The sequence below is a fragment of the Arthrobacter sp. AG258 genome, assembly GCF_004364695.1.
Classification (GTDB): Bacteria; Actinomycetota; Actinomycetes; order Actinomycetales; family Micrococcaceae; genus Arthrobacter.
The window spans coordinates 56562-171904 of the sequence record NZ_SOBI01000008.1 but is presented as its reverse complement, the minus strand read 5'-3'; the positions used below and the strand labels follow the sequence as shown (position 1 = coordinate 171904).

Sequence of the window (115343 nt, the reverse complement as noted above, 5' to 3'; positions counted from 1 at the left end):
GCAAGCCAGCGGGCTTGCCGACGCCGGCACGGTCCACGTGGGCGGGACCCGGACCGAACTGGCGGCTTCGGAGAACGAGGTCAGCGCCGGCCGGCATCCCGAGCGGCCGTATGTCCTGGTGGCCCAGCCCTCCCGGTTTGATCCGGGACGGGCCCCGGACGGGCGGCACACACTGTGGACGTATTGCCACGTCCCCGCAGGCTCCACGCGGGACATGACCGGCGAGGTGATGGCGCAGCTGGAACGGTTTGCCCCGGGATTCCGGGACCTCGTGGTGGAATCGCACGCCATTACGGCGGCGCAGCTGGCGCAGTACAACCGCAACTACGTTGGCGGCGACTTCAGCGCCGGAGTCATGGACGTGCGCGGCCTGGTCCAAAGGCCCGTGGCGTCCCCCGTCCCGTGGCGGACACCTCTGCTGGGCGTCTACCTCTGCTCATCCTCAACGCCACCGGGCCCGGGTGTCACGGGGATGCCCGGGATGCACGCGGCTACGTACGCCCTGAAGGACATTTTCCGGCTGCCTGTTCCGGACCTTTCCCTCGGCTAGGTCCTGCCGGCCGGCAGGACCCGCCACAACCTCCTGGCCCGCGACGGCACGGCACAGCACGGTGCCGGGGCGGGGGATAATGGCCGCATGGGGAAATCAACAAAACTTTCGCTTGCCGTAGCTGCGCTCGTCCTGGGTACCTCCCTGGTGGCCTGCGACGACGGTAAGAGCGGGGCCGAAGCCGCGGCCCAGCAGTTGGCCGGCGCGGTCTCATCGCTTGACGTTGGCTCGGTGGCCTTTGACGGCAAGGACGCCGCCGCGGCCAACGACCAGCTGCACCAGGTCTTCGCTGCCCTGGATCCGCAGAAGCCCGAGGTCCAGGCAGGCGGACTCACCCTCGACGGCGATAAAGCGTCCGCGCCGCTGAGCTATACCTGGAAGTTCGGCGACGCCGAATGGAAGTACACCAGCTCGGCGAACTTCAAGAAGTCAGGGGACAAGTGGCTGACGGTGTGGGACCCGGCCCTCCTGGCACCCGGCCTGACGGACAGTGAAATTGTCACCAAGGGCTCCCAGTCCCCCCAGCGTGCCGACATCCTTGGTGCCGGCGACGTACCCTTGGTCACCTACCGTCCCGTGGTGAATGTCGGTATCGACAAGCCGCAACTGGGCGCCGCAGACCCCTCCGATTCCGCCGGCAAGCTGGCCGCGCTGGTGGGAGTGGACCCGGCGGCGTATGCGCAACAGGTCAAGGCTGCCGGTGCACAGGCTTTTGTCCCTGCCATCACGCTGCGTGAAGAAGGCAGGACCATCTCGGATCAACAGATCCAGGCGATCCCCGGAGCGCGCGGCATCCCCGCGTCCATGCCGCTGGCTCCCAGCAGGACGTTTGCCCGCGCCGTGCTCGGTTCGGTCGGCGAAGCCACCGCGGAACAGATCGATGCATCCGAAGGCGCCCTGGACGCAGGGGATGTCACGGGCATCGGCGGGCTCCAGCAGCAGTACGACGCACAGCTCCGAGGATCAGATGCCGTGGTCATCCGGGCGCAGCGGGCCGACCTGACGCGCGAACAGATCCAGTCCGCCGGCACCGACCCCAGGCGCGTCCTTTTCGAGGTGGCACCCAAGCCCGGTACGCCGTTGAAGACCACCCTCGATCCGCGCCTCCAGACCCTGGCTGAGTCCACCCTGGAGGGTGTGGGCCCGGCGTCGGCCATCGTGGCGCTCCGGCCCTCCACCGGCGCCGTACTCGCCGCCGCCTCCGGCCCGGGCAGCAACGGCTACAACACGGCCATGCTGGGCCAGTACGCCCCGGGCTCGATCTTCAAGATGGTGGATTCCCTGGCCATGTTCCGCAACGGCATGAATCCCGATTCCACCGTCCAGTGCACCCCCACCCTCACAGTAGACGGGCGCACCTTCAAGAACTCCGAGGGCTACCCCGCGACCTCCCTTGGCGCGGTGACCCTCCGGGACGCCTTTGCGCACTCCTGCAATACCGCCTTCATTTCCCAGCGCGACTCGGTATCGCAGAGCCAGCTCGAAGCCGCGGCCACCTCCATGGGCGTCGCGGTGGAAGCGCCGAAACTCGGGGCGGAAGCGTTCTTGGGTTCCGTGCCGGGGCAGGCCCAGGGCACCGAACACGCGGCCTCCATGATTGGCCAGGGCAAGGTTTTGCTCTCCCCCCTGGCTGCTGCGATCATGGCCGGCTCTGTTGCCAAGGGCGCCCCCGTTTCGGCGCAGCTTGTCCTCAACCCCGATGCCGCTGCCCCCGCTGCGGGAACCACCGCGGGGTCCACTGCCCCGGCCGCCGCACCGACTGCCACGGCGACGGCCGAGGCGCCGTCCACGGCGTCGGACAAACCGATCACGGCAGCGGAGGCGGCATCGCTGGCTGACATGATGCGCGCCGTGGTTACTTCCGGGCATGCAGGCTTCCTGTCCAGCGTCCCCGGGGCACCGGTAGGGGCGAAGACCGGAACCGCCGAGTTCGGCACCGAGAACCCGCCCAAGACGCACGCGTGGATCGTGGCCGTCCACGGGGACCTGGCGGTGGCCGTCTTCGTGGAAGACGGCGGCCTGGGCGCCACCACCTCGGGTCCGCTGCTGAAGCAGTTCCTCACCGCCGCCGGCTAGGCTCCGCCGTGGGAGGATTGACGGCGTGGCCCATATTGACGTTTCCGGCATCGACTACTTCCTCTCCGACGGCACCCAGCTCCTGAACGGAGTCACCTTCAAGGTCCCGGACGGTACCAAGACCGCCTTGATCGGGCCCAACGGCACAGGAAAGACCACGCTTTTCCGGATCATCGCCGGAGACCTGGTCCCGGATGAGGGCGTCATCGGGCGGTCCGGGAACATGGGCATCATGCGCCAGTTCGTGGGGCAGGTCCGTGACGGTTCAACAGTCCGGGACCTCCTGGTGTCCGCTGCTCCCCCGGCTTTGGCGGCCGCTGCGCGCGAGGTGGATGATGCCGAGCTGGCCATGATGGAGCACGACGACGAGCCCACCCAGATGCGGTACGCACAGGCCATCGTGGACTGGGGGGACGCCGGAGGCTACGACGTCGAGACCGTCTGGGACGAGGTCTGCATGGCCGCCCTGGGACTGCCGTTTGACCGCGCACAGCACCGCCCGGCGTCGACCCTTTCCGGCGGCGAGCAAAAGCGCCTGGTGCTGGAAGCACTGTTCGCAGGCCCGGACGAGCTCCTCCTCTTGGACGAGCCGGACAACTACCTTGACGTGCCGGGCAAACGCTGGCTCGAGGAGAAGCTGAACGAGTCAAGGAAGACCGTCTTCTTCATCAGCCACGACCGCGAGCTGCTGAACAACGCCGCCGGGCGCATTGTCACCCTGGAGCCGGGGATCAACGGAGCCGCCGCATGGATCCACGGCGGTGGATTCGAATCGTACGTGGAGGCCCGCGCGGACCGGAACGCCCGGTTCGAGGAATTGCGGAAGCGCTGGGACGAGGAGCACATCAAGCTCAAGGAACTCGTCAACATGTACAAGAACAAGGCCGCGTTCCGCTCTGACATGGCCAACCGCTACCACGCCGCCCAGACCCGGCTGGCAAAGTTCCTCGAAGTGGGTCCGCCGGAGGCACTGCCGATCGAGCAGAACGTCCAGATGCGGCTCAAAGGCGGACGAACCGCCAAGCGCGCCATCGTTGCCGAACGGCTGGAACTGACCGGCCTGATGAAGCCCTTCTCCACCGAGGTCTGGTTCGGCGACCGGGTCGGCGTGCTCGGCTCCAACGGCTCCGGCAAGAGCCACTTCCTGCGGCTGCTCGCCACCGGCGGCACCGACCCCGAGCGGGAACACCTGCCGGTCTCCGATGTGGAAATCGCCGAGGTCCCGCACGAAGGGACCGTCAAGCTCGGTGCGCGGATCCGGCCCGGGTTCTTTGCCCAAACCCATGTCCGGCCGGATCTCCTGGGCAAGACGCTCCTGGAAATCCTGCACCGCGGTGACGAACACCGTTCGGGGCTGGGGCGGGAGGCGGCCGCCGGCGCCCTGGACGGCTATGGCCTGGCGGGACAGTCCGAGCAAAAGTACGAGTCGCTGTCCGGCGGCCAGCAGGCGCGTTTCCAGATCCTGCTCCTGCAGCTGAGCGGAGCCACCCTGCTGCTGTTGGACGAGCCAACGGACAACCTGGACCTGCACTCCGCCGAGGCGCTGGAGCGCGCCATTGACCACTTTGAGGGCACGGTCCTTGCCGTCACCCATGACCGCTGGTTCGCTCGGACGTTCGACCGGTTCCTGGTGTTCGGATCGGACGGGAAGGTGTACGAATCAGCGGAACCGGTCTGGGACGAACAGCGGGTGGAACGCGCCCGCTGAGAATTCGGTGAGCAGTCTGATGAGCAAATGATCATCAATTGATAGCATTTGATCATGAAGACGGATGAGCGGCACAGGACTATTGCCGAAATCCTCCGGCGGCAGGCCGAGGTGAGCGTCGAAGAACTGATGCTGGCCTGCGATGCTTCCGGGGCCACGATCCGTCGCGACCTTGAAGCACTGGCAGGCAACGGCGTCCTCCGTCGGATCCACGGCGGAGCCAGGAGCCTGATCGGGCAAGGGCAGCACCCCGGCTACGGGCTCCGGGAGCTGGAGGACCGGGACGCCAAGAGGCGCATCGCCGCCGCCGTCGCCGGGCTGCTGCTGGAACGCGAACACGTGTGGCTGGACAGCGGGAGCACGGCAACCGAGGTGGCCCGTGCCGTGACCGGCCGGGAACTGACCTTGATGCCGATGTCCCTGCCCGGACTCAATGCGGCCGCCGGCGGGGACACTGCCGCAGGCTCCAGGCCTGCACTGTTGCTGCCAGGAGGGAGCCTGGTGCCCGGTGAGCTCTGTTTCCGCGGACCCCTGGCGGAGTCCAACATCAGGTCGTTGCGTTTTGATACCGCCGTGCTCACCCCCTGTGCCGTTGACTTTACTGACGGCCTCCTGGCCCACGACCTGGACGATGCCGCGGTCAAGAGGGCCGGCCTGGACGCGTCGGCGCGGGTGGTGGTTGCCGCATCGGCGGCTAAATGGCAGGCGCACGCGAGGGTCCTTATCGGCGGCCTGGACCGGGTTGACGTGATTGTCACCGACCGGAAATTCAGTGGCCGGGAACAAGCCCAACTCGACCAATACTCTGTGGAAGTAGTGAACGTATGAGCACCAACGCCGGCACCGAACAGCACGTTGGACTGAAAGCGGCGGCCGCGGCCACGTTCGTGGTCTTTGGCATTAATGGACTGGTGTTCGCCAGCTGGGCTGCACGGATCCCGGCCGTCACGCAGACGCTGCACATCACCTCCGGCCAGATGGGCACGCTGCTGCTCTGCACGGCCGTCGGGTCGCTTTTGGCGCTCCCCACAGCGGGCATGGTGGTAGGCCGGATCGGAACGGCGAACACGGTCCGCTTCGCCGGCCTGCTGGCGGCCGCCGCGGGCATCGGCATCGCCCTGGCGCTCTCGGCCACCTCCATACCCGGAACCGCGGTCTCGCTGTTCTTCTTCGGAATCGGCATCGGCCTGTGGGATGTTGCGCAAAACATCGAAGGCGCGGACGTAGAACACAAACTCCGCCGGACTGTCATGCCGCAATTCCACGCTGCCTTCAGCGGTGGTGCGTTCGTAGGCGCACTGGTTGGCGCCGGCCTGTCCAGCCTGGGCGTGGACCTTCCCCTGCACCTGATGGTCATTGCCGGTGTGGTGGTGCTGGTGGCCCTGACCGCGCCGCGCTTCTTCCTCCCCCACATTTCCACGGCAGCCACGCCCGGGGAACCCGAACCTGCCAAGGGCCCCTCGGCATGGCGAGACAGCAGGACGTTGCTGATCGGCGTCGTGGTCCTGGGAGCCACCCTCACCGAGGGGGCCGGCAACGATTGGATCGCCAAAGCCTCCGTGGACGGCCTGGCCACCTCGGAGTCCACGGGCGCACTCATGTTTGCCCTCTTTGTCCTTGCCATGACAGCAATGCGCTTCCTCGGCGGCCGGGTGATCGACAAGTACGGCCGGGTGGCCGTGCTGCGGGCCAGCATGGCGGCCGCAGCAGCCGGGCTGGGCCTTTTCGTCCTGGCGCCGAACATCTGGCTGGCCGGTATCGGTGCGGCACTGTGGGGCGTCGGCGCAGCGCTGGCTTTCCCGATGGGGATGTCAGCAGCCTCCGACGACCCCAGGCATTCGGCAGCACGCGTATCCGTTGTATCCACTTTGGGTTATATATCGTTCCTGGCCGGCCCACCGCTGCTCGGGTACCTCGGCGACCTCACCGGCATCCACACCGCGCTGCTGGCGATCATGGCACCGATCCTCGTGGCACTGCTGCTGGCCGGTGCCGCCAGGCCCCTGCGGCTGGAGGACACCAAGGAGCCCTGACAGGATCCGGGCCGCCGCGCAGGCAAGGGCGTGGAACCGAATGCTAAAGCGGCAGGGGTTTAGGGTGATCACATGCAAAGCACCAGGCACCGCCGGCGGAGTTGGCCCAGCCGCGTCGACAGATTCCTTCTCCAGCATGTTTCTAACCTTCCCGGCGGCAGCCACGACGTGTTCTTCCGACGGCTCTCGGCCTCAGCGAACCAGGGAAAGCTCTGGATCGGTATCGCAGCCGTCCTGGCGCTGTTCCCCGGCAAATCCCGGCGCGCTGCCGTCCACGGGCTGATCGCCCAGGGCGTCGCCTCGGCCGTTACGAACATGGTGTTCAAGACCCTGCTCCCCCGGACCCGGCCGAAGCCGGAAAATCTCCCGGTGTTCCGCTTCGTCCACCCCCAGCCCCAGAGTTCCTCCATGCCTTCGGGGCATTCAGCGTCCGCCGTCGCCTTCGCGGTGGGCGCCGGCCTGGTCCAGCCCGCCCTTGGCGCTGCCTTGGCGCCCGCGGCCCTTGGTGTGGCCTACTCGAGGGTCCACACCGGTGCGCACTGGCCTTCGGACGTCATCTTCGGTTCGGCCCTCGGTGCGGGCGCCGCCCTGGTGACCCGGCACTGGTGGCCGGTCCGGCCGCCCATTCCGCAGACGGCCCGGACGTGGACCGAGGCTCCAGGGCTGCCCGGTGGGGAAGGCCTCAGCATCGTGGTCAACACCCTGGGTGGATCCTTCAAGGTGGAAACGGCCGCCGCCCTCAAAGATGTATTCCCTAAGGCACATATAAACGTCGTGCAGCCGGACGATGACCTCGTGCAGCAGATCAACGCGACCGCGGACGTCCCCGGGACCCTTGCCCTGGGTGTGTGGGGCGGCGACGGAACCGTCGGCGCCGCGGCTGCTGCCGCCGTCGACCGTTCCCTGCCCCTGCTGGTTCTGCCCGGGGGAACCCTCAACCACTTTGCGCGGGACGCGGGGATCGGAAACCTCAAGGACGCCGTGAAAGCGGCGACCAAGGGTGAGGCCGCACTTGCGGACATCGGCCTGGTGACCGCGGAGCGTGGCCTCGCGGGCCATCCCGAAGTGTCCGAGCTGGTCATGCTCAACACGTCCAGTGTGGGCCTCTATCCCAATCTCGTACGTCGCCGGGAGCACCTGCAACCCGCGCTTGGAAAGCCGCTGGCCGGCGTCGTGGCCATGTTCCGCACGTTCGCCGCGGGAACCCCCATCACTCTTTCCGTCGACGGTGTCCGGCACAAGGTGTGGATCGCCTACCTTGGACGGGGCCGCTACTACCCCCGGGACCACGCGCCGCTCATCCGGCCCGTCATGGACGACGGCGTACTAGACGTCAGGCTGATCACCGCCGACGAGTCGTTCGCCCGCGTGCGGCTGCTCTGGGCCGTCCTGACCGGAACGGTGGCAAGTTCCAGGATCACGCACCTGCGCGAGGCCTCCACGGTCACCATTGATGCCGACGGCGCACCCATGGCCCTTGCCGTGGACGGTGAGGCACTGGCCGGAGTGCGCCGGGTCGCTTATTCAGTGCGGCGCAACGCGCTGACGTACTACTCCCCACGCCCCTGAGCAGGGAAGGCTTTGGTCCGGAGCAACCCTGATTCTCCCCTGAATCATCCCTGAGTAGGGCGAATTGCGGCGGTGGCCCCGTTAGCGTAGGGAGTGAACTCCCACAGAACGCCATCTGCAGCCACGCGCTGCCGTCAAAAGGAAAATTCATGATCGAGGCAAACGGGCTGACAAAGGCGTACGGGGCGAAGACCGCCGTGGCCGGTGTCAGCTTCACCGTCAGGGCAGGGCAAGTCACAGGATTCCTGGGCCCGAACGGGGCAGGAAAGTCCACCACGATGCGCATGATCATGGGACTGGACCGGCCGACATCGGGATCGGTCACAGTGAACGGCCTCCCCTACGTCAAGCACACGGCTCCGCTGCGGCAGGTGGGCGCCCTGCTGGATGCGAAAGCGGTCCATACCAGCCGCAGTGCGTACAACCACCTGCTGGCCATGGCCGCCACACACGGTATTCCCAAATCCCGGGTGCACGAAGTGATCGAGATGACCGGCCTCGACGCGGTGGCGCGAAAGAAAGCCGGCGGCTTCTCACTGGGCATGGGCCAGCGGCTGGGCATCGCTGCGGCGTTGCTCGGCGACCCGCAGACCTTGATCCTGGACGAACCCGTCAACGGGCTGGACCCGGAAGGCGTGGTCTGGGTGCGGAACCTGGTCCGTTACCTCGCCGGGCAGGGACGCACCGTGTTCCTCTCCAGCCACCTCATGAGCGAGATGGCCCAGACCGCCGACCACCTCATCGTCATCGGCCGCGGCCGGGTGATCGCCGATGCGCCCATCCGCGACATCATTACCGGCAAGGGCCAGGCCCGCGTCCGCGTCCGCACGGACCAGCCGGACCGGCTGCGGCAGCTGCTGGCCGGCCGCGGCGCCTCGATCGAGGTCCCAGAACGGGAAATGCTGGAAGTGACCGGCCTCGAACCGAAGGCAATCGCCGCGGCAGCCCTGGAAAACCAGGTCATGGTCTATGAACTCACCCCCCTGACGGCCAGCCTCGAGGAAGCGTACATGGAACTGACCAAGGACGACGTCGAATACCACTCCCTGCCCGCCGCGGAGGTAAGCAAATAATGAGCGCCATGACCACAGAATCCACGGCTTCGCCCGAACCGGCATCATCGTCCGCAGGCCACAGCCACGGCCACGGAGGGTCCCTGCCGGGCCCCACGTTCTTTCGGGTGCTCAACTCGGAACTCATCAAGTTCCGGAGCCTGCTCTCAACGCTGATCCTGCTCGCCGCCACGGCGGTTGTGATGGTGGGCTTTGGTGCGCTGTCCGCATGGGGCACCGGCCAGTTCGCCAACGCGGCATCGCGGGATCCGCAGGCGGCCGTGCGGGCGGCCTCCCAAGGCGGGGACCTCGCGATCAGCGTGCCCACCTCGGGGATCGCCTTCGCCCAGCTGATCCTTGGGTCCCTGGGCGTGCTCTTGATGAGCTCGGAATTCACCACCGGCATGGCGCGGTCCACGTTCGCGGCGGTGCCCAAGAGGCTGCCTGCGTTCACTGCCAAACTGGTGGTGGTCATGGTGGTCTCCTTCGCGGTCACGGCCCTCTCCACCTGGGTGGCCGGACTGGTGGCGGTTCCCATCCTGGACAACTACGGACTGAAGCTGGACCTGGCAAGTTCCGAATCCGTGAAACTGCTCCTGGTCAACAGCATCTACGTTGCAGCCGTGGCCGCGATCGGCATGGCCCTGGGCACGCTGCTTCGGAACTCGGCCGGCGGCATCATGAGCCTGGTGGGCATCTTCTTCGTGGCACCCATCGCTTTCCAGCTCATTCCCGGCGACTTCTTCAAGGAGGCCCGGAAATACCTGCCCGGCAACACGGTTGAGCCGCTGACCGCCGCCCAGCACGTGCCGGACACCCTCGAAACATGGCAGGCGGCCTTGGTCCTGGGCGCCTGGGTGGTGATCCCCGTGCTGATCGCCGCCGTCCTGCTGAAGCGCCGGGACGTGTAGGAGGGATATCCTGCGCCGGCCACCCGGACGTGGCCGGCGCGTGGTTTCCGGCACATTACAAAAGTGCCTGGTGGGAAACATTATTTGCCCATCATGGCTCCTGCTTGGAGTGGCGTCCTGTTAGGCGCAACCAGATCTGTTGGAGTGCACAAAGCAAGGCGCATAATGGCGGACCTAGGGTGAAACGACGATGTGGTGCACCACACGGTCCGCCGCGGTGCACCAACGAACGTCGCACAACCTCTGCAATTTCCCAACAGGACGGCACTTCCATGCATGCTGACCAGCAACTCTCAAAGTCCCTGAAACCCAGGCACCTGTCCATGATCGCCATAGCCGGCGTGATCGGTGCAGGGCTCTTCGTCGGCTCGGGGGCCGCGATCCAGCAGGCCGGCCCGGGCATCCTTGTCGCGTACGCAGCCGCCGGCCTCGTGGTCATCCTGGTGATGCGCATGCTGGGTGAAATGGCCGCAGCCAACCCGGAAACGGGCTCTTTCTCGACCTATGCGGACAAGGCCCTGGGCCGCTGGGCAGGGTTCAGCATCGGCTGGCTCTATGCCTGGTTCTGGATTATCGTCCTGGGCATCGAGGCCACCGCCGGTGCGGCCATCATGCACCGGTGGGTGCCGGGCATCGACCAGTGGGTCTGGGCCCTGGTCCTCATGGTGCTGCTGACCTTGACCAACCTCGGCTCGGTGAAGTCCTACGGCGAGTTCGAGTTCTGGTTCGCCTCCATCAAGGTGGCCGCGATCGTCCTCTTCCTGGTCTTCGGCGCCGCCGCCATCCTGGGCCTGGTCCCCGGCGTCCCGGCCCCCGGCCTGAGCAACCTGCTCAACAACGGCGGATTCATGCCCAACGGTCCGGGCGCCGTCCTGGCCGGCATCCTGGTGGTCGTCTTCTCCTTCTTCGGCGCCGAGATCGCCACGATCGCCGCCGGCGAATCCGAAAACCCCGTGGACGCCGTCAAGAAGGCCGTGAAGTCAACCGTCTGGCGCATCCTGGTGTTCTACATCGGTTCCATCGCCGTGGTGGTCACCCTGCTCCCCTGGAACTCTGCGTCCGTCGCCAAGAGCCCCTACGTTGCGGTCATCGAACTGTTCGGCATCCCCGGTGCCGGCACCATCATGGACGTCGTGGTCTTGACCTCCGTCCTGTCCTGCCTCAACTCAGGGCTGTACACCGCAAGCCGCATGCTGTTCTCGCTCTCCACCCGCGGTGACGCCCCGCGCTCCTGGACGAGGATCTCCCGGCGCGGAGTTCCCGCCGCCGCTGTGCTCGCTTCCACGGTGGTCGGCTTCATCACGGTGGGCCTGAACTACATCGCACCGGACACGGTGTTCCTGTTCCTGGTCAACACCTCCGGTGCCATCGCCCTCTTCGTCTGGCTGGTCATCTCCGTGTCGCAGCTGATCCTCCGCCGCCGGATGGGTGCCGCCGCACAGGACCTCCAGCTGAAGATGTGGCTGTTCCCCTACCTCACCTGGGCAGCAATCATCAGCATCGTGGCCCTGCTTATCGGCATGGTGATCGTGGAATCGACCCGCGAATCACTGTTGCTCTCCATCGCGTTGGCGGTGGTGGTGGTTGCTGTGGGCGTGCTGCGCTACCGGCGCAAGGACGCGGCCATGGCAGCGGAACCGGCAAGGGCATCCGAGGCCGCCGCGCCGGTGGAGTAGGCCGCATTAGACTCGGGACCATGCCTTTGACTTCCTCTGCCGCAGACCACATCCAGGACCTTGGCGCCTTTGTCAGCGCATCGCCGTCGAGCTTCCATGCTGCCCACGAGGGCGGCCGGAGGCTGGAGGAAGCCGGCTTCCTCCGCCTGGACGAGCTGCAGCCGTGGGAGGGCGGGCCCGGCTCCTTCTTCATGATCCGCGACGGCGCCCTGATCGCCTGGGTGGTTCCCGAAGGAGCCGGACCCGCCACCGGCTTCAATATCCTTGGCGCCCACACCGACTCGCCGTCCTTCAAGCTCAAGCCGAAGCCCACCACCGGCGCCCACGGCTGGCTCCAGGCCGGGGTGGAAATCTACGGCGGGCCCCTGCTCAACTCCTGGCTGGACCGGGAGCTCCGGCTCGCCGGCCGGCTGGTGATGCTCGATGGCACGCAACACCTGGCCGCCACCGGGCCGCTGCTCCGCTTCCCGCAGCTGGCTATCCACCTGGACCGGGCAGTGAATGACGGGCTTACCCTGGACAAGCAGCGCCATATGAACCCGGTGTGGGGGCTGGGAAACCCCACCGATGCGGACCTGTTGAGCGTCCTGGCCGCGTCCGTTGACGGCGCCTCCGTTGATCCTGCCGGCATTGGCGGGTACGACGTCGTCATTGCGGACACGCAGGCGCCTGCGGTTTTTGGGGGCAAGGGGGAGTTCTTCGCATCCGGGCGGCTGGACAACCTGTCGGCCACGCACGCCGGGCTTGCGGCCCTGGCCGCGCATGCTGCGTCCGGCACGGCCGGGGGACCCATTGCCGTGCTCGCAGCGTTCGACCACGAGGAAATCGGCTCCAACTCCCGCTCCGGTGCCTGCGGACCCATCCTTGAAGACGTGCTGGTGCGCATCTCCGACGGCCTGGGTGCGACGGTGAGCGAACGGCGGCAGGCCCTCGCGGCGTCGTTCTGCCTGTCGGCCGACGCCGGGCACGCGGTCCACCCCAACTACGCCGAGCGGCACGACCCCGCCAACCACCCCGTGCTCAACGGTGGACCGCTCCTGAAGATCAACGCCAACCAGCGCTACGCCACTGATGCGTTCGGCGCGGCCTTTTGGGCCAGGCTTTGCGGCGAAGCGGGCGTGCCATACCAGGAATTCGTCTCCAACAATGTGGTGCCCTGCGGTTCCACCATCGGACCCCTCACCGCCACAAGGCTGGGCATCAGGACCGTGGACGTGGGCGTGCCGCTGCTGTCCATGCATTCCGCGCGGGAACTGTGCGGAGTGGAGGATCCCCTCCGCCTCGCCGCCGTCTCGGAGCTGTTCTTCCGCACCCCGGCCTAGCCAGGCAGTTTGTGGCACCACAAAGGTTCGTGCGGGTACCCACATAGGTAGCCTGCCGGACTCCGGCTAGGGGGTTTCCCCGGCCTACGGTGGGGACACACGGATGCCGTTGGGTGTCCGGCCCACGGTTCCGGGCCGGACACCAGGTCCTCGCAGTCCTGCCAACGATGGCATCCGTCGACCACTGACAGATGCGACAGGTGCCGTGCCGGGTGACCGGCGCGAGGCTGAAACGGGGAGTGCAGACCCCTTTTCCAGCCGACGTGCTCCTGCGCTGTGACCATGGAGCCGGAATGACATCTGCACTTGGGCGCCTGCCCCGCCGCATCCACAAACTGGGGATGGCCGGGTTGGTGACACCGCGGGGAACAACGGCCCTCGAGGGCCCGCTGCAGCGGGCCCTCACGCTGGGTGGCGTCAGGGTCGACCTGATGAGCCGTGAGGACGCCCTGGCAGCCATCATGGAACGAGCCGCGGGTGCCCCCGAGACCCCCCTGGGTGTGCTCTCCGCGAACCTGGACCACGTCAACCACTTCGGGACCGGCGGCCGCTGGGAAGGAACGCTGGAGATCCCGCAGTTGGAGTGGCTGACGTTGCTGGACGGCGCCCCCTTGGTGGCCAAGGCGGCGGAACTCACCGGCCAACGGTGGCCCCGCCTCGCAGGAAGTGACCTGATCGGCCACATCCTCGATGACGCCGCTGCACAAGGACGGACCGTCGGTTTCCTGGGTGGGAGCCCGGAAGCCCAGGAATTGGTTGCCACGCGGATCGAAGCGGAGCGCCCCACCCTGCGCGTGGCCGGCTGGTGGGCGCCGTCCCGCCAAATGCTGGGTGATGCCACCGCCGTCACGGAACTGTGTGCAGACATCCGGGCCGCCGGAGTGGACATCCTGGTGGTCTGTTTGGGCAAACCACGGCAGGAACTCTGGATCGGGGAGTACGGGCCGCAGACCGGGGCGAAGGTCCTGCTGGCGTTCGGGGCGGTCGTCGATTTCCTCGCCGGCCACATACGCCGTGCGCCCCGGCAGGTGAGCACCATGGGCCTTGAATGGGCGTGGCGGCTGGCCATGGAGCCACGACGGCTCGCCAAACGGTACGTCGTGGAGGGGCCCGAAGCCTACCTGAAGCTCCGCCGGCACAGTGCCAACGTCGCGCCCGGGCCAAGCACAGGCCCCGCCCCTCGACCCGCTTCCGGTCCCACCCGGCGGGCCGGCACCACGGCAGGGGACTTCACCCCGACCGACCAGCACGCCGATGTTGCCGCTCTGGTGGTGACCTACAACAACGGCGCGGACGTCTGCGGGCTGCTGGAGAGCCTCCGGCTGCAGACCCGGGAACAGTCCATCAAGGTAGTGGTTGCGGACAACTCGCCGAACCCGGAGACCCTTTCCTGCCTGCAGGAGTTTCCAGGCGTGGCCGCCTTCCCCACCGGCGGGAACCTCGGGTACGCGGGCGGCATCAATGCGGCCTGCGCGAAGGCGGGAAGTGCGGATTCGTACCTGGTCCTCAACCCGGACCTCAGGCTCTGCCCCGGCGCGGTGATGGCCCTGCGGAAATCCATGGAGGGCACCGGCGCGGGAGTGGTGGTCCCCTTGTTGCGAGACGACGACGGAAGCGTCTACCCCTCGCTGCGCAGGGAACCGAGCATCTCGCGCGCGCTGGGCGACGCCCTCCTCGGAAGCAGGTTCCAAGGACGCCCCGGATGGCTGACCGAAATGGACTTCGACGCCGAAAGCTACGCCCACCCGCACAAGGTGGATTGGGCCACCGGCGCCGCGCTGCTGATCCGCTCCGACATCGCGAAACAGGTCGGCGGCTGGGACGAGTCCTACTTCCTGTACTCGGAGGAGACGGACTACCTGCACCGTGTCCGCGAGCTCAAGGCCGACGTCTGGTTCGAGCCCCTTGCAGCCATGGTTCATTCCCGCGGCGGGTCCGGGAGCTCACCGTCCCTGGATGCCCTCATGGGGGCGAACAGGATCCGCTATGTCCGAAAATTCCATCACGGAAGCTACGCACGAATCTTCCGTGCCGCCGTCGTACTTTCTGCCCTGCTGCGGGCACCGCTGCCCGCCCACCGGGGAATCCTGGGACTGATCGCCAGGGAGTCACGATGGGCCGACCTGCCGCACGCCGTCGCCTACCCGGGTGGCCCCGGCCAGGAAGGGGATTTCCCCTCCGGGACGGTCATCATTCCAGCACACAACGAGGCCCCGGTCCTCGGGCGGACGCTGGCAGCACTCACCGCACCCATCGCGAGCGGGAAGGTGGACGTGGTGGTTGCCTGCAACGGTTGCACCGACGGAACTGAAGCCGTGGCCGGTTCCGTGCCGGGCGTCCGGGTTGTCTCCGTGGAGGCCGCGTCCAAGACCGCTGCCCTCAACGCCGGCGACCAAGCTGCCTGCGGGTGGCCGCGGCTGTACGTTGACGCCGATATCGAGGTGCCGCCGGCCGCCCTGCGTGCCACCTTGGAGGCATTGGCCGACGACGGCGGGCCCCTTTGCGCCCGCCCCGCCTTCACCTATGACACAGCGGGCGCCTCCTGGCCGGTCCGCGCCTACTACCGGGCACGCAACCGGCTGCCCCAGGCATCGGCATCGATGTGGGGTGCCGGCGTTTACGGCCTGAGCCGCAAGGGGCATGAACGGTTTGGTGAATTTCCGCCCGTCACGGCCGACGACTGTTACATCGACCGATTGTTCGACGCATCCGAAAAAGAAGTCATCGCCTGCCCGCCGGTGACAGTCCGCACGCCACGGACCGGAAAGGCCCTGCTCGCCACCCTGAGGCGCGTATATCGCGGGAACAACGAACTCCGCGATGTTCCGGGCACGCAGTCGGGACGCACGGCCAGGCAACTGGCGCATTCAATCAAGGGTCCCGGCTCCGCGGTGGATGCCGCCGTCTATGCCGCCTTCGCGCTTGCGGGCCGTGCGGCCCGGCGCCGAAAAAACACCGCCTGGGAGCGGGATGACAGCAGCCGCAATTATGAATTGCATTCCTGGGGAGTGGGTTGGGGATAAATTCCCTGAATTAAGGACCGAATTTAATCCCCGCATTCCTCGATAGCCGCCTATTCCTTGATCCGGGTAGTGCAGGCACCTGGCGCTATTCACGTCTCGAAATGGAGTTAAAGTGTTTGCAAAATCAAAGCCCGTCGAAAGCAGGCTGCGTGCGGCAGCAAGTTTTTCCGTATTGTTCCTTATCGCCGCGATGCTGTCTTTCAGTTCCACTCTTTACCAGGCTCCGGCGGCCCACGCCGATGCCTGCACGCCCCCCGTTGCCAGCGCCGTCGCCTGTGAAAACTCACTGCCCGGCACCCCGTCCTCGGACTGGGAGGTTTCCGGATCCGGCGACTCGTCCATCCAGGGCTTCGGAACGGCGATGAGCGTCAACCAGGGTGAATCCATCAGCTTCAAGATCAAGACCACCGCCAGCGCCTACCACATCGACATTCTTCGGTTCGGCTACTACCAGGGGAACGGGGCCCGCAAGATCGCCGCCAGCATCCCACTAACGGCCAAACTGCCGCAATCCCAGCCCGCCTGCCTGACCCAGTCCGGGACGGGCCTCGTCGACTGCGGAAACTGGGGGGTTTCCGCGTCGTGGACCGTCCCGGCATCCGCAGTCTCGGGCGTGTACTTCGCCCATCTGGTCCGCAACGATACCGGCGGGGACAGCATGATTCCGTTCGTAGTCCGCAACGATGCGGGAAAGAGCGGCATCGTGGTGCAGACGTCCGACACAACGTGGCAGGCCTACAACACTTACGGCGGCAACAGCCTCTACCAATGCACGGTGGCATGCCCCACCGGCAATCCACAGGCCTACAAGTCAGCATTCAAGGTGTCCTACAACAGGCCGTTCCTTTCCACGGGCGACCAAGGCCACAGCTGGCTCATGGACACCGAATACCCGATGATCCGCTTCCTTGAGGCGAACGGCTACGACGTCAGCTACATCAGCGGCTTGGACACGGCGACGCGAGGCCCGCTGCTGCTCAACCACAAAATGTTCATGTCCTCCGGACACGATGAGTACTGGAGCGGAACACAGCGCAGCAACGTGGAAGCCGCCCGGAACGCAGGCGTCAACCTGGCCTTCTTCAGCGGCAACGAGGCATTCTGGCGCACCCGCTGGGAGGCCTCGATCGATGGCAGCCAGACCTCCGGGCGCACACTGGTCTCATACAAGGACACCCACTACAACACGCCCGTAGACCCGGTGGAATGGACCGGGACCTGGCGCGACCCGCGCTTCGGCACGTCCACCGGTGGCGGAAACCCCGAGAACTCGCTGACCGGACAGTTCTTCCTGGTCAATTCCGGCTCCGCGGACATCAAGGTCCCCGCGCAATACGCGGGCATGCGGCTGTGGCGCAACACTGCGGCCGCCAAACTGACGGGAACCCAATCACTCACGCTCGGAAGCGGCCTGGACACGCTCGGTTACGAGTGGGACATCGACGCCGACAACGGATTCCGTCCTGCCGGCGCATTCAAATTGTCCTCAACCACTGTTTCGGTGCCTGAGGCATTCACTGACTACGGCAGCACCACTGCTGCTTCCAGCCAAACACACAACCTGATCATGTACCGCGCCCCCAGCGGCGCACTTGTCTTCGGTGCCGGCACGGTCCAATGGGCCTACGGCCTGGACAACTTCACCATTCCCACAAGTACCCCCGACAAAAACATGCAGCAGGCCACCGTCAACCTGTTCGCCGACATGGGTGTCCAGCCGGTTACCCTGATGACGGGGCTGGTAGCGGCGGCAAAGTCCACCGACACCAGCGCCCCTGTTTCGACCATCACATCGGGGCTAAACGGCCAGACCCTTGCCGACGGCTCCAGCGTCACCATCTCGGGAACGGCCTCCGACGCCGGCGGGGTAGTGGCCGGCATCGAAGTATCCACCGACGGTGGAACCACGTGGCGCCCGGCCACCGGGACCACCAGCTGGTCCTACACCTGGACGGTGCACGGCAGCCCGGCAGTGACCGTGAAGACCCGAGCCACTGACGACTCGGGGAACACCGAGGTGCCAGGATCCGGGGCTGCGGTCAACGTTTCCTGCCCGTGTTCCATCTTCGGGTCCAGCATGATCCCCAACACGCCCGATTCCGGCGACGGCGGAAGCGTGGAAGTCGGGATGAAGTTCACCGCCCAGGCGGCAGGAACCGTCACCGGCGTCTCCTTCTACAAGTCAAGCCTGAACAAGGGAACGCACGTCGGCAGCTTGTGGACATCGGGCGGAGCCCGGCTGGCCACGGCAACCTTCACCAACGAGACGGCAACCGGCTGGCAAACGGTCAACTTCGCCACACCAGTGGCCATCACCGCAAACACCACCTATGTGGTCTCCTACTTCGCTCCCCAAGGGCATTATGCGCAGGCCGCGGGCTTCATGTATCCCAACCCGTCGCCCATGCCGGCCGGACACTCGTCCCTTGACAGCGGCGTGCTGCATGGGCTGAGGAACACCCCCAGCTCTGGCAACGGCGTCTACACCTACGGGGCCAGCAGCGTCTTTCCCCAGTCCTCCTACAACGCCGAGAACTATTGGGTGGACGTCAAGTTCGTTCCGTCGGCATCCGTGCCGCCGGCAGTCTCTTCGACCGACCCGGCCAATGCAGCCACCAACGTCGCAATCACCAAGGCGCCGTCGGCTACCTTCAACCAGGCCGTAACAGCGGGCAGCATCACCTTCACGCTGAAGAAGCCTGACAACACGGCAGTGGCAGGCAACGCCGCCTACAGCTCGGGCACAGTCACCTTCACCCCTTCCGCCGCGCTGGCGTACAACACCACGTACACGGCGACCGTCAGCGGCGCCACCAATGCGGCCGGCCAAGCAATGGCGGGCCCCTACACCTGGACGTTCACAACCGGGGCACCACCTCCCGCTCCGGCGGTCAGCAGCACATCGCCGGCAAACCAGGCCACGGGCGTGCCCATCTCCGTGACCCCGTCAGCGACGTTCAACCAGGCAGTGGTGCCCACCTCGGTGGTCTTCAGCGTGCTGGATCCGTCCCTGAACTCAGTGCCCGGGACAACCAGCTACAGCTCCGCGACCAACACCTCCACCTTTGCGCCCGGCAGCCCGCTCGCGTACAACACCACCTACACGGCTACGGTCAGTGGTGCCACGAACAGTTCCGGCCAGGCGATGGCAAGCCCGTACTCGTGGACCTTTACCACCGCCACAGCACCTGTCCCGCCCGCAGTGACGTCAACGCTGCCGGCAGACAAGGCGACGGCGATTGGCGTCAATACGGCACCAAGCGCGACGTTCAACCAGGTGGTTACCGCCAACAGCATTACCTTCACCCTCCAGGCCGGAACCACCAGCGTGACGGGTACCAGCAGCTACTCGGGGACCACCGTGACGTTCACGCCGGGCTCAGCACTGGCCTACAACACCACCTACACGGCGACCGTCAGCGGGGCGACGAATGCGGCGGGACAGGTAATGACCGCGCCCTACAGTTGGACCTTCACTACGGTGGCCCAACCCACGGCCAATTGCCCCTGCAGCGTGTTTGCCGCGAACGCCCTGCCCGGGACCATTGACCAGCCGGACGGATCGTCGGTGGAACTTGGGATGAAATTCCGTTCGGATATTGCCGGGAACGTCACCGGCGTCCGCTTCTACAAGAGTTCCGCAAACACCGGCACGCACACCGGAAAGCTCTGGACCAGCGGAGGGCAGTTGCTGGCCAGCGTGACCTTTACCGGAGAGTCGGGGTCCGGTTGGCAGCAGGCAAACTTCTCCACACCCGTGGCCATCCAGGCGAACACGACGTACATCGTTTCGTACTACGCACCCAACGGGCACTATTCGGCGGACGGAGCTTTCTTCACCAAAGGCGTGGACAACTATCCGCTTCACGGCCTGGCCAGCGGGGTGGACGGACTCAACGGCGTGTACCGTTACGGCACCTCTGCGTTCCCCTCCAGCAGCTACAACAACGCCAACTACTGGGTGGATGTGGTGCTGAACGGGTCGGCGTCGGTCAGCGTGCCCACGGTGTCATCCACCTCACCGGCTGCCGGTGCCACCAACGTGGCCACCACCAGCACGGTGAAGGCGACCTACGACAGGGCCGTTGACCCCAGCACCGTGGTCTTCAACGTCAAGGATGCTGCAAACGCCAACGTACCCGGGACCCTCAGCTATGACACGCTGACCAACACCTCGGTGTTCACCCCCGCCACTGCGCTGGCCTACAGCACAACCTTCACGGCTACGGTTTCGGGTGCCAAGGGAAGCAACGGACAGGCCATGGCAGCGCCCTACACCTGGTCGTTCACCACGGCTCCGCAGCCAACGGCCGGCTGCCCGTGCAGCGTCTTCGCTCCCACCGCGGTTCCGTCCACGGTCACCGCCCAGGACAACTCATCGGTGGAACTGGGCATGAAGTTCACCTCGGACACCAACGCCACCGTCACGGCGGTCCGTTTCTATAAGGGACCGCAGAACACGGGTACGCACGTTGGCAAGCTCTGGACCTCAGGAGGCCAACTGCTGGGCTCGGTCACGTTCACCAATGAGGGCGCATCCGGATGGCAGCGGGCAACGTTCGCGACGCCGATTCCGATCAGCGCCAACACGGTCTACGTGGTCTCGTACCTGGCGCCCAACGGGTATTACTCGGCAGACGGCGCCTTCTTTGCCGGCAAGTCGGCGGACAGCGGCATCCTCCACGGTTTGGCTGACGGCACCAGCGGTCCCAACGGCGTCTATGCCTACGGCGCCGGAGGGTTCCCGAGCAACACCTGGAACGCCACCAACTACTGGGTGGATGTGGAAGTCACCACCCCCTAGCAGCCGGGGACAACCGGCGGGGCAGCCGCAGGGGCCCGCGACGCAATCCAGCGTCGCGGGCCCCACCCGTGCCAGGGGCGGGATGGGCGGGACATGATGCTTAGCCTGCGGAGTCGTCTTCCACGAGGTCGACCTTCACAAGGGCCGGGAAAGGGGGGGGCTCAGCCAAGGCCGCAGGTGTTGCCTCCGTTGAGGCGGTAGATGTGTACCGCATTGGCGTCGCTGAAGGAGTCCGTAAAGGCGTGGTTCGACACGGGCACCGAACGGTTTTCATCCAGCACTTCTGCCTGGTCCGGGCCGCCGCACCGAACAGAGAAGGTCACCGACTGGGGCCCGGGACGCGTGGCTGCCGCCAAAACATAGAAGTGGCCCGCATTGGCTTTCACGGCGAAATCAACGTCCTTGCTGTTTGCGGTCACGAGCCCCGTTACCGAACCCGTGTTCAGCGCCGGAGCGAGGGTGGTGATGAGCTTGTTCACGGCGGCCACCGTTGGACGGATCGCGGTGCCGCATTCATCCCGGAGCACATGCTGGGACTGGCACTGGCCGCCAAAATTGTGGTTGAAATAGACGATTCCCCGGGCGCCGTGGATGATGCTGCTCCATACGGCGGACCGAAGCTGGGCGGGACTGATGGTGAGTGAATCACTTTCGGAAAATGGGTGGCCCACCTCGACAAACGCCCAGACCGGTTTGGAGCCGGCGGGCTGGACCAGGGACCGTACCCGGTCAACCGTCCAGCCGTAGTGGGCCCCGGTGCGGCATTCCGCGTCAGTGAGATCCCGCCCATCCGCGAAAACTGCCCCGCCTTCGACATGGCTGCAGATATAGGGATCCGTAAACCAGTAGTTGTCCGCGGAGACGACGTCCTGGTAGCTGTTGACGAATTGCGCGGCCTGCGGATTCTTGAGTTGGAACGTTACGCCCTTGCCGTAATTGGAATAGAGCAACGCCCGGGGCGGGAAGAGTTTCACCAGCGCTTCCTGGACGGTGAAACCGCATTCGGAGGCCACAGGCTCGCAGATCACACCTTCACCTTGGGACTTGCCGGTCCACGAGGAGTTTCCCCCGCCTGCCCACATGTCCACTTCATCGGAGACGACGAACCCGGAAGCGCCGGGGACCACTGTGGAGGGGAGCGCATGAAGGCCGCTGCCCCGCACCAGCTCCACATTCGAGTCATCGGTGAGCTGCACGTAGGTGTTCAGGCCGGCACCGCGGTCCGCGGCGATATCCGCTTCCTGCAGGACGCTTTCAAACCACACGCCCAGGGGAAAGAAGTTTGGCTCGGCCGGCAGGGTCGGCGAGAACTTCCCGTAGAAGCCCGGGCCGCCGTCAATCCCCTGGACGCTGACTCCTTCAGGAAGCGGATCTTGAGCCGAACCTGAGGACGCGGAGAAGGCGCTTGACGACATGCATGACGTTCCTAGAAGGCAAGTCAATAGAATTGCGGTTTTCTTGATGAGTTTTGTGGAATTGCGCATGTCCCGGGCGGTTTTTCCAGGTGCTTCGAACAGGGTTTTCATGGCAATTCCTGTCGTAAAATCATGGGTCAAATGTCATACTGGATAAAAGGGAAATAAGCGGCGACAAGCAATGATTTTGGAGCTACGCTATCACCCTGAACATTGCGTGTATAAGGGTATTTCAACCCCGGCAGGAAGATTGGGGGGATGTGGGAAAGCATCTGCCAGCTCCATCCGCGCTGGGTCCGGAAGTCCGACTGGACACACCCCTGCGCGTTGACGGCGACGAGCAAAAGCCACCGCTGCTCCTGCGGGTGACGGCGGTAGCCTGTTTCGTTTTCCCCTCCAACCTGGTTCTGGAACCGCTGGGTGCTGCCGGCTATGTGGCCCACATTCTTGCGTTGCTGGTTTTCGCGCTGTGGGTGACGTCAGTCATGCTCGGCCTGCACAAGACCATCGACCGCGAGCACCCCGGACGCTTCGCGCTGGCAGCCCTTTTCGCGGTGTCGTGTGCCTCCTACGCCGCGATGTACGTGGGTATCAGCGGGAGCACGACGGATGCGACTCGCGCGAGTGCTGACCGCTGGATGTTGTTGATGGTCGCCTCGTCCGGCCTGGTGCTCGTAACCACTGAGACAACGCGGACCGTGGACGCGGCGATGATGCTGGTGCGTGCGCTCCTGCGCGGTGCCGTGTTCTGCAGCATGGTGGCGGCAATCCAGTTCACCACCCATGTGGACCCCATGGCCTGGTTCCAAGGGGTCTTGCCCGGGTTCAAGGACAACGGCGGGAACCAGCCGTTCCAGGAACGCGGAAGCTTCCTCCGGGTGGCCGGCAGCACCTTCCATCCCATCGAGCTGGGGGTTATCGCCTCGATGCTCCTTCCGCTCTCGCTGTGGCGCGCACTGTACGACAAATCGGGCCGCGCCTGGATGCACTGGACGGGGACGGGCTTCATTGTGTTCGCGATCGCCGCCACGATTTCCCGCTCGGCGGTCCTGGGTGTCCTGACCGTGGCACTCGTCTTCCTTCCGTTCCTTCCTTCCAGGTCCAGGCAGTGGACGGTCCTGGGGTTCGCCGGCGCCGCCACAGTGCTCTTCCTGGCGGTTCCCGGATTTGTCGCAACGCTGTTTGGTTCCGTCACCGCGGGGACGGCCGATCCTTCCATCACCGCACGGCTTGAGGACTACCCCAGGGTGGAAGCCATGGTCTCGGCCCGGCCGTGGCTTGGAATAGGTCCCGGGGCGTACCTGACAAGGAACGCCATTGAGGTCCTGGATAACCAGTACCTGAAAACCATCGTCGAACTGGGAGTGCCGGGGTTCCTTGCACTCCTGCTGTACATGGTCGTACCCGGGATAGCGGCCTGGCTGGCGGCCTTCAACGCCAAAGAGGAACGCTTGAAGACACTTGCGGCCGCAGTCGCCGCCGCCTGCCTGGTGGCCGCCCCGGCGTCAGCCGCCTTTGACTCGCTGGGCTTCCCCGTCCTGGCACTCGTGTACCCGATATGCGTCGGGCTCTCCGGGACGGTCTGGTTGCTCGTCGCCGGCGAACGGCGGGCACTTGGCCCAACTACCAAGGAACAAGGCGCCAGCCTTGCAGAATCTGAAAGGCTCCCATGACTCCCGTCTCGGTTCTTAAAATCCTGTGGCGCCACAAGGTTTCGATGATTACCGTCCTGGTGCTCACCCTTGCTGCGGCAGCCTACGTCTTCTTCTTCGCGCCCCGGAGCTACATGGCGTCGACGGTGTACGTCCTGGTGACGCCCCGCGTGCCCAGCGTGGAAGAAATGCGCACCGATCCCGCCGTCGCCGCCGCAAACTCGGACAACCCCTACCTGCGCTCGGCGGACAGCTCCCTGATCACCCAGGTGATGGCGACAAAGTTGAGCTCAACCGACGTCGTTGACTCGCTTAAGGCCGCCGGGTTGTCACCCGACTACACGGTGACCCTGCCGGCCACCACGGGGGCGGGCCAGCTCATCAGGATGGAGGCCACGGGCCCCAGCCCGCAGCTGGCCATCACGACGGCAGAAGCCTTGGGCCAGCATCTCACCGCCAAACTGCGGGATGCGCAGAAAGTCAACGGGGCCGATGACCGCTACCTCTTCACGGCCCTCCAGATTGATCCCCCGAGCAAAGCGACAGAGCAATTCTCCAGCCGGCTCCGGTCGATGATCGTGGTGCTGATTGGCGGCGTCATACTCCTGTTCGGCGCTGTTTCGATCGCCAGGATGCTGGAGAATTCGCGGGCTGCCCGGAAGGACGCGGCGGACAAGGGCAAGCCTGTGTCCCGGCGCAGGCGCTCCGCCGACCGCCACGCCGAACCGGCCGCAGTTGCGAACGAGCAACAGGACGGCGAACCTGGTGGCGGCAGTGTCGTGGCGGCGCGGGCGGTGAAGGACCGGAAGCCCGCAAGGTATGCGGTTGATGAGCCGCCACTCCTGTTGCCCCAGCCTGTGCTGGAGGACCTTTCCTTCGAGGAGCGACGCTCTGATGTCCCCGTCAAACGCTGACCGGGAGGGGCGAGTCCCGGTCTCTGTCGTCTGCGTCTTCAACAACCCGGCAGTGCTCCAGGAGTGCCTCACGGCTTCCGTCGAGGCCGGCCTCCCAGGCGCCGTGGACCTCGAGTACCTGCCCATCGACAATACGGCACGGCAATTTTCCTCCGCCGGAGCGGCATTGAACCATGGTGCTGCCTCGGCGCGGAACGATGTGGTGGTCTTTGTCCACCAGGACGTTTTCCTGCACTCCATCCCGGCCTTGGAGAAGATCGCCGCCGCATTGATGGCAGATCTTTCCCTGGGCATGGTGGGCGCAACCGGGATGACCGGGGAGGGCCGCCTCGTGGGGCGGATCCGCGACCGCATCGTGTTATCCGGCCATCAGGAATCCGGGCTGGCGGACGTGGACAGCCTGGATGAAGTCTTGTTCATGGTGCGGCGGGACCACATCCTCCGGCAGCCGCTCAGCGAGGAGCCGGACCTGTCCTGGCACGCCTATGCCGTGGAATACGGAGCCCGGCTCCGGTCTACCGGCCACCGCGTGGCGGTAGCCAACATCCCCCTGACCCACAACAGCCTCACCATCAATCTTGACCGGCTGGCCGAGGCGCACCAGTGGATCGCCGGGGCGTATCCCAGCCAGTTGCCGATCGTGACGACGTGCGGGACAGTGCAGCAACGGCGCCGTGTACCCTCCCTCCTCTCCGGTTTGGTGGACTCGCAGAAGTGGCGGTACCGGTGGCTCCGGGAATCGGTATCGGCGCACAAGCTCCGGAATAAAGCCCCGCTGCGCCCCGTCACGGTCCTGGGTGACCTGCGCCGCGACATTGACGACATCTGTGCCGCAGCGGGCGCAGGCGCTGCCACCGTGATCAATGTGCTCCCCGGCGGACCCGGAGGGCATGAACTGGGGAAGCCCCTGGAGCTGGGGCGGCGAGGCGTCCGGTTCCGTTTCCTTGCAGCGGACGAGCGGGCCGTCGCTGCCCTGGTGCGCGCCCAAGGGCCGGACGTCACCGTCGCCGTGACCAACATCAGCTTTGACACTGCCGGCGAAGTGGTCGGCGCCCTGTCGGGCCGGAAGGTCATCCTGGGATTCCACGAAAATACAGGGCCATGGCTGCTCACCGGCCCGGCGGTTGATGCGGCCGGCGAACACTACCGCACCCCCCGCTCGACGCCCCTCGCTATGAAGGTTGGCTAAGGCGCCTGCGTGAGTCCGAAACCCACGCGCGGCTGCGGTCCGGTACCAACTGTGCCAGGCCCACATGGGGTGACTTCCGCCAGGCCGTCCACTGCCTGATGCGCTGGGCCGTTCCGAGGAAGGGCAGTATGTCAGCCCAGGCCGCATCCAGGCCGGCGAAGCCGGTCTCCTGCTGCACCAGCCCCACCAGCTGGTCCAGGGGTCCGTCCGCCCAAGGAGTGGGTCCCGGTGCGATCGGTCCGCTTCGCGCCAGGGCGGCCTCGGTGTAGACCCGCTCCGCTGTCTCCCGCCAGGCTGAGGGGCTGTGACCTTCAACGATTGCCCTGCGGGTGGCCGAGCCCCGAGCCGTCCTGGTGGACACCGAATCTGCCAGGTCCGCCAGGGTTGAGACGAAGCCCGCCGGAGTCGAGGGCGTGAGGAGGAGGTCATCGAGGCCTGGTGAATCCGAGCCAAGGACCGCACATTCGGCCGGATGGCCCCTGTATGTCACCAGCGGCAGCCCGTGGGCACCGGCCTCCAGCATTGAGGTCAACGAAGCGAAGGGAAACGAGTCAACGTAGGCATCGGCGATGGACAGAAGCGACGAGATGTTGGCAAGCCGCCCGACGGCCCGGATCCTTCCATTGGTGGCAGCCGCCGCGGCAGCCCAGGCTCCGGTGGGGGACGGGCCGGCCACGAGGAAGTGTGCATCCGGGCGCCGGAGCAGGAAGGACCGGAAGAGGCCTATCAGCGAGTCCGGGCCAACGGGATCGTATTTGCTGCCTGCCGCGGCGGACACCACGACGAAATCCGTCGCCGGGATGCCCCATCCGGTCCGCGCGGCCAGTTCATTCGATTCCTCCGCAGGCCCGGCAGGCGCAAGTTCGAGGGGCCGGTTGGCCACCACACAGCGGCCGGCATCAACCCCGCGGCGGCGGACGGTCAGCTCCCGGCCGCTTGCCCGCAGGCAAAGGACGACGGCGGCCGCCGAGGTTCCCTGCCAAAAGACGTGGTCAGCGTGGTTGACGTAGACAGCCGGAGGCGCTCCGGGGACACCCAACGCAAGGGAGGGGACGACGTCGTGTGGATGCGCATGCACAACGACGACGTCGGCCGGAGCGATGACCCGGCGCAATGCTCCCGCCCTTCTCATGAGCCCCCCGGGCCGGCGGTCCAGGAGGACCAGGTCACGGGGATCCGGCAGGCATGCGGCAATCTTGGCTGGACATTCGGTGCTGCCTTGGCGGGTGAGGACAATGTGGTGCCGCGAGCCAGGATCCTGGCGGATCCAGTGCGCAATGCTCTGGGTATGGCCGCCGGTCCCGTACAGCTGGGTGGCCACGTGGACCACAAGTCGCCCGGCCGGCTTTCCCGGCGCCGGGGGCGGAGGCTGTGGGATGGAGGACCGGAGCATCCCCAGGACTTCTTCGAGTCCCTGGTGGCCGAAATACCCGGTGTGGTCGGTCCAGGCGAAACGGGCGGCAAGCTGTGCCTGCACCGCCGCCTGCTCCCACCGCCCGGCTGCTGCCAGGCGGCCGGCGACCGCCACCAGGCGTTCAAAGGTGTCCCGGTTACCGCTGATGCTCTGCAAGGCCCCCGCTCCTTCCCAATTTCTTCAACGTGGCAACGTCGGCCCGCTTGAACCAGAGCAGGCCAGCGGTGACGGAGCCGGCTGCTGCCCCGGAGAGCAGGAGTGCCCAGGGGACACCGAAGTCCATCCGGCCGAGGAGGGCAGAGGCGGCCAGCAACGCTGCCGAAGCGGCCGAGGGCAGCAGCAGTTGCCGGATCACCCCGAGAGGCGGGACACCCACTGCCCGCAACCGCCAGAGATACAAGGGCAGGACCAGGGCGGCGACGACGAAGAATTGGGCCATGGCCACCCCGGCGATGCCGGCGCCGGCGCCAAGGAAAAGGGCCGGTACCAGGGCCACCAGCCAGCACACCTGGATGGACATGATGGACCCTGTCATTCCCGCAACCACCAGGTAGTCGTAGATCAACTCGAAGAGGATCCGGAACCCGGCCACCATGGCAAGCCAAAACAGTGCGGCGCTTGCACCCGCCCAGACGTCGCCGTACACAATCCGGACGACGGTTTCGGACTCTGCCGCCAGGAACGTGACAGCAGGGAAGACAACGCAGGACATCACCCCGATCAGGGCGGTGACTGTGGAGCGCATCCTTTCGGGGTCATGCTGCAGCCGGGCCAGCACGACCGGAGCCACGCTTCGCAGCGGCTGGGAGAACATGGTCACCGGCCAGCTCGACAGGTTAAAGGCCAGGACGTACATCCCCAGCATGACCGGGCCGAGCGTACTGCCGGTCACCAGTTGGTCCAGGTAGCCGACGCAGAAGACGATGATGCTGGTCCCTGCCAGGGGCAGCCCGAACCGCAGCAACGGCATCAGGACGGTGCGGTCGAGGCCCAGCCGCAGGGGAAGCGGCGACCTGATGACGAAGAGCAGGCCCCCGGCCACCGTCCCCGCAAGCCGGCCCACCGCCAGGCTCATTGCGCCCATGCCGGCCAACACCAGGCAGATTGAAACGATGGCACCCACCCAGACATTCACCTGGTCGATCAGCATCTTCGTCTTTTGGTCAAAGGCCCGCTGCATCAGCGCTGCCGGTGTGGCGACCACCCCGCTGACCAGGACGCAGCACACCATGATCCGGACCACGTCGGTGGCACCGGGGTCGCCCATGCGGTCCGCGAACCAGGGGGCGGCGGCAAGGCCGGCCCCGCAAAGCACCGCACTGGAGAGGATCGAGATAGTGGTCACGGTGGGTGCGATCCGTGCGGGATCTTCCGGCCACCTCACGATCGCGAGGCTGACCCCCAGTTCGTTGATGGTCAGGACCGCCAGCAGCGCCACCATGGCCACCGCGAAGCTGCCGTACGAGTCGGGCCCCAGCAGGCGGGCCAGGACGATTCCAATTCCCAGCGTGCCGAACCTGGCCACCGCAGTATTCAGCAGGCTCCAGCCCAGTGCGGAGGTTGCGCCGGACGCATTCTGCGAGCCGGCGGGTTGGTGCCCGGCCTCCTGTACGGATGCCAGGCCGGGGCGCTTCATCGCCTTCCCCGCACGGACGGCCTCAACGGACTACTGCTTCGTCACTGCGCATGACAACGCCCCAGCAACCCGTTCCTGCTGTTCGGCAGTGATATGCGGGAACAGCGGGAGGGACAGGATGCGCCCGGCAGCATCCTCGGCCACGGGGAACGAACCGGATGTCCGGCCCGCGTACGCCCCGCTGAGGTGCACCGGAACCGGGTAGTGGATTCCCGCCTGGATCCCCGCCGCGTGCAACGACTCAAGGACAGCGTCCCGGTGCCGGACACGCACCACGTACAGGTGCCACACATCCGCGTTCCCCGGTGCCTCCTGCGGCAGCTCGACACCCGGCACATCCGCCAGCAACGCCGCATAGCGTTCCGCCGCAGCCCTGCGCCGCAGGTTCCAGCCCTGCAACCTCGCCAGCTTCGTTTTCAGGACGACCGCCTGGACGGTGTCCAGGCGCGAGTTGAAGCCGATGGCGTCGTGCCGGTACTTCACCGAACTCCCGTGCGCCCCCAACAACCTGACCTGGGCATCCACGCCGGGGTCGGATGTCAGCACGGCTCCCGCGTCCCCGGCGGCGCCAAGGTTCTTGCCGGGGTAGAAGCTGGTCCCGGCGGCAAGGCCCCAAGTGCCCGCGTGCCGGCCGAACCGTGTTGCGCCCTGGGACTGCGCGGCATCCTCGATGATCACCGCGCCGCAGGAGTCTGCAACGGGGATCAGTTTTTCCACGAAGGCGGTTTGCCCGAACAGGTGCACCGGCACGATCGCCTGCGTGCGGGAGGTTACGGCGGCCGCGGCGGCGTCGGGATCGATCAGGAGGAAGGAAGGGTCGACGTCGACAGGCACCGGGACTGCCCCGATCCGGCTGACCGCCTCGGCCGTGGCGATGAAGGTATTGGCCGGCAGGATGACTTCCCCGCCCGGCCGCACGCCCCCGGCACGCAGGGCAAGTTCCAGCGCATCCGTTCCGTTGGCAACGCCGGCGCAGTGCCGTGCGCCCAGGAAAGCGGCGTACGCCGCCTCGAACGACGCAACGGCCGGGCCGCCAATGAAGGACGCCGAACTCATGACTGTGTCCAGTTCGGCCATCACCTCGTCATGGATCTCAGCCTGCTGTGCTGCCAGGTCCACCAGCGGGACTGCCTGCACATCCACGTCGGAATTCATGAAATCCCCCCAACACTGAATCTTTCGCCGTCAATTTCGTGGGCCGGCACCCCAACCCACGTCTGTCCGTCAGGCACGTTGCTCAGCACTGCCGCTCCCATCCCCACGGTGGCGTAGGCGCCCACTGAAGTGCGTTCGCGCACGCTGGCGTTCATTCCCACGTAGGCTGCCCGGCCAATCCGGACTCCGCCGCCCAGCGACACACCCGCGGCGAACGTCGCGAAGTCGGCCACGTCGTCGTCGTGCGTGAAGGTCACCGAAGGCATGGCCACCACGTGCGCTCCCAGGGTGACGGATGCGGTGAGCGTGACGTTGCGGAGCAGGATGCTTCCCCTGCCCACCCGGCATCCTTCCGGGTACTGGACCGAGGGGTCGATCGCCGTCGCGTAGCGTGCCTCCGTGAGGCCCATGGCCGTCAGCCGCTCCACGACGGATTCCCGGATCCTGCCGGAACCAATGCATACCAGGACGAACGCGTGCGTGTACTTCCCGGCGTCATCGATGGTCCCAAGGACGGGTGCCCCGTCCACGGTGACGCCCGCCATCTCCTTGTCGTCGTCCAGCAGGCCGACGACGTCATATTGGCCGCTGCTGCGCACCATCGCCAGGACTTCGCGGGCCAGGCCACTGGCAGCTATCAGGATCAGCTCACTCACGCGCGTATCCTGCAGCCGCGCCCCGGATGGTGCCGATGATCCGGTCCAGCCCTTCGTCGTCCAGTTCGTGGTAGACGGGAAGGATCAGGGTCCTGTCGTTGAGCCGCTCGGTTTGTTGCAGCAGGGAGCCGCCCGCGTTCCGCCACCGGTAGGCCGGCTGGCGGTGCGCGGCCATGATGCCCCGCCGTGCAGAGATTCCGGCGTCCGCCAGCAGTTCCATCAGCCCGTCCCGCGTGGTCCCGAAACTGGGCAGCACCTCCACCCAGAACGACTGGAAGTTGGTGGTGCCGTAGGGCGGGTCCGATACCAGCCGGAGGCCCGGCACCCGGGAAAGGCCGGCCACGTAGCGCGCCGCGATGCTCCGCCGCCGCTCCAGCACCTCCGGCAGCCGGCCCAGCTGGACGATTCCGACGGCGGCCTGCAGGTCCGTCATCCGGTAGTTGAACCCGACTTCCAGGTACACCTCCGGCGGGGCCAGGAGCGATCCGTGCCGGTCGGCGGCGGACACGCTCATCGAGTGCTCCCGCAGGGTCCTGGCCCTGGCCGCCCAATCTGCCCGGTTGGTGGTGAGCATGCCGCCCTCACCGGTGGTGAGGATCTTGCGCGGATGGAAGGACCACACGGCCACATCCGCGCCCGCACCCACCGGCCTGCCCTTATACATCGACCCCACTGCGCAGGCGGCGTCCTCGATCACCATGATCTCGTGCCGGTCGCAGAGTTCGCGGATGGGGTCCAGGTCCAGCGGCACGCCGCCCTGGTCCACCACAATCACGGCCCTGGTGTCCAGGGTGAGGGCCGCGTGGAGGGTTTCCGCCGTCACGTTGCCGGTGGCCGGATCCACGTCGCAGAACACCGGCCTGGCACCGACGTAGGTCACCGCGTTGGCCGTGGCAATGAAGGACAGGGAGGGCACCACGACGTCATCCCCGGGTCCGATTCCGGCCACCACCAGGGCGAGGTGCAGGGCGGTGGTGCAACTGGACGTGGCCACCGCATGGCGGACACCCTGGTACTCCGCGAACCGGGACTCGAACTCCTTGACCTTGGGCCCCTGCGCCACCCAGCCGGAGGCCACCACCTCGGCCAGGGCCCGTGCCTCCTCGTCGCCGAGCCAAGGCTTCATGACATTGATCCGGGCGAGGACTGGTTCGGCAGTCATCAGGCACCAACTTTCCGTGTGGCGGCGATTTCGTTGCGCAGCGGCATCCACCAGCTGACGAGTTGGCGCAGTCCTTCGTCGAGTTCCACTTCCGCCTTGAAGCCAAGGTCGCGGGCGGCCGCGGACGTGTCGGCCAGCCGGCGCACCACGCTGTTCACCTGCCGTGCGGGGCCGTGCTCGACGCTGAGGTCCGAGCCCATGACCCGCAGCAGGGTGCGGGCCATGTCCAGCAGGCTGGTTTCCGTCCCGCTGGCCACGTTGTAGGTGCCTTCGGCAATGCTGCTGCCTGCGGCCAGCACGTTGGCTCGGGCCACGTCCGCCGTGTGGATGAAGTCCATGGTCTGGAGTCCGTCGCCGAAGATCAGCGGCGGCTGCCCGTCCATGATCCGTTCCATCCACCGCACCAGGACCTCGGTGTACAGGCCGTGGACGTCCATTCGCGGCCCGTAGACGTTGAAGTAGCGCAGCATCACGTAGTCCAGGCCCGTCATGGCACGGAAGCTCCGGGCCATCCCTTCGTTGAAGGACTTGGCAGCGCCGTAGAACGTGTCGTTGTTGGCGTGGTGGTGCCGTTCCGTGGTCGGGAACTCCTCGGCCATCCCGTAGACCGACGCACTGGAGGCGGCCACGAGCTTGGCCACCTTGTGTTCCGCGGCGGCCTCCAGGACATTGAAAGTGCCGTCCACCAGCACTTCCAAAGCCAGCCGGGGTTCCTCGGCGCATTGGGTGATCCGGATGGCCGCCTGGTGGAATACCAGGTCCTTGCCGCGGGTGAGGTCATGCACGAGGTCACGGTCCTGGATGCTGCCCCGCACCAGTCCGACCTGCCCGGTGGCAAGGGCGCCGGAGAGGTTGTCCAGCCTGCCGCGGACCAGGTTGTCCAGGATGTCTATGCGGCGCACTCCTGCGGCCAGCAGGGCGTCCACCAGGGTGGAGCCGATGGTGCCGGCTCCGCCGGTGACCAGGACGTTGGCGCCCTCCAGGGTGCTCACCGGGCCCCCTCCAGTTCCGCGCCGGTGCCGGCCATCGCGGCACCCGCCACGGGGGTGGACCGGCCGTCCAGGGTCAGGCTGCGGGTGACCGCTTCGAGGACGGACAACACCCGGAGCCCGGAGGCGCCGCCCGTCCGTGCCTGCCGTCCGGTGCGGATGCAGGAGGCGAGTTCCTGCACCACCTGGCCGAGGGCCTCACGTTCGGGCAGCGCCGGGGACCATGTGTCCCCCAAGCGGTAGGAGACGGCGGTGGACGCCTTCTCGCCGGCCGTTCTCGGCTGCCGGTCCAAACTCACCCCGCGGTCGTAGACGCTGAGCCGTTGCTGGGGGTTCAGGTCGTCCCACACCAGCGTCCGCAATGATCCGCCGATCACCATCTGGCGGATTTTGGTGGGACTGAGCCAGTTCACGTGCACGTGGGCGGTGGCATCGTTGGGGAGCCGGAAGTTCAGGTGGCCCACGCAATCGCGGCCGGTCCCCAGCGGGTCCGCCCCGAACGCCGAGACTTCGGCGGGGTTGAGGCCGCCCGGGAGGACGAAGTCCAGGATGGACAAGTCGTGCGGGGCGAGGTCCCAGAAAACGTCGACGTCGGGCTGCACCAGGCCCAGGTTGATCCGGGTCGAGTCCACGAACAGGATCTCGCCCAGGGATCCGGACTGCACCAGCTCCTGCATCTTCAGCACCGCCGGGGTGTAGCAGTAGGTGTGGTCCGCCATCAGGACCAGGCCGTTTGCCCGCGCTTCGGCCACCATCTCCAGCCCGTGTTCCCTGCTGTCCGCCAACGGCTTTTCCACCAGGACGTGCTTTCCGGCGCGCAACGCCGTCATGACCGCGCCATGGTGTGTTCGCGCCGGCGTCGCGATTGCCACGGCATCGACGTCGAAGCTGTCCAGGAGCTCGTCCATGGACTCGACGCAGGGTATCTGCCCCAGCGTGTCCGCCAGCTTGCGGGCCCGGTCGATGTCCAGGTCGCAGATGGCCACCAGGTCCCAGTCCGGGCTTGCTTGGAGGTTGCGCGCCAGGTTGGGACCCCAGTAGCCGGCTCCGACGACGGCGATGCGAAGTTTCGGTGCAGGTTGCGGGTGGTTGGCGGAGTGGAAGGGACTGCCGAATTTTCTCATGTCATTGTCTTCCCATTTGTGAGTGTGTCAGTAAGCGCCGGACGGCCGGACGACAGCCCGGAACGTCCGCCAAAGAATCAGGAGGTCACCGGCAAGGGACCAGTTTTCGACGTAGTAGAGGTCCAGTCGGACCGCTTCCTCCCACGGAAGGTCCGAGCGGCCGTTGATCTGCCAAAGGCCGGTGATACCCGGCTTGATCAGCAGCCGGCGGTGGGTGTGGCGCTCGTAGCCGCTGACCTCCCGGTCCAGCGGCGGCCGGGGACCCACCATGCTCATGTCGCCCAGCACCACGTTCCAAAGCTGGGGGAGCTCGTCGAGCGAGTATTTGCGCATCCAGCGGCCGCAGCGGGTCACTCTGGGATCGTCTTTCATCTTGAAGAGCACCCCGGCACCCTGGTTTTGCTGGTTCAACCCCGCCAGCCGCGCCTCGGCGTCGACCACCATGGACCGGAACTTGTACATCCCGAAGACGTGGCCGTCCTTGCCTATCCGGGCCTGCCGGAAAAGGACCGGCCCCGGACTGTCCCGTTTCACGATCAGCGCGAGCACCACGAGGACCGGTGAGAGCACCAGAAGGGCCGCCAGCGCCGCGGCCACGTCCATGATCCGCTTCATGGCGTGTTTGGCCCCGCCGTACTGCGGGATGTCCACGTGCATGAGGGGCAGGCCGTCCACCGGCCGCCAGTGGATGCGGGGACCGGCAACATTGGTCAGTGTTGCTGCGAGGATCAGCTCCGCGGAGGACTCCTCGAGTTTCCAGCCAAGCTCGCGGATGAACCGGTTGCCGCCCGGCAGGGGGCCGGCGATGATCACGGAGTCAGCGTCCACCAAGCGGACTGTTCGGGCGATATCGTCCGTGGAGGACAGGACCGGCACCGTGCAGCCGTCCACCCGCAGTCCTGCGCCGCGGCGTGCCCCCGGAAGGCAGGCGCCGAGAATCTCGTAGACAGCCCCGGACTTGCGGACCTGCTGGACCACGTACCGGACGTCCTCCGGCTCGCCTACCACCACGGCGCGGGAGAGGTGGCGCCCCTTGGCCTTTTCGGCGGTCAGGCGGCGGCGGAATGCCCGCCGGTTGAGCGTCAGGGCCGCCAGGCCCAGCGGAAGGGACACGGTCACGAACGCGCTGGCACCGTGGATGGAAAAGATCACGGCAGCGAGGGCCAGGAGGCCAAAGATGCGGAGCGTGGCAGCGGCCACCCGCTTGTACTCGTCAGCGCCGATTCCAAGCACCCTCGGATCCCTGGTGTGGTAGAGCTCCAGCGCCGCCAGCCAGGTTGCCGTCAGCGCGGCGGCCGCGGCAGCGGCGCCGCCGTCCCTTGGGCCCTCGGGTGAGAAGCCCGCTTCGGAAAGCAGGAATCCGGCATAGGCGGAGAGCATGACCACCACCGCGTCAGCGGACCGGAGGAGGTTGGTGTGCCGGTTGATCCAGGCTGCCGTTGCCTTGCGGGGCCGGGCGTGTGCCGCGGGAAGAAAGGGGGCTGCCGGTGGCAGGGGGAACCGGGTTCCTGCGGCTTCCCCTGCCACCGGCTGCTGTGTTGCCGCCCGCTGTGCAGCAGCGGGGGGAACAAGCCAGTCGAAGGCTGAACGTCGGGTCCTGACAACTGGTATCTCTGCCATGATCACCCTCTCGGTCGTAGCGCCTGTCCCCTGGCTGTGAAGCAAAACTAGCCGCGGAAAGTCGGCTTTGAAGGAGGCCGGCGCGGCCTTTGTGGGTCTTGCAAGGGAAGGCTGTGGAAACTGCGGGTACCGCAACTGAAGGGATTGCGCCTACAAAACGGGCAACACGTAGGGTTCCCTGGCGGCCGGTCCCTTGTCCGCCGCGAGGGCGGTGAGCTGGGCCCGGGACTCGACACCAAGTTTTCGGTAGATGGCAGTCAGGCGCACTTCCACGGTGCGCACCGAGACATACAGCGTGGCGGCAATTTCCTTGTTCCGCATGCCGCGGGCCACCATTTTGGCCAATGAGCGCTCATGGTCTGCGAGCATCAGCAAGGCCGGGTTGCCCTGCTGCCGGACCGGTTCCACGCGTTCGTCCAGGAGCAGGGCATCCACGTGCTGGGTCCAGGCGTCCGCTCCTGCCTCGTCGAACATCACCTTTGCCCGGAGCAGGGCGTCCCGTGCGTCGCGCAGCTTGCCAAAGGCGTGGAGCCGCTCCGCGTAGCACATCAGTGTCCTGGCGTGCTCCAGCATGTGCCCGTTCCGGCCCTGGAGGGCCTGGGAGAAGAGCTGCAGCGATTGTTCGCCGTCGGCCAGCATGGCGCGGCTCCGGGTTACGACCATCATCAGCCAGGGGGAACGCAACCCTGCGGAACGGCCCTCGAGGCGCATTAGCGCCTGGGTGGCCTCATGGTGCCGGCCAAGGCGGATGAGCACCTCCACCAGATCGGCTTCGCACCGCAGGAGGGTGGGGTTGCCGAACCCCATGCCGATCTCGACGGCCCGCGACAACTGGGCAACGGACTCCGCCAAGTCACCGCGCAGCAAGGCAAAATGCCCTTGGCATGCGGCGAGCTGGGCAGTAAGGGCCGGGTGGCTTTCCGTGCCCGCATAACGGTGGGCCTCGACGGCGTGCGCCTGGGCACGTGCGGCATCACCCGTGGCGTAGGCGCGCCAGACCCGGAAGTAGTGCCGTACCCCTCGGTGGTATTTGATCTCCGGTTCGGTGCGGTCCAGGTCGTCGATCAGCGTGACTGCGGCGCGGACGTTCCCCGCCCTGATTTCGTTGTCGACTGCCATCAGGGCTGCGGTTTCGCGCCAGTTGACGTGGCCGGGTTCGGCCGAGCCCCGGAGCATGGCAAAAGCTTCCTGGGCGCTTTCATAGTGCTCGGCGTAGGTCAGCGCCCGGCCTTGGACCAGGAGCCCGGCAACCCGCGCGGTGCCGGATTGCTCGTACTTGGAGGCAAGGTTCGCGGTATTGCCGCTGATGGATTCCACCAGGGTTGCGGCCCGGCCGGCAATGGCCAGGCACTGTGCGGAAGCGGAGCCCTTGAAGCCACTGCCGCACCGGAGGAGCTCGGCCGCGTCCTTCAACTCCCACCGCTCGGAGTAGTAGAGGGCTCCGATGGCCAGCAGGCTCGCCGCGTAGGCGGGATCGTGCTGGCCGAACTCTTTCACGAGGCGCAGCACCATGCTGGAGCGCACGGCGGCGCCCTGGGCGAACTGGATCTCGAAGGACAGGCCGGTAAGCCGCAGGATCAGCGCCGGGTTCCGGGTCACCCGCTGCGCCCATTCCAGGTAGCGCCGGGCATAGACAAATTCACCCCGGTTGAACAGGAGTTCCGCCAGCGTGGTGAGCCGTGCCGCCGTTTCGGCCTCCCAGGGATTGATGGTCAGTGCCCGTTCGATGTACTCCACTGCGAAAACCACCTCGCCGCCGCGGATCAGGTCGACGGCGTGCCGGAGCAGCTGGAATGGGGTTTTGCGTTCCAGTGCGGTGAAACTCAGGTGCCACCTGCGGGCGTAGGGGTCGGTGTTGTTGGCTGCTTCCGCCAGGGCGCGGTGGTTGGCGGTGCGCACCGCAGGGGTCATGGCGTTGAAGACGGCTCCCCTGAGCAATTGGTCGCTAATCCCGAGGTGCGGCCCGGTGCGCTTGACCAGGCCGGCGCTGAGGAGCTCGTCCACGCTGGTCCACACGTCGTGGTCGATCTTTTCGATCGTGGAAATATCGCTGCGGTAGGACAGCGCCAGCAGGTCCAGGACGCCGCGGGCGCCGGGGGTCAGCGCACCCACCGCTGACGCGTACTCGGCGTCAAAGCTTCCCACCGATGCGAGCGGGACGGGCAGGGCGTACTTTCCTTCAGCGTGCCTGTCCATGAGCTGCTTGTAGAGTTCGACGGCGGCAAGGGGGTTGCCGCGGGTGGCTGCGGCCACCGCGTGGGCGGCCGCCGTCGTGGTCCGCTTCGTGGGGATGCTTTCGAGCACCCGCACGGTGTCGCTGTACGTGAGCGGGCCAAGCTGCAGCACGGGCAAGCCGCTGAAAGGGCCTTCGGGCAGGTCCGCCCGCAGTCCGAAGACCAGGACGACGTCGGTGCCGGCGAGGCGGCGGGCCAGGAACCCGAGGACTTCCTGGCTGCTGTGGTCCAGCTGGTCGGCGTTGTCGATCACGATCACGGTCCGGGACGACGAACGCTGGTGCAGGCCGTTCAAGAGCATGCCGGACACGGCGGGAACGTTCAGGTCTCCGGCGGTGTCGCGGAGAAGATCGTCGGCGATCCGGTTGAGGACCGGATCGTCCATGTTGTTCAGGAGCGCCGTCAGTCCGGACAGCGGCCAGTCCGATTCGGCGGCGCTGGCAGCCATGAAGACGGTCCGGTAGTCGGACAAGGTGGGAATTTCTGCAAGCAGGGCTGATTTTCCCGTGCCCCTGTTGCCGGCTATCGCCAAGGCAGCTTCCTTGGGTCCGCGGACGACGGACAGGATTCGGTCCAGTTCTTTGTTCCGGCCCACTAGCGGCATGGCGTTCCCCATTCGTCGAAGAAGGAGACCGCATTCTTGCACTGCCAATTCAAGGTTGATTCACGCGCCCCAGCGCGGGTTCATCCGGTATGAGTGAATATAGCCCCGGAATGAACCATTCCACCACAGCGTTACCGCTGGATTTCATCAAGATTTGGCACGGAAATTACTCAAGAATGCGTCAGTATGCATTTGGTGCGAAATTTACTTCGCCATTTTTGTATTTCGCCAAACGGCAAGGAGCGGCCCCGGGGCCGGTATGGATCCCCGGAACCGCTTCCCTTATCGCTCGTCGGGTATGCCTAGGCGGCCGGCTTAAGCGCCGTTCGCCAGGCAACGATCGCGCGGGCGGCACTCAACGTCCAGGTGGCTGTTCCGCTGGCCCCCGCCGTCGCCTGCGGTTTGTCCGCCTGCTCGGCAACCTGGCCGGCCGCGGCCTCCCAGCGTTCGGTCCAGCCCGATGGCGCGGTGACCACCGGAGCGCTGCAGTCGCAACCCACTCCGCCGATCAGCATGGCGCCGTTGGTGGCCGTGGTGATGCTGCCCACCGTGATGCTGGTGGCGGAGTAGCTGGTGTCAGCCGCCGTCACCACCGGGCTGTCCAGCGGCGCGGTGTTGTTGACTCCACGGTATGCCGTGATGCCGCCACCCCATTTTGCCGCTGAACTGAGGGTCCAGTTATAGGTGGCCGGGTCGGCGGCGCCCACCACTTTGTAGAAGGCGTAAGCCCGTGCTCCGGAGGTGGAGGAACTGTTGATGGACTGCCCGTTGACGATCGCGGTCCAGCCGGCAGGCGCCGTCAGGCCGGGATTGAGGTCCACGGTGATGGCGGCAACCAGGACGTCACCGGCGGAAGTACCGGCGGGAACTGCCAGCGAAGCCGTGGTCACGGCGGTGCCCGAGTTCGCTGTGTTGGCGTTCACCACCGTGATCCCGCCGGATGTCGGCGGTGGTGGTGTGCTGGTGACGCTGATAGTGGCCGTCGCGGAGGACGAACCTGTGCTGTTGGTGGCCGTGAGCTTGGCGGTGTAGGTGCCGGCCGCCGCGTAGGAATGGGCGGGATTCTGGATTGTTGCCGTGCCGCCGTCGCCAAAGTCCCACGCCCAGGACGTGGGCGTATTCGTGGACGTGTCCGTGAAGGTGACGTTCAGCGGCGCCGTGCCCGTGGTGGGGTTGGCGGTGAACGATGCCACCGGCGCCTGCCCTGCCGGCGGCGGAGTGCCGCCCAGGGGCCGGTCGGAGAACCAGTAGCGCTTGGCCACGTTGTCGCTGGCCATGACCACCAGCCCGGTGGTGTTGTTCACGCTCTGCTTGCTGGTGGTGACGTCATTGATGTTCGACGACGACGCAGCTTGCATGATCGGCGTGCCGCGGCCCGATCCAAAGACAGGATTGTCCATGGAGGCGGTCTTCTCGTAGATGCTGCCGGCGACGCCGGAGTAGGCGCAGCCGGATACCGAAGTGGGCGGGGCCGTATGGAATTCCCTGACCAGGTTGTTCTGGGTGTCCAGGACAATTTGCGGGCGGGACACACAATCGCCGGTGGTGGCGATAGTGGACACGGTGAAGGAGCCGGTACCGGGCTTGAAGACCAACAGGACCAGCTGCGGCAGCGTCTTGCTGGAGGACGTGTCATTGAGGCTCGTCTTCACTGCGGCGAAGACCCGGCCCGAGGTGTCGGCCTGGAGGGTCTTGAGGTTCAGGTGGTCATCGGCCTGCCCGTTGCCCCGGACCGCGGGCTGCAGTTTCCAGTTGGAGTTGGCGGGCTTTCCGTCCGCGTGCGTGGCCCACCACATCGTGTCGGTCCGCTGGTCGCTCCACATGACGCCGATCTGGCCGCCGCCGAATGCCACCACGGCCGAAATGTCATCGGGCGCCGGGTTGGGGCTGGCCACCGGGAGGACGAACGGCGTACCCCACGTGGCGCCATTGTTGCTGGAGTAGTTCACGTAGACGGTGTTGGTGAAGCCGGACGTCGAGTTCCCGCCCACCTGCGTCCACGTTGCCCAGATTCCGCCGATGGAGTCCGCATCGATCGTCATGGATTCACTTGAATTGTTGGTGATCGTGGTGGGAAAACCGCTGTCCAGCGTGTACTTGCCGCCTGAATAGCTGTACCGGTAAAGCTTTGCCGGCTGGCCGGAAAGTGATGGCTTGGGAGTGCCGTCGCTGCTGACGGTCACCACATGCGAGGCGATGAACAGGTGGCTGCCGTCCCAGAATGTATCCGCGAGGGTGCTGCCCCGGGCGTCGTTCACGACTCCGGTATCCACCCAGCTGTTGGAGGTCCGGTCCAGGCGGTAGATACTCCATCCGGTGCCGGTCTTCCACATGTCCGCCCACCAGGAGCCGTCGTTCCACCACAGCTTGCTTTGCGGTTTGTCGGACGTGGGCGGATTCGCCACCCCGGAGTAGGCCATGCCTTGGGTGCCGTATACGGTGTCGGCCACAGCGGCACCGGGTACGCCGAGGATGGAAGCTGCGAGAACGAGTGCGACGACGAGGGCCTGGCCCATCCGATGGGGGAAGTGTCTGAGCTTCATGAGGGAACTCCTGGGGCATGAGGAAAAGTTCAGGGGACGTATGCCCGTTGGCCCAGAAACAAAGAGCTCAAGCCCCCAAGTACCGAGAAGCGTAAGCCTGAACGCCGCCGCGGGCAATGTAGGTGGCTTACCTAAATGGGGGTTTTTGCACTCCCCCTACCTAATGGTTTCGGGCGCGCAGTAATCCCCTATACCTAATCGGAACGGCAAACACCGAGCCCTCTACTTGCCTAACAGGGGGTAAACCCTGGGTAAAAAGTGAGTACCTACTACTCGTGATACCCGGATTAGGTAGGGGGTAGTCTGCCGGGAACGGCCAGAGGATTGGCGATGGGTTGCTGGGGGATCAGCGACCAGACCATGACCGGATCAAGCGTATGTGCCGCGGCGAAACCGCCGGCGGCATTGTCCAGAATCCGAACTGTCATGAAGTGGTGAGGCAATTGTCGATTTCGCCCCAACTGCCGGCTTTGTTTTCCCAGCCGGGACTCTTATTTCCACAAGCTTCAATCAGCGTTGTTATTCCCACGTTGAACGAGGAAAAGAACCTTCCCTGGGTTCTGCGCCGGATGCCCTCTTACGTCGATGAAGTGGTGATCGTGGACGGGCGTTCGCAGGACAACACCGTCGAAGTGGCCAAGGCGCTTCGCTCGGACGTCGTGGTGGTCAACGAACCCCGGAAAGGAAAGGGCGTGGCCCTTCGTTCCGGCTTCGCGGCCGCCAGCGGGGACATCATTGTGATGCTGGATGCCGATGGCAGCATGGATCCGCAGGAGATCGGGTGGTTCGTGGCGCCCCTCCAGCACGACTTCGATTTCGTCAAGGGATCCCGGCACGTCACCGGCGGCGGGTCCGAAGACCTGACCCGGCTGCGGAAGGCCGGCAACCGGGCGCTGACGGGACTTGCGAACGCTGTCCTGCACAGCAACTATTCGGACCTCTGCTACGGCTACATCGCTTTCCGGCGCGAATGCCTGGAGGTGCTGGAGCTTGAGTCCGACGGTTTCGAAATCGAAACCGAACTCATCGTCCGGGCCGCCAAGGCGGGACTGCGGATCGCCGAGGTCCCCAGCCTGGAGCTGGACAGGATCTCCGGCGCCTCCAACCTGCAGACGTTCCGCGACGGGTGGCGCGTGCTGCACACCCTGGCCCGGGAATGCGCCGTATGGGAGGCCCCCACAGCCGGAGCACGCCCCGAGGCCCTCCGCCGCGTGAAGTACACCTACTCCAACGTCCGCTTCCCGCGCCTGCCCGTGGACCCGCACAGCGTCCTTACTCCGGCGGTGAGCCACCATGCTTGATCGCATGAAACCCCTTTCCGTGACGGTGGTGATCTGCGCGTACACGTCGGCGCGGTGGGGGATGTTGCTTGATGTCATCGAGTCGGTGCGCCAGCAAAGCCTGGCCCCGGACCAGGTGCTGGTGGTGGTTGACCATAACGAGGACCTGTACGAGAGGCTCGTCGAGATCGTCGACGACGTCACCGTGGTGGAGAGCACCGGGCAGGCCGGTCTGTCCGGGGCACGCAATACCGGCGTCGGGCTCGCTGAGTCGGACATTGTCGCCTTCCTTGACGACGATGCCGAGGCAGCGCCGGACTGGCTCGAGCGCCTGGTGGCGCTGTACGACGATCCGGACGTTTTGGCCGTGGGCGGCAAGGTGGTCCCGCTGTGGGAGGCCGGCCGGCCGGGCTATTTCGCGGAGGAACTTGACTGGATCGTGGGCTGCAGTCACCGGGGCATGCCGCGGGTGGCCTCCGAAGTCCGCAACGTCATCGGTGCCAACATGTCCTTCCGGCTCGAGGTCCTGCGCCAAGTAGGCGGATTCAACCTCTCGCTGGGACGCAAGGGCACCTTGCCGCTGGGCTGTGAGGAGACCGAAATCTGCATCCGCTCCCAGATGGGGTCGCCCGGCTCGCGCATCGTGTACGAACCGGCGGCGCTGGTCCACCACCACGTCCCCGCCTCCCGCGGAACGTTGAGGTACATGATGTCCCGCTCCTGGTCCGAAGGGCTCTCCAAAGCCCAGGTCAGCCAGTTGGTGGGCCACAAACGGGCCCTCGGGCCCGAGCGCCGGTACGTGCGCAGCGTCCTTCCGCGGGCGGTGTTCACCGGGCTGCGTTCCTGGGGCCGCGACGGCAGCGCCGACGGGCTGGGCCGTGCGGGGGCCGTGATTGCGGTGCTTGCCTGCACTGCGGCCGGGTACTTCCAAGGGCGCCGCCTCCAACACTGGACGGGCCCCGATGAGGCGGACGACGCCCTGGTTCCGGCCGGCGGTCAGTGGAGGGAAGTGCAATGAGCGAGGGCGCCAGCCGTGTGCTTGAGGGGCTTCAGGGCGAAGCACTGATCCTGGTGCCCGCCATGGAGTCCGTGTTGCCTCCGGTCTGGCCGGGGGCCCGGTGGATCGGGTCAGTGGACCTGGAGGATCTTGCGGATTGCTCGCACTTTGAACTGGAGAACCATGCCGGATACGAACGGGCACGGCTGTTGGTGCGTGCGTCGGGGGTCGTGCGGGGATTCGTCGACGTGCCGTCGCCGTCGGGAATCGTGGATCGGGTTGTATTCGAGGACGCCTTGGCGGCCTTGCCACGTGTCACTTCATTCCCGCCGGCTGTGACGGCCCCGCACATCACAGTAGTGGTGTGCACCAGGGACCGCACGCCGCAGCTGCGGGCGGCGCTGATGACCATCCTTGCGCTCGACTATCCCCGCTTCGACGTGGTGGTGGTTGACAACGCACCGGCGACGCACGACACGGAGGAACTGGTGCGCCGGGACTTCAGGGACAAGCGCGTGCGCCTGGTCACCGAACCCGCTCCCGGCCTGTCCAACGCCAGGAACACCGGCCTGGAACACGCCAGGGGAAGCCTGGTGGCGTTCACGGACGACGACGTGGTTGTCGACAGGTCCTGGTTGTGGGAGATTGCCGCTGCGTTCGAAGCCGCTCCCGAGGCGGCCTGCGTCACCGGCCTGGTCCCGGCAGGGGAGCTCAGGACCCCCACCCAGGGCTACTTCGATGCGAAGGTGAGCTGGTCGCGGAGCCTGGTGCCGCGGGTCTATTCCCTGGCAGACCCGCCCGAGGGGCTGCCGAAGTTCCCGTTCAGCCCGGGGGCTTTCGGGACCGGAGCGAACTTCGCCCTGAAGCGCCACGCCGCCCTCACCCTCGGCGGATTCGACCCGGCCTTGGGCGTCGGCACCCCCACGGGCGGCGGCGAGGATATCGACATGTTCACCCGGGTCATCCTGGCCGGATATGCCCTGGTGGTCCAGCCGGCAGCGATCGTGTGGCACCGCCACCGGGACGGACTCGAAGACCTCCGGGTGCAGGCCCGCGGGTACGGCACCGGGCTGGGCGCATGGATGACGAAAGTGATGATGGACCCGCACACCGCCAGGCTGGCGCTGGCCAGGAGCTGGGGCGTGGGGATGGAATACCTGGCCCACCAGCACCCTGCCCGGCCGGCTCTCCAAGGTCCACCAGCCCACGGTTCCCTCGAAGCCCAGGTGGCCAGGCTCGCCTGGCTGCAGATGTTGGCCGTGGCCGTGGGCCCCTACAAGTACCTGCAGTCCCGCCGGACAGCCGGCAGTTAGCAAACACAGTCCACCCAGTGCTGGTGCGGAGAAACCCTCCGCCAGTGGCAAGCCAACCCAGGAGTTGAAACAGTATGGCGCTTCTTATCAGGGGTGACGTCTCCGGTCCCATGAACTCCCGCACGTCGCGCCGGCGCAGGCCCGGATACGCCGATTACGCCCTGGCCTTGTTGAGCACCGTGACGGCGGCCCTGATCCTGTTCGACATCGGGGGTGAGACCTTCGCCGGCGCCAAACTCCTGGCTTGCCTGGTCCTGCCCGGCTGGGCGCTGGTGCGGTGGCTCCCCAGTGTGGACCCGGCAGCCCGCCTGGTATTCACGGTCGTTGCCGGCGCTACGGCCTTCGCCCTGACCGCCGCGGCCATGGGTTGGCTGCAACTCTGGAATCCCCGGCCCGCCGCCGTCGGGATCATGCTGGCAGCCGCCGTCGCCCTCCTGGTTCCCGGCCCGGAACGGATCCGGGCTGCCTCCTCCCCGCTGCCCCGCCCGCAACCCGGCACCTATGCGCCGTGGCTGGTCCTGGTGGCCGCCATGGGCATGTGGGTGGCCTCCCTTGCCGCGACTAACCCGCGCCTGGGTGACTTAGGGCTCCTGACTGCCTTCCCGGTGACCTGGTACGCCGCGCTGGCGCTGGTCGTGGCCCTGTGCATCTGGAGCATCTCGCGGCAGCGGCTGCATTCAGGCTGGCTCGCGGGAGCCTCCCTGACCGGGCTGGTGGTGATGTTGTACTCCTCTGCCGGGCTGCTGACCGCCGTCCCGCGGCTGCCGTGGACGTACAAACACATTGCCGTCACGGACCTGATCCAGACCACCGGGCATTTCGATCCCAGCATCGATATCTACAACCGCTGGCCCGGGTTTTTCCTCTTCAGCGCCTTCCTCGGCGAATCCAGCGGATACCAGGACCCCATGGCGTACGCAGGCTGGGCTGAACCGGTGTTCGCGCTCATGAGTGTTGCGCTGGTGCTCGCAATCGCCCGGGCCCTGACCCGGAACCCGCGGATCTACTGGACCGCCGCCCTGGTGTTCACCCTCACCAACTGGCTCAACCAGAACTACTACTCACCGCAGGCCTTTGCCTACACCCTGCACCTGACGATGTGCCTGGTGATCCTGACGTTCCTGCGCGGCACACCAGCCGGCTGGGTACTCAAGCTGGAGCGCCGGGTGGCGGCCCGGCTCGCCAAGTCCGAGGCCCAGGTGGATGAACCCCCAACGTACAGCGGCCGGCAGCAGGCGCTGGCAATCGTTGCGGTCCTTGTCCTGCAGGCAATGATCGTGATGAGCCACCAGCTGACTCCCTACCTGGCCATCCTGGGGCTCTTCCCCCTGTTCCTGACCCGCTACTTCAAGCCCGCCTGGGTTGCACCGGCACTTCTGCTGATGGCTTTGCTCTACCTCCTGCCCAACGTCGATTTCGTAGCGGGCAAGTACGGCCTTTTGAGCGGTTTCGATTTCTTCGCCAACGCCGGGTACAAGGCGTCCAACGGAAGTCCCGGGCCATCCCTCCTCTCCGGTCGGTGGCTGGCCCGCGAGGCGCTCGCCCTGTCCTTGTTCACCGCACTGCTGGCCGGTCTTGGATTCATCCGCAACATCCGCCTGGGCAACATCCGCACCACCCTGATCGTGGGGACGCTGGCTGCGACGCCGATCCTTGGGCTTTTCGGCACCTCCTATGGCGGCGAAGGCAGGCTCCGCGTGTTCATGTTTGCCCTTCCGTGGCTGGCCATCGGCGCGGCGTGGTTCCTCTGGGCCGGCAAGGTGCCCACCAGGAGGACAGTGGTAGGGGCAGCGTCGGCGGTCACGGTCCTGGCGGTCATGTTCACCGCGGTGTATTTCCAGAACGAGGCCAACGTCCGGGTGCCCGCGGCGGATGTTTCGGCCAGCCGCTGGCTCGATTCGAACGTCCGGAAGGGCGATGCGGTGGTGGAAACTAACTACCACCTGCCGCTCCTGATTGGCCCGCACTATTCCTTCTACCTCCGCACCGGCCAGTTGGTTTCGGTTGCCTCCAAGCTCCACAGTTCCACCCAGCCCTTCACCGGGGACGACATGGTGGCCTATGTGGACAAGACCCGGGCCGGAGCGAACCTGCGGGCCTCGGACCGGCTGTTCGTTGTGGTCTCCGACCTCCAGCAGCGGACCTCGACCGGTGTCCTGCGGCAGTTCTCCAAGGATGCCATGGTCCCGTTGGAGCACGACCTGGACGTATCCAAGGCCGCACAGGTTGTCTTTGAGAACAAGTCGGTGCGTATCTATGAGGTTTCCCGTGCTGACTGGGGCAACTAGCGGCCGGGTGTACCAACTGTCGCTGGTCACGGTGACGTCCCTTTCCCTGGTGGGGGCGGCCCTGCTGGCCCTGCATGCCGATTCATCGCAGGTCAACGGGGCGCCCCGCGGGGACCTGCCCTCCTGGCGCCAGACCATGGTCCAGGACTTCAACGTCGCTGCGGCACCAGGGGCCGTAGGCGGCGTCTACGGCCAGGACATGCGCGGCTACGACGGACTGTCCGATTCCTCGGGGTTCGGAACGTACACCCCTGACCAGGTCTTGTCGGTCCACGACGGCTACCTCGATTTCCACCTCCACTATTCGAACAACCGGCCGCGGGTGGCCAGCGTCATCCCGTTCGGGTACTCGGGCCAGATTTACGGAAGGTATTCCGTCCGGTTCAGGTACGACTCCATTCCGGGCTACAAGGTGGCATTCCTCCTCTGGCCGGCCAGCGACGACTGGAACGAGGGAGAGATCGACTGGCCGGAGGGCGCCCTGGACGGGTCCCTCTACGGAAACTCCGCGATCAAGGGAACCCGGACGCCGACCGGCATGCAGTTCGACCCCGGTGACAGGCGCTATTCGGCGGCCCGGCCGGGGCAGTGGCACGTTGCCACCATCGAATGGCGTCCCGGCCTGGTCCAGTGGTTCCTTGACGGGAAGCTCGTGGACCAGACCACCAAGCCGGCGGGAGTGCCGGACACCCCCATGCGCTGGACGCTCCAGGTGGAAACGGCCGACGACGCCTCCAGTACCTTCCCCGCCCCCGGCACTGCCGGACACCTCCAGGTCGATTGGGTGGTGCAGTATGCCTACACACCCTAGGCCCCCCGAACACCTTTGCCCCGTACCCCCGGAGTTGGCTCCGGCAACCGATTGGAGGGTGGCGCCGTGGACGTCCTGAACAACCTGCCGGCCGGTGGTGCCGCGACGGAAATCCTGCGCGTCCATCCCCGGCTGGCCGCGGTCTTCGATGCCCTCGATGCGTCCAGCTGGCCGTGGCTGCTGCTCCGCGGCGGGGATGACCTCGCCCTGCCGGCCGGCGACGTGGACATCCTTGTGGACAAAGGCGTCCTGCCCGTGCTGGATGGACTGCTGGCTGCCGCGGGGTTCTGCCGGGTCCGGGCGCCGGGCCACGGCAGCCACAGGTTCTACTTCCACTATGCGGTGGATGACGGGGCCTGGATCAAGCTCGATGTCGTCTCCGACCTCGCCTTCGGGCCCTACCAGCAGTGGCGCACCCCGTGGGCGGCCCGCTGCCTGCGCCGAAGGGTGCGCCGCGGAACGCACTGGATGCCGGACCCTGCCGACCAGGCATGGCTGCTCCTGCTCCACCTGTTCATGGACAAGGGCAGCATTTCCCCGGAGCGGCACCCGTTGGCGCGTGCCGCAGCAAGGACAGCGGCCGACGGCGGGCGCATCGCGGAGTCGGTCAGGCGCCGGGTGGGTGCCGGGCTGGTGGCCGAGATGGTGGATTCGGTCCTGGACGGACGGTTCGACGACGTTCCCGGGACGGCGGCCCGCATGCGTGCCGCTTGGCGCGGCGGCTTGAGCCCGCGCCTGATTGCGGGAGCCAACAGGGTGCTGAGGCATGCCGGGGCCCAAGTCCGCGGGCACACTCCGCTGCTGGGCGTCATGGCACCGGACGGCGCCGGGAAGACCACGTTGCTCAACGGCCTGCACGCCGACGTTCCGCTGCCTACCAAGTACGTTTACATGGGCCTGTGGGGAGCCGGCCCCTGGGACAAGGTCCTTGGCCGGATCCCCGGCGGACGGACCGGGAAGAAGATCTACCGGCTGGTGCGCGGCGGAGTACTGGCCAGGTTCTACCGCCGCATGGGCAAGGTAGTGCTGATGGACCGCGTAGCGTACGACGCGCTGCTGGGCGGCTCCGGCGGCGGACCCCTGGCCGGGATGAGCAACGCACTCGCGCTGGCGGTAATCCCGGCCCCGGACGTCCTCCTCGTGCTGGATGTACCCGGCCCCGTGATGTTTGAGCGAAAAGGCGAACACAGCCCGGAGCTGCTGGAATCCTGGCGGCAGGACTACCTGAAGCTGGCCGGGCGCCTCCCCGGCGGCCGGGTGGTCGATGCGGCGCAGCCGGCGGCGGCCGTCCAACGGGTGGCCACCGGCATTGTCTGGGAGACGTTGTCCCGCCCTGCCGGCATCCGAGCGGCCACCCGACGTCGCAATCCCGGTAACGGCAGGAGTCCTGCTGCGCAGGAAAGTGTGGCCCCGGTTGCCCCGGCGGCTCCTGGCGCCGGCGCGGCGGAGGCCCTGGCCCTGCACCTCTGGCGCCTCCTGGACTGGCGATTCCTGATTCCGGTCCTGCAGCCCCGCAACCTTGGTTTCGCCGGACAGGTGAGCCAGGAAACGGAGGCGGCGCTGCGGCTCCTGGACCCGGAGGCCGTCCGCCTGGCCGGCCCGGCCGGCGCGTCATGCGACGTGGTGCTGCTGGCATCTCCGGGCCGCGGACACGTGGAAGCCGCCGGCCTGGCGCTGGAACCCGGGGGATGGATTTGCGTGGAAGCCAGCCGTTCGTTGCTCCAGCGCTCCGGCCCCCGGACGCTCCGGGGATGGAAGCGGACACTGGAGCGCCGCGGATACCAGGACGTCACCCTCTACTGGAATGCCCCCAACCGTGACCGCACCGCCAGGCTGGTTCCGGTCCGGTCGGGCGTGGCCATCCGTGACACCCTGGCGCTGCGGAAGGATGTGCGGTTTGGAGCGCTCAAAGCTGCCGCGGCCCACCTGGCCCTGGCACTTCACGTCTTCGACCTCATGGTTCCGGAGGGCACCGTCACGGGCAGGCGTCCGGAAGGGGGAGGCCGGCCATGAGCTTCGTCGACCAGTTCCTCCGGGAGCACTTCGAGGAATTCGCCCTTGACCGCTACGGCCTTGGCAGCGGGTGGGAAACGCTGCTGCTGACCCCGCGCTTCACCACCTCCCGGCACGTGGTGGCCCTGGTTTTTCCGGCCCGTGGAAGCGAACCCGCCCTGGTAGTGAAGATCCCGCGCCAGCCCGGAGACAGCAGCGGAGTCAGGCGGGAGGCCGCCATGCTGGACCAGCTCTCAGCCGCCGTCGACAGCCCGGGTGTTCCACGCCTGGTGGGAATCCGCGACGAGGGGCCGTACACGGTCCTGGTCGAGACGGCATTGACGGGTATTCCCCTGGATCCGCGGAAGGTGGCCGCGGACCTCCCGGCCGCCGTCGCGGCCGGGACGGGCTTTGTGGGGTCCCTGCCCTGCACCCATGCTGCAACGGACAACCCTGACTGGTACCAGCGCGCCGTCACCGCCCCGCTGGCGGCCCTGGAGCGGCTGGCCGGACCGGACGCCCAAACCGGCCAGCTGGTTGAGCGTACCCACGAACTCCTCGAACCCCTGCGTGCCGCCCGGCTCCCGGCCGTCATTGAGCACGGCGACCTGAGCCACCCCAACCTGCTGGTCAAGCCCGGCAGTGGCCTGCAGGTCATGGACTGGGAACGCTCCCTGACCGACGGCGTCCCCGGCCACGACCTGGTGTTCTACCTCCAGTACCTCAGTGAGTCCAGCGAGCAGGCGTTCGCCCGGGACGCCCAGATCGCAGCCTTCGACAAGGCATTCGGCCCCGGGGGTTGGGCGCTGGACCCGCTTTCGCGCCACCTTGGCATGCGGGGAGTGGAGGCCTCGCTGCTGCCGCTGCTGGTGATCACCACCTGGGCGCGGTCCACGGCAACGCTCGCCGACCGCCTGGCACAGGAAACGGATGCCGATCCGTCGCAGGGCAGGGACAAGGTTCGTGCCGCACTCCGCGCGGACCGGGACTACTGGCTGTGGCGCCACGCCGTCACAGCCGCCTAGGAAACGGCCCCGCCCGGGACACGCCGGCCTTTCGGCGGCGCCCGGGAAACGACAGCGGCCCTTGGGAAACCGCCGGGCTCAGGACGCGTGGTCGCGTGCCGGACCTGGGGGTTCGTGGCGGCGCTTGAAGAGCCCCAGGATCTCGTCGTGCAGGTCCCGGTAGCCGAACCGCAGGACCGCGTAGACCAGGCCCACGCCGGCAACAACCATGACGGCGAGCGTCAGCACCGGTCCCAGCGCATGCCGTGACAGGTTGAACAGGCCCACCAGGGCCACGGCCGCCCCGCACGCCAGGCCGGGTGCCGCGGCGCGGAGCATGCGGCGCATCCTTGTCCCCATGACCCTGGCGGCTACGGCCTGCATACCAAAAGCGAAGACCACCGCCACCACCATCTGGGCACACGCGACACCAACGATGCCCCAGCGCGTGGCGAAGACCAGCGCAGGGAGCAGGACCACCAGGCGGACCACGGAGATCCAGATGGAAAGCCCCGGCCTGCCCAGGGCTTTATAGACGTCATTCGCTCCGGCGCCCAGCGATCGAGCCGCCGCGTACAGGGCAAGGAACACCAGCGGCGTCACTGATTCCTCCCACTGCTGCCCGAACAGGACCGGCACCAGGACCGGAGCCACCACGGCAAGTCCCACCCCTGCCGTGATGCCGTACAGGGCCTGCACCGTGACGCTTTTCAGGTACCCGTCACGCAGTCGTTGCCGGTCACCGCGGACTTGCGTATAGAGCGGAAACAGGACGGTGGACAGCACGAAGAACACGTTAAGGATCAGGGCCTCCGGGAGCCGGAAGGCGAGCGTGTACAGGCCCAGCGCATGGGCCCCCAGAACGATCCCGATCACCAGGTAGTCGACGTCGAAGATTGCCCTGGCCAGCATGGTGCTCCCAGCAACGGGAGCACCAAAGCGGATGTTCTCGCCCAGGGCCCTCCTGCTGACGCGCCAGAGTTGCCACGGCGCCTCGTGGCGGACCAGGAACCAGCAGGTGGCAGCGTAGGCCACCGAGCCCGCGGCCGTTCCGACGGCGAGCGACCACGCGCCGTGGCCGGTGAAGGCCAGGTACAGGGTCACCGTCCCCATGGTCGCGGCACGCAGCACCGGAGCGGCGGTGAGTTGCCGGAACTTCAGGTCCCGGCGCATGATCGCTTCCGGAACGGCGCCGCAGGCCGTGGCCAGGACGGAGACGCCGAGAACCTGCACCAGGGGAGCCACGCCGTCGAGCCCGATGAGGTCTTCCACAGCATCGGCCGCGAGCACGGCGGCCAGGGCCAGTACGGTTCCCAGCGCCACCGAGAGCAGGAGCGCTGAACGGGCAATCACCTTCGTTTTGGGCAGATACACCAGTGCCTGGCCCACCCCGGCATCGGCGATGGTCTCGGCGTATGCCATGAGGACCAGCGCCAGGGCTACGAGGCCATACTCTTCAGGAGAGAGGAGCCGGGCCAGCACCACGGTGGTGACCAGCACAATGATCCGCCCGGAGGCAAAGGCCAGCCCCTGCCACAAGGCTCCCCGGACTCCCCTGCGTTCCAGCTCGCCGGGCGCGTAGGTCACAGTTGCCTTGACGTGCCGGATAAGTCCCCGGCAGGGGATGACACGGCCACGGCCGCCCGCACTTCGGCCAAGTACTCCGCGGCCACCGTGTCCCAGGACCGGACGGCGCCGGCGGCCTGGTCCAGTAGGCCGCCGGGGGTTACGTGCGGCGGCCGGGGTGCCCTGAGATGTTCTACGACCTTGCGGACCATTGCGTCCTGGCCGGCCTCGACGGTGAGCAGCGGGTGCGGCGGAAGTTCACGTGCCGCCACCGGGGAGGCCACTACAGGCAGCCCGGCGGCAAGGGCCTCAAGCACGGAGTTTCGGATGCCTACGCCGTGTTCGTCGGGGAAGACGGCGACGTCGGCCCCCTTGAAGACATCCGGGAGTGAGGGCACGTTGGCCAGGATTTCGATGTGTGGACCGGCCAGCGCCTGGACTGCCGCTGTGGGTTGCCGCCCGGCGATGACGAACCGTGCCTCCGGGACCTCCCGCCACACGAGGGGAGCGATACGGGTGGCCAGGACCGTGGCGCTGTCCACGTTGGGGGCGTAGTTGAGGCTGCCCGCGAAGCAGACCACCGGCGCCTTCCGGTCCGGACGCGGCCCCGCGGCCACGCTGGTTCCGTTGGGGATGCTTTTCACGGACCGGCCGAGCTTCGCGGACCAGGCTGCAGCGTCCTGTGCCCCGACGGTCAGCAGCCGCGCCCTGGCGGGCAGCGACCGTTCCGCCCGTTCGGCGAGGTGCTCGCGCAGCCGGTAGGCCGGCCGGAGGGAGCGGGCAATATCCGTGTCCATGGCGGCCCGGATGGACCAAGGGTCCACCGTTTGCAGCACCACGGGACCGGCCACATGATGCGAAAGGAAGAGGGCGTGCGGGCCATGGATGAGGGTGGCCTCTCTGCTGCCGGACAGGGTGGCTGCCGCTGCCCGCGCTGACGGGGTGGAGCGCCGGTGCTTTCCCAGGCCGGCGAGGCCGCCGAAGGAGCGGACAAATGCGGCGGGGTCGTCCCGCGGGGCTAGTTCGTGGACGGTTTCGCAGCGGGCCCGGACCTCCGCCGGAACCGGGACAGGGCCGGAAAACGTCAGCAGCGTGACGGCAACATCCGCGGGAAGGTGAAGGATCACTTCGTACGGGATCATGGAGCTTCCATCACCGAGTTGCGGGTCCCGGTTTGGCACGCTTTCCGTCACGTACAGGAGCTTCATTGCAAGAGTGTACTGGATCACACTCGGGTGGCAGGGTTGCTCTGGGCAACTTTGTGGGGAACCGCAGGAAGCCAAAAAAGGGCGACGGCGGGAAGTCCCGCCGTCGCCCTTTCCAAGGGGGCGCGTGGCCGGCTACTGCCAGGCGCGGACGTAGTCCACCAGGAGTTGGGACTGCGGGCCGTACACCGGGTTCGTCGAGGAAGCGCCGACGTTCAGCACGATGTACTGCGGGGCGTTTCCGTCGTCCGTGGGGTAGGACTTGACCTTCACGCCGTCGAAGTAGACGTCCGACGAGTTGGCCATCCGGTGCAAGCCGAAGGTGTGGTATTCGTTGGCCCAGTTGCCGCCGACGCCACCCTGGTTGTGTGACCCGGAGCCGGAGTGGTAGTTCACGGTCATCTTGCCCTGGAGGACCTCCGCGATGTCGTTCTCGCCGGTGGCCGGCCAGGACTGCCCGGTGGTCCAGAACGCGGGCCAGTTATAGAGGCCGTTGGCGTTGCCGGGGAACTTGATGCGGGCCTCGACGTACCCGGTGGTGAACTGGTACCCGGTGCCCGCTCCACCCTTCGGGTTCGTGGAGACCAAGGACCCGGAAGACGAGGAGGCAAGGCTGAGGGCCAGGTTGCCGTTGGCCACGGAGACGTTGGCTGGGCTGGTGGCCACCTTGTTCATGGTTCCGCAGTTGGGGGAGAACCAGCAGTTGGACCACTTACCGCTGTCCAGGCCTGAACCGTTGAACTCGTCAGCGAAGGTCATGGTCCAGTTTCCGGGGACCCCTGCGGGCATGGGCGTCCCGCTGTTGGCCAGCGGTGCCGAGGCTGGTGCCACGGCGATGGGGGACTGCGGTGCAGGAGCCGCCACGGCCGGAGCCGGGGCGGGTGCCGCGGGAGCCGGCGCCTGGGCCGGAGCCTGCTCTGGTGCGGGCGCGGGTGCGGCTGCCGGTGCCGGGGCGGGCGCCGGAGCGGACTGGACTGCGGCCGACGGGGTGGGCTGGACCTGTACCTCGCTGCCGGCCCCGGCGGCGCTGGCCACCCGGGATACGTCGGCAGCTTCATTGCCGTTGGCGACGCCGAGGCCAAGGGAGGCTGCGCCGAGGACGGCTGCTGCCAGGCCGGCGGCCAAGGGCAGGCGGCGGGAATCTCTGGATGTCAAGAACTGACGGAGCCCGGCCGATGGGGTCTCATTCTGATGACGGCGGGCGCGTTTGGCGCTCGATTTGCGGGATGCGGGCATGGGGAATTTACCTCTCAACGCCGGCGGGGTTAGCTGTCGGGTTCGAATGCTGCCATTCGGCCGCGGATCGCGGCTTCACCCCGAGGGCAGGCGGGAGCCATACCCGTGACACTTGGGTCCCCCGCCTCTGCCTTGGAACCTGAGGGATCGCGGAAGCGGCAGAGTTGGGCGTCTTCCGGGATTGGGGCCGGCTGGGGCGGCCCACCCGAAGACCGTACACGAAAATCCCTGTGGAATCACAATTGGGTAACGGAAGCGGCGCGGTGGGCGTGGCGTCCCGCGGTGCACCGCATAGACGTCTAATGGCGACCGGCACACTCCTGCGTTTTCCACATACGTGTCCGGTCGGGCTGCTCCTGCCGCATCACGCGGCTAGCCTTGAGTCAAGCGCGAATCGCCTATCAGGTCCAGATGCACTAGGATATTGAAGTCTGTGCTGCGTCCTGCCTCCGTACTGGTGGCAAGGCACTGCGCGGAATCGCAAATGAACCTCCTGTTACGGAAATGCCGTAACCGCTTAGCCCAAAGGAGGTGGGTTCACATATGCGTCCTTACGAATTGATGGTAATCATCGACCCCGAGGTCGAAGAGCGTACCGTTGAGCCGTCGCTTCAGAAGTTCCTGAACGTCATCACCAACGATGGTGGAACCATCGAAAAGGTTGACATCTGGGGCCGTCGCCGTCTGGCTTACGAGATCAAGAAGAAGTCCGAAGGTATCTACGCCGTGGTGAACTTCACCGCCAAGCCGGAAACCGCCAAGGAACTTGACCGCCAGCTGTCTCTTAACGAGACCATCATGCGCACCAAGATCACCCGCCCCGAAGAGCAGAAGGTTGTTGCTGAGTAATCAGCACCAAAATTCATTCTTTACCCCGCAGGAACGCACTCTTCACCCAGGATCGAACAAGGAGGCAGTAGATGGCAGGCGAGACCACCATTACGGTCATCGGTAACCTCACCAATGACCCGGAATTGCGGTTCACACCGTCCGGTTCCGCAGTAGCGAACTTCACCATCGCTTCCACCCCCCGCACCTTTGATCGCCAGTCCAACGAGTGGAAGGACGGGGAGACCCTGTTCCTCCGCGCCGCGGTCTGGCGTGAAGCTGCCGAGAACGTCGCCGAATCCCTGACCAAGGGCATGCGCGTGATCGTCACCGGCCGCTTGAAGAGCCGTTCCTACGAAACAAAAGAAGGCGAAAAGCGCACTGTCATCGAGCTTGAGGTCGACGAAATCGGCCCCAGCCTGCGCTACGCCAACGCCAAGGTCAACCGCACCCAGCGCTCCGGCGGACAGGGTGGGGGCGGCTTCGGCGGCGGCAACGGCGGCGGTGGCTTCGGAGGCGGCAACCCTGGTGGAAACCAGGGCGGCAACTCCGGTGGAGGCTGGGGCGGCGGCAACCAGCAGGCTGCACAGGACGATCCCTGGGCCACGCCCGGCGTGTCCAATGCAGGCGGCTGGGGCAACGGCCCCGATTCCGAACCTCCCTTCTAAAACCCAAACAACGGCCCGATGCCGGGAATGCCCGGGAGCCGCAAGGCACCCAAGGTTTTGCCGCCGTCGGACCACCACCATCCCGTGGATCAATATCCACGGGCTCCCTAGAATAGGAGCTCCACGATGGCTAAGGCTGAACTCCGTAAGCCCAAACCAAAGTCCAACCCCTTGAAGGCCGCTGACATCACTGTCATCGACTACAAGGACGTAGCATTGCTGCGCAAGTTCATCTCCGACCGCGGAAAGATCCGCGCCCGTCGCGTCACTGGCGTCACGGTGCAGGAACAGCGCAAGATCGCCCAGGCAATCAAGAACGCCCGCGAAGTTGCTCTGCTGCCTTACTCCGGCGCTGGCCGCGGCTAAGGAAGGGATTAACTAACATGGCAAAGCTCATTCTGACCCACGAAGTAACCGGTCTCGGTGCTGCTGGCGATGTTGTCGAGGTCAAGGACGGTTACGCACGTAACTTCCTGCTGCCCCGCGGCTTCGCCCTGACCTGGACCAAGGGTGGCGAGAAGCAGGTTGAGTCCATCAAGGCTGCCCGCGCCGCCCGTGCGCACGCTTCTGTTGAAGCTGCACAGGCGCAGGCCCAGGCTCTGTCCTCCAAGAAGGTCAAGCTCGAGGTGAAGGCCGGCGAGTCCGGTCGTCTCTTCGGCACCGTCAAGCCTGCTGATGTCGCTGCCGCAGTCGAGGCCGCCGGCCTCGGTGCCATCGACAAGCGCAACGTTGAACTGCCGAACCACATCAAGTCTGTCGGTTCGTACACGGCCAACGTCCGCCTGCACGAGGATGTTTCCGCTGTCATCGACCTTGAGGTCGTTGCCGGAAAGTAGTTTCCGCACCGCAGTTCAGTGGCCCCCGCCCGGGATTCCGGTGCGGGGGCCATTTGCGTGCAAGGTCACTGCCGGGGTTTCCAGCGGCCGGCCGCGTGCGCCATAGGCTTGGGGCGGGCCGCTGTTCCTGGCCTGCACCACTCCACCGTTTCCACGGAAGGTCACCCAGCATTGCCGTTCCTCTTCGTCAGCTGCATCCTCCTGCTGGCCGCAGCCGTCAGCTTTGCGACCGACCGGAGGCGCCTGCGGAACGGAGTCTTCCTCGTCTCAGGGGCGGTCATCGGCTGGCTTGGGCTCCTCCTGGTCTCCGGCAACAACTCCAACAACTCCGTCCCTGTCCTCATAACCGTGGCCTTGGGCCTCCTGCTCATCGTCTCAGTGCCCATCCTGGCCGTGTTCCTTGTCCTCAACGGCCTCATCATGCTGCGCCGCGAAGGCCGCAGCCTGGCAAACCTGCTGTCCCTGCTGGCAGGGCTGGCCGTGGTGGCCGTTCCCCTTGTCCTGGCCGCCCTGCAGACGGCCGTACCCGCACTACGGGCGCTCACGTCGGCGGCTGCCCTGCTGACCGGCTACGTGGGCTTCGTGTTCGTCAGCTATCTGGTCTATTCGCTGATTTACTCGCACCTGCCGCCGCGCCGCCATCCCGAATACGTGGTGGTGTTGGGTTCCGGCCTGGCCGGCAGCTCGGTTCCGCCCCTGCTGGCCGCCCGGCTTGACGCGGCGGCGCGCCTGTACCGGGGCAAGCATGGCGGGTCCATCAGGGCTCTGATTCCCAGTGGCGGGCAGGGAGCCGATGAACTCCTCGCCGAAGGGACAGCGATGGCCCGCTACCTGCAGGAGCAGGGTGTTCCTGCCAACAGGATCATCGTGGAGGACCGGGCAGCAACCACCATGGAGAACCTGCACTTTTCGCGCGCGCTGATGGAGCGGCCGGACGCGCCCGTCACGGTGGTCACCAGCAGCTACCACGTGTTTCGTGCGGCCATGTTCACCCGGCGTGCGGGCCTGCGCGCCCACGTCACCGGGGCCAGGACGGCGGGCTACTTTATCCCCAGCGCGTTCCTTCGGGAATTTGTCGCCATCCTCGCAACCTACCGGTGGATCAACCTGGGCTTTTGTGCTGTGCTCACCGCCATTCCGTTGGCCGCCATGGCCCTGCCGCTGCTCCCTTCCTAGGACCGGCAGTCCGCCCGGCGGGCCGGTGGTAACCTGCTCCGGTGAACCCGACACCCAGCAGCCGTCCTTTCCACCAGGTGGATGTTTTCGCCGGCAACGCCTACCGCGGCAACCCGCTCGCCGTCGTCCTCGATGCCCACGGTCTTGACGCGGCAACAATGCAGCACTTCGCGAACTGGACCAACCTCTCCGAAACCACCTTCCTCTTGCCCGCGGAGGATCCCCGCGCCGACTACAAGGTCCGGATCTTCACCGGGAGCGAGGAGTTCCCGTTCGCGGGGCACCCCACGCTGGGATCCGCACATACCTGGCTGCAGGCCGGCGGGGTTCCGAAGTCCAGCGGCTTCGTGGTCCAGGAGTGCGGTGCCGGTCTGGTCAGGATCAAGCGCGACGCCGGCCGATTGGCTTTCGCCGCACCGCCCTTGACCCGCTTTGAGGCCGTGGACGAGCCCCTTCGGCGCCAGTTGGCTGTCGCCCTGGGAATCCCGGCCGGTGACATCGTGGACGCATCCTGGCTGGTGAATGGGCCGGAGTGGATCGGTGTCCTGCTGGGGTCTGCGGACCAGGTGATGGCGCTCGTGCCGGATCCGGTGGCCATGGGGAACCTGAAGGTCGGAGTCATCGGGCCGCATCTGTCCGGAGGGGACGCCGACTTTGAGGTGCGGACGTTTATCCCGGGTGATGCGATGGTGGAGGATCCGGTGACGGGCAGCTTCAACGCTGGGGCCGCCCAGTGGCTTATTGGTAGCGGCAGGGCACCTCGGCGCTATGTCGCCGCGCAGGGTACCGTCCTGGGCCGGGCAGGGCGTGTACATGTCACCGCCGAGGACGACGATGTGTGGGTGGGCGGAGAGTCCACTACCTGCATCCAGGGCACCGTCCTGCTTTGATGCGGGTCACGGGAATACATGAGGAGGTACCGCGGTTCAGGGATATAGATGCAAATGCATGTATGATCGAATGAACGAGCACCAGGAGAATGCCATGGAAACCCGCCGTATCACAGTCCTCTCCGCCGGACTTGGCGTCCCGTCGTCCAGCCGGCTGCTGGCCGACCAGCTGGCGGCCGCTGCCGAGCGGCGGCTCACCGCCGGTGGCCACGAGGTGCTGGTCGACGTCGTCGAACTCCGGGACCTCGCCGTCGACATCGCCAACAACTTCGTCACGGGATACGCCGCACCGCGCTTGGCGGAAGTCATCGCCGGGGTGGAGGCGTCGGATGGGATCATCGCCGTGACGCCGGTCTTCAGCGCCTCCTACAGCGGCCTCTTCAAATCGTTCTTCGACGTCCTGGACCCCAAGTCCCTGGACGGCAAGGCTGTCCTGCTGGGCGCCACCGGAGGTACCGACCGGCACCAGATGGTGCTGGATTACGCCTTGCGCCCGTTGTTCAGCTACCTGCGCACCCGCACGGCCGCCACGGGAGTCTTTGCCGGGCCCCAGGACTGGGGAACCGCGGAAGAGGGTGGCTCGTCGCTGGCCGACCGCATTGAGCGCGCTGCCGCCGAATTTACCCTGCTGTTGGAGGGTCCCCAGCCGGGCCGGAAGCCCGCACCCCTGGAGTCCCTGCCTTTCGAGCAACTCCTGGCCGGAATCGCCGGACCGCGCTAGTCGTCCAGCAGCGCGATGAATTCCCGGGCCTGGACCGGGGAGATGTCCGAGTGGCGCGTCAAGGCGGTAACGGCAGCCTCGGTGTCCCCGCTGCGGGCCAAGGAGCGGATCCGGCCGTAGATTTCGTCGTTGAGCATATTGCTGCTCACTTCACGGGTCACGTCGCCCTTGCTGGCGATGGCGCGGTAGCGGTAGGGGAAGCGTTGTGGCTCGTCATCCTCCTGCACAGCCTCTACCGGCTCCTGCTGGCGGTAGGGCTGGGGGTGTGCCGCCAGGGCGCCGACGGCGTCGCGCGAGGCCCGGAGTCCCTCGCCCGTGACCTCCCGGTACAGCCTGATGGCGGCCAACGGCTGCCCCTGCGCGATCATGGCGTACAAGCGACGGTGTTCGCTTTCTGACAACTTGCCGGCAGCGGCACGGGCCAGTTCCGTCGCCTGGTCCTGTGCCGGGCCGGCCGGCCGGGACGGGGCTCCTCCACCTGACGCCCTGCGCCCGCGGGCTGCGCGGTAGGCCACGATGACCCCCGCAACGACGGCGAGCAGGATAAGGACCGGGACCACTAGGGATTCCATTTTTTACGAGCCGTTCTGTGTACTTCCTGGCGGTCGCCAAGGCGGTTGCGTTGCCGGCTGTCCGTCCAGCCAAAGCCATACCTAGAGCTTAATCCAGAACCCGGTTATCCACAGCAATATTCATCTTGCTGCATACTGCAGCGTTCCCCTGCCGGTCAAGCTCCGCCAAGGGAATATGAGCAGCGCCACGCAGGAGGATGCCGGCATGCCGCGACCGGCCCCAGGCTGGTTCCGGCCTGCGGGTGCGGGCGCGGACCTGTGGATGAAATTCCTGGAAAGAAATATTTACTCCACATGCTGGTGAAGATGTTTCCGCAGGTCAGTGGGCTTTTAGGAGGTAAAAAAATTCTGTATCCACAGACTTCCCCACAGGCTGTGCACAAGCTATGCCCCGTAGTGCACAGGTTATCCACAGCAGTTCCGGAGTACTGGCTTTGCCGCTGGACCGGGGGCGGCTACCGTAGCGGGGTACCTGTTTTTCACGGCCAGGCCACGGCCTGTACGCCGCGATCCAGAGCCTCTCCCATGGCCCTTTCCGGGCGCTCTGTGGAAAAGCTGTGGATAGTGGGGATAACTTCCGGCCGGAGGCGGCATCCGGCCCGCGGGCGCCTCATTGTCAGAGCTTCCGGGTAGTACTGGACGCGTGGCGGTTCTGTTTCGGATCCGCAAACAGGATGGATCACCGGGCGCCTGGCCCGGCACAAATGGAGGACGGCAGCTTTGACAATCGCGCATCTGGACCCGGTGGAAGCGACCCGCGGATCGGACGCGAGCCGGAAACCTCCCCAGGACATCCCCGCGGAACAGTCGGTCCTGGGCGGCATGATGTTGTCCAAGGACGCCATTGCTGATGTCGTGGAGATCCTCCGGGGCCAGGATTTCTACCGCCCGGCCCACGAGACCATTTATGAGGCCATCATCGACCTCTACGGACGCGGGGAACCGGCGGACGCCGTCACGGTGTCGGACGAACTGACCAAACGCGCCGAAATCAACAGGATTGGCGGCCCTGCCTATCTGCACGAGCTCATCCAGACCGTACCCACGGCGGCCAACGCCGGGTACTACGCCGAGATCGTTGCCGAACGGGCCGTACTGCGCCGGCTGGTCAACGCCGGCACCAAGATCGTCCAGTTGGGCTACGGCTCGGACGGCGAAGTGGAAGACCTGGTGAACCAGGCGCAGGCCGAAGTCTACGCCGTGGCGGAACGCCGCACCGCGGAAGACTACGTGGTCCTCAAGGACGTCATGGAATCCACGGTGGATGAAATCGAGGCGTCCGGCCACCGCGGCGAGGGCATGACCGGTGTGCCCACCGGCTTCTACGAACTCGATGAGCTGACCCACGGCCTCCACCCGGGGCAGATGATCGTCATCGCGGCCCGCCCAGCCGTGGGTAAATCAACCTTCGCCCTGGACTTCGCGCGGTCCGCGGCCATCAAGAACAACCTGTCCACCGTCATGTTCTCCCTGGAAATGGGCCGGAACGAGATCGCCATGCGCCTGCTGTCCGCCGAGGCCACCATTGGCCTGCAGGACCTCCGCAAGGGAACCATCAAGGACGAGCAGTGGTCCAAGATCGCCACCACCATGGGCAGGATGAATGATGCCCCGCTGTTCATCGACGACAGCCCCAACATGTCCCTGATGGAAATCAGGGCCAAGTGCCGGCGCCTGAAGCAGCAGCACGACCTCAAGCTGGTCATCCTCGACTACCTGCAGCTGATGAGCTCAGGCAAGAAGGTGGAATCGCGCCAGCAGGAAGTGTCCGAGTTTTCCCGTGCGCTCAAACTCCTCGCCAAGGAACTCCAGGTGCCCGTGATCGCACTGTCCCAGCTGAACCGTGGCTCGGAACAGCGCCAGGACAAGCGGCCCATGGTCTCTGACCTCCGCGAGTCAGGCTCCATCGAACAGGACGCCGACATGGTGATCCTGCTGCACCGCGAGGATGTCTACGACAAGGAATCACCCCGTGCGGGCGAGGCGGACATCCTGGTGGCCAAGCACCGTAACGGCCCCACCAAGGACATCGTGGTGGCGTTCCAGGGCCATTACTCCCGCTTCGCCAACATGGCGGGCGACTCCGGGGGCGGCGGCTTCTAGGCTCCGTTCGCGGCGGTGGCTGCGGGAGCCGTGCCGGCCAGCAGGTGGTTGGGCCGCCGGTTTCCGGGCGCCGTTCCCCGGATCTCCAGGAGTTCGCGGGCGTGGGCGTGCAGCCGCTTGTCTTCGTCGCTGACCGGCACCCAGGGTGGTACGGGGACGGAGTTGCCGTCATCGTCGCGCGCCACCATCACGGTGAGGCAGTAGGTGGTGAGGCTAAGTTCGCGTCCCTTCGGGTCGCCGGAACGGACGTGGACGGCAATGTGCATGCCCTTGTTGCCGGTGTACACCAGCCGGGCCTCCACCTCCACCACGTGGCCGATCAGCAAAGGCCGGTAGAAGCGCACGCCGCCGGAGAAGACGGCCACGGTGTCCCGGCCGCAGTAGCGTGAGGCACATAGGTAGGCGGCCTCGTCGATCCACTTCATCACGATGCCGCCGTGGACCTTGCCGCCCCAGTTCACGTCGGTGGGGGCGGCCATGAACCGAAGCGTGACGCGTTCGGCGGTGCCGGCGTCCGTATATTCCTGGTGGTTCATGGCTTCCACGATCTGTTCGCGGACCTTGATCCTTGCCAGCGCATGGTCGCGCTGCTCAACCTCGGCGGGGGTAGCGGGCTCAAACTGGGGCACCGGGATGGGTTTGCCGTCCGTCCCTACGGCTACGAAGATCACCATGCACTGGCTGCGCATAGTGGCCGGGCCGCCTTTCGGATCCCCGGATGAGACCACGGTGCGGATATGCATCGAGGAGCGGCCGGTGTAGACGATGGTGGCTTCAACCTCCACCATGTCGCCGCTGTTGACCGGGTCGGCGAAGTGGATGTTTCCCACGTATGCGGTCACGCAGTAGGACTTGGCCCAGCCCACGGCCGCCGCGTACGCGGCCTTGTCCACCCATTCGAGCACCGTGCCGGCGTCCACGGAGCCGCTGTGCCCCACATCGGTGGGGGCGGCGAGGAAGCGGAGGGTCACGGAGTTGGGGTGGCCGGTCTCAGTCATGCTGCGATCATACTGAGGGCCCAGGTTACCGGCCGGTTCACGCCGCAGCGGCCTGGGCCGGCGTGCAGCCGCCCGGGGAGCGCCGCTTAACGTCCGACGGCGGCCGGTCACCATGGCGTGGCCGGCCGCCGTGAGGCGTTTCGGGACGGAAGCGGACTAGGCCAGGACGGCCAGCCGTGAGGTGCGCCGGCCGAACAGCGCCCGGTCAATGGAGAGTCGGCCGGGGCCGGCCAGCGCCAGCGCGAAGGCTGCCGCGGCCAGGAGCAGTACCAGTTCGTAGCCTCCGTTCGCCGCGAAGACACCTGCGGGAGCGTGGACCAGGAAGAGTGCACCGAGCATATCGAGGACCAGGAGGGCGGCCACCACGCGGGTGAGGACACCGAGGATCAGGGCTGCGCCGCCTGCCAGTTCAAGGACGGCGACGGCCGGGGCCATGACGTCCGCAGCGGGGACGCCCATCTTGGCGAAGGAGGCCTGGGTGCCGGCGATGGTCCATTCATTGAACTTCTGCCAGCCGTGGGCCGCGAAGAGGAAACCCAGGATGACACGCAGGACGGTAAGGGCAACTGTGGTCAGTCGTGACTGGTTCATGAATTCCACCCTTCCCCACATATGCTTGAAGAGTCAACAAAATCCGGACGATTGTGGTCTTTGTCATGCTCTCTTCCGGGGTCATTGCGCCCGGTTAAGCTGGCACGGTGCCAACAGATCCCTCATCCGCCGCCACGGCCCCTCCCCGGAGCCATTCCCGGGAGATACTCCGCCTCGCCGTGCCAGCCTTTGGAGCGCTGGTTGCCGAGCCGCTCTTCCTGCTGGCGGATTCGGCCATCGTAGGGCACCTCGGCGTTCCCCAGCTCGCAGGCGTGGGCCTGGCCTCGGCGGTGCTGCAGACCGTCGTCGGACTCATGGTGTTCCTTGCCTACTCAACCACCCCCGCCGTGGCCCGCGCCCTTGGCCAGGGCCAGGTGGGGAAGGCCTTGGCGGCCGGGCGCGACGGCGCCTGGCTGGCGCTGCTGCTGGGCCTGCTGCTGGCCGTGGCTGGGTTCATCGCCGCGGAACCGCTCATCGGCCTGCTCGGCGCCGACGGCAGCGTGCGCAGCTTTGCCATCGACTACTTCCGCTGGTCCATGCCCGGACTCGTTGCCATGCTGCTGGTCTTCGCCGGGACCGGTGTGCTGCGCGGGTTGCAGGACACCAGGACGCCGCTGGTGGTGGCCACCGCGGGGTTCGGCGTGAATATCGTCCTGAATGTGTGGCTGGTGTACGGGCTGGGGTTGTCCGTGGTGGGTTCGGCGATGGGCACCAGCCTGGCGCAATGGGCCATGGCCGCCGTCTACCTGGTGATGGTGCGCAGGTACGCGGTCCGCCAGGGCGTCCCCCTGGTGCCCAGCTGGCGGGGCATCCGGAGCATGGCGCGCGTCGGGTCCTGGCTGATGCTGCGCACCCTCAGCCTGCGTGCGGCGATCCTGGCCACCGTGGTGGTGGTGACGGCGCAGGGTGAGGTCAACCTTGCCGCGCACCAGCTGGCCATGACCACCTTTTCCTTCCTGGCGTTCGCGCTGGATGCCTTGGCCATTGCCGCCCAAGCGCTGATCGGCAAGGAACTGGGCGCCTCCAATGCGGCCAAGGCCCGGGAGTTGACCAGGACCATGGTCCGTTGGGGAGCGGGGTTCGGGGTGGTGACGGGCGTGCTGCTCGCGGCGGTGGCCCCCTGGGTGGGGATCTTGTTCACCCCTGATGCCCGCGTGCAGTCGGTGCTCGCCGTTGCCCTGTGGGTGCTGGCCGCGGGCCAGCCCATCGCCGGATATGTCTTCGTCCTGGACGGGGTGCTGATCGGTGCCGGCGACGCCCGCTACCTGGCGCTGGCCGGTGTGGTGAACCTTGCTGCCTACCTGCCGCTGCTGGCGGCGGTGGCGCTCTCCGGTGGCCCGGGCGCTGCCGGGCTGGGGTGGCTGTGGGCTGCTTTCGCCCTGGGTTATATGGCGGCGCGCGCCGTCACCCTCGGACTGCGCGCCCGTTCAGACCGCTGGATGGTGCTTGGTCCCGCCTGAACATCGGCTGCAGGGTCCGGTTCTACCTTCCAGCTGCCCCCACTAAACTGGACCGGTGACGCAACCATCGACTCCCGCGGGCGCAGTTCCCGGAACCTCACCCCGCCCTGAACTCTGGAAGCCAATCCTGCTCCGTTCCGTGGTGGCGCTGGTGTTCGGCGCCGTAACGGTCTTCTGGACCTCCCCCTCCGTTGAGGTCATGGGCTGGGCGGGAGGACTCTACCTTCTGGCCGCCGGCGTCGTGTCCCTGCAAGCCATCCCGGCCGCCGGGTTTGCCCGGAACTCGGCTCCCGGCAAGCTGCTGTCCGCAGCGGGGTCGGCGCTTGCCGGCGCCGGTGTGGCGGTGATCCTGCTGCACAGCGACCTGCTGTTTGGTGTCATTGCCGCCTTGGGTCTCGGCGTGGCCGGGGTTCTTGAGCTGGCGTGCGGCCTGCGGCATCGGGGGCGGCACGTCCTGGCACGGGACTGGATCGCATCCGGGGCGATCGGGATTGGCACGGCAGTGCTGCTGCCGTTCTTCATCAACCTTGGTGCCCATGCGCTGCTGGGCGTGGCCGGTGGTGGCGCGATTATTTCGGGTGTGCTGTGGGTGCTTTCCGGCCTGACGCTGCGCCACGATGCCCGCGCCGGTGCCGTCAAGCCGTAAACTAGGAAGAGCGCCCTTCTACTAGTTGTAGAAAATTTGGTGCTACACCGCAATTCGTGAAACCAGGCCGGCCGCGTGCCGCCTGCAGGGAGGAACCACAGTGGCTGACCAGCATCCAGGAAAACCGCGCAAGCTGCGGACCTCGGTGAAGGGGCCGCTGATGTTCTCGGCGTTCTGGGCCGTCGTCGCTTTCGTTGCCGTGCTGATCTTCGCTTCCGGCGGCAGTGCGCGCGCGCCCCGCTTCGATCTCGCCTTCACCGCAGCCGGCATCGCCTTCATCGTCACCCTGGTGGTGGCCGCCATGTTGTCCATGAGCTACAAGGAAAACGCCGAACACCTCGGCAAGGGATCCGGCGTGAACCTCAGTTCCGCGCCCAAGCCCGGCCATGGTTTCGGTACGCCCACCAGCCAGGACCCCGAGGACGACACGGGCGGCACCCGGCACCAGGGATAGGAACGCTGCGGCGGAACGCCTAACCCGCCGCTGCCTGCCTGGCACGGTAGGCGGCAACGTGTGCACGGTTGGCGCAGTTGCCGGTATCGCAGTACCGCTTGGAGCGGTTCCGGCTCAGGTCCAGGACGGCAGCATCGCAGTCCTCCGATTCGCATGTCCGCAGGCGGTCCATTTCCTTGCTGCGGATCACATCCGCCAAGGCCATGGCCGCCTCGGTGCTCATCCTGTCCGCCAGCGGGGCCTCGGGAGCCGTGGCATGCAGGTGCCAGTCCCAACCGTCGTGCTTCATCAGCTGCGGGAGGGCGTTGGCGTCGCGCAACAGCCGGTTGACGGTGTCCACGGCGGCGTCCTCGCCCGCTGTCCACACCCCTGCCAGTAAGCCCCGCAACTGCCGGACGCTCTGCAATTCCGCGGCGTCCCGTGTCCTCGCCCCGGAAAAGCCCTCGGCCGCCAGGAAGCTGTCCAGGTCCCCGACCGAGGCCAACCCTTCCCTGCCATTCGCGGCCGTATTGATGAGGTTCACCACCGTGCGGAGGGCCACCTCCGTGTCAGGGGCGAAAACCATGTTGACTCCTTACAGTGCGGAAGCGTACTGTCATGACCATTACCCCACTTTACTCCTGACAGGAGGCGACGGTGCCTGCCGCCACGAACCACACTCACCCCCAAGCGCCCTTCAGGCGGCCCGGCTTCCTCGCCTCCGGGCTTGGCATCGCGCTTTTTTCCTCCGCTGTCTTCGGCCTGTCCGGGTCCTTTGCCAAAGCGCTCCTCGAAACCGGCTGGTCCCCCGGGGCGGCCGTCACCGCCCGGCTGACGGGCGCCGCACTGATCCTTGCCCTGCCGGCAGTCTCCGCGCTGAAGGGCCGCTGGCACCAGTTGCGGGACAACTGGCTCACCATTGGGCTGTTCGGGCTGATCGGGGTTGCGGCCTGCCAGCTGTTCTACTTCAACGCCGTGGCCCGGCTGTCCGTCGGGGTTGCGCTGCTGCTCGAATACCTTGCCCCGGTGATCATCGTCCTATGGCTCTGGGCCGCAAGCCGGCGGCGCCCCCGGGTGCTGACCTCCGTCGGGACGCTGCTCTCCCTGGCCGGGCTGATACTGGTCCTTGACCTCACCGGCGCCGTCAAGGTTGATCTGGCAGGCGTCCTGTGGGGCATGGCGGCCGCCGTCTGCCTGGCCATCTACTTCTTCATCACCGCAAAGGAAAACGACACCCTGCCGCCCATCGTCCTGGCCTCGGGCGGACTCCTGGTGGGTGCAGCCGTCATGTGGCTGGCGGGTGCCACGGGCGTGCTCCCCATGGCATTCAGCACGGCGGACACCCGCCTGGGCCCCTGGACCATGCCATGGTGGGGGCCGCTGGCGGGTTTGGTGGTGCTGGCCACTGTCCTGGCCTACACCTCAGGCATCATGGCGGCCCGGGCCCTGGGCTCCAAGGTGGCATCTTTCGTGTCGCTGACCGAGGTGCTGTTCGCCGTCGTCTGGGCGTGGCTGCTGCTGGGCGAGCTCCCAGGCGCCATCCAGCTGCTGGGCGGCGTGCTGATCGTCGGCGGCGTCATCCTGGTGCGGCTCGACGAGCTCCGCGCCGCGGCCGCGGACGGGGAAGCGCCCGGGGCTCCCATGCCGGCGTCGGCCCTGGAGCACGCGAACGACGTCGAACCCGTGCCGTAGCCGCTGCCGTCCAGGGGAACCCATGCCTTAAAGGACAACGGCCCGGGCACCTTGCGGTGCCCGGGCCGTCCGGGCGGCACATCGTGCCGCCCAAGGCATTAGCCGTTCGAGGCCTGGCTCTGCTGCTCAGCATTGCGCTTGGCCTTGCTGCCGGCCTCTTTCAAGGCCTCGGCAACCTTGGTCAGCAGCGTGGAGTGCTGGCCATCCCATTCGCTCTTGAACTTGTCCGCGTCCGGGCCCTTCCAGTCGGTCCCGTGCAGAAGTTTGGTAAGTGTGGATTTCTGCGTCTCGATCTCGGACGCCCCTGCCTGAAGCTTGCTGCCGAGCTGGCGAAGCTGCTCAACGTCTGCACCCCAAATAGCCATCAGTTTCTCCTTGTTAGAACGTGGATCCGAACCTGGTCGGCATCCCCAGCGGCCCCCCGGCTCATCCGGAAGATCCATTGCCTAAAACCTACCCCGGTCCGTAAAACGGTGTCGATGGGCAGCCCTGCCCATGCAGGCCTCCCCATGGCGCCGTGGCTGGATTCGGTAAAAAAGGGGTCGATCCCAGGCGTTCGAAGAGCCTAGCATGGCGGTATGTGCCGGAATATCCGAACCCTTCACAACTTTGAACCGCACGCCACGTCGGAGGAAGTCCATGCTGCCGCATTGCAGTATGTCCGCAAGATCAGCGGCAGCACCAAACCGTCCAAGGTCAACCAGGAAGCCTTTGACGATGCGGTGCACGAGATTGCGCACATCACGCAGCACCTGCTCGACGCCCTGGTGACGCAGGCGCCGCCGAAGGACCGTGAGGCCGAAGCGGCCAAGGCTCGGGCGCGCGCGTCCGTGCGGTACGGTACCGCCTGAGGTTCACTGCCCCGGTTTTCCGAAGCTGCGCAACCGCAGCGAGTTGGCAACCACCAGGACGGAGCTGGCGGCCATCGCGGCTCCGGCAATCATCGGGTTGAGCAGGCCGAGTGCCGCCACCGGGATGCCCACCGCGTTGTAGAAGAATGCCCAGAACAGGTTGGCCTTGATGGTGGCCAGGGTCTTCCGGGACAGCTCGATGGCCTGCGCCACTTGGGCCAGGTCGCTGCCCATGACGGTCAGGTCGGCGGCCTCGATGGCAACGTCGGTTCCGGACCCCATGGCAATCCCCAGATCCGCCTGCGCCAGGGCTGCGGCGTCATTTACGCCGTCGCCGGCCATGGCCACCGTGGCACCGCCGGCCTGGAGTTTGCGCACCGCTTCGACCTTTCCTTCGGGCAGGACGCCGGCGTGGACATCGTCCGCGGCGATGCCGACGGCGGCGGCCACCCGGGCGGCGACCGCGGCATTGTCCCCGGTCAGCAGGATGGGCCGCAGGCCCAGCGCCTTCAACCGGGCGACGGCGGCCGCGGAACCTTCCTTGACGGTGTCCCGGAGGCTGATGATTCCGGCCGGCATGCCGTCCACCGCGACGCAAACAGCCGTGGCACCGCTTTCCTCGGTGGCCATCAGGTTTGCCTGCTGGGCGGGGTCCAGGATGATGCCGTTCTGCTCCAGCCAGCCGCTGCGCCCCGCCAACACAAACCTGCCCTGCACGGTTCCGGACACCCCGCCGCCCGGGGCGGAACTGAACCCTTGCACTGGCGGCAGGCCGTCGTCGTCCGTTGTGCCTGCAGGATCCAGGGCGGAAGCCGCGGCCGCAACGGCCCGGCCCACCGGGTGCTCGGAGGCGGCCTCGACGGCGCCGGCGAGCCGGAGGATTCCACCCCGGGCGAACCCGGGGAATGCCAGCACGGCGTCTACGGCCAAGGCGCCGGTGGTGACCGTGCCGGTCTTGTCCAGCAGGATGGTGTCCACGGTGCGGGTATCCTCCAGGACCTGCGGGCCCTTGATCAGCAGGCCCAGCTGCGCTCCGCGGCCGCTGCCCGCCAGCAGGCCGACCGGGGTGGCCAGGCCCAGGGCGCACGGGCAGGCAATCACCAGCACGGCGACGGCCGCCGTGAAGGCCTGTCGAAGGTGGCCGCCGTCCGCGTCCGGGCCGGCGAGCAGGAGCCACAACACGAGCGTGAGGGCGGCAATGGCCAGGACCACCGGAACGAAGACGGCGCTGATGCGGTCCGCGAGGCGGGCAATAGGTGCCTTGCCGGTCTGGGCCTGGGATACCAGGCGGGCCATCTGGGCCAGGGTGGTCTGAGACCCCACCCGGGTTGCCCGGACCAGCAGACGCCCGGAAGTGTTGATGGTGGCGCCGGTTACGCGGCTGTCCGGGGCCACCTCCACGGGAACGGACTCGCCCGTGACCAGCGACGTGTCCACGGCGGAATCGCCCTCGATGACCACGCCGTCGGTGGCGATCTTCTCGCCCGGGCGGACCACCAGGACGTCGCCCACCTGCAGGTGGTCCGCGGGGACCTGCTGTTCGCGTCCGCCGCGCAGGACCGTGGCGTCCTTGGCGCCCAGGTTCAGCAGGGCCTGGAGCGCGTCGCCGGCCTTGTGCTTGGCGTTGGCCTCCAAGTAGCGGCCGAGGAGCAGGAAGGTGGTGACCACGGACGCCACCTCGAAGTACAGGCCGCCGGACATGGCCTCCATGCCCGGGTGCTCCGTCATGCCGGGGTCGGCCACCAGCTGCCAGGCCGAGAAAAGGTAGGCGGCGGCGACGCCGAGCGACACCAGGGTGTCCATGGTGGATGCCAGATGCCTGGCGTTCACTGCGGCCGCGCGGTGGAAGGGCCACGCCGCCCAGGTAACCACGGGAAGCGACAGCAGGGCCGCCGCCCAGCCCCAGTTGGGGAACTGGAACGCCGGGACCATGCTCACCAGGAAGACCGGAACGGTCAGGACGGCGGCGAGGATGAGGCGGGGACGAAGCTGTGCGGCGGCGTGTTCGACGCTGGGTTCCGCCGTGCGCGGCACGCGGACGCTCGCTGTGTACCCTGCGGCGTTGACCGTGTCCACCAGCTGCTCGTCGGTGATGCCGTCCGGGGCCGTCACGTAGGCCTGCTCCAGCGGGAGGTTGACCGTGGCTGCCACGCCGTCGAGCTTCCCGAGTTTCTTTTCCACCCGGTTGACGCAGGAGGCGCACGTCATCCCCTGGATGTCCAGTTCCACCACGCGGGTGCCCGGCGGGTGCAGCAGTTCTTGGTGGCTCATGTCCGCTTTCCGGTATGGGAGGGGTTTTCAGGCCTCGTTGGCGACCATCAGGTAGCCGGCCTCAGCCACGGCCTCCCCGAGGTCCTGGGGCGAGAGGCCGCCGCTGGACGTGATGGTCACGGTGGAGATGCCGCCGGCGTTGAGGTCCACCTTCACGGCTTGGACCCCGTCCAGGGCTTCGATTTCTTCGCTGACCGCGGATACGCAGTGGCCGCAGGTCATGCCCGAGACACTGATGGTGGTGATGGCGGGGGAGGTGGTGCTCATGGCGTGCTCCTTCTTTCTGGCCGGCGGTAGCCGGGGTGGGGTTCTGTGGTCAGCGAAGCAGGCGGCCGATGGCGTCGGCGGCTTCCTTCACCTTGGCGTCGATCGCCTCGGCGCGCGCGGCGGGGTCCGGTTCCGAGGCAGCGCCCACCACGCAATGGCCGATGTGTTCCTCGACCAGGCCCAGGCTGACGGCATGCAGGGCCTTGGTGACGGCGGAAACCTGGGTCAGGATGTCGATGCAGTACTTGTCTTCATCCACCATGCGGGCGATGCCCCGGACCTGGCCTTCGATGCGCTTCAGGCGCCGAAGGTAGGCTTCCTTGTTCCCCGTGTACCCGTGCTGGGGTGTTTCATCGCCTGCCGGGCGGGCAGTATCCACCGCCGCGGCAGCTTCTTCGGTAGGGTTCATGTACCCAAAAATATACCCCGTGGGGGTATCTGGCAAGTACCCCATGGGGGTATTACTCCCCGAAGGGATTCCTGCGTGGCCGGCTGCTGAAAGGGCACAAAAAAGCTCCGGAGTGCGTTATTGGGGGATACGCACTCCGGAGCAGCATTTGGGCAGTTTCCCGTTTTCCACTTCCGTGGAACCGGCCCGCTTGAATCAGCTTACTGGCTGGTAGGGCACCGCGCCAGCTACGCGAATAACTACTTTCGCTTTACTTTAGGCGGTCACCCGGCGGGCTGTTTGCCTTTGGAATCCGCGGGTCACGGTACGTCCTCATGGGCTGGCATCCGATAGGGGACCACCAGGACGGGGCGGCTCTGGTGATGGCTGAGCCACGTGCCCGCCGAGCCGCTGAGGGCCTCCGAAAGGCGGTGCGAAAAGCCGCGCTCGGAGGTTCCCACGATGATCATCGGGGCGTCCAGTTCGGCGGCGAGCTGCCCCAGGGCGCGGGCCGGATCCCCGGCAAGCGTGCGGAGCGACCACTCCGGCGCGCCGCCGCCGGACGCCGCTTTGTCCACGGCAGCACGGATCAGGGCCTTCAGTTCGGTTGCAACGCCGCGGATGTCGCTGTCATCGTCCGGGTGCAGGGAGAGGCGGTGGGCGGATCGGGCAGGGTCCCACTCGACCAGGTAGCTGGCCTCATCCACGTAAGCGCATACCAGGGGCGCGGCCAGCCGGGCGGCAAGGTTGGCGGCGGTTTGGAGGACCTCGGGGTGCTGTCCGGGCGTGACGCCCACCAGCAGCGGTGCACCGTCAGCGTATTCCCACGTCATGCTGCCCATTGTCCGCCCGCGGGGTCCGGCGTCAACAGGTACCTTCGGCCTGTCGCATGGAGTCGTTCGCCCTGCGCTGTTGCCGGTTTCGGCGCTAGGCCGCTGCCGGGTAGGCAGTGACCACAACATTCTTGCCCCACGGATCTTCCGTGTAGCAACTGATCAGGACCAGCCGGTTGGGCACCATGTCCCAGACCGGGCTGTCCTTCAGGGTGGACTTCACGTAGGTGGTGACACTGTCCACCTTGTAGGTGATGGTGCCGGCAGCGGTTTCCACCTCAAAGCGGTCGCCCACGGCCGCCGTTGAACTGAGGTGGTTGAAAGGGGCGTCCGCGCCCTCCCAGCTGTGGCCGATCACGTAGGTGGTGTTGCCGGAGCCTTTGCCCGGAACTCCGAACGGTGTCAGCCAGTAGCCGTCCTTGGTGGCAGGCGGCTCGATGGTCCGGCTGGACTGGGCGGCGCCATCGAGGTCCAGGGGATGGATGGCTACATCGAAGTCAGCGGAGGGGTAGCGGATGTGGACGGGTTGCGCCGCAGCCGGAAGCTGGGGTCCTGCCGGGGCCGCCGAGCCCGGGATTGCGGCTGGCGACGCCTGGACAGGGGCGGACGTGGCATCCGGCGTGCCTGTTGACGCCATCGGGGCGGCCGCACTGCCGGACGGAACGGCGCCTGGCGTCATGGGGACCGTGACCGCGGAGCCGGTGTGGGACGCCGCGTGTCCTTGGGGGAACAACGGACTGCCAAAGGTGAACGACAGGAAGGCCACCACGCCGCAGGAGAGGATGGCCAGGTCGCCCCGGTTCACGCGCCGCCACGGCCGCCGGGCCCGGGCAGCATGCCGGCTCCGTTCCTGTGGCATGGCACTCCTCCTGCGTTGTTCGGTGGTGGAAGGAAGGCGTCCTGCCGGGCACTGGCAGGACGCCTTCCTTGTCGCGGGGCCGCTGCGAGCGGCCTCCGGCTAGCCGGCGCTGTTCACGGAGCGGGACCGGCGGCGTACTGCCACCGCAGCTCCTGCGGCCGCCAGTGCCCCCACGCCGGCAAGCCATGCCGGGCCGCCGTCCCGGGCGTCAACCGCGGTCTGGGCGTTGAAGCCCTGGTTGGTTCCCACGCTGACGGGGGCGGCCACCGGAGCGGCCTGGGCTGCGGCCTGCGGGGACGCGGCAACCTGCTGGGCGGCAGCGGGCTGGGCCGGCGCGGCCGCAGCGACGACCGGGGCCGGCGGGTTGACCACCGGAGCCGCGGCCGGTGGCTGCACCACGGGCTGAGCGACGACGACGGGCGGATCGACGACCGGCGGTGTGACCACGGGGGGATCGACGACGACCGGCGGTGTCACGACCGGTGGGGTCACCACGGGGGGATCGACGACGACCGGCGGTGTCACGACCGGCGGTGTCACCACGGGAGGATCGACGACGACGGGCGGATCGATGACCTCGCCCGGGGGCAGCGGCGCGCAATTGGCGACGTAGAGGATCTTTCCTGCGTTGGTCCAGTTCTTTCCCTGTGGAAGTTTGGGCGTTGGCGGGATGATGTCTTGTGCATGCTGGTCGTGACCGCCAATCCCGTTGACGTTGAACGACAACGGCGTCAGGCCGCCGCTTCCCTGATGGCAGACCACCACCTGGTCGGAGGCCGCCATGGCGGGTGCTGTGACGCTGAGCAGGCCCAGCCCCATCACCCCCAGTGTGGCTAAGGTGCGTTTCATGTTTTCTCCCCATATATATGTGTGAAACGGACCATGGTGGGGAAAGGCAGCGGTGGCGCCAATGGCCCCAGCAGCACGGTCAGCTTGCGTGAGTTTTCAGGCTAGGGGCGCCCCCGAAGGCAGTCGCGAGTAGCGGCTACTCGTCTTTTCTGCGGCCGGGGCGGCCAGGTTACTTGCGGGTACCCTAAAAGCCGCACGGCCCACCTGCTTCCGCTGCAAAGCCTTGTCCGCCACCTGCGCCGCGCCTAACGTTTTAAGTGACGCAGGGAGGTGAACATGGAAATCTTCATGTGGTGGCTGGACCTGGACCTTGCAAGCAAAGAGTGGCTCCGGGAAAACCTCTATGCGGAGGAGTTGCCGCTTCCGGTACTCCAGGGCATTGCGGAGGCCGGCGGACCCCACCCCGGTAATCCGGCGGCCGTCCTTAACGCCGCCGACTGGGACTTCATCCAGACCCAATCGGAGTTCGTGGACTGAACGCCTGCGGGACCCTGGAAACCATTGCGCGCTGATCCCTCGGGTGGTTGCATGGTGCGCATGGCAACGGCGCAAACATTCCTCCTGGCGATCGGCACTAAAAAGGGACTCTGGCTGGCCACAAGCCAGGACCGCCAGGAGTGGTCTTTCACCGGGCCCCATTTCCTGATGGCAGAAATTCCCAGCATCGGGATCGATACCAGGGAGGGCCGCACCAGGATCATGGTGGGAGTCAGCAGCCCGCACTGGGGTCCCACGGTGGCGCACTCCGATGACCTCGGCGCCACCTGGACCGAGCCGGAGCACGGGGCCATCAGGTTCCCGGAGGACACGGGCGCGGCCTTGGAGCGCGTCTGGCAGATCTATCCGGACGCGGAGTCACGCCCCGGTGTGGTGTGGGCAGGAGCCGAACCCATCTCGGTGTGGAAGTCCACGGACGGCGGCGAGCACTTCGAGCTGAACCGCGGTTTGTGGGACCACCCCCACCGCAGCGAATGGGGAGCCGGCTATGGCGGGGCGGCGGCGCACTCGATCGTGGTCCACCCCGGAGGGGACACCGTCCACGTGGCCATGAGCACCGGAGGTGTTTACCGCTCGCTCGACGGCGGCGCGTCGTGGGAAGCGCGCAACAAGGGAATCTCCGCGTACTTCATGCCGGATCCCAACCCCGAGTTTGGCCAGTGCGTGCACAAGATCGCGGCGGACGCTGTGGTGGACGGGCGCATCTACGCGCAAAACCATCACGGGGTCTACCGGACGGACAACAATGCCGAGAGCTGGGACTCCATCGCCGAGGGCCTGCCGGCCGATTTCGGCTTCGTCATGCTGGCCCACCCGCGCAGGGCGGGGACGGCATGGGTGGTTCCGCTGAAGGCCGACGGCGAACGCATCCCGCCCGGGGGCCAGCTCGCCGTGCACCGGACGGACGATGCCGGGAACACCTGGACGAGGCTCGATGCCGGCCTGCCGGACAAGGAATACAACAGCGTGCTCCGGGACGCGGCGTCGGTGGACACCGCCGAGCCGGCAGGGGTGTACTTCGGCACCCGGGGAGGGACCGTTTACGCGAGTGCGGATGAGGGCGGAACGTTCACGGAAGTGGCCACCCACCTGCCGGACGTCCTGTGCGTGCGGGCGGCAGTGGTGGCCGGTGCCTGACATTTCGTTGGTGCTTCCCAGCGTCCTGCAGCCCCTGGCCGGCGGGCAGTCCGTGCTGACTGCACCCGCCGACGGGCCGGTGACGGTAGGAAAACTCCTTGACTCGGTGGCCGCCGACTACGCCATCCTGGGCCGGCGGCTCCGCGACGAAACGGGCGCGCTGCGGCGGTTCGTCAACATCTACGTGGGTGGCGACGAGGTGCGGCGGCAGCAGGGCCTGGACACTGAAGTCGCGCCGGGCCAGGAGGTCCTGGTGATCCAGTCGGTGGCGGGCGGCTGAACGGCAGTGCCCGGTCGGCCTGGCGGCGGGCAGTCCTGACTGACTGCGCCCGCCGCCAAACGTCCGGTGCCTAGGCCACGCGCCACACGCTGCATTCGTCCGTATTGATGGCTTTCCGGACCCCCGTGATCCGGTCCAGGATCCAGACCACGCCGATCCCTGGGGCGGTTTCCTGGACGCTGCCGCGGCGGATCACCACGTCGTCGTAGGAGGGCCCCACCGAGAGGCGGGCTTCGATTTCGTCACCGCGGTGGAGCTGGTCCAGTGCGCGGACTCTGGTTACATGCGTGGTCGCCTTCTTCAACATCGCGGGGCCTCCTGGCTGGAGCTGGTGCCGGCTCTTGCCTGCGTTAACCAGTGTGGGCGCGGATTGTTGCGTGCCGGTTTCCTCGCGGTTAGGGCGCGGTTAGTTCTTCGCGCCGCGGCGGTTTCATGCCGCTGTTCCGCCCCGGTAGGCGGCCAGGAAGCTGGATATCCGGCGGACCGCTTCCTCGATGTCCAGCACCGAGGGGAGGATCACGAAGCGGAAGTGGTCCGGTGCGGGCCAGTTGAAGGCCGAGCCGTGGGAGACCAGGATCTTTTGGTCCCGGAGCAGGTCCAGGACGAACTGTTCGTCGCTCTTAATGGGGTAGAGCTCCGGATCCAGGCGGGGAAAGAGATACATGGCGCCCGACGCCGGCACGCAGGTGACGCCGGGGATGGCCGTGAGCAGCTTGTGGGCGAGGTCGCGCTGTTCCCGCAGCCGGCCGCCCGGCTTCACCAGGGCCTCGATGCTCTGGTAGCCGCCCAGGCAGGTCTGGATGGCGTGTTGGGCGGGTACGTTGGCGCACAGGCGCAGCGACGCGAGCAGTTCCAGGGCTTCGCGGTACCCGGCGGTAGCGGCCAGCGGCCCGGTGACGGCCACCCAGCCGGCCCGGTAGCCGGGCATCCGGTAGGCCTTGGACAGCCCGCTGAACGTCAGGCAGCAGATGTCCTCGGCAACCGCCGCGGTATGGATGTGCTGGGCATCCGCATACAGCACTTTTTCGTAGATCTCGTCAGAGAACAGGACCAGGTTGTGCTTCCGGGCCAATGCCGCGAACTGCTCCAGGATGTGGCGCGGGTAGACGGCGCCGGTGGGGTTGTTCGGGTTGATGATCACGATGCCCTTGGTGCGGGCAGTGATCTTCGCTTCCACATCGGCCATGTCCGGCCACCAGTTCTCCGCTTCGTCGCAGAGGTAGTGCACCGGCTTGCCGCCGGTCAGGGTCACGGCGGCCGTCCACAGCGGATAATCCGGTGCCGGGACCAGGATTTCGTCGCCGTTTTCCAGGAACGCCTGCAGGCACATGTTGATCAGTTCGCTGACGCCGTTGCCGATCACGATGTCCTCGACGCCGATATTCATCAGGCCCCGGGTCTGGTAGTACTGCGAGATGGCGGTCCGCGCCGTGAAGATACCCTTGGAATCGCTGTAGCCCTGGGCGCCGCGGAGGTGGTGGATCATGTCCACCACCACGGACTCCGGCGCTTCCAGCCCGAAAGGTGCGGTGTCCCCAAGGTTCATCTTGAGGATCCGGTGGCCCTCGGCCTCCATGTTCTTGGCTGCCTGCAGGATCGGTCCCCGGAGTTCGTACCGGACGTTCTGGAGTTTGCTGGAATGTTGCATGGCGCGCATGGTTGATTTTTTCACACCCGCCGGTCCGCGGCCTGCGGCAGCCCACGTCGTGGACGCCTGCCGACCGAAGGCCACTTGTTCGATAAGTTGGATACTTGTAGTCCCACTTGTCCCGAACCGGGCAGCAGGCGCGGGACCGGAAGGAAGTACCTCCTATGGGCGGAGTGCTCATCGGCCTCGCCGTGATCGGCGTCGTGATCGCCGTGGGCTACCTCGCTGCGCGCTGCGGCCTGGGCGACGAACCCACCATCATGGCACTGACCCGGACCGCCTTCTTTATCACCAACCCGGTGCTGCTCTTCACGGTGGTGTTGAAATCGGATCTGTCAGTGGTCTTCTCCGCCTACGTACCGCTGGCCGTGATCACGGCCGCCGCCACCGCGTTGCTGTATGTGGCAGCCAGCCGGATCTGGTTTCCGCGGCCGCTTGCGGAGACGGCCGTCGGCGCGATGGCGGGGTCCTATGTCAACGCCAACAACATTGGCATCCCCATCACGCTCTACGCCTTGGGGGACGCCACACCTGTGGCCCCCGTGCTCCTGGTCCAGCTGCTCCTGTTCGCCCCGCTGGTCCTCACCCTGCTGGACCTCTCCGCCGCGGGACGGTTCTCTCCCCGGCTGATGCTCACCCAGCCCTTCCGGAACCCCATGATCATCGCCTCGCTCCTGGGCGTGGTCCTGGCCGCGTTGCACGTGGAGCTCCCGGCCCCGGTGATGGCCCCGCTGACGCTCCTGGGCGGGGCGGCCGTCCCGGTGGTGCTGCTGGCATTCGGGATGTCCCTGCGCGGAACCACCATGCTTCGAAGTGCCGGCCACACCCCCGAAATCCTTACTGCCACGGCACTGAAGTCAGCAGTGATGCCCGTGGTGGCCTTCGTCGTCGGACGCTTTCTGTTCAACCTTGACCATCACATGCTTCTGGGCGTGGTGCTCATGGCGGCACTTCCTTCGGCGCAGAACGTGTTCCTGTTTGCCAGCAAGTACGGCCGGGGCGTGGCCGTGGCACGGGAAACCATCCTGCTGTCCACTGCCGCCGCGGCGCCGGTGCTGGTGCTGATCGTCTGGCTTTTGGCCGCCTGAAACCGTGCCGCCCTACCGTCGAGGGGTGCGGCCGGGCAAGAATGGGCGCTATGGAACTTCCCGTGATGCCGCCCGTCCCGCCCATGCTCGCCAAGGCCGTCAGCGGCATCGATGGCATTCCAGGCGGCGGGGACCTCAGCTACGAGCCCAAATGGGACGGCTTCCGGTCCATCATCTTCAGGGATGGGGACGACCTGGAGATCGGCAGCCGCAATGAGAAACCCATGACCCGGTACTTCCCGGAACTGGTGGCCGCCCTGAAGGAGAACCTGCCGCCCCGCTGCGTGGTGGACGGCGAGATCATCCTGGTGGGCGCCTCCGGAGACCGGCTCGATTTCGATACCCTGCAGCAGCGCATCCACCCCGCCGCCAGCCGGGTGAAGCTGCTGGCCCAGCAGACACCTGCCTCCTTCGTGGCGTTCGACCTCCTGGCCCTGGGCGATGACGACTACACCGGCCGGCCGTTCTCGGAGCGGCGGGCAGCCCTGGAGAAGGCGCTCGCGGGCAGCAGCGCGCCCGTCCACCTGACGGCAGCCACTACGGACAAGGACACCGCCGCGCAGTGGTTTGAGCAGTTCGAGGGGGCGGGCCTGGACGGTATCGTGGCCAAGCGGCTGGAGGGCCGCTACGAACCTGACAAGCGCGTGATGTTCAAGGTCAAGCACGAACGGACCGCAGACTGCGTGGTGGCCGGCTACCGGCTCCACAAGAGCGGGCCCGACACCATCGGTTCCCTGCTGCTGGGCTTGTACAAGGACGACGGCGGCCTGGCCAGCGTGGGCGTGATCGGCGCCTTCCCGATGAAGCGGCGCAAGGAATTGTTCGACGAGCTCCAGCCGCTGGTGACGGACTTCGACCACCACCCATGGGCCTGGGCCAAGCAGGAGGAGGGTGAGCGGACGCCGCGGAACGCCGAGGGCAGCCGCTGGAGCGCCGGCAAGGACCTGTCCTTCATCCCCCTGCGGCCCGAGCTCGTGGTGGAAGTCCGCTACGACCACATGGAGGGCGAGAGGTTCCGGCACACCGCGCAGTTCAATCGCTGGCGCCCGGACCGGGACCCGGAATCCTGCACCTACGCCCAGCTCGAGGAGCCGGTGAACTTCGACCTCGCTTCGGTGCTGGAGACCGGCCGGCCGTAGCAGACTGCTGCGGAAGCAGCCCACTTTTATCAAAGGAAAGCCCGCCATTTGGGGGAATGGCGGGCTTTCCGGCTCTAAAACCGGGCTGGTGTGACGCTTTCGGCGCCTATTTCACGCCCAGCAGCCTGGTGGGGGTGCGGAAGGACTCCTTGGCAGTCAGGGCCGAGACGGCGGCGATGGCGCAGATGATGCCGGTGAAGACGGAGATCTGAACCCAGCCGCCGGGCTGGATGCCGCCCATGGCCGCAACGATGGCGGGGGCGAAGCCTGCCATCAGGAAGCCGAGCTGCGTGCCGATGGCCAGGCCGGAGAAGCGGACTTTGGTGCTGAACATCTCGGCGTAGAAGGATGGCCAGACGGCGTTGGCTGCCGCGTAGCCTCCGGAGAAGTAGCCAATGGCGGCCAGGAACATAAAGGGGATGCTGCCGGACTCCAGGCTGAGCAGGAACACCGGGGTGAGGAGTGCGCTGGCCACGGCGCCGTAGATGAAGACGGGCTTGCGGCCGATCTTGTCCGCCAGCATCCCGAAGAGCGGCTGCGTGCCCAGGGCCACCAGGTTTGCACCCACCACGAGCCACAGGGTGGTGGTGCCGTCGACGCCGGCCACGGTCTTGGCGTAGCTGATGGCAAGCGTGCCGAACACTGTGGACACGGCGGCGATGAACGCGCAGCAGATGACGCGGAGGACGTCGCGCCAGTGGCCATTGAGCAGGTCGGCGACGGGCAGCTTGGCGATCTGGGCGGTCTTGCGGGCTTCTTCGAAGGCAGGCGGTTCGTGCAGGGTGCGCCGGATCAGGAACGCCACAACCACCACAACGGCGCTGAGCCAGAACGGGATGCGCCAGCCGATGCCGAACTTGATCTCGTCCGGCAGGGCCAGGACAGGGATAAAGACGAGTGCGGCGAGGATTTGGCCGCCTTGGGTGCCGGTAAGGGTCCATGAGGTAAAGAAGGAGCGGCGGTTGTCCGGGGCGTGCTCGAGCGTCATGGAGGAGGCGCCGGCTTGCTCGCCTGCGGCCGAGAGGCCCTGGCAGAGGCGGGCGAGCACCAGAAGGACGGGAGCCCACCAGCCGACGGTCTTGAAGTCCGGCAGGCAGCCGATCACGAAGGTGGAGGCGCCCATCAGCAACAGCGTAAACATCAGTACCTTGCGGCGGCCCACGCGGTCGCCGAAGTGGCCCAGGATGATGGCGCCCACCGGCCGGGCCACGTAGGCGAAGCCGAACGTCGCAAAGGACATGATCGCGGCATTCGTGTCGGCGTCGGGGAAGAAGACCTTGGGAAAGATCAGTGCGGCTGCGGAGCCGAAGATGAAGAAGTCGTAATACTCGACGGCGCTGCCGAGGAAGCTGGCAAGGGCTGCCTTCTTGGGCGTCCCGCCGGAGGTGAGGGCACCCGCCCCGGCGGACGGAAGTGTCTGGCTCATGGTGTTCCTTTGGTGTGACGACATTGTCGCGGATGGATCTGGTGGTCGCAGCCGCCGCTGCCTGGGTGCGGGCGGCGCGATGCGGCTGGAGTCCGGAAAGACCCGGCAATTCGTAGCCACATGGTGAGAGCTACTTTTGCGATACAGAAACTATGACTGTGAGCGCAGTCACTTGTCAAGAAAATACTCACGATCTAGAAATAGCTCTCACATTGTGGCAACATCGAAACATGAGTGTGAACCAAGCCACAGTGGCCGACGACGAATCCACTGTTCCCGGCCCGACTGTCCCCGGCCAAGCGCCCGTCAATGCCCTGCCTCCCGAACCCAAGGCCGCCACCAAGGCGGCCGAGCGCCCGGACATGGTGGGCAAGGCCCTCAGCCTGCTGGTCCTCCTGGGGGATGAACCCCGCGGTGCAAGCGCCGCCGAAATCTCGCGGCGCGCGGAGCTGCCGTTCAGCACAACGTACAGGCTGCTGGGGTCGCTGGCGCGCGACGGTTTCGTTGATTATGAGCCGGAGGGCCGCCGCTACCACCTGGGCTTGCGGATCTTCCAGCTCGGCCAGCGGGTCTCCAACCATCACGGCTTCGCCGGCACCGCCCTGCCCATCCTGCGGCGGGTGACCGAGCGGACGGGGGAGGCCACCATCCTCAGTGTCCGCGACGGCCTCCACCACCTGACGGTCAGCAAGGTGGACGGCCCGCAGATCTTCCGGGTCACCAGCGACCCCGGCCACCTGGGCTCACTTTCCACCACTGCCGTGGGGAAGGCCCTGGTGGCTTTCGCCGACGATGCGGAACGCGAGCGGCTGCTCTTGGAGCTTCCGCTGGAAGCCCTCACCGAACGTTCCATCACGGACCGCGATGCCTTCCGCAGGGAAATCGACGAAGTGCGCCGCCGCGGCTACGCGGTCATGGACGAAGAGAATGAGGCCGGCATGCGCGCCGTGGCCGTCCCGCTGCTCAACAGCCAAGGGCACGCCTTCGCCTCATTGGCCACGGCAGTCCCCGTGTTCCGCCTCAGCCTTGAAGAGCTGGAGGCGCACGTTCCCGTCCTGCAGGAGGCGGCCGCAGAGCTGGCTGACCGCCTGCCCCAGCGCGGCTGACCGCCTCGAGCCGCGCCAACCAACCCTGCAAGCCATCAATATGTTCGTATCTCGAACTGGAGTGCGCAAGGTGAACAATTGCTGTACTGTAATCCCTGTCACCGGACAAGCCGCTCCCCGCGTGGAGGCAGCTCTCCGGTGCCGTTACCAAAGGAGCTGCACGGATGAGTCATCGAACTGAGTCCTACCTCGTGGGACTGGTCGGAGACGGCGTCACGCCATCACTCACCCCTCCCATGCATGAACGCGAAGGGGACGTGCAGGGCCTGCGCTACCTCTACCGGCCCATTGACCTCCTCGATCTGGGCTTGTCCGGCGAATCCGTCGGCACCATCCTGCAGAGCGCACGCACCCTTGGCTTCAACGGCCTGAACATCACCCACCCGTGCAAGCAGCTCGTCCTGGAACACCTGGATGAGGTCTCCCCGGACGCCCGCCGCCTGGGTGCCGTCAACACCGTGGTCATCCGGGACGGCCGCTTCATCGGGCACAACACCGATTTCTCCGGTTTCGCCGCCGCCCTGGCATCCGGCCTCCCCGGAGCCCGCCTGGACCGCGTCGTGCAGCTGGGCGCCGGCGGCGCCGGATCCGCCGTCGCCTATGCCCTGCTCACCGCCGGCGTGCGGACCCTTGACCTCGTGGACATGGACCCTGCCCGGGCAGCTGCCCGGGCCGCCGAGCTGCAGGGCTTCTTCCCGGACCGCACCATCACGTCAGGCACGCCGGCGGACCTGCCGCGGCTGATGCCGCTGGCCGACGGGCTGGTGCACTGCACCCCCGTGGGAATGGCCGCCCACCCAGGCCTCCCGCTGGACCTGGGCCTGCTGGAGCAACGCCACTGGGTGGCGGACATCGTCTACCGTCCCATCGAGACCGAACTGGTCCGTGGGGCCCGCGCCAAGGGCTGCGAGGTCCTGGACGGCGGCCGGATGGCCGTGGGACAGGCAGCGGATGCCTTCCGGATCTTCACCGGCCAGGACGCGGACCCGGACCGGATGCGGGCACACTTCCTGGAGCTTGTAGCCGCCGAGGAGGTGGCAGCCTGATGCGTACGGGAATCGCCACGGTCTGCCTGTCCGGGATGCTGAAGGAAAAGATGCAGGCCTGCGCGATCGCCGGGTTCGACGGCATCGAGATTTTTGAGCAGGACCTGGTCACGTCGCCCCTCAGCCCGGAGGACGTGCGGAAAATGGCGGCCGACCTTGGCCTCGGCCTGGACCTCTACCAGCCGTTCCGGGACTTCGACGGCGTCACCCCGGACCTGCTCAAGGCCAACCTTCGGCGCGCGGAGGCGAAGTTCAAGCTCATGTCCCGCCTGGGCATGGACACCATCCTGGTGTGCTCCAACGTTGCCACGACCACCATCGACGACGACGGCCTGCGTGCCGAACAGCTCGCCGAGTTGGCACAGCTGGCCGGGGACCACGGCGTCAAGGTGGCGTACGAGGCACTCGCCTGGGGCAAGTACGTCAACGACTACGAGCACGCCTACCGGCTGGTGGAGACCGTGGACCACCCCAACCTGGGGACCTGCCTGGACTCCTTCCACATCCTCTCCCGGGACTGGGACACCTCCCACATCGAAGCCTTCAACCCGGAGAAGATCTTTTTCGTCCAGGTGGCCGACGCCCCCAAACTCTCCATGGACGTGCTGTCCTGGAGCCGCCACTACCGGGTTTTCCCGGGCGAGGGGCAGTTCGAGCTGGCCAAGTTCATGGGCCACGTGGTCCGTGCCGGGTACACCGGCCCGGTTTCCCTGGAGGTCTTCAACGACGTCTTCCGGCAGTCCGACGTGGACCGCACGGCCGTCGACGCCATGCGGTCGCTGATCTGGCTGGAGGAACAGAGCGCCAACTGGCTCGCTGACACCCCCGCGGCCGGCACCAAAGGCGCACCAAGCAACGGAGCCGCGCCCCGCCGTCGTTATCCCATGGAACTGGCCACCCTGCCCAAGGTCAACGAACCGGCCGGGTTCAACTTCGCCGAGGTCAAGGCTGACGATACCGCGCAGCTGGAGAAGCTCCTGGGCCAGCTCGGCTTCGCGTTCGAGGGGCGGCACCGCACCAAGGACGTCCAGCTCTGGAGCATGGGCCAGGCCCGCGTGATCATTAACGAACAGGCGGCCACGCACGCCGAGCCCGCCATCGCCGCGCTGGGGTTCGACGTCGATTCGCCCGTGATTGCCTCGGCCCGGGCCCAGCAGCTCAAGGCGCCCGTGGTGGCCCGCAAGGTCCAGGCGGACGAGGAAGTCTTCCAGGGCATCGCCGCCCCGGACTCCACCGAAATCTTCCTCTGCCAGGGCAGCCCGGACGGCACCGCCGCCTGGACCCACGAGTTCGGCGAAGGCCTCGAACACCCCTCCGCGGGAGCCCGGGCCGTGATTGACCACGTCAACCTTGCCCAGCCGTGGCAGCACTTCGACGAGGCTGTCCTCTTCTACACCAGCGCCTTGGCCCTGGAGCCCCAGCCGTTCGCCGAGGTGCCTAGCCCCAGCGGCCTGGTGCGCTCGCAGGTCATGCAGACCTCCAGCGGAGCGGTGCGGCTGGTGCTCAACCTCGCCCCGGTTCAGCAGGCGCACGGCCAGAAAACGTACCAGGAACACATCGCCTTCGCCGTGGACGACCTCGTGGCCACGGCCCGCGCCGCCCGCGACAAGGGCCTCGAGTTCCTGCAGATCCCCGCCAACTACTACGAGGACCTGGACGCCCGGTTCGACCTTGAACCCGGATTCCTGGCCACGCTGCAGGAACTCAACCTGCTCTTCGACCGGGACGCGGACGGGGAATTCCTGCATTTCTACACCGCCACCGTGGGCAGCGTGTTCTTCGAAATGGTGGAACGCCGCGGCAGCTACGACGGTTACGGCGCCCCCAACGCCCCGGTGCGCCACGCGGTTCAGTACGACTCACTGCACCGCACGTGAGCCAACCCAGACCACAGACACTGCAAACCCAACAGATGAGAAAGGAGCCAGCCATGCCGGAAGACATCACCGCGGAGCTGGAGTCGGAGGAACTCGTGCCCCCGGCCGAACCGAAGGCTGCCCACCAGCCACTGGACAAGGCCATCGAATCGCAGGCGGACCTCAGCGCAGAGATCCACGCCATCGGCGAGGCATACCAGCGGGCATTGAAGGACGGCGGCCTGCCTGAGACCCAGCCGCGGCTGGACTACCCGCCGTACCGCAGCAGCATACTGCGCCACCCCACCAAGAGCCTGCAGCACGCCGACCCCGAAACCATTGAGCTCTATTCGCCGGCGTTCGGGCACCAGGACGTGCACGCCCTGGAGTCCGACCTGACCATCCAGCACAACGGCGAACCCCTGGGTGAGCGGATCATCGTCTCCGGCAAGGTCCTGGACGGCGAGGGCCGTCCGGTGGCGGGACAGCTGGTGGAGATCTGGCAGGCCAACTCCTCAGGCCGGTACATCCACAAGCGTGACCAGCACCCGGCCCCGATCGACCCCAACTTCACGGGCATCGGCCGCTGCATCACGGGCCCGGACGGCTCGTACCGGTTCGTCACCATCAAGCCCGGTGCCTACCCCTGGAAGAACCACCTGAACGCGTGGCGCCCGGCGCACATCCACTTCTCGCTGTTCGGCACCGAGTTCACCCAGCGCATCATCACCCAGATGTACTTCCCCGGCGACCAGCTCTTCCCGCTGGACCCGATCTACCAGACCATCGTGGACCAGGACGCCCGCGACCGGCTGGTGGCCACCTACGATCACAGCCTCACCGAGCCCGAATGGGCGCTGGGGTACAACTGGGACATCGTCCTGACCGGGCCCAAGCGGACCTGGACCGAAAACGAAGCGTTCGGTACAGCAGGCGACAGTAGTGACGAGGCAGGAGAGTAGGAAAATGAGCACCAAACTTGTTCCCACCCCGGGCCAGACCGTCGGTCCGTTCTATGGCTACGCGCTCCCGTTCGAGAAGGACAACGAGCTCCTGGCACCCGGCTCGCCCGGCTCCATCCGCCTCCAGGGCACCGTTTACGACGGTGCCGGCCACACCGTCCCGGACGCCATCCTGGAAATCTGGCAGCCCGATGCCAAGGGCAACGTCGTCCAGCGCACCGGTTCCCTTGTCCGTGACGGCTACACCTTCACCGGGTGGGGCCGCGGCGCCGTGGGCAACTCCGGCGTTTTCACGTTCACCACGGTCAACCCCGGTCCTACCAAACCGGGCGCGGCGCCGTTCATCTCCGTGGCGCTCTTTGCCCGCGGCCTGACCAACCGGCTGTTCACCCGCATCTACCTGCCTGAGGACGCCGAGGCGCTGGCCAAGGACCCCCTGCTCAGCTCGCTGGATCCGGAGCGCCGCAAGACGCTCATCGCCCGCCGCGACCCTGACGGCGGCCTCACCTGGGACATCCGTCTCCAGGGCGAGGGCGAGACGGTCTTCCTGGACTTCCAGTGACCAACGCCGCCCCGGGAGATCTGCGCGCCTTCGCGGAAGAGGCCGACGCCTGCCTGCTCAGTCCCGTATCAGCGTCACCGTTGGTGGCGGCGCTGACGGGGGACCGGGCAGTGCTGGCGGCGATCCTCGCCGTCGAATCGGGCTGGGCAGCCGTGCTGGAAAGGGCCGGCCTGGCGCCTGCCGGTTCTGCCGCCGTCGTCGCTTCCGCTGCCGAGGCAGGGCGATACGACCTCGCCGACATCGCGCTGCGCGCCCAAGGCGGCGGCAACCCGGTCATTCCGCTGCTGGCGGACCTCCGGAAGAAGGTGGCCGCGCTGGACAGCTCCGGGGTCGGTGCCGGGGAAGCCGTCCATACCTCCCTGACCAGCCAGGACGTGCTGGATACCGCCCTGATGCTGGTGGCCCGCAACACCGTCCATGCCGTGCTGGCCGACCTGAAAGGCACCGCGGCGGCGCTCGCCGCCCTGGCGGGGCAGCATGCGCAGACGCTGTGCGTGGGCAGGAGCCTGACGCAGCATTCGCTTCCGTATACCTTCGGGCTCCGGGCCGCGCAGTGGTTCCAGGGCGTGGCCGCCGCAGGCCGGCAGCTGGAAGGCCTGGAGTTCCCGGTCCAGTTCGGCGGGGCGGCGGGAACGCTTGCTGCCGGAACAGTGCTGACGGAGGGCTCCACCGCCACCCCGTTTACCTTGGCCGATGCCCTGGCAGCCCAGCTCGGCCTGGCCCCCGCGCCGGCTCCCTGGCACACCAACCGCCTGGCCGTCACGTCCCTGGGGCACGCCCTGGCGTCCGTGCTGGACGCCTTTGGCAAGATCGCCGCGGACGTCCTGTTCCTGAGCCGTCCGGAAGTAGCCGAGCTGGCCGAGCCGCAGGCCGCCGGCCGCGGCGTGTCCTCCGCCATGCCGCAAAAACAGAACCCCGTGCTGTCCGTCCTGGTCCGCAGCGCCGCGCTGCAGGCACCGCAACTGGCTGCCCAGCTGCACCTGGCCGCCGCCACCTTCAACGACGAACGCCCGGACGGGGCCTGGCACGCCGAGTGGCCGGCTCTCCGGCAGCTGCTGGCCCTTACCCTCGGGGCCGCCGGCCATATCCGCGAACTTGCCGAAGGGCTGCGGGTGTTCCCGGACGCCATGCGCCGCAACCTGGACCTTGCCGGACCGCTGCTGCTGGCCGAGGGCGTGAACGCTGCCGTGGCTCCGCTGCTGGAGGAGAAGGACGGCCGAAGCGGCAAGCAGCAACTGCAGGACGTGGTGGACCAAACGCTGCAGGAGCCCCCCGCTGGGCAGGCCGCCACCTACCGGAAGCTGCTCCGCGAAGCCGTTCCCGCCGCCGTCGTTCCTGACGCACGGCTGGAAGAGCTTCTGGACCCCGCCAGCTACCTTGGCCAGGCGGCGGAGATTGCCTGCCGCATCCTGGCATCTTTCCCAGACCATGTTTCCCCCAACGCGAACGGAGCTTCCCGTGGCTAAACCGGCCGTCAAAGCAGCGCTGCTCTCACCCCAGCGACCCTTGGGTGACCACCCCCTGCTGGTGGTCGGTCCTTCCCTGGGCACATCATCCATCCTCTGGAACCGGGCGGGGTCCCTGCTCGGCAACGACTACGACGTGGTGGCCTGGGACCTGCCCGGGCACGGCGTCTCACCGGCCGCAACGGAGCCCTTCGACGTCGTTGCCCTGGCTGACGCCGTCGTGGACCTGGTGGATTCCATCGCCCCGGACGAGGCGTTCCACTACGCGGGTGTCTCCCTGGGCGGCGCGGTGGGCCTGCAGCTCGGGATCCAGCACGGGGAACGGCTCAAGAGCCTCTCCGTACAGAACAGCGGCGCGAAGATCGGCACCCCCGAAGGCTGGCTGGAGCGCGCCGAAACGGTCCGCACCCAGGGCACGCCCGTGATGATCCAGGGCTCCGCCCAACGGTGGTTCGCCCCCGGCTTCATGGACCGCGAACCGGAGTTCAGCAGCCGGCTCCTGCATTCACTGCGCGATGCCGACCGCTTCAGCTACGCTTTCTGCTGCGAAGCTCTGGCAGCCTTCGACGTGCGCGGTGAACTCGGCGGCATTACCGTCCCTACCCAGGTCATTGCCGGTGCGCTGGACGCCGTGGCCACGCCGGACATGGCGGACGAAGTGGCCACCGGCATCACCGCCGGGGGCGGCACTGCCACCGCCGTGACGGTGGAAGGCATCTCGCACCTCGCTCCCGCGGAAGCCCCCGCCCACGTGGCCGACCTGATGCGCAGCCTGATCAGCTGGGCCGAAACACGGGAGGCCGCCAAATGAGCGCCGCCGAGCGCGCCGGCCTGGAGCGCCACGGCGTGGTCCAGCCCGGCGCCACCAGCCAGGAAATTTACGACGGCGGCATGGTGGTCCGGCGCGAAGTGCTCGGCGACGCGCACGTGGACCGGGCCAACGCCAACAAAGATGAGTTCACCGACGACTTCCAGGACATGATCACCCGGATCGCCTGGGGCGGCATCTGGACCCGGCCCGGACTGTCCCGGCAGATGCGTTCCGCGGTCACCATCACCGCCATGGTGGCCCACGGGCACTGGGCGGAGCTGGCCATGCACATCCGCGCCGCCCTTCGGAACGGCCTCAGCAGGGACGAAATCAAGGAAATTTTGCTGCAGACCGCCATCTACTGCGGCGTTCCGTCCGCCAACACCGCCTTCAAGACCGCACAGCAGGTCTTCAAAGAAATGGATGCCCCGTCATGAACCAGGCATTTGTGTACGACGCCGTGCGCACCCCCTTCGGCAAGTTCGGTTCCGGCCTCGCCGGGGTCCGGCCGGATGACCTTGCCGCGCACGTGATCAAGGAATCCGTGAAGCGGGCACCCGGGCTTGATCCCGAGCGGATTGATGAGGTGGTGTTCGGCAACGCCAACGGCGCGGGCGAGGAAAACCGCAACATCGCCCGGATGGGAACCCTCCTGGCCGGGCTGCCGGTGTCCATCCCGGGCACAACGGTCAACAGGCTCTGCGGTTCATCCCTGGACGCGGCGATCATCGCGTCCCGCCAAATCAACGCCGGCGACGCCGACCTGATGCTCGTGGGCGGGGCCGAGTCGATGTCCCGTGCCCCGTGGGTGCTGCCCAAGACGGAAAAGCCCTACCCGGCCGGGGACATGACCCTGGCCTCCACCACCCTCGGGTGGCGGCTGGTGAACAAGGCCATGCCGAAGGAGTGGACCATCTCCCTGGGTGAGGCCACCGAGCGGCTCCGCGAAAAGTACGGGGTGACCCGCGAGGCGCAGGACGAGTTCGCCGCTGCCTCGCACAATCTCTCCGCCGCGGCCTGGGATGAGGGGTTTTACGACAACCTGGTCGCCCCGGTGCCCGGGACGGACCTGGTGCGGGACGAAGGGATCCGCGCCGGTTCGTCGGCCGAGAAACTTGCCGGGTTGAAGACGGTGTTCCGGGCAGAGGACGGCACGGTCACTGCGGGGAACGCATCCCCGCTGTCCGACGGCGCCTCCGCGGCCTGGATCGGGTCCGAGGCGGCCGCCGGGCTGCTGGGGCTGGACCCGCTGGCCCGGATCGCGGGCCGCGGCGCGCACGCGAACGATCCGCAGTTCTTCGGCTACGCACCCGTCGAGGCGGCGAACAAGGCCCTCGCGAAGGCGGGGATCGGCTGGGACCAGGTGGGCGCCGTCGAACTTAACGAAGCCTTTGCTGCGCAGTCCCTGGCCTGCATCAATGCCTGGGGGATTGACCCCGGAATCGTGAACCGGCAGGGTGGGGCGATCGCCATGGGGCACCCGCTGGGTGCTTCCGGCACCCGGATCCTGGGCACCCTGGCCCGGTCCCTGCAGGCCTCCGGCGAACGCTGGGGTGTGGCCGCGATCTGCATCGGCGTGGGCCAGGGCCTGGCCGTGGTACTTGAGAACGTGACCGCTGGAAAGGACCAGTAATGCTGACTTTTGTTGATTCGGTCCAGGAGGCCGTGGCCGGGATCAAGGACGGTTCCACCGTGATGATCGGCGGGTTCGGCAACGCCGGGCAGCCGTTCGAACTGATCGATGCGCTGCTGGAGTGCGGGGCCACGGACCTGACCGTGGTGAACAACAACGCCGGCCAGGGCGACCAGGGCTTGGCTCTGCTCATCAAGGAAGGCCGGGTGCGGAAGATGATCTGCTCCTTCCCGCGGCAGTCTGATTCGTGGCACTTCGATGCCAAGTACAAGGCCGGGGAGATTGAGCTGGAGTTGGTGCCGCAGGGCAACCTGGCCGAACGCATCCGTGCCGCCGGGGCCGGGATCGGCGGGTTCTTCACGCCCACCGGGTACGGCACCATGCTGGCCGAGGGTAAGGAAACCCGGATCATTGACGGCCGCGGGCAGGTCTTCGAGACCCCCATCCACGCCGATGTGGCCCTGATCAAGGCGCTGAAGGCGGACGGGAAGGGCAACCTGGTGTACCGGAAGACGGCCCGGAACTTCGGCCCCATCATGGCCGCGGCGGCGAAGCACACCATCGTCCAGGTCTCCGAGATTGTCCCCACCGGCGGGCTGGACCCGGAAAACGTGGTCACCCCCGGCATTTACGTCAACACCGTGGTAAGAGTTGCCCGCAGCGGCAGCGCAGCAGAAAAGGTGGCCTGAGATGAGCCTCACCGAAACCAGCATCAAGACGTCCGAGACGCCCCTGGGCCGTGATGACCTGGCCCGGCTCGTGGCACGGGACATCGCCCCGGGCTCGTTCGTGAACCTCGGGATCGGCCAGCCCACCCTGGTGTCCAACTACCTCACCGAGGAACAGAACATCACCCTCCACACCGAGAACGGCATGCTCGGCATGGGACCCGAAGCCACGGGCGGGGAGATTGACGAGGACCTCATCAACGCGGGCAAGATCCCGGTCACCGAACTGCCCGGCGCCTCGTACTTCCACCACGCCGATTCCTTCGCGATCATGCGCGGCGGGCACCTGGACATCTGCGTCCTGGGCGCCTTCCAGGTCTCGGCCACCGGTGACCTCGCCAACTGGCACACCGGGGCGCCCGGGGCAATCCCCGCCGTCGGCGGCGCCATGGACCTGGCCACCGGCGCGAAGGACGTCTTCGTCATGATGACCCTCCTCACCCGCGATGGCGCCTCCAAAATCGTCGAGGCCTGCACCTACCCGGTCACCGGCGTCGGCTGCGTCACCCGCGTCTACACCGACAAGGGCGTCTTCCTCACCGGCCCCGAGGGCGTCACCGTCCGCGAAACCTTCGGCTGCACCCTCGAAGAACTCCAGGAACTCGTCCCCGTCCCCCTCAAGGCCGCGGCTGCCTGAGGACAGCCCTAGGATTGGGAACCATGACCGACGCCGTCCGCACAGACACCCAGGCCACACCGCAGGCCAGCGACCAGTACGTCCAGTCGCTGGCCCGCGGCCTGGCCGTGATCCGCGCCTTCGACGCCGAGCGTCCCGTCATGACGCTCACCGAGGTCGCGTCCCGCACCGGCCTGACCCGGGCCACCGCTCGCAGGTTCCTGCACACCCTGGTGGAACTGGGCTACGTGCGGACCGACGGGAAGACGTTCGCGCTGACGGCCAAGGTGCTCCAGCTGGGATACGCGTACCTTTCCGGGCTGTCACTGCCGCAGCTGGCCCAGCCGCACCTCGAGGAGCTCTCCCTGAAGCTGGGCGAGTCCACCTCCGCCGCGGTGCTGGACGGTACGGACATTGCCTACATCGCCCGGGTGACCACCCGCCGCATCATGACCATCGGCATCACGGTGGGCACCCGCTTCCCGGCGTACGCCACGTCGATGGGCCGCGTCCTGCTGGCGCACCTGCCGGCGTCGGACCTCAAGGCCTACCTGGCGGCGGCCGACGTCAAGCCGCTCACCCCCCGCGCTCTGGGCAGCGTCCCGGAATTGCTGGCCGTGCTGGAGACCGTCCGGGCCCAAGGCTGGTGCCTGCTGGACCAGGAGCTTGAGCTGGGCCTGATGTCCGTGGCTGCCCCCGTCTATGACGGTTCCAAGGTGGTCGCGGCGGTCAACGTGTCCCTGCAGGCCCAGTCGGTGGACGCCAAACCGGACCGGGACGCCTACCTGGCTTCCGTGGCACGCGAAATCGTGGCGTCGGCGGAACTCATTTCCGCCGATCTCACCGCCCGCGGTTAAGAGGGAATTAGCTGGTCCGGGTCTGTGCGAACAGCCGGCGGAGTGTGAAGAAGCAGCCCAGCCCGCTGAACAGCAGGGCCATCAGGAAATCGCCGCCGTACCCGTCAACGAGTTCGCGGTTGGTGGCCAGGTTGAAGAACAGGAGGTCCCAGGTTTCGGCATCCGCCAGCATTGTCAGCGGAGAGCCGCCGCCAAGGAACTTCGCCGCGTCTACCAGCATGCCGCCCCAAAACGCCAGCAGCACGGTCCCAACGGTCACGACCGCAACAACCCAGGCGCCCCGCCGGCTGATCAGTCCTCCTGTTCCGAGGACGTACAACCGGGCAGCCAGGGAAGCGGCGATGAGCGCGACGATGGAGGCCACCCAGCCCATGTTCCACAGCACCAGCCACGCCACTACGCCAACGGGTACGGCCGCAAGGGCATGGACAGCCCCGCGCACCACATCTTCCCGTGCGGCCGGTTGCGGGAGCGGGGGCTGAAAATGCTCCGCAGGAGGTACCCACGCGTCGGAAGATGTCTGGCCGTACTGCGGTAGGCGAGCTCCATGTCCACCCTCCCGGCCGGACGGTGTGGAATCGAAATCTGCGCGCTCTGACATGGGTCCCCCAAAATGTGTGATGTGTAAATCCCGCCTATTCTCACACAGCCGCTCCCGGAGCGGGACGACACAAAAGGTCCCCGGCGCCCCGCTCCCACCATTTTCACGGCATTTCTTCAGGTGCCCCTTTTAAGGTCCAGCCATGACCTCAAAATCCCTTGTTATCAACCTGGGCCTGGGCGCCGTCATTCTCGCCCTCGGCGCAGGCACCTACCTCACGGCCACGGCGGCTGGCTCCACCACCCCGTCGGCGGCCGCGCGCACGGTAACGGTGGGCAAGGCGGCCATTTCTTCGGTGGCCACAGCCTCGGGCAATGTCGCCCCGCAAACCACCACGGTGGTCAGCGCCCAGAACTGCAGCGGCGTGATCCAATCGGTGGCAGCGACATTGGGCCAGCAGGTGACTGCCGGGCAGTTGCTCGTGTCCATTGATCCCACCAACGCCCAGAACGCCCTGAACGCGGCCCAAGCCCAGCTGGATTCGGTGACGGCACAGGCCAACCAGCAGCAGGTATCCGCCGCCGGGCAGGTGGCATCGGCGAACCAGAGCCTGGTGAACGCCCAGCAGTCCGCCGGCCTGGACTCCTCCCAGCAGTCCGCTGCGGTGGCCGCGGCCCAGAAAGCCGTGGATGCCGACAACGCTGCCGTGACCGCCTCCCAGGCAGTGCCCGCCCCCACCCCGAAGCCTGCCAACTGGACGGACCCTGTGGCGGCGGCCCAGAACCAGCTGGCCAAGGACCAGGCCGCGCTGACCCAGGCGCAGAACCAAGCCGCCTCCACACAGCTCAAGGACAAGCAGCAGGTTGCCTCCGCCACCACTGCCCTGGGCAATGCCCAAAACGCGGCGGCCTCGGCAGGGGGGACCAATGTCACCAGTGCCCAGCTCGCCGTCGAGACGGACAAAGCGAACCTCGCCGCGTGCAACCTGACCTCGCCGGTGACCGGAACCGTCACGTCGGTCACCGCAACGGCCGGTGCGCTGACGGGATCCTCCTCGGGGTCCCCGGCAGCGTCGTCAGGGTCCGCCGCCAGCGGGGGCACCGGAGCGGCCACGTCCGCGTCCTCCGGGGCAGCGTCCTCCGCCGGGTCAAGCTCCGGCAGTGGCCTGGTCACCATCAGCGACACCGGCCACCTGCAGGTGGTGGCCGGGTTCTCCGAGTCCGATGTCACCAGCATGAAGCCGGACCAGACGGCCCAGTTCACCTTCCCCGCCCTGGCCCAGGATCCTGCCGCCCCACCCGTCACCGGCAAGGTGGTTTCCATAGCCCAGACCTCAAGCACCACCAACGGCGTGGTCACCTATCCGGTGACGGTCTCCATCGCCAACCCGCCTGCCGGACTGCGCCTGGGCCAGAGCGCCAACATTTCGGTCACCACCGCCACGGCCGACGACGCCCTGGTGGTGCCCAGCCTCGCCATCACCACCACGGGGAACCGGCAAACGGTCAACGTCCTCAAGAACGGCACCCCGACGCCGGTGACGGTCACCACCGGGATCAGCGCCAACGGGCGCACCCAGGTCCTGACCGGTCTGGCCGACGGGGACCAGGTGGAGCTTCCGGCTATTTCCGGCACGCTTGACAGCGGCAGCACCTCCACCGGAGGCGGATTCGGCGCCGGCGGCCTGGGCGGCGCGGGCACCCGCGGCGGCGGCACCCGGAACGGCGGCCAGTGACCGTGGCAGCCGTCATCGAACTGTCCGGCGTCAGCAAGGTCTACGGCAAGGGTGAGGCAGAGGTGCGCGCGCTGGACGCCGTGGACATCGCGATCGAGCGGGGCGACTTCGTGGCCATCATCGGAGCCTCGGGTTCCGGGAAGTCCACGATGATGAACATCATCGGCTGCCTCGACGCGCCCAGCACCGGAAGCTACCACCTGGACGGCATCAATACCCGGGAACTGGACGAGTACCAGCAGGCCCAGATCCGCAACCGCAAGATCGGCTTCGTGTTCCAGAACTTCAACCTGATCTCCAGGACCCGGGCGGTGGACAACGTGGCCATGCCGCTCGCCTACGCCAAGGTGGGACGCCACGAGCGGCGCAGCCGCGCACTGGCCATGCTCGATACCGTGGGGTTGTCCAGCCGCGCCGGCCACAAGCCGTCGCAGCTCTCCGGCGGCCAGCAGCAGCGCGTGGCCATTGCGAGGGCCTTGGTGACCAACCCCGTCCTCCTGCTGGCCGATGAGCCCACGGGGGCGCTGGACTCGCGGTCCTCGGCCGAGATCCTGGACCTTTTCGGGAACCTGCACGCCAGCGGGCGGACCATCGTGATGATCACGCACGAAATGGATGTCGCCGAGCGGGCCGGCAGGGTGGTGCGGATGCAGGACGGCCGGATCGTCTCCGATGTCCGGCAGCAGCCGGTACCCGCAGGAACCTTCGCGGTGGCGCCGTGAACCTCCTCGAATCGGCGCGCTTCGCCCTCTCCGGGGTGGCCGCCAACAAAATGCGCTCCGTCCTCACCACGCTGGGGATCCTGATCGGCATCGCCGCCGTCATCATCCTGCTCGCGGTCGGTGCGGGGACCAGCAACAACATCAAAGCCCAGATCGGCAAACTGGGCACCAACGTCCTCACCGTCAGCCGGTCCACCAGCGTGGGCGGCCGCAGTACCGGCGGCCAGGCCGGGGCAAGCCGTACACGCAGCACCAACCTCACCCTCGAGGACGAGCACGCCCTCACGGATGCAGTCCTGGCCCCCGATGTGGCCCGCACGGCGCCGATCGTCCAGGCGCAGGGCGTCACGGCAACGTACACCAGCGCCACCCACTCCGTTGCCAGCTTCCTCGGGACCACGTCCTCGTACTTCGATATCACCAACAGCGCCATGGCGTCAGGGGCGTCTTTCACCGAAGCCGACCAGCAGGCAGGCAACCCGGTGGCCGTCATCGGAAACACGGTGGCCAGTGATCTCTTCGGCGCCACCACAGCTTCCGCGGTGGGCCAGACCATCCAGCTGAACGGCCAAAATTTCACGGTGTCCGGCGTGCTCGCGGTCAAGGGGTCCACCGGCCTGAACGATCCCGACGACATCGTGGTGGTGCCGTTCTCCGCCGCGCAGAACAAGTTCACCGGCTATGCGCCCACCCTCGCGTCCATCACGGTACAGGCGGCCTCCGCGGACGTCATGAACCAGGCCCAAAACGAGATCCAGATGATCCTGGACGCCCGCCACCACGTCGACTCCACCAACCGCGACTACCAGGTCCGCAACCAGGCGCAGATCCTCACCACCGCCACCAACACCACCCAAACACTGACCATCCTGCTGGGCGCGGTGGCTGCCATCAGCCTCCTGGTCGGCGGCATCGGCGTCATGAACATCATGCTGGTCACCGTGACGGAACGGACCCGGGAGATCGGCATCAGGAAGGCCATCGGCGCGTCCCGGGGCAGTATCGTGACGCAGTTCCTGATCGAATCCCTGGTGATTTCGGTCATCGGCGGGGTGGCCGGGATCGCCGTCGGCTTCGCGGGCAGCGCGTTCCCCGTGCTCGGCGTCCAGCCCGAGGTGCAGGCCTGGACAGTCTGGCTGTCCCTGGCGGTGTCAGCCGTCATTGGACTGGTTTTTGGGGTCTACCCCGCCAACAAGGCCGCGAAGCTGCGGCCCATCGATGCCCTCCGCTATGAATAGGAAACCCGTGAACAGCTCCAGCCCATACACCCCGGACACCGACGCAGCCACCGAAGCGCTGCCCGTTCCCCTGACCGCCCCCGGCGAGGACCACGGGCCGTTCCGGGACCAGCCGGCGGAAGTCCCCGCCGACGACGAACCCTTCATTCCCAGGAAGCGGTACACGCCCGGCCGCACCACGAAAGTCCTGGTCTGCGTACTGCTGGTGGTGGCCGGATTCTTCGGCGGCTCGATGGTGCAGAAGCAGCTTGACCTCGGCGCCCGGGCCGGCCGGACCAACGTGGGCAACTTCCAGGGAACCAACGGCCGTGCCGGGGCCGGTGCCGGCGACACCCCCGGCACCCAAACGCCCGGCCAGGGCCGCCGCAACGGCAACAACGGTGCTGCCGCGCCAACCGCCGCGCCCACCGGTGCTGCCGGCCAGTAGGGGGTCCGGCCCGCAAAGGTAAGGCCGACGGCGGGAGCTGCGTCCCGTCATCGGCCTCGCTTTTCGCTGCGGGTCCGGGCAGTCCGGGGTCTACCCGACCGGGTTGCCGAGTTCACGCAGCGGGGTGAATGCAGACGCACCGAGCCGCAGCCCAGGACATCGAAACGACAGTCCTCCCCGAGCTGCTGGAAGCCGCGCGGCGGATCGCCCTGGATTACGGCGGGTCGGCGGGCGCTGCCGCGAGGTAACTGTTTGCCATCCAAGCCGGCCACCCTACTCCCGCCGCGGCGCGCAGGGCTCTAGACTCAAGCCAACTGCGTGCAGCAGAGCCGCTGCCACGCCCTTCAGGAAGAGGAGGCAGCGGGTGAAACTGGGCATTCCGCGGGAACGCCGGGAGGGCGAGCGGCGCGTGGCCGCCACCCCCGACACCGTCAGGCAGTTGACCGGAATGGGCCTGGACGTCCTGCTCGAAACCGGGGCCGGGACAGCCGCGGGCCACTCCGACCACGACTACCGGCAGGCGGGCGCGGAGATCGTCGCGGAACTGGACCACGGCGCCCTCGACATCCTGGCCCACGTCCGACCGCTGGACCCGGACACGGCTGCCGCCTTGAAACGGGAAGCGGTGGCTGTGGGGCTCGGGTCGCCGTCGTCCGAACTGCCCACGGTGCAGGCGCTCGCGGACAACGGCGTCACCTCCTTCGCCTTGGAGCTGGTGCCCCGCATTTCCCGGGCCCAGTCCATGGATGCGCTGACCTCGCAGGCGCTGGTGGCCGGCTACCGCTGCGTGCTCGAAGCGGCCATCCGGCTGCCACGGTTCTTCCCGCTGTACATGACCGCCGCCGGGACCATCCCGCCGGCCCGCGTCCTGGTCCTCGGCGCGGGCGTGGCGGGACTGCAGGCCATCGGGACGGCAAAGCGGCTGGGGGCGCGGGTGTTCGCCAACGACATCCGGCCCGCCTCTGCTGACGAGGTGGCTTCCATGGGGGGCACCTTCATCCGGCTGGACCTTGAAACCGCGGAAGCGGCCGGCGGCTACGCGCGGCAGCTGAGCTCCGATGCCGGCACCAGGCAGCGCCAGCTGCTGGCCCCGCACGTCGCCCAATCGGACGTTTTGATCACGACGGCGGCCGTCCCGGGCCGTCCCGCGCCCCTCCTGGTGACCCGCGAGATGGTGCAGGGCATGCGCCCCGGATCGGTCGTCGTCGACCTCGCGGCGGAGTCCGGCGGAAACGTGGAGGGATCCGTGCCCGGCCAGGACATCCCCATCCCCACCGCGGACGGGTCCGGGCAGATTACCCTGGTGGGCCTGAAGGACCCGGCCTCCGCGATGGCGTCCGACGCCTCCCACCTGTACGCCAAGAACGTGGCCAACCTGCTGGCCCTGATGGTGCGGGACGGCGCGCTGGCCCTGGATTTCGACGACGAAGTGGTGGCCGGAGCCTGCCTGACCCACGGCGGCGTGGTGCGGCACCAGCCCACCGCCGCATTGCTGGCCGCCCGGACCGGCGCAGCCGCCACGGCCCGGCAGGACGGAGCACTCTGATGGACGGGACAGCCCTGCTGACCATTACCGTTCTGGCAGTGTTCGTCGGCTTCGAGGTGGTGTCCAAGGTCTCCAGCACCCTGCACACGCCGCTGATGTCCGGCGCGAATGCCATCCACGGGATCATCCTGGTGGGTGCCATCATCGTGGCCGGCCAGGCGGCGGACCCGTGGGTCCTGGCGGTGGCACTGCTCGCGGTGGTCCTCGCCACCGCGAACCTGGTGGGCGGGTTCGTGGTGACGGACCGGATGCTGCACATGTTCCATGCGAAAAAGGATGCCGGGCAAGCCAAGGGTGGCAGCAAATGAGCATCCTCGATCCCGTCTGGACCGCCCTGCTGTACCTGGCCGCAGCGGTCTTCTTCATCCTGGCGCTGCGCGGACTGAGTTCGCCGCGCACCGCCCGCCGCGGAAACCTGGTGGGCGCCCTGGGTGCCGTGATCGCCGTCGTGACCGTCTTCCTGTCCGCCCGGCTCGAGAACATCCCGTGGATCCTGGGCGCGATCGTGGTGGGCTCCGCCGTCGCCGCTCCCGTGGCGCGGCGGGTCAGGATGACGCAGATGCCGCAGCTGGTGGCCCTGTTCAACGGGGTGGGGGGCGGCGCTGCCGCGCTGGTGGCCCTCCTCGAGCTGGGCCATGCGGGGGAACCGTGGGTCCGCGTGGCCATCGTTTTCACGCTCCTGGTGGGGGCCGTTTCGTTCGCCGGCTCGGGCATCACGTTCGCCAAGCTGCAGGAGCTGATGACCACCCGGCCCGTGGTGTTCTACGGGCTGCCCGTGGTGATGTCGGTGGTGCTGCTGGCGGCGGTGGCCTCCGGCATCGCCGTCGTCGTTTCCGGGTCGCTGCCCCTTGCGGTCCTGCTGCTGGTCCTGGGCCTGGCCGCCGGCGTCCTGCTGGTCCTGCCCGTGGGCGGCGCGGACGTGCCCATCGTCATCTCGCTGCTCAACGCCTTCACCGGCCTGGCCGTCGCGGCGTCCGGCGTGGTGCTCGGCAACGTCCTGCTGGTGGTGGCCGGCACGCTGGTGGGCGCCTCGGGCACCATCCTCACCCGCGCCATGGCGGCGGCCATGGGCCGGAGCGTCGCGGGCATCCTGTTTGGCGCCTTCCGCGGAGGGTCGACGGCGGGATCCACGGCAGTGAGCGAGCGTCCGGTCCGGTCCTCGTCGCCGGAGGACGTGGCGGTCCTGCTGGGGTACGCCCAGCGCGTGATCATTGTTCCCGGCTACGGCCTGGCCGTGGCGCAGGGGCAGCACACCGCTGCCGAACTGGCGCTGGCCCTGGAAGCCCGGGGCATCCAGGTGGACTTCGCCATCCACCCGGTGGCCGGCCGCATGCCCGGCCACATGAACGTGCTGCTGGCGGAAGCCAACGTTCCCTACGAATCGCTCAAGGAAATGGGCGAGATCAACCCGGAGTTCAAGACCACCGACGTCGCCCTGGTGGTGGGTGCCAATGACGTGGTCAACCCGGCGGCCAAGACATCCTCCGGGTCGCCGATCTACGGGATGCCCATCCTGGAGGTGGCGGAAGCGCGGCAGGTGGTGTTCCTGAAGCGTTCCATGCGCCCGGGGTTCGCCGGCATCGAGAATGAACTCCTGTTCGAGCCGCAGACGTCCCTGCTGTTCGGCGACGCCAAGGAGTCCCTGGCCCAGGTGCTGGGCGCCGTCAAAGCACTGTAGGCGCGGAACTGCAGCCGCTTCGGGTTACTCTTCTCTCAACAGCCTGCTTGCTTTCCACCCCACCAGAGGACGCCATGACTGACACCAGCTCCACTTCGCCCAAACGTGCCGCCATCATTGTCAATCCTGCCAAGCCGGTGGACTTCGACGTGCGCGGCCTGGTGGCCAAGCACTGTGTCGAGAACGGCTGGGGCGAGCCCATCTGGCTGGAGACCACCAAGGAGGACCCCGGCGTCGGGCAGGCAAAGGAAGCCCTGGCTCAAGGGGCGGACCTCGTCATCGCGGCCGGCGGCGACGGTACCGTGCGCTGCGTCGCCGAGGTCCTGGCCGGCGGTGATACGCCCATGGGCCTGCTCCCCCTGGGGACCGGGAACCTGCTGGCACGCAACCTGGGCATGGACGTGACCGATTACGACGGCGCCATGGCCGGCGCCCTGACCGGCGCCGAACGGAAGATCGACGTGGTCCGCGCCAAGCGGAGCGATCCGGACCAGGACCAGCTCTTCCTGGTCATGGCGGGCCTGGGCTACGACGCCACCATCATGGGCGACACCAACGAGGACCTCAAGGACAAGGTGGGGTGGCTGGCCTACGTGGACGCCGGCATCCGGAACCTGCCCGGAAAGCCCGTGAAGGCCACCCTGGCGATTGACGGCAAGACCGTGATGCACCGCGGCGTGCGCAGCGTGATGGTGGGCAACTGCGGCAAGGTCCAGGGCGGCGTGGAGATCTTCCCCGACGCCAAGATCGACGACGGCCTGCTGGACATCGCGGTCCTGGCACCCCACCACGGCAAGCTCGGCTGGCTGTCCGTGCTGGCCGGCATCATCGGCAAGGGCCGGAACCGGGATACGGCGGTGGAGTATTTCCAGGGCAAGACGGTTGAGATCACCCTGGAGCACAAGGACGACTACCAACTGGACGGGGACCACGAGGGTGAGGGCAAGCACGTGATGATGAGCATCGAGCCCGGAGCCCTGACCCTGCGGATGTAAGCGCCCGGCGGGGCAGGCCGGCTAGGCCAGGAGCCTGCCCCAGCGCGGGTCCAGCAGCGGAGCACCCGCCAGTTTCAGGGCGTGCCAGAGGGTGACCGCCACGGAGTCAAGGACCGGGACGCCGGTGCTCTCCTCGATCTCGGCGGTGATGTTGGCGCCGTAGAGGTTGGTGCACAGGTACACCAGGGCGTCGGGCGCGGCGGCGGCGAGTTCCCGCGATCCCGGCAGCATCTCCGCGTCCGTGACCCTGGCGAACGACTCGTTGTCGCTGAGCCCGAGCGCCCGGTGGTCCACGGTCTTAATGCCTTCGCGCTCGTAGGAGGCGATGACCTGGTGGTTCACATCGCCTGTATACGGCGTGAACAGGCCGATCCGTTCAGTGCCGAAGGCCCGGAACGCCTCAAGGTAGGCCAGCGTGGAGGTGGTGGCCGGGACGCCCGTGGCGCCGGTAATTTCCGCCGCCAGCTCCCGGTCGTGCGCCGAACCCAGCCACGACCCCGAGGTGCCGTTCCAGGCGATGACGTCCACGTCCGCCGTCGCCAGCAGCCGTGCGGCCTCCCGCATGACGGCGGGGTCGAACTGGCGGTTGGCGGAGTCGTCCAGGGCGATCCGGGTGACGGGAATGCGGGTGAAGTGGACCGTGACGTCGCTGCGGCCACCGAGGATCCGGTAGGTCTGCGGCTCCAGGCAGGTGTTGGAGGACGGCACGATCATGCCGATCCGGCGGGGACGTGTGGATGCAGGCATGGGAACTCCTAGAGGGCGGCGGCGTGTGCCGCGCCGGCGGAAAGGGACTGGTGCTCGCGGAAGCCGTTGCGGGTGATGAACCGGCCTGCGGGGCCGGGATCGTGGAAACCGTCCGCGTCCAGCACCACCCGGCCGTTGGAAACCACGACGGCGGGCCAGCCGGTGAGTGCCTTCCCGTCGAAGGGCGAGAAATCCGTCCCCATGTGCAGGGCCGCGCCATCCACCGTCCGTTCCTCGGCGGGGTCGAAAACCACCAGGTCGGCGTCGAATCCCTCGGCGATGCGGCCTTTGCCGGGGAGCGCGTTGATGCGGGCGGGGCCGGCCGCGAAGGCCTCGACGAACTGCTCCACGGAGGCACCGGCGGAGGTCATCGCGGTGAACGTCACCGGCATCCGGGTCTCCACGCCGGGCAGCCCGTGCGGCATGGCGCGCACGTCATCGGTGCGCTCGCGCTTCTGGGACAGGTCGTAGCAGGAGTGGTCGGAGGACATGGTGTGGATGGCCCCGGACGCCAGCCGCTCCTTGAGCGCGGCCACGGTTTCCGGGCTGCGCATGGGCGGGCAGCAGGCGAACCATTCCGGGAAGGCGGACGCGTAGACAGTGTCGTCCAAGGTGACGTAGTGCGGGCAGGTCTCGGAGAACGTCTCCAGTCCCCGGGAGCGGGCTTCGCTCACCAGGTCCACGGCCCCGGGCGTGGATTGATGGACAAAGTACACGGGTGCGCCGGTGTATTCGGCCATGGCCAGGGTTTCCTTCACCGAGATCTCCTCCGCCAGTTCAGGCCGTGTCCGGTGCAGGTGTTCGATCCCAATCCGGCCGTCCTGGGCGTGCTGTTCGGTGCAGTCGGCGATGATGGGATCGTGTTCGGCGTGGATGTAGGCCAGGCCGTCCAGCCGGACCAGCTCCCGCATGACCTTCAGGATGGTGTCCCCGTCAGCCATGGTGGTGCCGCGGTTGGTGGTGTACATCTTCACGGAGCGGACGCCCTCGGCGGCAAGCTGCTCCAGCTGCCAGGGGATGGTTTCGTCCCAGGCGACCACCGCGCCGTGGAGGGCGACGTCGCACCGGGATTCGGTGGCGAGTTCCTTCTTGTGCAGGGCGGCGGCGAGCGGGGTCTCCTGGGCGTCCCGGGGGATGCCGAAGTCGATGATGGTGGTGGTACCGCCCCACAGTGCCGCGGTGGACGTGGTCCGGAAGTCGTCAAGGGTACGGAAGCGTCCGGTGACCTGGGCGACGTGGCAGTGTCCGTCAACGCCGCCGGGGATGACAAGTTTGCCGGCGGCGTCGATGGTGCGGCCGGCGGCGGGGACCGGCTGGTCAACGTCGATGAGGGCGGCGATGCGGCCCTCCTGCACCACGATGTGGGCGGCCTGGCGGCCATGGCTGTTGACGATTGTGGCGTTGGCAATGACGAGTTCTGGCTGGTGGGACATCGGTGTCCTCCTTGTGGGTATGGTGTCTGGCTTTAGGCGGCAGGCTGGGGCGCGCCGGCGTGCTCCTGGCGGGCTGCAAGGGCTGCGTCCAGGCTGCCGGAGAGGCCTTTTCGGTCTTTCGCCGGGGGAGGGGCGAACGCGCCGGCGCGGTGCGGTCCGGACTGCAGCCCGGCCACCGCCTCGGCCATGCGGATCCCGGCGGAGATGCCGTCAACCACCGGCACGGGGATCTGCCCCTTGAGGTCGCGGGCGAGTCCTGCCAGCGGGGCGCCGGCGAGGATGACGACGTCGGCGCCGTCCTCCGCCACGGCCTGCCGGCTAAGTGCCAGCAGGGTTTCCTTGAAGTCCTGCTGGACCGAGCCGATGCTGGTGAGGGAGTCGTTGATGGAACGGATGGAGGCCAGCCGGCCGGCGAGCCCGAAGCGTTCCACGCACTCGCGGTACCAGGGCTTGATCCGGTCCGAGATGGCGATGATGGAGAAGCGGTGGCCCTGCAGCGCCGCCGCGCAGAGTGCGGCCTCGGTGATGCCGATGACCGGGACGTCCGCCAATTCCTTCAAGGCGGGCATGCCGGGGTCGCCGAAGGCTGCCACCACGATGGCGTCAACCGGGTCCGCGCCGGGGCGGGTGTGCTCGGCGACGATTTCGGCGACGGCCCCGGCGGCGATGAGGGCTTCGAACCGGGTTTCGATGTATTCGACGCCGTGGCCGGCGGTCAGCACCAGCAGTTCGGTGCCAGGGGCTGCGGAGCGGTGCGCCTCGGATTCGATCAGGGCCGTGACGTCGGCGCTGATGTTGGGGTTGATGACCAGGAGTTTCATTTTCTCTTCCGGTGGAATTCTGGTTCGGTTTTCTGGAAGTCCTCGGGGAACTGTTCCCTGTACTTTCCGATGTGGGAGGCGGATTGGGCGGCCGCCCGGTCGGGGTCGCCGCTGGCAATGGCGGCGTAGAGCTCCCGGTGTTCGCGGATCAGTTCGGGCAGGTCGCTGACGTGCCGGAACAGCCAGTGCATCCGGCCCTGCAGGGGTTCCAGGGCCGATTTGAGGAAGTTGTTGTCCGCAATCCCGGTGATGGCGTCGTGGAACTCGCTGTTGGAGCGGTGCGCTTCCATCACCGCGCCTTTGGCAAGGAAAGCCTCTGCGTTGTCCAGCAGCCCCTTAAGGTAGGCCAGGTCTTCAGCGGTGGCGCGGCGCGCGGCGAGCCGGCAGGCCAGCACCTCGAGGGACTGGCGGACATCGAAGAGGTCCTCAACATCCTTGGGGCTGAGGCTGCTGACTTCCGCCCCGCGGGCCCCGCGGTCGCTGATGAGGCCTTCCTGCCGGAGCATGCGGAGGGCTTCGCGGACCGGCAGGCGGGACACGGAGAATTCGGCGGCGAGGTCGCGTTCCACCAGCCGCGTGCCGGGAGCGTAGTGCCCTTCGAAAATGCGGGTGCGGAGGGTGTCCCGGACAGTCTCGCGGAGGGGGCGGTCCTTGTCCTGGGTCTCTTCTGCGGTCAGCATGGTGCTCCATTTTCGATTCTTGTATGGCACTGCTCCCGGCTGCGGGGGCGTGGTTTGCAAGTTTCCCTGCGAGGGCCAGCTTAGACAGGAAGCCGCTTGTTGTAGTTCAGGGTGAGGACCGATGCGCCCATGATCACCGCGGAACCGACAAAGTACAGCAGCGCCCAGGTGTAGGAGCCGGTGGCCCCGACGATCAGGCCGACGACGATGGGGGTCACGAAGCCGGAGATGTTGCCACTGAGGTTCATGGCGCCGCCCAGGACCCCGGCGTTGGTGCGTCCGCCGAGGATGGACGGAATGCTCCAGAACAGGCCCACCCAGCGCAGGAAGAACAGGACCACGGAGAGCAGCACGACGGCGGTGGTGGCGTCGGGGACCACGGTGACGCCTACCAGACCCGCTACGACGATGGCGCTGGAGATGCCCAGGAGGGTGCGCATGACCAGGTTTGCGGAGGCGCCGGAGGCCCGCCATTTGTCGGCGATGGTGCCGCCGATGATTTCTCCGACGAACCCGGCGCCGAAGATCACCAGGGTGGACCAGCCGATGGTCTTCAGATCGAAGCCCTTGGCTTGGGCCAGGTACAGCGGCCCCCAGGTCAGCAGGCCGTAGAAGACTCCGTTGAATCCGAGCCAGCCCAGGCACATGGCCCAGAAGGAGCGGAACTTCAGGTAGGGGAGGAGGCCGCGTTTGCCCGTGCTGCCGTCCAGGGTGGCTTCGGCGTCCTCGGCGGCGTGCGAGGCTTCGATGTAGGATGCTTCGGCTTCGTTGACGGCACGGTGTTCCCGGGGGTTGTCCCGGACGTACCACCAGACGGCGAGTCCCATGAGGACGGTGGCGGCGCCGGCGATCACGAAGGACCAGCGCCAGCTGCCGGTGGTGGCAATGAGGCCGGCAATGATGATGCCGCCAAGCCCGGCACCCAGGGGTGCTCCGGCGTCCAGGATGGTGGCGCCGCGGCCGCGTTCGGACCGGTGCATCCAGATGGCGTTGAGCTTGCCCCCGGCGGGCATGACGCCGGCCTCGGTCACGCCGATTCCAAGCCGGGCGATGAACATGCTCAGGAAACCGCCGGCCATGCCGGACGCTGCTGTGGCCGCGCCCCAGCCGATGCAGGAGGCGGTCATGACCTTGCGCGGGCCGAACTTGTCGATCAGCCAGCCCACGGGAACCTGCATCAGGGCGTAGGTCCAGAAGAAGGCGGACAGCAGCAGGCCCACCAGTTCGGGGGCGAGGTTGAATTCCTTTTGGATGATGGGCAAGGCCACGGAGATGGAGCCGCGGTCGATGTAGTTGACGGACACGAGGACCAGGAGCAGCAGGAAGAGCCGCCACCGGACGGAGCTGCGCCGTTGCAGTCCGTCCTTTCGGGGCTGGGTGGTTTGGGATGCGGATTCGGCGGATGGCGCCGTTGTTTCAGTGTTTGGGACGGACACAGCTTCTCCTTCACGGGGAAGTTCACGAATGGGGAGGATTCGATTTTGGGATCCCAATTTGGGATCCCAAAACAAAGTTAGAAGTGACTCCCGCCACTGTCAAGGGTTTTTTGCCCGACAGCGTTCCGCGGCTCCTCCGAACGGATTGTGACTGGTGCCCGCACGGTCTCGACGGCTAGGAGGAGGAACCCGCGGGGCGGTGGGACAGGGTTTCGGCCAGCTCGGCGAGGCGGTGGGCCCGTGCGGATTCGGCCGGAGTGAACGGCTCACCCGGCCGGGAAAAGGTGATGGGCCCCTGCCAGGCCGTGGGGATCTTCAGGCGCGTCCCGTCGTCGGCCGGTGACCCGGCGTCCTGTGGCGGCACGATCTGCGCATGCAGCAGCTCGGCCACCGCCAGGGGGAGTTCGTCCGGCGCGGCAGCGATCCGCGCCGCGAGGCTGAGCGCCTTCGTCTGCCCGTCCGCCATGGCCAGGGACGTGGTGGGCCATACGTGCGGACGGCTGCCGCCGCCGTCGTGCAGGGCTGCCAGCAGCTCGCGCTCGCCCACCTCGCCCGGGACCGCGAGGACGAACTCGTCCAGGACGCCGGCCGGGGCGGGGTGCACGTGCAGGCCCAGGATGTTGGCATCCAGCCGGGCCAGTGCCCGGGTCATCCTTTGCAGCGAACCGGGCTGGTCCGCCAGCAGTGTCCGTGCCCGCCACAGCGACGGGGCCGCCGCCAGCTGGCGGCGGTGCCGCAGTGCCGGCGCATGGAGCCAGCTGCGCAGGATCCTCGCCGCCGACGGTTCGGCCACCCAAATCACCAGGACTGTGGCCGTCAGGGTCAGCACCAGGACCTTGGCCACGTAGGGAAGGCGGGTCTCCACCACCAGGGCGTGGACCAGCAGCTCGATGGGCAGCATTACGGCCACGTTGGCAACGGTGAGCCGCGCCTTGGGCGGCTCGGGCATCCGGCCGCAGACCTCGCAGCTCAGGTCGGCCGCGGGCGTGTTGTGCGGAGGGCGCTTCATGACTCAAGCATCACCGGGTGCTGTTTCCGCCGCGTTGCCTCCTGATTCCATTCATGGGAACGTGCCAGGGGCCTTCCGGGTCCCGCACCGTAGGATTTATCAGGAACGTCAGCGCGGCCGCCCGTCAGAATCCACCCCCAAGGAAGGCGCTGCCCACGTGAAGTTGTTTGCCGAGATGTTCAGCATTGGTCCCGGCAACAAGGACCACCATCCTGCCTTGAGGTGCGCTGTCGGTGTGTTCGTGCCGCTGATTACCTTGGTGCTCCTGGGCCGGCTGGACCTGGCAATCTTCGCGTCCTTCGGGGCGTTCACGGGCATCTACGGCCGCGGCGAGCCGCACGCGGTCCGGTTCGTGCTGCAGTTGCGGGCCGGACTGCTGATGTTGCTGGTGATCTTCCTGGCGGCGCTCGCCGCACGAATGGAATCCGCCTGGGGTCTTGAACGCGCCACCACCACCTGGCTGCTGGTCCTGGCCACCACCCTGGTTGCCGGGGCCTGCTCGGTGGCTATCTCCTGGTTGCGGCTTCGCCCCGCCGGGTCCCTCTTCCACATTTTCGCCTTTGCCGCCATCGCTTCCATTCCCAACCAGCCGCCGCTGTGGCAGGGGATGCTGGTGGCCGTCCTCACCACCGTGTTCGCCCTGCTCATCGGCTTCTCGGCCCGGATCCTTCCCAGCCACCGGACCCCCTGGACCCGGCCGGCCCCGATCCGCCGTACCCCCGCAGAGAAGCGTGCGGCCCGGCTTGAAGGCTTCGGTTACCTGGTGGCCGCCGGACTTGCCGGGTCACTGGCCACATGGGCCGGCAGCCGCCTGGGATTCGGCCACAACTATTGGGCCATGGTGGCGGCGGTGGTGCCCCTGGTGGGCCACTCCACGCGGCACCGGGTCCGCCGGGGCATCCAAAGGATCATCGGCACCGTCCTGGGCCTCGCGGTGCTGGCCGCCGTCCTGCTGCTCGGCCTGCAACCCTGGCAGACCGTGCTCGTCATGGCGCTGTGCCAGTTCGGCGCCGAAATGTTCATCCTCCGCCAGTACCTGCTGGCCCAGGTTTTCGTTACGCCCCTGGCGCTGGTGTCAACGCTGCTGGTGGTCCCGGCGTCGCCAACCCTCTTGCTGCGCGACCGCATCATCGAAACCGTCATCGGTGCCGCCGTCGGCATTGCCGTGGTGCTGGCGCCCGGCGCGTGGCGCCGCCTCAGGCAGCGTTCGACGACGGCCTGACCGCCTTGTGCCTGCCCCTGCCACCAGGGGCAGGGGCGGACGGTGACGCGTTACGGACGTTCGGTGGCTGATGCTTCCGGGACCGCTTCTGCCCGGACCGCAGCGATGGCGTGCGGCACCGTCACCAGCGCCACCACGGCAATCGCGGCAGCAGCCGCAAAGACGTAGAAGCCCCAGGGATAGGCGATGTTGGCAGCCACCAGCGTGCCGGTGACGGCAGGGCCCATGATCGCGCCGAGCCGGCCCACGCCGGCGGCGAAGCCGAGGGCTGTAGCACGGAGGGTTGCCGGGAACAGCTGGCTGACCCATGCGTAAACCAGTACCTGTGCGCTGAAGACGAACACGCCGGTGACAAAGACTGCCGCGTTGAGCAGCAGTTCATTCTGGATCTTGACGCTCAGGACAGCCAGGAAAACCGCAGAGAGTCCGAACCACAGCAGCACCACACGCTTGGTGCCGTGCTTGTCGGCCAGGATCCCTGCGATCACCAGGCCCACCACGGCCCCCACGTTGAGGACCAGCAGGAGGACCAGGCCGGTGCTGACGGTGTACCCGGCGCCGGCCATCAGCTGCGGAAGCCAGGTGTTCAGGCCGTAGACCAGGAGCAACCCCATGAAGGACGCCGCCGCGATGGCCAGCGCCACCAGTGGGTAGGGCTTCCGTGCCAGGTCCCGGAAACCGGTGCGGGCTGCGGCCGGTTCGGTTCCTGCCTCAGCCGGGGGAAGTGTTTCGGGGAGCTTGAACCACAGGAAGGGTGCCAGGGCGAAGCCTGCGAGTCCGCCCGCGATGAACATCAACCGCCAGTCCGGGATCAGCAGCAGGGCAAGGAAGGCCGTGGCCACAGCGCCGGCGTGGTAGCCGGTCATGGTCCGGGTGGTCGACTTTCCGGCGGTACCTGCCGGGGCGTAGTCGTTCATGTAGGCCAAGGCGGCGGGGAGGCAGGCGCCCAGTCCCAGCCCGGCAAGAAGCCGGAAGGCGCAGAACACCGCCACGTTGGGTGCGAACACCACGGCGATGGTGAAGATCGAAAACCACAGGACGCAGGCCACCAGGAGGCGGCGCCGGCCAAAGCGGTCGGACAGCGGGGCGATGAACAGGGCACCGGCGCCAACCCCCACCAGTGAGATTGTGGCGGCCAAGGTGGCGCCCACCGCGTCGAAGCCAAGGTCATGGGTCTTGATGAGTGTGGGAATGACCGTGCCCAAAACCACCAGGTCAAAACCGTCCAGAACCATGGCCAGCCAGCAAAGCCAGACCGGCCACGTGGAACGGTGCTGGGATGGCGCAAATGACATAGAAATACCTCGGTGTATCTTCCAGGAGTTTTGAGCGGCAGGCTGCTTTGCCGGTCGTGGGTGGGCGGCATTGCCCGCATCCCCAGTGAGGTTTGTATCACTATCGGGTGTAATCTGGGACAACTTTTCCCATTCAATGGAAGCAGGTGTTCACGCTGGCCAACTCCCCGTCCGGCGACTCCGTGGTGGACCGGATCGTGCGGCTGATCTCCGCGTTTCCCCAGGATGTCAACGCCCTCCAGTTGTCTGACCTTGCCAGCCGGGCAGGCCTTCCGCTGACCACTACCCACCGGCTGGTGGGCCAGCTGGCAGGTCACGGACTGCTGGAGACTGCTCCGGGCGGGATGGTGCGGCCTGGACTCCGGCTGTGGGAACTGGTGAACCGTGCCTCGCCGGCGCTGGCGCTCCGGCAGGCAGCCATGCCGTTCATGGAGGACATCCAGCAGGTGCTGAACCAAAACGTGAACCTGGCAGTGCTCGATGGCTGGGAGGCCCTCTTTGTGGAGCGCCTGTCACGGCGCGGCTCGGTGGCCAACCGGGCCCAGGTGGCGGGGAGGATGCCCATCCATATCTCGTCCGCCGGACTGGCACTGATGGCCCACCAGGACAAGGCCATGCAGCAGGAGTACCTGGGCCAGTTCACCGATCCCGAGGGAAGGCTGGCTGCGGCCGACGTGCGGGCGCTGCTGGCCGAGGCCGCCCATCAGGGCTTTGCGCAACTGAAAGGCGTAGTGGATGCGGGCACCTGGGGAATCGCGGTGCCCGTGCTGGACCGCCGGCAGCGGGCCGTAGCCTCACTGGGTGTCGTGGTGCCCCTGCAGGAGATGCGCCTGCAGGCACTGGTTCCGGCCCTGCAAACGGCTGCCCGGGGCATCGCCCGGCAACTTGCGGACGCCTGAGCCATTCAACGGAATTTCTGTAACGCCGGTCACCCGGCTTCCCCCACACTGATGGCAGACAAACGATCCGGTGCCGCCCGTGGCGGGACCCGCAGCGAAGCGAGACGCAGCCATGGCACGAAAAACCATCACCACCCAAGTGGCCATCATGGGAGGCGGTCCGGCAGGGCTGATGCTGTCCCATCTCCTGGCGAAGGCAGGCATCGAGTCAACGGTCATTGAGGTCCGCAGCCACGAGGAGATCGCCCACACCGTCCGCGCCGGAATCCTGGAGCACGGCACTGTGAATCTGCTGGTGGACAGCGGGGTTTCGGACCGTGTGCTGCGCGAGGGCGACCGGCACGATGGCATCGAACTGCGGTTCAACGGCGAGAGCCACCGCGTCGACTTCAAGGAGCTCGTGGGCGAGTCCGTCTGGCTCTACCCGCAGACGGACGTCTTCCTCGACCTCGCCGCGCGGAGGAAGGACGACGGCGGCGACGTCCGCTTCAGCGTCACCGACACCTCCGTCCATGACCTGGAAGGCAGCCCGAAGGTCTGGTTTACCGACGCCGAAGGCGTTGAATTCGAGATCCAGGCGGATTTCCTGGTGGGTGCCGACGGCTCCCGCAGCCACTGCCGGTTCCAGATCCCGGAGGCCCACCGCAAGTGGTACTTCCACGAGTACCCGTTCGCATGGTTCGGCATCCTGGCCGAGGCTCCCCGCAGTTCCGACGAACTGATCTACGCCAACTCGGCCAACGGCTTCGCCCTGATCAGCCAGCGTACGGAGACGGTCCAGCGGATGTATTTCCAGTGTGATCCCAAGGAGAACGTGGCGGAGTGGGACGATGACCGGATCTGGGCCGAATTCCGGAGCCGCGTCAACGGGAACGGCTTCGAGCTCAAGGAGGGCCCGGTCATCGAGAAGATGGTCCTGCCGTTCCGCAGCTTCGTCCACACCCCCATGCGCCACGGCAACCTGTTCCTCGCCGGGGATGCCGCACACACTGTGCCGCCCACCGGAGCCAAGGGCCTGAACCTGGCCATCAACGACGTCAAGGTCCTCTTCGAGGGGCTGGACAGCCACTACAACTCCGGATCGGGACACCTGCTGGACACCTACAGCGACCGCGCCCTGGACCGGGTCTGGAAGGCGCAGCAGTTCTCGTACTGGATGACCACCATGCTGCACACCCCCGCGGACGCCGACGACTTCTCCCGGGCCCGCCAGCTTGGCGAACTGAATTCCGTGGTTTCATCGCGGCACGGCATGGCCTACCTTGCCGAGGCGTACACAGGCTGGCCCGGCGCGTCCTAGGGCCAGGGAGGACGACGACAAGCTGCCGGGCCCGCTTTACGGGGCCAGCAGGCGGCGGATCGCCGCTGCGGTTGCGGCCACGTCGGGTTGCTGGTCCCGGCGGACGGTGAGCAGGTGGAGCAACAGGCCGTCGGCGTAGTCGGCGACGTCCTGCGCCCGCCTTGCTGCGCCCGCCACTCCCAAACCATCCAGGGCCTGCTCCAACCCGCCCACCAGCAGGTAGTGGCCGGCGGTCACCGCCTCGGGCCGGTCCAGCGACAGGGCCAGCCGCGCCCGCGTGAGGCCGGCGTGCTGCCGGGCCAGGGCGAGCACCATGGCGGCCAGCTGGTCCGCCAGTTCCGGAATGCCCGGCGGCGGTCCGGCCGGACCGGCCTCCCGCAGCAGTCCGGCGTCAAGCTGCAGGAGGCGGTCCAGCGCGGCCTCCACGAGGGCTGCCCGGCTCCGGAAGTAGTTGGACGTGGTGCCTTCCGGGAGTCCGGCGGCGGCGTCGACGGCGCGATGGGTCAGGCCTTTCATTCCCTTGTTCGCAACCACCCCCAGGGCGGCATCCATCAGTTCCGTGCGGCGGTCAGGCATGCGCCCAGTGTAAGTGCCTCTTCCATGCCACTACAAAAGTAGTAAAATTGCCTGCATGGAAGCGATCTCGATCGTGGGCGGCGGCATCGCGGGCCTGGCCCTGGCGGCCAGCCTGGACCCTTCACGCTATGACGTGTCCATCTTCGAGAAACGCCCCGAACTGCCCACGGTGGGCACCGTGCTGGCCATGTGGCCCAATGCGCAGCGTGCGCTGGCGCGGGTGGGGGTCCTGGCCGGGGCGCGTGCGGTTAGCCCGGTGCTGGGAAACGGGTCCATCCGCAATGCCGCAGGCAAGCCCTGGGTCACCGTCCGGGGCGGGGAGTTGTTCGGCATTTCCCGGGTGGACCTGTTGCGGCTGCTGGATGGAGCCGTGCCCGGAACCGTCCGCAGGGTGGCTTCCCATGTGCGGCAATTGCCTCCGGTGGACCGGCTGCTGGTGGGTGCCGACGGGGTGCACAGCGTGGTCCGCCGCGAAGTGTGGGGCACTGCATCGGATGCCAGGCTGACTTCCGCCCTCGCTGTCCGCGGCACCATTCCGTCCCCGGTAGAAGCCGGCGAGGTGGGGGAGTATTGGGGGCGGGGCGACCTGTTCGGCATTGCCGCCGCCCCCGGGGGAACCAACTGGTACGGGAGCTGGCGGTCAACGCTCGGCCCCACGGGAATCGACGTGGAAGAGGCGCTCACGCAGGCCAGGCGGCGCTTTGCGGACCACGCACCCGCCATCCGTCAGGTGCTGGCCGCCGCGAGTCCGGAGCTTTCGTTGGCCCAAAGGATCTGGACTGTGCCCCCATTGCGGTCCTATGTCAGCGGTGCGGCGGTGCTGGTAGGGGACGCGGCGCATGCCATGACGCCCAACCTCGGCCGGGGCGCCTGTGAATCGCTGGTGGACGCCGTGGTCCTGGCGGATCTGCTGAACAGCCTGCCGCGGGAAAAGGCGCTCGCCGCCTACGACCGGCAGCGCCGGCTGCGGACGCGCGCCCTTAGCCTAGGGTCCGCGGCGATGATGAAGGTGGCTCTGGCGGACGGTGCCCAACCCTTCCGGGACCGCCTGCTCAACCTCGCCGCCCGGCTCAGTCCTGCTGCAGCGTATCCGTGAGGCGGTGGGTGGGGATCCGGTTGCGGTCGTAGGTGGTCTCCGTGTAACCGTGCGGTGCGGGTTTGCCGGATGCGTTCAGGTTGACGGAGGCGATCTCTTCGATGGTGAGGATGGCTTGACTGGTGATCATGCCGGTCCTAGGCCATGGCCGTGTGGGCGGCGCTGCGGGCGTTGATGCTCTTGGCGTAGCAGTAAGAGTGCTGCACCCCGATATAGGGCCCAAAATTTGGAATCGCCTCAAAGCCGGAATTTTCGTAGAAATTCCTTCCGTCGGGCTGGGCCGAGCCGGCTTCCGCCTTGATGCGCGTGATGCCCTGCTTGAAGGCCTCGGCCTCCAGGGCCGCCAGGATGGAGCTGGCGACGCCCGAACCGCGCGTGTAGGGCAGGACGTAGAGCCTTTTGATCTCCGCCGTCGATCCGTCCAGGAGCCGCA

The 115343-nt window shown here is 67.1% G+C and carries 102 protein-coding genes, 1 pseudogene and 1 riboswitch (2 of these 104 cut by a window edge); of the genes and pseudogenes, 64 read left to right on the top strand and 39 right to left on the bottom strand.

Going from position 1 to position 115343, the window contains the following annotated elements; all coding sequences use genetic code 11:
- The 12 genes from DFO47_RS17090 to DFO47_RS17035 all read left to right on the top strand — a co-directional run.
- Positions 1-550: the end of an NAD(P)/FAD-dependent oxidoreductase gene (locus DFO47_RS17090; protein ID WP_133832414.1), read on the top strand. Its footprint begins 893 nt before the window's first position; the window shows 550 of its 1443 coding nt (coding positions 894-1443); the start codon falls outside the window, past its left edge; the stop codon is at positions 548-550.
- 87 nt (positions 551-637) lie between these two features.
- Complete coding sequence (locus DFO47_RS17085; RefSeq protein ID WP_018762832.1) at positions 638-2626, top strand: penicillin-binding transpeptidase domain-containing protein; 1989 nt, start codon at positions 638-640, stop codon at positions 2624-2626.
- 25 nt (positions 2627-2651) lie between these two features.
- Positions 2652-4334 (top strand): ATP-binding cassette domain-containing protein, encoded by a 1683-nt coding sequence (locus DFO47_RS17080; protein WP_133832413.1) that lies wholly within the window; start codon positions 2652-2654, stop codon positions 4332-4334.
- 54 nt (positions 4335-4388) lie between these two features.
- A complete protein-coding gene (locus DFO47_RS17075) occupies positions 4389-5162 on the top strand; it encodes a DeoR/GlpR family DNA-binding transcription regulator (RefSeq protein ID WP_133832412.1) in 774 nt (257 codons plus the stop codon).
- Positions 5159-6367, top strand: coding sequence for an MFS transporter (locus tag DFO47_RS17070; RefSeq protein WP_018762835.1), 1209 nt, complete (start codon positions 5159-5161; stop codon positions 6365-6367). The genes DFO47_RS17075 and DFO47_RS17070 overlap by 4 nt, the downstream gene beginning before the upstream one ends.
- Before the next feature lie 72 nt (positions 6368-6439).
- Complete coding sequence (locus DFO47_RS17065) at positions 6440-7936, top strand: bifunctional phosphatase PAP2/diacylglycerol kinase family protein (protein ID WP_133832411.1); 1497 nt, start codon at positions 6440-6442, stop codon at positions 7934-7936.
- A gap of 149 nt (positions 7937-8085) precedes the next feature.
- Positions 8086-9009, top strand: a complete 924-nt coding sequence (locus DFO47_RS17060) for an ABC transporter ATP-binding protein (protein ID WP_133832410.1) — start codon at positions 8086-8088, stop codon at positions 9007-9009.
- Positions 9009-9899 carry an ABC transporter permease gene (locus DFO47_RS17055; RefSeq protein ID WP_231369906.1) on the top strand — a complete coding sequence of 297 codons (891 nt, stop codon included), beginning with the start codon at positions 9009-9011 and terminating at the stop codon, positions 9897-9899. The genes DFO47_RS17060 and DFO47_RS17055 overlap by 1 nt, the downstream gene beginning before the upstream one ends.
- Positions 9900-10171: 272 nt before the next feature.
- Positions 10172-11575, top strand: a complete 1404-nt coding sequence (locus tag DFO47_RS17050) for an amino acid permease (protein ID WP_018762839.1) — start codon at positions 10172-10174, stop codon at positions 11573-11575.
- 20 nt (positions 11576-11595) lie between these two features.
- On the top strand, positions 11596-12897 hold the full coding sequence (locus DFO47_RS17045; protein ID WP_133832409.1) for a M18 family aminopeptidase: 1302 nt from the start codon (positions 11596-11598) through the stop codon (positions 12895-12897).
- Between the two features lie 293 nt (positions 12898-13190).
- Positions 13191-15920, top strand: a complete 2730-nt coding sequence (locus DFO47_RS17040) for a WecB/TagA/CpsF family glycosyltransferase (RefSeq protein WP_133832408.1) — start codon at positions 13191-13193, stop codon at positions 15918-15920.
- Between the two features lie 112 nt (positions 15921-16032).
- Complete coding sequence (locus DFO47_RS17035) at positions 16033-20724, top strand: DUF4082 domain-containing protein (protein WP_133832407.1); 4692 nt, start codon at positions 16033-16035, stop codon at positions 20722-20724.
- A gap of 161 nt (positions 20725-20885) precedes the next feature.
- On the opposite strand, the gene DFO47_RS17030 is transcribed toward DFO47_RS17035, so the two are convergent.
- Entirely contained in the window at positions 20886-22139 is a 1254-nt protein-coding gene (locus tag DFO47_RS17030) for a hypothetical protein (protein WP_133832406.1), read from the bottom strand.
- Between the two features lie 260 nt (positions 22140-22399).
- On the opposite strand from DFO47_RS17030, the gene DFO47_RS17025 reads away from it, so the two are divergent.
- The 3 genes from DFO47_RS17025 to DFO47_RS17015 are packed head-to-tail and all read left to right on the top strand — an operon-like array spanning position 22400 to position 25894.
- Positions 22400-23812 carry an O-antigen ligase family protein gene (locus tag DFO47_RS17025; RefSeq protein ID WP_133832405.1) on the top strand — a complete coding sequence of 471 codons (1413 nt, stop codon included), beginning with the start codon at positions 22400-22402 and terminating at the stop codon, positions 23810-23812.
- On the top strand, positions 23809-24705 hold the full coding sequence (locus DFO47_RS17020; protein ID WP_133832404.1) for a chain-length determining protein: 897 nt from the start codon (positions 23809-23811) through the stop codon (positions 24703-24705). Before DFO47_RS17025 ends, DFO47_RS17020 begins: the two co-directional genes overlap by 4 nt.
- A complete protein-coding gene (locus tag DFO47_RS17015; RefSeq protein WP_166651745.1) occupies positions 24686-25894 on the top strand; it encodes a glycosyltransferase in 1209 nt (402 codons plus the stop codon). The genes DFO47_RS17020 and DFO47_RS17015 overlap by 20 nt, the downstream gene beginning before the upstream one ends.
- Here the strand turns inward: DFO47_RS17015 and DFO47_RS17010 are convergent.
- The 10 genes from DFO47_RS17010 to DFO47_RS16965 all read right to left on the bottom strand — a co-directional run bounded on the left by DFO47_RS17010 (position 25878) and on the right by DFO47_RS16965 (position 41031).
- Positions 25878-27464 (bottom strand): glycosyltransferase, encoded by a 1587-nt coding sequence (locus tag DFO47_RS17010; RefSeq protein WP_133832402.1) that lies wholly within the window; start codon positions 27462-27464, stop codon positions 25878-25880. The genes DFO47_RS17015 and DFO47_RS17010 overlap by 17 nt on opposite strands.
- On the bottom strand, positions 27445-28944 hold the full coding sequence (locus tag DFO47_RS17005; protein ID WP_133832401.1) for an oligosaccharide flippase family protein: 1500 nt from the start codon (positions 28942-28944) through the stop codon (positions 27445-27447). Before DFO47_RS17005 ends, DFO47_RS17010 begins: the two co-directional genes overlap by 20 nt.
- A 30-nt stretch (positions 28945-28974) precedes the next feature.
- Positions 28975-30099 carry a DegT/DnrJ/EryC1/StrS family aminotransferase gene (locus DFO47_RS17000; RefSeq protein WP_133832400.1) on the bottom strand — a complete coding sequence of 375 codons (1125 nt, stop codon included), beginning with the start codon at positions 30097-30099 and terminating at the stop codon, positions 28975-28977.
- On the bottom strand, positions 30096-30755 hold the full coding sequence (locus tag DFO47_RS16995; protein ID WP_133832399.1) for an acetyltransferase: 660 nt from the start codon (positions 30753-30755) through the stop codon (positions 30096-30098). The genes DFO47_RS17000 and DFO47_RS16995 overlap by 4 nt, the downstream gene beginning before the upstream one ends.
- Positions 30748-31917, bottom strand: coding sequence for a DegT/DnrJ/EryC1/StrS family aminotransferase (locus DFO47_RS16990; RefSeq protein WP_018762851.1), 1170 nt, complete (start codon positions 31915-31917; stop codon positions 30748-30750). Before DFO47_RS16990 ends, DFO47_RS16995 begins: the two co-directional genes overlap by 8 nt.
- The gene (locus DFO47_RS16985; RefSeq protein ID WP_133832398.1) at positions 31917-32909 is read right to left on the bottom strand and encodes an NAD-dependent epimerase/dehydratase family protein; all 993 of its coding nucleotides are present in this window, start codon (positions 32907-32909) and stop codon (positions 31917-31919) included. The genes DFO47_RS16990 and DFO47_RS16985 overlap by 1 nt, the downstream gene beginning before the upstream one ends.
- Positions 32906-34030, bottom strand: coding sequence for a Gfo/Idh/MocA family oxidoreductase (locus DFO47_RS16980; RefSeq protein WP_018762853.1), 1125 nt, complete (start codon positions 34028-34030; stop codon positions 32906-32908). The genes DFO47_RS16985 and DFO47_RS16980 overlap by 4 nt, the downstream gene beginning before the upstream one ends.
- A 27-nt stretch (positions 34031-34057) precedes the next feature.
- Positions 34058-35650 (bottom strand): sugar transferase, encoded by a 1593-nt coding sequence (locus DFO47_RS16975; protein WP_243835521.1) that lies wholly within the window; start codon positions 35648-35650, stop codon positions 34058-34060.
- 150 nt (positions 35651-35800) lie between these two features.
- Positions 35801-38488: an AAA family ATPase gene (locus tag DFO47_RS16970; protein WP_166651744.1), complete on the bottom strand. Its 2688-nt coding sequence runs from the start codon at positions 38486-38488 to the stop codon at positions 35801-35803.
- A 302-nt stretch (positions 38489-38790) separates the two neighbouring features.
- Complete coding sequence (locus tag DFO47_RS16965) at positions 38791-41031, bottom strand: PKD domain-containing protein (protein ID WP_208294426.1); 2241 nt, start codon at positions 41029-41031, stop codon at positions 38791-38793.
- 431 nt (positions 41032-41462) lie between these two features.
- Between DFO47_RS16965 and DFO47_RS16960 the strand changes: the two genes are divergently transcribed.
- From DFO47_RS16960 to DFO47_RS16935, 7 genes are all read left to right on the top strand, one after another.
- Positions 41463-42332: a glycosyltransferase family 2 protein gene (locus tag DFO47_RS16960; protein WP_347876407.1), complete on the top strand. Its 870-nt coding sequence runs from the start codon at positions 41463-41465 to the stop codon at positions 42330-42332.
- A 4-nt stretch (positions 42333-42336) separates the two neighbouring features.
- Positions 42337-43329, top strand: a complete 993-nt coding sequence (locus DFO47_RS16955) for a glycosyltransferase (protein ID WP_133832396.1) — start codon at positions 42337-42339, stop codon at positions 43327-43329.
- On the top strand, positions 43326-44621 hold the full coding sequence (locus DFO47_RS16950; protein WP_018762859.1) for a glycosyltransferase: 1296 nt from the start codon (positions 43326-43328) through the stop codon (positions 44619-44621). Before DFO47_RS16955 ends, DFO47_RS16950 begins: the two co-directional genes overlap by 4 nt.
- 74 nt (positions 44622-44695) lie before the next feature.
- A complete protein-coding gene (locus DFO47_RS21150) occupies positions 44696-46909 on the top strand; it encodes a hypothetical protein (protein ID WP_166651743.1) in 2214 nt (737 codons plus the stop codon).
- Entirely contained in the window at positions 46890-47720 is an 831-nt protein-coding gene (locus tag DFO47_RS16945; protein ID WP_166651742.1) for a glycoside hydrolase family 16 protein, read from the top strand. Before DFO47_RS21150 ends, DFO47_RS16945 begins: the two co-directional genes overlap by 20 nt.
- A gap of 66 nt (positions 47721-47786) precedes the next feature.
- Positions 47787-49733, top strand: a complete 1947-nt coding sequence (locus tag DFO47_RS16940; RefSeq protein WP_133832394.1) for a hypothetical protein — start codon at positions 47787-47789, stop codon at positions 49731-49733.
- Complete coding sequence (locus DFO47_RS16935; protein WP_133832393.1) at positions 49730-50737, top strand: aminoglycoside phosphotransferase family protein; 1008 nt, start codon at positions 49730-49732, stop codon at positions 50735-50737. The genes DFO47_RS16940 and DFO47_RS16935 overlap by 4 nt, the downstream gene beginning before the upstream one ends.
- 78 nt (positions 50738-50815) lie before the next feature.
- Here the strand turns inward: DFO47_RS16935 and DFO47_RS16930 are convergent, their stop codons facing one another.
- The 3 genes from DFO47_RS16930 to DFO47_RS16920 form a co-directional block, all read right to left on the bottom strand.
- Entirely contained in the window at positions 50816-52303 is a 1488-nt protein-coding gene (locus tag DFO47_RS16930; RefSeq protein WP_166651741.1) for a lipopolysaccharide biosynthesis protein, read from the bottom strand.
- Entirely contained in the window at positions 52300-53490 is a 1191-nt protein-coding gene (locus DFO47_RS16925) for a glycosyltransferase (RefSeq protein WP_133832391.1), read from the bottom strand. Before DFO47_RS16925 ends, DFO47_RS16930 begins: the two co-directional genes overlap by 4 nt.
- Before the next feature lie 132 nt (positions 53491-53622).
- Positions 53623-54642 carry a glycoside hydrolase family 16 protein gene (locus tag DFO47_RS16920; RefSeq protein WP_133832390.1) on the bottom strand — a complete coding sequence of 340 codons (1020 nt, stop codon included), beginning with the start codon at positions 54640-54642 and terminating at the stop codon, positions 53623-53625.
- An 85-nt stretch (positions 54643-54727) separates the two neighbouring features.
- Positions 54728-54904: riboswitch (cyclic di-AMP (ydaO/yuaA leader) on the bottom strand.
- 362 nt (positions 54905-55266) lie between these two features.
- Here DFO47_RS16920 and rpsF point away from each other — a divergent pair.
- From rpsF to DFO47_RS16885, 7 genes are all read left to right on the top strand, one after another.
- Entirely contained in the window at positions 55267-55572 is a 306-nt protein-coding gene (gene rpsF / locus DFO47_RS16915) for a 30S ribosomal protein S6 (RefSeq protein WP_013602900.1), read from the top strand.
- Positions 55573-55643: 71 nt separating this feature from the next.
- The gene (locus tag DFO47_RS16910; protein WP_018762866.1) at positions 55644-56219 is read left to right on the top strand and encodes a single-stranded DNA-binding protein; all 576 of its coding nucleotides are present in this window, start codon (positions 55644-55646) and stop codon (positions 56217-56219) included.
- A gap of 126 nt (positions 56220-56345) precedes the next feature.
- Entirely contained in the window at positions 56346-56585 is a 240-nt protein-coding gene (gene rpsR / locus DFO47_RS16905; protein WP_003800144.1) for a 30S ribosomal protein S18, read from the top strand.
- A gap of 17 nt (positions 56586-56602) precedes the next feature.
- A complete protein-coding gene (gene rplI, locus DFO47_RS16900) occupies positions 56603-57055 on the top strand; it encodes a 50S ribosomal protein L9 (protein ID WP_018762867.1) in 453 nt (150 codons plus the stop codon).
- 171 nt (positions 57056-57226) lie between these two features.
- Complete coding sequence (locus tag DFO47_RS16895; RefSeq protein ID WP_133832389.1) at positions 57227-58231, top strand: YdcF family protein; 1005 nt, start codon at positions 57227-57229, stop codon at positions 58229-58231.
- 41 nt (positions 58232-58272) lie between these two features.
- Entirely contained in the window at positions 58273-59121 is an 849-nt protein-coding gene (locus DFO47_RS16890; protein ID WP_018762869.1) for a PhzF family phenazine biosynthesis protein, read from the top strand.
- A gap of 94 nt (positions 59122-59215) precedes the next feature.
- Complete coding sequence (locus DFO47_RS16885; RefSeq protein ID WP_133832437.1) at positions 59216-59842, top strand: FMN reductase; 627 nt, start codon at positions 59216-59218, stop codon at positions 59840-59842.
- On the opposite strand, the gene DFO47_RS16880 is transcribed toward DFO47_RS16885, so the two are convergent.
- On the bottom strand, positions 59839-60414 hold the full coding sequence (locus DFO47_RS16880) for a hypothetical protein (RefSeq protein WP_133832388.1): 576 nt from the start codon (positions 60412-60414) through the stop codon (positions 59839-59841). The genes DFO47_RS16885 and DFO47_RS16880 overlap by 4 nt on opposite strands.
- Positions 60415-61134: 720 nt before the next feature.
- On the opposite strand from DFO47_RS16880, the gene dnaB reads away from it, so the two are divergent.
- Positions 61135-62517 carry a replicative DNA helicase gene (gene dnaB, locus DFO47_RS16875; protein WP_109044819.1) on the top strand — a complete coding sequence of 461 codons (1383 nt, stop codon included), beginning with the start codon at positions 61135-61137 and terminating at the stop codon, positions 62515-62517.
- Here the strand turns inward: dnaB and DFO47_RS16870 are convergent.
- The gene (locus DFO47_RS16870; RefSeq protein ID WP_133832387.1) at positions 62514-63515 is read right to left on the bottom strand and encodes an acyl-CoA thioesterase; all 1002 of its coding nucleotides are present in this window, start codon (positions 63513-63515) and stop codon (positions 62514-62516) included. The genes dnaB and DFO47_RS16870 overlap by 4 nt on opposite strands.
- A 156-nt stretch (positions 63516-63671) precedes the next feature.
- Positions 63672-64106: a DoxX family protein gene (locus tag DFO47_RS16865; RefSeq protein ID WP_109044864.1), complete on the bottom strand. Its 435-nt coding sequence runs from the start codon at positions 64104-64106 to the stop codon at positions 63672-63674.
- Between the two features lie 179 nt (positions 64107-64285).
- Here DFO47_RS16865 and DFO47_RS16860 point away from each other — a divergent pair, with 179 nt between their 5' ends.
- The 3 genes from DFO47_RS16860 (at position 64286) to DFO47_RS16850 (ending at position 66666) form a co-directional block, all read left to right on the top strand.
- Entirely contained in the window at positions 64286-65566 is a 1281-nt protein-coding gene (locus DFO47_RS16860; protein WP_243835519.1) for an MATE family efflux transporter, read from the top strand.
- A 55-nt stretch (positions 65567-65621) separates the two neighbouring features.
- Complete coding sequence (locus DFO47_RS16855) at positions 65622-66212, top strand: hypothetical protein (protein WP_026264905.1); 591 nt, start codon at positions 65622-65624, stop codon at positions 66210-66212.
- A gap of 100 nt (positions 66213-66312) precedes the next feature.
- Positions 66313-66666 carry a hypothetical protein gene (locus tag DFO47_RS16850; RefSeq protein WP_018762877.1) on the top strand — a complete coding sequence of 118 codons (354 nt, stop codon included), beginning with the start codon at positions 66313-66315 and terminating at the stop codon, positions 66664-66666.
- 19 nt (positions 66667-66685) lie between these two features.
- On the opposite strand, the gene DFO47_RS16845 is transcribed toward DFO47_RS16850, so the two are convergent.
- Positions 66686-67231 (bottom strand): CGNR zinc finger domain-containing protein, encoded by a 546-nt coding sequence (locus tag DFO47_RS16845; RefSeq protein WP_109044817.1) that lies wholly within the window; start codon positions 67229-67231, stop codon positions 66686-66688.
- 71 nt (positions 67232-67302) lie between these two features.
- Between DFO47_RS16845 and DFO47_RS16840 the strand changes: the two genes are divergently transcribed.
- Positions 67303-68337: an EamA family transporter gene (locus DFO47_RS16840; RefSeq protein ID WP_133832385.1), complete on the top strand. Its 1035-nt coding sequence runs from the start codon at positions 67303-67305 to the stop codon at positions 68335-68337.
- 98 nt (positions 68338-68435) lie between these two features.
- Here the strand turns inward: DFO47_RS16840 and DFO47_RS16835 are convergent, their stop codons facing one another.
- On the bottom strand, positions 68436-68702 hold the full coding sequence (locus tag DFO47_RS16835; RefSeq protein ID WP_018762880.1) for a WXG100 family type VII secretion target: 267 nt from the start codon (positions 68700-68702) through the stop codon (positions 68436-68438).
- A gap of 213 nt (positions 68703-68915) precedes the next feature.
- Here DFO47_RS16835 and DFO47_RS16830 point away from each other — a divergent pair, with 213 nt between their 5' ends.
- Entirely contained in the window at positions 68916-69188 is a 273-nt protein-coding gene (locus DFO47_RS16830; protein WP_018762881.1) for a DUF2277 domain-containing protein, read from the top strand.
- Between the two features lie 3 nt (positions 69189-69191).
- Here the strand turns inward: DFO47_RS16830 and DFO47_RS16825 are convergent, their stop codons facing one another.
- The 6 genes from DFO47_RS16825 to DFO47_RS21225 form a co-directional block, all read right to left on the bottom strand.
- Positions 69192-71459, bottom strand: coding sequence for a heavy metal translocating P-type ATPase (locus DFO47_RS16825; protein WP_133832384.1), 2268 nt, complete (start codon positions 71457-71459; stop codon positions 69192-69194).
- Between the two features lie 27 nt (positions 71460-71486).
- Positions 71487-71726: a heavy-metal-associated domain-containing protein gene (locus DFO47_RS16820; RefSeq protein WP_018762883.1), complete on the bottom strand. Its 240-nt coding sequence runs from the start codon at positions 71724-71726 to the stop codon at positions 71487-71489.
- Between the two features lie 49 nt (positions 71727-71775).
- Positions 71776-72135 (bottom strand): metal-sensitive transcriptional regulator, encoded by a 360-nt coding sequence (locus DFO47_RS16815; RefSeq protein ID WP_018762884.1) that lies wholly within the window; start codon positions 72133-72135, stop codon positions 71776-71778.
- A gap of 299 nt (positions 72136-72434) precedes the next feature.
- Complete coding sequence (locus tag DFO47_RS16810) at positions 72435-72947, bottom strand: universal stress protein (RefSeq protein WP_109044863.1); 513 nt, start codon at positions 72945-72947, stop codon at positions 72435-72437.
- Positions 72948-73041: 94 nt separating this feature from the next.
- Positions 73042-73806 carry a class F sortase gene (locus tag DFO47_RS16805; RefSeq protein ID WP_018762886.1) on the bottom strand — a complete coding sequence of 255 codons (765 nt, stop codon included), beginning with the start codon at positions 73804-73806 and terminating at the stop codon, positions 73042-73044.
- A 99-nt stretch (positions 73807-73905) separates the two neighbouring features.
- Entirely contained in the window at positions 73906-74655 is a 750-nt protein-coding gene (locus tag DFO47_RS21225) for a hypothetical protein (RefSeq protein ID WP_240617707.1), read from the bottom strand.
- Between the two features lie 276 nt (positions 74656-74931).
- Between DFO47_RS21225 and DFO47_RS16790 the strand changes: the two genes are divergently transcribed.
- Genes DFO47_RS16790 through DFO47_RS16780 form a run of 3 tightly spaced genes read left to right on the top strand, consistent with a single transcriptional unit; the run spans position 74932 to position 76570 of the window.
- On the top strand, positions 74932-75132 hold the full coding sequence (locus DFO47_RS16790) for a hypothetical protein (protein ID WP_018762888.1): 201 nt from the start codon (positions 74932-74934) through the stop codon (positions 75130-75132).
- A 51-nt stretch (positions 75133-75183) separates the two neighbouring features.
- A complete protein-coding gene (locus DFO47_RS16785) occupies positions 75184-76290 on the top strand; it encodes an exo-alpha-sialidase (RefSeq protein WP_133832383.1) in 1107 nt (368 codons plus the stop codon).
- Complete coding sequence (locus tag DFO47_RS16780) at positions 76283-76570, top strand: MoaD/ThiS family protein (protein WP_026264908.1); 288 nt, start codon at positions 76283-76285, stop codon at positions 76568-76570. Before DFO47_RS16785 ends, DFO47_RS16780 begins: the two co-directional genes overlap by 8 nt.
- A 70-nt stretch (positions 76571-76640) precedes the next feature.
- Here DFO47_RS16780 and DFO47_RS16775 read toward each other — a convergent pair whose 3' ends face one another.
- Both DFO47_RS16775 and DFO47_RS16770 read right to left on the bottom strand, forming a co-directional pair.
- Positions 76641-76877, bottom strand: coding sequence for a hypothetical protein (locus DFO47_RS16775; protein WP_018762891.1), 237 nt, complete (start codon positions 76875-76877; stop codon positions 76641-76643).
- Positions 76878-77000: 123 nt separating this feature from the next.
- Positions 77001-78227, bottom strand: coding sequence for a pyridoxal phosphate-dependent aminotransferase (locus DFO47_RS16770; protein WP_018762892.1), 1227 nt, complete (start codon positions 78225-78227; stop codon positions 77001-77003).
- 155 nt (positions 78228-78382) lie between these two features.
- On the opposite strand from DFO47_RS16770, the gene DFO47_RS16765 reads away from it, so the two are divergent.
- Positions 78383-79306 (top strand): AEC family transporter, encoded by a 924-nt coding sequence (locus DFO47_RS16765; RefSeq protein WP_018762893.1) that lies wholly within the window; start codon positions 78383-78385, stop codon positions 79304-79306.
- A 50-nt stretch (positions 79307-79356) separates the two neighbouring features.
- Positions 79357-80445 (top strand): ATP-dependent DNA ligase, encoded by a 1089-nt coding sequence (locus DFO47_RS16760; protein WP_133832382.1) that lies wholly within the window; start codon positions 79357-79359, stop codon positions 80443-80445.
- Positions 80446-80551: 106 nt separating this feature from the next.
- Here the strand turns inward: DFO47_RS16760 and DFO47_RS16755 are convergent, their stop codons facing one another.
- Entirely contained in the window at positions 80552-81871 is a 1320-nt protein-coding gene (locus tag DFO47_RS16755; protein ID WP_133832381.1) for an MFS transporter, read from the bottom strand.
- A gap of 362 nt (positions 81872-82233) precedes the next feature.
- On the opposite strand from DFO47_RS16755, the gene DFO47_RS16750 reads away from it, so the two are divergent.
- From DFO47_RS16750 to DFO47_RS16695, 12 genes are all read left to right on the top strand, one after another.
- The gene (locus tag DFO47_RS16750; RefSeq protein WP_043424285.1) at positions 82234-82977 is read left to right on the top strand and encodes an IclR family transcriptional regulator; all 744 of its coding nucleotides are present in this window, start codon (positions 82234-82236) and stop codon (positions 82975-82977) included.
- A 164-nt stretch (positions 82978-83141) separates the two neighbouring features.
- On the top strand, positions 83142-84023 hold the full coding sequence (locus tag DFO47_RS16745) for a shikimate dehydrogenase (RefSeq protein WP_133832380.1): 882 nt from the start codon (positions 83142-83144) through the stop codon (positions 84021-84023).
- On the top strand, positions 84023-85900 hold the full coding sequence (locus DFO47_RS16740) for a sugar phosphate isomerase/epimerase and 4-hydroxyphenylpyruvate domain-containing protein (protein ID WP_133832379.1): 1878 nt from the start codon (positions 84023-84025) through the stop codon (positions 85898-85900). Before DFO47_RS16745 ends, DFO47_RS16740 begins: the two co-directional genes overlap by 1 nt.
- A gap of 53 nt (positions 85901-85953) precedes the next feature.
- Positions 85954-86841, top strand: coding sequence for a protocatechuate 3,4-dioxygenase subunit beta (pcaH, locus tag DFO47_RS16735; RefSeq protein WP_109044809.1), 888 nt, complete (start codon positions 85954-85956; stop codon positions 86839-86841).
- A gap of 4 nt (positions 86842-86845) precedes the next feature.
- The gene (pcaG, locus tag DFO47_RS16730) at positions 86846-87403 is read left to right on the top strand and encodes a protocatechuate 3,4-dioxygenase subunit alpha (protein ID WP_109044808.1); all 558 of its coding nucleotides are present in this window, start codon (positions 86846-86848) and stop codon (positions 87401-87403) included.
- Positions 87400-88869 carry a lyase family protein gene (locus DFO47_RS16725; RefSeq protein ID WP_133832378.1) on the top strand — a complete coding sequence of 490 codons (1470 nt, stop codon included), beginning with the start codon at positions 87400-87402 and terminating at the stop codon, positions 88867-88869. Before pcaG ends, DFO47_RS16725 begins: the two co-directional genes overlap by 4 nt.
- Positions 88862-89680, top strand: coding sequence for an alpha/beta fold hydrolase (locus tag DFO47_RS16720; RefSeq protein WP_133832377.1), 819 nt, complete (start codon positions 88862-88864; stop codon positions 89678-89680). The genes DFO47_RS16725 and DFO47_RS16720 overlap by 8 nt, the downstream gene beginning before the upstream one ends.
- Positions 89677-90117 (top strand): 4-carboxymuconolactone decarboxylase, encoded by a 441-nt coding sequence (gene pcaC, locus DFO47_RS16715; protein WP_133832376.1) that lies wholly within the window; start codon positions 89677-89679, stop codon positions 90115-90117. The genes DFO47_RS16720 and pcaC overlap by 4 nt, the downstream gene beginning before the upstream one ends.
- Positions 90114-91313: a thiolase family protein gene (locus DFO47_RS16710; RefSeq protein ID WP_133832375.1), complete on the top strand. Its 1200-nt coding sequence runs from the start codon at positions 90114-90116 to the stop codon at positions 91311-91313. The genes pcaC and DFO47_RS16710 overlap by 4 nt, the downstream gene beginning before the upstream one ends.
- Positions 91313-92002 carry a 3-oxoacid CoA-transferase subunit A gene (locus DFO47_RS16705; protein WP_018762905.1) on the top strand — a complete coding sequence of 230 codons (690 nt, stop codon included), beginning with the start codon at positions 91313-91315 and terminating at the stop codon, positions 92000-92002. The genes DFO47_RS16710 and DFO47_RS16705 overlap by 1 nt, the downstream gene beginning before the upstream one ends.
- Before the next feature lies 1 nt (position 92003).
- Positions 92004-92678: a 3-oxoacid CoA-transferase subunit B gene (locus DFO47_RS16700; protein ID WP_133832374.1), complete on the top strand. Its 675-nt coding sequence runs from the start codon at positions 92004-92006 to the stop codon at positions 92676-92678.
- A gap of 23 nt (positions 92679-92701) precedes the next feature.
- Entirely contained in the window at positions 92702-93514 is an 813-nt protein-coding gene (locus DFO47_RS16695) for an IclR family transcriptional regulator C-terminal domain-containing protein (RefSeq protein WP_133832373.1), read from the top strand.
- Between the two features lie 7 nt (positions 93515-93521).
- On the opposite strand, the gene DFO47_RS16690 is transcribed toward DFO47_RS16695, so the two are convergent.
- Entirely contained in the window at positions 93522-93956 is a 435-nt protein-coding gene (locus DFO47_RS16690; protein WP_109044801.1) for a hypothetical protein, read from the bottom strand.
- A 301-nt stretch (positions 93957-94257) separates the two neighbouring features.
- Here DFO47_RS16690 and DFO47_RS16685 point away from each other — a divergent pair, with 301 nt between their 5' ends.
- The 8 genes from DFO47_RS16685 (at position 94258) to DFO47_RS16645 (ending at position 102396) form a co-directional block, all read left to right on the top strand.
- On the top strand, positions 94258-95790 hold the full coding sequence (locus DFO47_RS16685; RefSeq protein WP_109044800.1) for an HlyD family efflux transporter periplasmic adaptor subunit: 1533 nt from the start codon (positions 94258-94260) through the stop codon (positions 95788-95790).
- On the top strand, positions 95787-96512 hold the full coding sequence (locus DFO47_RS16680) for an ABC transporter ATP-binding protein (RefSeq protein WP_018762910.1): 726 nt from the start codon (positions 95787-95789) through the stop codon (positions 96510-96512). The genes DFO47_RS16685 and DFO47_RS16680 overlap by 4 nt, the downstream gene beginning before the upstream one ends.
- The gene (locus DFO47_RS16675; protein WP_109044799.1) at positions 96509-97750 is read left to right on the top strand and encodes an ABC transporter permease; all 1242 of its coding nucleotides are present in this window, start codon (positions 96509-96511) and stop codon (positions 97748-97750) included. Before DFO47_RS16680 ends, DFO47_RS16675 begins: the two co-directional genes overlap by 4 nt.
- Positions 97751-97757: 7 nt before the next feature.
- Positions 97758-98177: a hypothetical protein gene (locus tag DFO47_RS16670; RefSeq protein WP_018762912.1), complete on the top strand. Its 420-nt coding sequence runs from the start codon at positions 97758-97760 to the stop codon at positions 98175-98177.
- 364 nt (positions 98178-98541) lie between these two features.
- On the top strand, positions 98542-99723 hold the full coding sequence (locus tag DFO47_RS16660; protein WP_133832372.1) for a Re/Si-specific NAD(P)(+) transhydrogenase subunit alpha: 1182 nt from the start codon (positions 98542-98544) through the stop codon (positions 99721-99723).
- Entirely contained in the window at positions 99723-100031 is a 309-nt protein-coding gene (locus tag DFO47_RS16655; protein WP_018762915.1) for an NAD(P) transhydrogenase subunit alpha, read from the top strand. Before DFO47_RS16660 ends, DFO47_RS16655 begins: the two co-directional genes overlap by 1 nt.
- Complete coding sequence (locus DFO47_RS16650) at positions 100028-101401, top strand: NAD(P)(+) transhydrogenase (Re/Si-specific) subunit beta (protein WP_133832371.1); 1374 nt, start codon at positions 100028-100030, stop codon at positions 101399-101401. The genes DFO47_RS16655 and DFO47_RS16650 overlap by 4 nt, the downstream gene beginning before the upstream one ends.
- A 74-nt stretch (positions 101402-101475) precedes the next feature.
- Positions 101476-102396: a diacylglycerol kinase family protein gene (locus DFO47_RS16645; protein WP_133832370.1), complete on the top strand. Its 921-nt coding sequence runs from the start codon at positions 101476-101478 to the stop codon at positions 102394-102396.
- Between the two features lie 21 nt (positions 102397-102417).
- Here DFO47_RS16645 and DFO47_RS16640 read toward each other — a convergent pair whose 3' ends face one another.
- The 6 genes from DFO47_RS16640 to DFO47_RS16615 form a co-directional block, all read right to left on the bottom strand.
- Positions 102418-103143, bottom strand: coding sequence for an aspartate/glutamate racemase family protein (locus DFO47_RS16640; protein WP_133832369.1), 726 nt, complete (start codon positions 103141-103143; stop codon positions 102418-102420).
- An 8-nt stretch (positions 103144-103151) separates the two neighbouring features.
- Positions 103152-104576, bottom strand: coding sequence for an amidohydrolase family protein (locus DFO47_RS16635; protein WP_133832368.1), 1425 nt, complete (start codon positions 104574-104576; stop codon positions 103152-103154).
- A 32-nt stretch (positions 104577-104608) separates the two neighbouring features.
- The gene (locus DFO47_RS16630; RefSeq protein ID WP_133832367.1) at positions 104609-105397 is read right to left on the bottom strand and encodes an aspartate/glutamate racemase family protein; all 789 of its coding nucleotides are present in this window, start codon (positions 105395-105397) and stop codon (positions 104609-104611) included.
- Positions 105394-106077 carry a GntR family transcriptional regulator gene (locus tag DFO47_RS16625; protein WP_109044792.1) on the bottom strand — a complete coding sequence of 228 codons (684 nt, stop codon included), beginning with the start codon at positions 106075-106077 and terminating at the stop codon, positions 105394-105396. The genes DFO47_RS16630 and DFO47_RS16625 overlap by 4 nt, the downstream gene beginning before the upstream one ends.
- Positions 106078-106157: 80 nt before the next feature.
- Positions 106158-107513 (bottom strand): MFS transporter, encoded by a 1356-nt coding sequence (locus DFO47_RS16620; protein ID WP_018762922.1) that lies wholly within the window; start codon positions 107511-107513, stop codon positions 106158-106160.
- A 175-nt stretch (positions 107514-107688) separates the two neighbouring features.
- Positions 107689-108522, bottom strand: coding sequence for an amino acid-binding protein (locus DFO47_RS16615; protein ID WP_133832366.1), 834 nt, complete (start codon positions 108520-108522; stop codon positions 107689-107691).
- Positions 108523-108679: 157 nt separating this feature from the next.
- On the opposite strand from DFO47_RS16615, the gene DFO47_RS16610 reads away from it, so the two are divergent.
- Positions 108680-109744, top strand: a complete 1065-nt coding sequence (locus DFO47_RS16610) for an FUSC family protein (RefSeq protein ID WP_133832365.1) — start codon at positions 108680-108682, stop codon at positions 109742-109744.
- A 50-nt stretch (positions 109745-109794) separates the two neighbouring features.
- Here DFO47_RS16610 and DFO47_RS16605 read toward each other — a convergent pair whose 3' ends face one another.
- Positions 109795-111039: an aromatic acid/H+ symport family MFS transporter gene (locus tag DFO47_RS16605; RefSeq protein ID WP_243835517.1), complete on the bottom strand. Its 1245-nt coding sequence runs from the start codon at positions 111037-111039 to the stop codon at positions 109795-109797.
- Positions 111040-111194: 155 nt separating this feature from the next.
- Here DFO47_RS16605 and DFO47_RS16600 point away from each other — a divergent pair, with 155 nt between their 5' ends.
- Together DFO47_RS16600 and DFO47_RS16595 are read left to right on the top strand one after the other, a co-directional pair.
- On the top strand, positions 111195-111938 hold the full coding sequence (locus tag DFO47_RS16600; RefSeq protein WP_133832435.1) for an IclR family transcriptional regulator: 744 nt from the start codon (positions 111195-111197) through the stop codon (positions 111936-111938).
- A gap of 112 nt (positions 111939-112050) precedes the next feature.
- Positions 112051-113238, top strand: coding sequence for a 4-hydroxybenzoate 3-monooxygenase (locus tag DFO47_RS16595; protein ID WP_133832364.1), 1188 nt, complete (start codon positions 112051-112053; stop codon positions 113236-113238).
- Positions 113239-113274: 36 nt separating this feature from the next.
- Here DFO47_RS16595 and DFO47_RS16590 read toward each other — a convergent pair whose 3' ends face one another.
- Complete coding sequence (locus DFO47_RS16590) at positions 113275-113814, bottom strand: TetR family transcriptional regulator (protein ID WP_018763706.1); 540 nt, start codon at positions 113812-113814, stop codon at positions 113275-113277.
- A 55-nt stretch (positions 113815-113869) separates the two neighbouring features.
- Here DFO47_RS16590 and DFO47_RS16585 point away from each other — a divergent pair, with 55 nt between their 5' ends.
- Positions 113870-114910, top strand: coding sequence for an FAD-dependent monooxygenase (locus DFO47_RS16585; protein ID WP_133832363.1), 1041 nt, complete (start codon positions 113870-113872; stop codon positions 114908-114910).
- On the opposite strand, the pseudogene DFO47_RS16580 reads toward DFO47_RS16585, so the two are convergent.
- Positions 114885-115040, bottom strand: a pseudogene (locus DFO47_RS16580) (acyl-CoA thioesterase); the annotation flags it as partial. The gene DFO47_RS16585 and the pseudogene DFO47_RS16580 overlap by 26 nt on opposite strands.
- Before the next feature lie 7 nt (positions 115041-115047).
- A protein-coding gene (locus DFO47_RS16575; RefSeq protein WP_109044787.1) for a GNAT family N-acetyltransferase crosses the window boundary here: on the bottom strand, positions 115048-115343 show its 3' portion. The gene runs 208 nt beyond the window's last position; 296 of the gene's 504 nt are visible here — the last part of the coding sequence; its start codon lies beyond the right edge, outside the window — the gene reads right to left on this strand; the stop codon is at positions 115048-115050.

Bases quoted from the DNA above. Each gene is read 5' to 3' on its own strand.
- DFO47_RS17085 (WP_018762832.1), top strand. From the start codon at position 638: ATGGGGAAATCAACAAAACTTTCGCTTGCCGTAGCTGCGCTCGTCCTG.
- DFO47_RS17075 (WP_133832412.1), top strand. From the start codon at position 4,389: ATGAAGACGGATGAGCGGCACAGGACTATTGCCGAAATCCTCCGGCGG.
- DFO47_RS17070 (WP_018762835.1), top strand. From the start codon at position 5,159: ATGAGCACCAACGCCGGCACCGAACAGCACGTTGGACTGAAAGCGGCG.
- DFO47_RS17065 (WP_133832411.1), top strand. From the start codon at position 6,440: ATGCAAAGCACCAGGCACCGCCGGCGGAGTTGGCCCAGCCGCGTCGAC.
- DFO47_RS17060 (WP_133832410.1), top strand. From the start codon at position 8,086: ATGATCGAGGCAAACGGGCTGACAAAGGCGTACGGGGCGAAGACCGCC.
- DFO47_RS17055 (WP_231369906.1), top strand. From the start codon at position 9,009: ATGAGCGCCATGACCACAGAATCCACGGCTTCGCCCGAACCGGCATCA.
- DFO47_RS17050 (WP_018762839.1), top strand. From the start codon at position 10,172: ATGCATGCTGACCAGCAACTCTCAAAGTCCCTGAAACCCAGGCACCTG.
- DFO47_RS17045 (WP_133832409.1), top strand. From the start codon at position 11,596: ATGCCTTTGACTTCCTCTGCCGCAGACCACATCCAGGACCTTGGCGCC.
- DFO47_RS17040 (WP_133832408.1), top strand. From the start codon at position 13,191: ATGACATCTGCACTTGGGCGCCTGCCCCGCCGCATCCACAAACTGGGG.
- DFO47_RS17030 (WP_133832406.1), bottom strand. From the start codon at position 22,139: ATGTCGTCAAGCGCCTTCTCCGCGTCCTCAGGTTCGGCTCAAGATCCG.
- DFO47_RS17020 (WP_133832404.1), top strand. From the start codon at position 23,809: ATGACTCCCGTCTCGGTTCTTAAAATCCTGTGGCGCCACAAGGTTTCG.
- DFO47_RS17015 (WP_166651745.1), top strand. From the start codon at position 24,686: ATGTCCCCGTCAAACGCTGACCGGGAGGGGCGAGTCCCGGTCTCTGTC.
- DFO47_RS17005 (WP_133832401.1), bottom strand. From the start codon at position 28,944: ATGAAGCGCCCCGGCCTGGCATCCGTACAGGAGGCCGGGCACCAACCC.
- DFO47_RS17000 (WP_133832400.1), bottom strand. From the start codon at position 30,099: ATGAATTCCGACGTGGATGTGCAGGCAGTCCCGCTGGTGGACCTGGCA.
- DFO47_RS16990 (WP_018762851.1), bottom strand. From the start codon at position 31,917: ATGACTGCCGAACCAGTCCTCGCCCGGATCAATGTCATGAAGCCTTGG.
- DFO47_RS16980 (WP_018762853.1), bottom strand. From the start codon at position 34,030: ATGAGAAAATTCGGCAGTCCCTTCCACTCCGCCAACCACCCGCAACCT.
- DFO47_RS16975 (WP_243835521.1), bottom strand. From the start codon at position 35,650: ATGGCAGAGATACCAGTTGTCAGGACCCGACGTTCAGCCTTCGACTGG.
- DFO47_RS16970 (WP_166651744.1), bottom strand. From the start codon at position 38,488: ATGCCGCTAGTGGGCCGGAACAAAGAACTGGACCGAATCCTGTCCGTC.
- DFO47_RS16965 (WP_208294426.1), bottom strand. From the start codon at position 41,031: ATGAAGCTCAGACACTTCCCCCATCGGATGGGCCAGGCCCTCGTCGTC.
- DFO47_RS16955 (WP_133832396.1), top strand. From the start codon at position 42,337: ATGAAACCCCTTTCCGTGACGGTGGTGATCTGCGCGTACACGTCGGCG.
- DFO47_RS16950 (WP_018762859.1), top strand. From the start codon at position 43,326: ATGAGCGAGGGCGCCAGCCGTGTGCTTGAGGGGCTTCAGGGCGAAGCA.
- DFO47_RS21150 (WP_166651743.1), top strand. From the start codon at position 44,696: ATGGCGCTTCTTATCAGGGGTGACGTCTCCGGTCCCATGAACTCCCGC.
- DFO47_RS16935 (WP_133832393.1), top strand. From the start codon at position 49,730: ATGAGCTTCGTCGACCAGTTCCTCCGGGAGCACTTCGAGGAATTCGCC.
- DFO47_RS16925 (WP_133832391.1), bottom strand. From the start codon at position 53,490: ATGAAGCTCCTGTACGTGACGGAAAGCGTGCCAAACCGGGACCCGCAA.
- rpsF (WP_013602900.1), top strand. From the start codon at position 55,267: ATGCGTCCTTACGAATTGATGGTAATCATCGACCCCGAGGTCGAAGAG.
- DFO47_RS16910 (WP_018762866.1), top strand. From the start codon at position 55,644: ATGGCAGGCGAGACCACCATTACGGTCATCGGTAACCTCACCAATGAC.
- rpsR (WP_003800144.1), top strand. From the start codon at position 56,346: ATGGCTAAGGCTGAACTCCGTAAGCCCAAACCAAAGTCCAACCCCTTG.
- rplI (WP_018762867.1), top strand. From the start codon at position 56,603: ATGGCAAAGCTCATTCTGACCCACGAAGTAACCGGTCTCGGTGCTGCT.
- DFO47_RS16885 (WP_133832437.1), top strand. From the start codon at position 59,216: ATGGAAACCCGCCGTATCACAGTCCTCTCCGCCGGACTTGGCGTCCCG.
- DFO47_RS16880 (WP_133832388.1), bottom strand. From the start codon at position 60,414: ATGGAATCCCTAGTGGTCCCGGTCCTTATCCTGCTCGCCGTCGTTGCG.
- DFO47_RS16870 (WP_133832387.1), bottom strand. From the start codon at position 63,515: ATGACTGAGACCGGCCACCCCAACTCCGTGACCCTCCGCTTCCTCGCC.
- DFO47_RS16865 (WP_109044864.1), bottom strand. From the start codon at position 64,106: ATGAACCAGTCACGACTGACCACAGTTGCCCTTACCGTCCTGCGTGTC.
- DFO47_RS16845 (WP_109044817.1), bottom strand. From the start codon at position 67,231: ATGGTTTTCGCCCCTGACACGGAGGTGGCCCTCCGCACGGTGGTGAAC.
- DFO47_RS16835 (WP_018762880.1), bottom strand. From the start codon at position 68,702: ATGGCTATTTGGGGTGCAGACGTTGAGCAGCTTCGCCAGCTCGGCAGC.
- DFO47_RS16830 (WP_018762881.1), top strand. From the start codon at position 68,916: ATGTGCCGGAATATCCGAACCCTTCACAACTTTGAACCGCACGCCACG.
- DFO47_RS16825 (WP_133832384.1), bottom strand. From the start codon at position 71,459: ATGAGCCACCAAGAACTGCTGCACCCGCCGGGCACCCGCGTGGTGGAA.
- DFO47_RS16820 (WP_018762883.1), bottom strand. From the start codon at position 71,726: ATGAGCACCACCTCCCCCGCCATCACCACCATCAGTGTCTCGGGCATG.
- DFO47_RS16815 (WP_018762884.1), bottom strand. From the start codon at position 72,135: ATGAACCCTACCGAAGAAGCTGCCGCGGCGGTGGATACTGCCCGCCCG.
- DFO47_RS16810 (WP_109044863.1), bottom strand. From the start codon at position 72,947: ATGACGTGGGAATACGCTGACGGTGCACCGCTGCTGGTGGGCGTCACG.
- DFO47_RS16805 (WP_018762886.1), bottom strand. From the start codon at position 73,806: ATGCCACAGGAACGGAGCCGGCATGCTGCCCGGGCCCGGCGGCCGTGG.
- DFO47_RS21225 (WP_240617707.1), bottom strand. From the start codon at position 74,655: ATGAAACGCACCTTAGCCACACTGGGGGTGATGGGGCTGGGCCTGCTC.
- DFO47_RS16790 (WP_018762888.1), top strand. From the start codon at position 74,932: ATGGAAATCTTCATGTGGTGGCTGGACCTGGACCTTGCAAGCAAAGAG.
- DFO47_RS16785 (WP_133832383.1), top strand. From the start codon at position 75,184: ATGGTGCGCATGGCAACGGCGCAAACATTCCTCCTGGCGATCGGCACT.
- DFO47_RS16775 (WP_018762891.1), bottom strand. From the start codon at position 76,877: ATGTTGAAGAAGGCGACCACGCATGTAACCAGAGTCCGCGCACTGGAC.
- DFO47_RS16770 (WP_018762892.1), bottom strand. From the start codon at position 78,227: ATGCGCGCCATGCAACATTCCAGCAAACTCCAGAACGTCCGGTACGAA.
- DFO47_RS16765 (WP_018762893.1), top strand. From the start codon at position 78,383: ATGGGCGGAGTGCTCATCGGCCTCGCCGTGATCGGCGTCGTGATCGCC.
- DFO47_RS16760 (WP_133832382.1), top strand. From the start codon at position 79,357: ATGGAACTTCCCGTGATGCCGCCCGTCCCGCCCATGCTCGCCAAGGCC.
- DFO47_RS16755 (WP_133832381.1), bottom strand. From the start codon at position 81,871: ATGAGCCAGACACTTCCGTCCGCCGGGGCGGGTGCCCTCACCTCCGGC.
- DFO47_RS16750 (WP_043424285.1), top strand. From the start codon at position 82,234: ATGGTGGGCAAGGCCCTCAGCCTGCTGGTCCTCCTGGGGGATGAACCC.
- DFO47_RS16745 (WP_133832380.1), top strand. From the start codon at position 83,142: ATGAGTCATCGAACTGAGTCCTACCTCGTGGGACTGGTCGGAGACGGC.
- DFO47_RS16740 (WP_133832379.1), top strand. From the start codon at position 84,023: ATGCGTACGGGAATCGCCACGGTCTGCCTGTCCGGGATGCTGAAGGAA.
- pcaH (WP_109044809.1), top strand. From the start codon at position 85,954: ATGCCGGAAGACATCACCGCGGAGCTGGAGTCGGAGGAACTCGTGCCC.
- pcaG (WP_109044808.1), top strand. From the start codon at position 86,846: ATGAGCACCAAACTTGTTCCCACCCCGGGCCAGACCGTCGGTCCGTTC.
- pcaC (WP_133832376.1), top strand. From the start codon at position 89,677: ATGAGCGCCGCCGAGCGCGCCGGCCTGGAGCGCCACGGCGTGGTCCAG.
- DFO47_RS16710 (WP_133832375.1), top strand. From the start codon at position 90,114: ATGAACCAGGCATTTGTGTACGACGCCGTGCGCACCCCCTTCGGCAAG.
- DFO47_RS16705 (WP_018762905.1), top strand. From the start codon at position 91,313: ATGCTGACTTTTGTTGATTCGGTCCAGGAGGCCGTGGCCGGGATCAAG.
- DFO47_RS16700 (WP_133832374.1), top strand. From the start codon at position 92,004: ATGAGCCTCACCGAAACCAGCATCAAGACGTCCGAGACGCCCCTGGGC.
- DFO47_RS16695 (WP_133832373.1), top strand. From the start codon at position 92,702: ATGACCGACGCCGTCCGCACAGACACCCAGGCCACACCGCAGGCCAGC.
- DFO47_RS16685 (WP_109044800.1), top strand. From the start codon at position 94,258: ATGACCTCAAAATCCCTTGTTATCAACCTGGGCCTGGGCGCCGTCATT.
- DFO47_RS16655 (WP_018762915.1), top strand. From the start codon at position 99,723: ATGGACGGGACAGCCCTGCTGACCATTACCGTTCTGGCAGTGTTCGTC.
- DFO47_RS16650 (WP_133832371.1), top strand. From the start codon at position 100,028: ATGAGCATCCTCGATCCCGTCTGGACCGCCCTGCTGTACCTGGCCGCA.
- DFO47_RS16645 (WP_133832370.1), top strand. From the start codon at position 101,476: ATGACTGACACCAGCTCCACTTCGCCCAAACGTGCCGCCATCATTGTC.
- DFO47_RS16640 (WP_133832369.1), bottom strand. From the start codon at position 103,143: ATGCCTGCATCCACACGTCCCCGCCGGATCGGCATGATCGTGCCGTCC.
- DFO47_RS16635 (WP_133832368.1), bottom strand. From the start codon at position 104,576: ATGTCCCACCAGCCAGAACTCGTCATTGCCAACGCCACAATCGTCAAC.
- DFO47_RS16630 (WP_133832367.1), bottom strand. From the start codon at position 105,397: ATGAAACTCCTGGTCATCAACCCCAACATCAGCGCCGACGTCACGGCC.
- DFO47_RS16625 (WP_109044792.1), bottom strand. From the start codon at position 106,077: ATGCTGACCGCAGAAGAGACCCAGGACAAGGACCGCCCCCTCCGCGAG.
- DFO47_RS16615 (WP_133832366.1), bottom strand. From the start codon at position 108,522: ATGAAGCGCCCTCCGCACAACACGCCCGCGGCCGACCTGAGCTGCGAG.
- DFO47_RS16605 (WP_243835517.1), bottom strand. From the start codon at position 111,039: ATGTCATTTGCGCCATCCCAGCACCGTTCCACGTGGCCGGTCTGGCTT.
- DFO47_RS16595 (WP_133832364.1), top strand. From the start codon at position 112,051: ATGGCACGAAAAACCATCACCACCCAAGTGGCCATCATGGGAGGCGGT.
- DFO47_RS16590 (WP_018763706.1), bottom strand. From the start codon at position 113,814: ATGCCTGACCGCCGCACGGAACTGATGGATGCCGCCCTGGGGGTGGTT.
- DFO47_RS16585 (WP_133832363.1), top strand. From the start codon at position 113,870: ATGGAAGCGATCTCGATCGTGGGCGGCGGCATCGCGGGCCTGGCCCTG.